Source organism: Amycolatopsis halotolerans (genome assembly GCF_042647905.1).
Classification (GTDB): domain Bacteria; phylum Actinomycetota; class Actinomycetes; order Mycobacteriales; family Pseudonocardiaceae; genus Amycolatopsis; species Amycolatopsis halotolerans.
Genome location: NZ_JBHRWI010000020.1, coordinates 506,946 through 619,336 on the forward strand (window position 1 = coordinate 506,946; position 112,391 = coordinate 619,336).

111 protein-coding genes, 1 pseudogene and 1 riboswitch (2 of these 113 cut by a window edge) are annotated in these 112,391 nt (G+C 69.3%); of the genes and pseudogenes, 64 read left to right on the plus strand and 48 right to left on the minus strand.

Annotation, left to right across the window (positions count from 1 at the left end; genetic code table 11):
• Window positions 1-461, plus strand: partial view of a chloramphenicol phosphotransferase CPT family protein gene (locus ACFORO_RS17460; RefSeq protein WP_377871085.1) — the 3' portion only. The gene continues 82 nt to the left of window position 1, outside the view; only the last 461 of its 543 coding nucleotides appear in the window; its start codon lies off the left edge, out of view; the stop codon is at window positions 459-461.
• Here the strand turns inward: ACFORO_RS17460 and ACFORO_RS17465 are convergent.
• From ACFORO_RS17465 to ACFORO_RS17475, 3 genes are read right to left on the minus strand one after another with little or no spacing between them, the layout of a single operon-like run.
• Complete coding sequence (locus ACFORO_RS17465; protein ID WP_377871083.1) at window positions 450-851, minus strand: CoA-binding protein; 402 nt, start codon at window positions 849-851, stop codon at window positions 450-452. The genes ACFORO_RS17460 and ACFORO_RS17465 overlap by 12 nt on opposite strands.
• Before the next feature lie 42 nt (window positions 852-893).
• Window positions 894-1,460 (minus strand): hypothetical protein, encoded by a 567-nt coding sequence (locus ACFORO_RS17470; RefSeq protein ID WP_377871081.1) that lies wholly within the window; start codon window positions 1,458-1,460, stop codon window positions 894-896.
• Window positions 1,461-1,502: 42 nt separating this feature from the next.
• On the minus strand, window positions 1,503-2,006 hold the full coding sequence (locus ACFORO_RS17475; RefSeq protein WP_354739892.1) for a VOC family protein: 504 nt from the start codon (window positions 2,004-2,006) through the stop codon (window positions 1,503-1,505).
• Window positions 2,007-2,158: 152 nt separating this feature from the next.
• On the opposite strand from ACFORO_RS17475, the gene ACFORO_RS17480 reads away from it, so the two are divergent.
• Both ACFORO_RS17480 and ACFORO_RS17485 read left to right on the plus strand, forming a co-directional pair.
• Window positions 2,159-2,956 (plus strand): 2-keto-4-pentenoate hydratase, encoded by a 798-nt coding sequence (locus ACFORO_RS17480; protein ID WP_377871078.1) that lies wholly within the window; start codon window positions 2,159-2,161, stop codon window positions 2,954-2,956.
• A complete protein-coding gene (locus tag ACFORO_RS17485) occupies window positions 2,953-3,714 on the plus strand; it encodes a 2-keto-4-pentenoate hydratase (RefSeq protein WP_377871076.1) in 762 nt (253 codons plus the stop codon). The genes ACFORO_RS17480 and ACFORO_RS17485 overlap by 4 nt, the downstream gene beginning before the upstream one ends.
• On the opposite strand, the gene ACFORO_RS17490 is transcribed toward ACFORO_RS17485, so the two are convergent.
• A complete protein-coding gene (locus ACFORO_RS17490; protein WP_377871074.1) occupies window positions 3,704-4,561 on the minus strand; it encodes an alpha/beta fold hydrolase in 858 nt (285 codons plus the stop codon). The genes ACFORO_RS17485 and ACFORO_RS17490 overlap by 11 nt on opposite strands.
• Window positions 4,562-4,565: 4 nt before the next feature.
• Window positions 4,566-5,030 carry a DUF1579 family protein gene (locus ACFORO_RS17495; protein WP_377871072.1) on the minus strand — a complete coding sequence of 155 codons (465 nt, stop codon included), beginning with the start codon at window positions 5,028-5,030 and terminating at the stop codon, window positions 4,566-4,568.
• 59 nt (window positions 5,031-5,089) lie between these two features.
• Here ACFORO_RS17495 and ACFORO_RS17500 point away from each other — a divergent pair, with 59 nt between their 5' ends.
• From ACFORO_RS17500 to ACFORO_RS17525, 6 genes are all read left to right on the plus strand, one after another.
• Complete coding sequence (locus ACFORO_RS17500) at window positions 5,090-5,524, plus strand: MarR family winged helix-turn-helix transcriptional regulator (RefSeq protein ID WP_377871070.1); 435 nt, start codon at window positions 5,090-5,092, stop codon at window positions 5,522-5,524.
• A 62-nt stretch (window positions 5,525-5,586) separates the two neighbouring features.
• The gene (locus ACFORO_RS17505) at window positions 5,587-6,024 is read left to right on the plus strand and encodes a hypothetical protein (RefSeq protein WP_377871068.1); all 438 of its coding nucleotides are present in this window, start codon (window positions 5,587-5,589) and stop codon (window positions 6,022-6,024) included.
• Between the two features lie 32 nt (window positions 6,025-6,056).
• On the plus strand, window positions 6,057-7,694 hold the full coding sequence (boxC, locus tag ACFORO_RS17510; protein ID WP_377871066.1) for a 2,3-epoxybenzoyl-CoA dihydrolase: 1,638 nt from the start codon (window positions 6,057-6,059) through the stop codon (window positions 7,692-7,694).
• Window positions 7,695-7,698: 4 nt separating this feature from the next.
• Window positions 7,699-9,120: a benzoyl-CoA 2,3-epoxidase subunit BoxB gene (boxB, locus tag ACFORO_RS17515; protein WP_354739907.1), complete on the plus strand. Its 1,422-nt coding sequence runs from the start codon at window positions 7,699-7,701 to the stop codon at window positions 9,118-9,120.
• Between the two features lie 10 nt (window positions 9,121-9,130).
• Window positions 9,131-10,693, plus strand: coding sequence for a benzoate-CoA ligase family protein (locus tag ACFORO_RS17520; RefSeq protein WP_377871064.1), 1,563 nt, complete (start codon window positions 9,131-9,133; stop codon window positions 10,691-10,693).
• Between the two features lie 13 nt (window positions 10,694-10,706).
• Window positions 10,707-11,561 (plus strand): amidohydrolase family protein, encoded by an 855-nt coding sequence (locus ACFORO_RS17525; RefSeq protein WP_354739911.1) that lies wholly within the window; start codon window positions 10,707-10,709, stop codon window positions 11,559-11,561.
• Window position 11,562: 1 nt separating this feature from the next.
• Here the strand turns inward: ACFORO_RS17525 and ACFORO_RS17530 are convergent, their stop codons facing one another.
• A complete protein-coding gene (locus ACFORO_RS17530) occupies window positions 11,563-12,207 on the minus strand; it encodes a dihydrofolate reductase family protein (RefSeq protein ID WP_377871061.1) in 645 nt (214 codons plus the stop codon).
• 79 nt (window positions 12,208-12,286) lie between these two features.
• Between ACFORO_RS17530 and ACFORO_RS17535 the strand changes: the two genes are divergently transcribed.
• Window positions 12,287-12,784: a winged helix-turn-helix transcriptional regulator gene (locus ACFORO_RS17535; RefSeq protein WP_354739915.1), complete on the plus strand. Its 498-nt coding sequence runs from the start codon at window positions 12,287-12,289 to the stop codon at window positions 12,782-12,784.
• A gap of 14 nt (window positions 12,785-12,798) precedes the next feature.
• On the opposite strand, the pseudogene ACFORO_RS17540 reads toward ACFORO_RS17535, so the two are convergent.
• A pseudogene (locus ACFORO_RS17540) lies at window positions 12,799-13,050 on the minus strand (transposase); the annotation flags it as partial.
• Between the two features lie 167 nt (window positions 13,051-13,217).
• On the opposite strand from ACFORO_RS17540, the gene ACFORO_RS17545 reads away from it, so the two are divergent.
• Together ACFORO_RS17545 and ACFORO_RS17550 are read left to right on the plus strand one after the other, a co-directional pair.
• Window positions 13,218-13,721, plus strand: a complete 504-nt coding sequence (locus ACFORO_RS17545; RefSeq protein WP_377871059.1) for an RNA polymerase sigma factor — start codon at window positions 13,218-13,220, stop codon at window positions 13,719-13,721.
• Window positions 13,722-13,803: 82 nt separating this feature from the next.
• Window positions 13,804-15,003, plus strand: coding sequence for an FAD-dependent monooxygenase (locus ACFORO_RS17550; RefSeq protein WP_377871057.1), 1,200 nt, complete (start codon window positions 13,804-13,806; stop codon window positions 15,001-15,003).
• 4 nt (window positions 15,004-15,007) lie between these two features.
• Here the strand turns inward: ACFORO_RS17550 and ACFORO_RS17555 are convergent, their stop codons facing one another.
• Complete coding sequence (locus ACFORO_RS17555; protein WP_377871055.1) at window positions 15,008-15,460, minus strand: MarR family winged helix-turn-helix transcriptional regulator; 453 nt, start codon at window positions 15,458-15,460, stop codon at window positions 15,008-15,010.
• A gap of 103 nt (window positions 15,461-15,563) precedes the next feature.
• Between ACFORO_RS17555 and ACFORO_RS17560 the strand changes: the two genes are divergently transcribed.
• From ACFORO_RS17560 to ACFORO_RS17570, 3 genes are read left to right on the plus strand one after another with little or no spacing between them, the layout of a single operon-like run.
• A complete protein-coding gene (locus ACFORO_RS17560; RefSeq protein WP_377871054.1) occupies window positions 15,564-16,163 on the plus strand; it encodes an alpha/beta hydrolase in 600 nt (199 codons plus the stop codon).
• Window positions 16,160-17,290: a dipeptidase gene (locus ACFORO_RS17565; protein ID WP_377871053.1), complete on the plus strand. Its 1,131-nt coding sequence runs from the start codon at window positions 16,160-16,162 to the stop codon at window positions 17,288-17,290. Before ACFORO_RS17560 ends, ACFORO_RS17565 begins: the two co-directional genes overlap by 4 nt.
• Window positions 17,291-17,327: 37 nt before the next feature.
• The gene (locus ACFORO_RS17570) at window positions 17,328-17,744 is read left to right on the plus strand and encodes a LapA family protein (RefSeq protein ID WP_354739925.1); all 417 of its coding nucleotides are present in this window, start codon (window positions 17,328-17,330) and stop codon (window positions 17,742-17,744) included.
• Here ACFORO_RS17570 and ACFORO_RS17575 read toward each other — a convergent pair.
• Entirely contained in the window at window positions 17,741-18,499 is a 759-nt protein-coding gene (locus ACFORO_RS17575; RefSeq protein ID WP_377871050.1) for a hypothetical protein, read from the minus strand. The two genes, ACFORO_RS17570 and ACFORO_RS17575, sit on opposite strands and share 4 nt — an antisense overlap.
• 91 nt (window positions 18,500-18,590) lie before the next feature.
• On the opposite strand from ACFORO_RS17575, the gene ACFORO_RS17580 reads away from it, so the two are divergent.
• The 8 genes from ACFORO_RS17580 (at window position 18,591) to ACFORO_RS17615 (ending at window position 30,340) form a co-directional block, all read left to right on the plus strand.
• Window positions 18,591-19,382, plus strand: coding sequence for an Abi-alpha family protein (locus tag ACFORO_RS17580; RefSeq protein ID WP_354739929.1), 792 nt, complete (start codon window positions 18,591-18,593; stop codon window positions 19,380-19,382).
• Between the two features lie 5 nt (window positions 19,383-19,387).
• A complete protein-coding gene (locus ACFORO_RS17585; RefSeq protein WP_377871049.1) occupies window positions 19,388-20,632 on the plus strand; it encodes a DUF445 domain-containing protein in 1,245 nt (414 codons plus the stop codon).
• Window positions 20,633-20,679: 47 nt separating this feature from the next.
• Window positions 20,680-23,703 carry a patatin-like protein gene (locus tag ACFORO_RS17590; RefSeq protein ID WP_377871047.1) on the plus strand — a complete coding sequence of 1,008 codons (3,024 nt, stop codon included), beginning with the start codon at window positions 20,680-20,682 and terminating at the stop codon, window positions 23,701-23,703.
• Window positions 23,704-23,945: 242 nt separating this feature from the next.
• Window positions 23,946-24,440, plus strand: a complete 495-nt coding sequence (ectA, locus tag ACFORO_RS17595; RefSeq protein WP_344265107.1) for a diaminobutyrate acetyltransferase — start codon at window positions 23,946-23,948, stop codon at window positions 24,438-24,440.
• A 41-nt stretch (window positions 24,441-24,481) separates the two neighbouring features.
• The gene (gene ectB / locus ACFORO_RS17600) at window positions 24,482-25,732 is read left to right on the plus strand and encodes a diaminobutyrate--2-oxoglutarate transaminase (protein ID WP_377871046.1); all 1,251 of its coding nucleotides are present in this window, start codon (window positions 24,482-24,484) and stop codon (window positions 25,730-25,732) included.
• Between the two features lie 31 nt (window positions 25,733-25,763).
• Window positions 25,764-26,156: an ectoine synthase gene (locus ACFORO_RS17605; protein ID WP_093572617.1), complete on the plus strand. Its 393-nt coding sequence runs from the start codon at window positions 25,764-25,766 to the stop codon at window positions 26,154-26,156.
• A gap of 66 nt (window positions 26,157-26,222) precedes the next feature.
• Window positions 26,223-27,125: an ectoine hydroxylase gene (gene thpD, locus ACFORO_RS17610; RefSeq protein ID WP_354739938.1), complete on the plus strand. Its 903-nt coding sequence runs from the start codon at window positions 26,223-26,225 to the stop codon at window positions 27,123-27,125.
• Between the two features lie 467 nt (window positions 27,126-27,592).
• Window positions 27,593-30,340: an AfsR/SARP family transcriptional regulator gene (locus tag ACFORO_RS17615; RefSeq protein WP_377871045.1), complete on the plus strand. Its 2,748-nt coding sequence runs from the start codon at window positions 27,593-27,595 to the stop codon at window positions 30,338-30,340.
• Window positions 30,341-30,967: 627 nt separating this feature from the next.
• On the opposite strand, the gene ACFORO_RS17620 is transcribed toward ACFORO_RS17615, so the two are convergent.
• The 6 genes from ACFORO_RS17620 to ACFORO_RS17645 all read right to left on the minus strand — a co-directional run bounded on the left by ACFORO_RS17620 (window position 30,968) and on the right by ACFORO_RS17645 (window position 35,510).
• Entirely contained in the window at window positions 30,968-31,663 is a 696-nt protein-coding gene (locus ACFORO_RS17620) for a hypothetical protein (RefSeq protein ID WP_377871043.1), read from the minus strand.
• A gap of 242 nt (window positions 31,664-31,905) precedes the next feature.
• Window positions 31,906-32,790, minus strand: a complete 885-nt coding sequence (locus tag ACFORO_RS17625) for a hypothetical protein (protein ID WP_037809292.1) — start codon at window positions 32,788-32,790, stop codon at window positions 31,906-31,908.
• Entirely contained in the window at window positions 32,787-33,263 is a 477-nt protein-coding gene (locus tag ACFORO_RS17630; protein ID WP_344265085.1) for a DUF6932 family protein, read from the minus strand. The genes ACFORO_RS17625 and ACFORO_RS17630 overlap by 4 nt, the downstream gene beginning before the upstream one ends.
• Before the next feature lie 71 nt (window positions 33,264-33,334).
• Window positions 33,335-33,781, minus strand: coding sequence for a LapA family protein (locus ACFORO_RS17635; protein WP_377871042.1), 447 nt, complete (start codon window positions 33,779-33,781; stop codon window positions 33,335-33,337).
• 6 nt (window positions 33,782-33,787) lie between these two features.
• Window positions 33,788-34,522: an OmpA family protein gene (locus tag ACFORO_RS17640; protein ID WP_377871041.1), complete on the minus strand. Its 735-nt coding sequence runs from the start codon at window positions 34,520-34,522 to the stop codon at window positions 33,788-33,790.
• A gap of 148 nt (window positions 34,523-34,670) precedes the next feature.
• Complete coding sequence (locus tag ACFORO_RS17645; RefSeq protein ID WP_354739948.1) at window positions 34,671-35,510, minus strand: SGNH/GDSL hydrolase family protein; 840 nt, start codon at window positions 35,508-35,510, stop codon at window positions 34,671-34,673.
• A gap of 276 nt (window positions 35,511-35,786) precedes the next feature.
• On the opposite strand from ACFORO_RS17645, the gene ACFORO_RS17650 reads away from it, so the two are divergent.
• Window positions 35,787-36,470 carry a DUF3159 domain-containing protein gene (locus tag ACFORO_RS17650; RefSeq protein ID WP_377871040.1) on the plus strand — a complete coding sequence of 228 codons (684 nt, stop codon included), beginning with the start codon at window positions 35,787-35,789 and terminating at the stop codon, window positions 36,468-36,470.
• Window positions 36,471-36,560: 90 nt separating this feature from the next.
• On the opposite strand, the gene ACFORO_RS17655 is transcribed toward ACFORO_RS17650, so the two are convergent.
• Window positions 36,561-37,523 carry an N-acetylglucosamine kinase gene (locus tag ACFORO_RS17655; RefSeq protein WP_377896584.1) on the minus strand — a complete coding sequence of 321 codons (963 nt, stop codon included), beginning with the start codon at window positions 37,521-37,523 and terminating at the stop codon, window positions 36,561-36,563.
• A complete protein-coding gene (locus tag ACFORO_RS17660; protein ID WP_377871038.1) occupies window positions 37,520-38,563 on the minus strand; it encodes an SIS domain-containing protein in 1,044 nt (347 codons plus the stop codon). The genes ACFORO_RS17655 and ACFORO_RS17660 overlap by 4 nt, the downstream gene beginning before the upstream one ends.
• Before the next feature lie 155 nt (window positions 38,564-38,718).
• On the opposite strand from ACFORO_RS17660, the gene ACFORO_RS17665 reads away from it, so the two are divergent.
• Genes ACFORO_RS17665 through ACFORO_RS17675 form a run of 3 tightly spaced genes read left to right on the plus strand, consistent with a single transcriptional unit; the run spans window position 38,719 to window position 41,758 of the window.
• On the plus strand, window positions 38,719-39,468 hold the full coding sequence (locus ACFORO_RS17665; protein WP_009084055.1) for a GntR family transcriptional regulator: 750 nt from the start codon (window positions 38,719-38,721) through the stop codon (window positions 39,466-39,468).
• A gap of 4 nt (window positions 39,469-39,472) precedes the next feature.
• Window positions 39,473-40,972: an MFS transporter gene (locus ACFORO_RS17670; RefSeq protein WP_377871037.1), complete on the plus strand. Its 1,500-nt coding sequence runs from the start codon at window positions 39,473-39,475 to the stop codon at window positions 40,970-40,972.
• Window positions 40,973-40,990: 18 nt separating this feature from the next.
• A complete protein-coding gene (locus tag ACFORO_RS17675; protein WP_377871036.1) occupies window positions 40,991-41,758 on the plus strand; it encodes an NAD(P)-binding domain-containing protein in 768 nt (255 codons plus the stop codon).
• Here ACFORO_RS17675 and ACFORO_RS17680 read toward each other — a convergent pair.
• The gene (locus ACFORO_RS17680; protein WP_377871035.1) at window positions 41,735-42,163 is read right to left on the minus strand and encodes a MarR family winged helix-turn-helix transcriptional regulator; all 429 of its coding nucleotides are present in this window, start codon (window positions 42,161-42,163) and stop codon (window positions 41,735-41,737) included. The genes ACFORO_RS17675 and ACFORO_RS17680 overlap by 24 nt on opposite strands.
• Before the next feature lie 80 nt (window positions 42,164-42,243).
• Between ACFORO_RS17680 and ACFORO_RS17685 the strand changes: the two genes are divergently transcribed.
• On the plus strand, window positions 42,244-42,924 hold the full coding sequence (locus tag ACFORO_RS17685) for an SDR family NAD(P)-dependent oxidoreductase (RefSeq protein WP_377871034.1): 681 nt from the start codon (window positions 42,244-42,246) through the stop codon (window positions 42,922-42,924).
• Between the two features lie 109 nt (window positions 42,925-43,033).
• On the opposite strand, the gene ACFORO_RS17690 is transcribed toward ACFORO_RS17685, so the two are convergent.
• Window positions 43,034-43,978 carry a threonine ammonia-lyase gene (locus tag ACFORO_RS17690; protein WP_377871033.1) on the minus strand — a complete coding sequence of 315 codons (945 nt, stop codon included), beginning with the start codon at window positions 43,976-43,978 and terminating at the stop codon, window positions 43,034-43,036.
• Between the two features lie 151 nt (window positions 43,979-44,129).
• Here ACFORO_RS17690 and ACFORO_RS17695 point away from each other — a divergent pair, with 151 nt between their 5' ends.
• On the plus strand, window positions 44,130-44,933 hold the full coding sequence (locus ACFORO_RS17695) for a hypothetical protein (protein ID WP_377871032.1): 804 nt from the start codon (window positions 44,130-44,132) through the stop codon (window positions 44,931-44,933).
• A 69-nt stretch (window positions 44,934-45,002) separates the two neighbouring features.
• On the opposite strand, the gene thiE is transcribed toward ACFORO_RS17695, so the two are convergent.
• Window positions 45,003-45,668 carry a thiamine phosphate synthase gene (gene thiE, locus ACFORO_RS17700; RefSeq protein ID WP_377871031.1) on the minus strand — a complete coding sequence of 222 codons (666 nt, stop codon included), beginning with the start codon at window positions 45,666-45,668 and terminating at the stop codon, window positions 45,003-45,005.
• 30 nt (window positions 45,669-45,698) lie between these two features.
• Window positions 45,699-45,804: riboswitch (TPP riboswitch) on the plus strand.
• Between thiE and thiO the strand changes: the two genes are divergently transcribed.
• From thiO to thiG, 3 genes are all read left to right on the plus strand, one after another.
• A complete protein-coding gene (gene thiO / locus ACFORO_RS17705) occupies window positions 45,801-46,889 on the plus strand; it encodes a glycine oxidase ThiO (protein ID WP_377871029.1) in 1,089 nt (362 codons plus the stop codon). Its footprint overlaps the riboswitch before it by 4 nt.
• Window positions 46,889-47,089, plus strand: a complete 201-nt coding sequence (gene thiS, locus ACFORO_RS17710) for a sulfur carrier protein ThiS (protein WP_037361904.1) — start codon at window positions 46,889-46,891, stop codon at window positions 47,087-47,089. Before thiO ends, thiS begins: the two co-directional genes overlap by 1 nt.
• A 2-nt stretch (window positions 47,090-47,091) precedes the next feature.
• Complete coding sequence (gene thiG / locus ACFORO_RS17715; RefSeq protein WP_162834151.1) at window positions 47,092-47,844, plus strand: thiazole synthase; 753 nt, start codon at window positions 47,092-47,094, stop codon at window positions 47,842-47,844.
• A 1-nt stretch (window position 47,845) separates the two neighbouring features.
• Here thiG and ACFORO_RS17720 read toward each other — a convergent pair whose 3' ends face one another.
• Complete coding sequence (locus ACFORO_RS17720; RefSeq protein ID WP_377871028.1) at window positions 47,846-48,787, minus strand: NAD(P)-dependent alcohol dehydrogenase; 942 nt, start codon at window positions 48,785-48,787, stop codon at window positions 47,846-47,848.
• Window positions 48,788-48,844: 57 nt separating this feature from the next.
• Between ACFORO_RS17720 and ACFORO_RS17725 the strand changes: the two genes are divergently transcribed.
• The gene (locus ACFORO_RS17725; protein ID WP_377871027.1) at window positions 48,845-49,468 is read left to right on the plus strand and encodes a TetR/AcrR family transcriptional regulator; all 624 of its coding nucleotides are present in this window, start codon (window positions 48,845-48,847) and stop codon (window positions 49,466-49,468) included.
• A 143-nt stretch (window positions 49,469-49,611) separates the two neighbouring features.
• Window positions 49,612-50,043, plus strand: a complete 432-nt coding sequence (locus tag ACFORO_RS17730; protein WP_037718524.1) for a MarR family winged helix-turn-helix transcriptional regulator — start codon at window positions 49,612-49,614, stop codon at window positions 50,041-50,043.
• On the opposite strand, the gene thiD (ACFORO_RS17735) is transcribed toward ACFORO_RS17730, so the two are convergent.
• Window positions 50,040-50,873: a bifunctional hydroxymethylpyrimidine kinase/phosphomethylpyrimidine kinase gene (thiD, locus tag ACFORO_RS17735; protein WP_377871026.1), complete on the minus strand. Its 834-nt coding sequence runs from the start codon at window positions 50,871-50,873 to the stop codon at window positions 50,040-50,042. The two genes, ACFORO_RS17730 and thiD (ACFORO_RS17735), sit on opposite strands and share 4 nt — an antisense overlap.
• A 112-nt stretch (window positions 50,874-50,985) precedes the next feature.
• Here thiD (ACFORO_RS17735) and ACFORO_RS17740 point away from each other — a divergent pair, with 112 nt between their 5' ends.
• Window positions 50,986-51,993 carry a phosphatidylinositol-specific phospholipase C domain-containing protein gene (locus ACFORO_RS17740; RefSeq protein ID WP_377871025.1) on the plus strand — a complete coding sequence of 336 codons (1,008 nt, stop codon included), beginning with the start codon at window positions 50,986-50,988 and terminating at the stop codon, window positions 51,991-51,993.
• On the opposite strand, the gene ACFORO_RS17745 is transcribed toward ACFORO_RS17740, so the two are convergent.
• The 4 genes from ACFORO_RS17745 to ACFORO_RS17760 form a co-directional block, all read right to left on the minus strand.
• Window positions 51,990-52,193 carry a hypothetical protein gene (locus ACFORO_RS17745; protein ID WP_116200384.1) on the minus strand — a complete coding sequence of 68 codons (204 nt, stop codon included), beginning with the start codon at window positions 52,191-52,193 and terminating at the stop codon, window positions 51,990-51,992. The two genes, ACFORO_RS17740 and ACFORO_RS17745, sit on opposite strands and share 4 nt — an antisense overlap.
• A 16-nt stretch (window positions 52,194-52,209) precedes the next feature.
• Window positions 52,210-53,034, minus strand: coding sequence for a bifunctional hydroxymethylpyrimidine kinase/phosphomethylpyrimidine kinase (gene thiD, locus ACFORO_RS17750; protein ID WP_377871024.1), 825 nt, complete (start codon window positions 53,032-53,034; stop codon window positions 52,210-52,212).
• The gene (thiC, locus tag ACFORO_RS17755) at window positions 53,031-54,674 is read right to left on the minus strand and encodes a phosphomethylpyrimidine synthase ThiC (RefSeq protein ID WP_377871023.1); all 1,644 of its coding nucleotides are present in this window, start codon (window positions 54,672-54,674) and stop codon (window positions 53,031-53,033) included. The genes thiD (ACFORO_RS17750) and thiC overlap by 4 nt, the downstream gene beginning before the upstream one ends.
• A 428-nt stretch (window positions 54,675-55,102) precedes the next feature.
• A complete protein-coding gene (locus ACFORO_RS17760; RefSeq protein WP_354739985.1) occupies window positions 55,103-55,669 on the minus strand; it encodes a peptide deformylase in 567 nt (188 codons plus the stop codon).
• A 139-nt stretch (window positions 55,670-55,808) separates the two neighbouring features.
• Here ACFORO_RS17760 and ACFORO_RS17765 point away from each other — a divergent pair, with 139 nt between their 5' ends.
• From ACFORO_RS17765 to ACFORO_RS17775, 3 genes are all read left to right on the plus strand, one after another.
• Window positions 55,809-56,117 carry a DUF3263 domain-containing protein gene (locus tag ACFORO_RS17765; protein WP_037807914.1) on the plus strand — a complete coding sequence of 103 codons (309 nt, stop codon included), beginning with the start codon at window positions 55,809-55,811 and terminating at the stop codon, window positions 56,115-56,117.
• Window positions 56,114-56,779 (plus strand): LytR C-terminal domain-containing protein, encoded by a 666-nt coding sequence (locus ACFORO_RS17770; protein ID WP_354739987.1) that lies wholly within the window; start codon window positions 56,114-56,116, stop codon window positions 56,777-56,779. The genes ACFORO_RS17765 and ACFORO_RS17770 overlap by 4 nt, the downstream gene beginning before the upstream one ends.
• A 123-nt stretch (window positions 56,780-56,902) precedes the next feature.
• Window positions 56,903-57,037, plus strand: a complete 135-nt coding sequence (locus tag ACFORO_RS17775; RefSeq protein WP_377871021.1) for a hypothetical protein — start codon at window positions 56,903-56,905, stop codon at window positions 57,035-57,037.
• 24 nt (window positions 57,038-57,061) lie between these two features.
• Here ACFORO_RS17775 and ACFORO_RS17780 read toward each other — a convergent pair whose 3' ends face one another.
• The 3 genes from ACFORO_RS17780 to ACFORO_RS17790 are packed head-to-tail and all read right to left on the minus strand — an operon-like array spanning window position 57,062 to window position 60,921.
• The gene (locus ACFORO_RS17780) at window positions 57,062-59,350 is read right to left on the minus strand and encodes an AAA family ATPase (RefSeq protein WP_377871020.1); all 2,289 of its coding nucleotides are present in this window, start codon (window positions 59,348-59,350) and stop codon (window positions 57,062-57,064) included.
• Between the two features lie 51 nt (window positions 59,351-59,401).
• The gene (locus ACFORO_RS17785) at window positions 59,402-60,268 is read right to left on the minus strand and encodes an alpha/beta fold hydrolase (RefSeq protein ID WP_377871019.1); all 867 of its coding nucleotides are present in this window, start codon (window positions 60,266-60,268) and stop codon (window positions 59,402-59,404) included.
• 41 nt (window positions 60,269-60,309) lie between these two features.
• Window positions 60,310-60,921: a nitroreductase family protein gene (locus ACFORO_RS17790; protein WP_377871018.1), complete on the minus strand. Its 612-nt coding sequence runs from the start codon at window positions 60,919-60,921 to the stop codon at window positions 60,310-60,312.
• A gap of 83 nt (window positions 60,922-61,004) precedes the next feature.
• Between ACFORO_RS17790 and ACFORO_RS17795 the strand changes: the two genes are divergently transcribed.
• Window positions 61,005-61,640, plus strand: coding sequence for a TetR/AcrR family transcriptional regulator C-terminal domain-containing protein (locus ACFORO_RS17795; protein WP_377871016.1), 636 nt, complete (start codon window positions 61,005-61,007; stop codon window positions 61,638-61,640).
• 2 nt (window positions 61,641-61,642) lie between these two features.
• On the opposite strand, the gene pssA is transcribed toward ACFORO_RS17795, so the two are convergent.
• The 3 genes from pssA to ACFORO_RS17810 all read right to left on the minus strand — a co-directional run bounded on the left by pssA (window position 61,643) and on the right by ACFORO_RS17810 (window position 64,059).
• Complete coding sequence (gene pssA, locus ACFORO_RS17800; RefSeq protein WP_354739997.1) at window positions 61,643-62,611, minus strand: CDP-diacylglycerol--serine O-phosphatidyltransferase; 969 nt, start codon at window positions 62,609-62,611, stop codon at window positions 61,643-61,645.
• Between the two features lie 2 nt (window positions 62,612-62,613).
• Window positions 62,614-63,327, minus strand: coding sequence for a phosphatidylserine decarboxylase (locus ACFORO_RS17805; RefSeq protein ID WP_377871015.1), 714 nt, complete (start codon window positions 63,325-63,327; stop codon window positions 62,614-62,616).
• A 441-nt stretch (window positions 63,328-63,768) separates the two neighbouring features.
• A complete protein-coding gene (locus ACFORO_RS17810) occupies window positions 63,769-64,059 on the minus strand; it encodes a GlsB/YeaQ/YmgE family stress response membrane protein (protein WP_116200394.1) in 291 nt (96 codons plus the stop codon).
• A 61-nt stretch (window positions 64,060-64,120) separates the two neighbouring features.
• Here ACFORO_RS17810 and ACFORO_RS17815 point away from each other — a divergent pair, with 61 nt between their 5' ends.
• Entirely contained in the window at window positions 64,121-64,666 is a 546-nt protein-coding gene (locus tag ACFORO_RS17815) for an ArsR/SmtB family transcription factor (protein ID WP_377871014.1), read from the plus strand.
• Window positions 64,663-65,895 (plus strand): MFS transporter, encoded by a 1,233-nt coding sequence (locus tag ACFORO_RS17820; protein WP_377871013.1) that lies wholly within the window; start codon window positions 64,663-64,665, stop codon window positions 65,893-65,895. Before ACFORO_RS17815 ends, ACFORO_RS17820 begins: the two co-directional genes overlap by 4 nt.
• A 2-nt stretch (window positions 65,896-65,897) precedes the next feature.
• Here ACFORO_RS17820 and moeA read toward each other — a convergent pair whose 3' ends face one another.
• Window positions 65,898-67,091 (minus strand): molybdopterin molybdotransferase MoeA, encoded by a 1,194-nt coding sequence (gene moeA / locus ACFORO_RS17825; RefSeq protein WP_377871012.1) that lies wholly within the window; start codon window positions 67,089-67,091, stop codon window positions 65,898-65,900.
• Between the two features lie 134 nt (window positions 67,092-67,225).
• Between moeA and ACFORO_RS17830 the strand changes: the two genes are divergently transcribed.
• The 4 genes from ACFORO_RS17830 (at window position 67,226) to groL (ending at window position 71,847) form a co-directional block, all read left to right on the plus strand.
• Complete coding sequence (locus tag ACFORO_RS17830; RefSeq protein ID WP_354740009.1) at window positions 67,226-67,837, plus strand: AIM24 family protein; 612 nt, start codon at window positions 67,226-67,228, stop codon at window positions 67,835-67,837.
• A 105-nt stretch (window positions 67,838-67,942) separates the two neighbouring features.
• On the plus strand, window positions 67,943-68,146 hold the full coding sequence (locus tag ACFORO_RS17835; RefSeq protein ID WP_009083993.1) for a cold-shock protein: 204 nt from the start codon (window positions 67,943-67,945) through the stop codon (window positions 68,144-68,146).
• Between the two features lie 71 nt (window positions 68,147-68,217).
• Window positions 68,218-69,951 (plus strand): serine/threonine-protein kinase, encoded by a 1,734-nt coding sequence (locus ACFORO_RS17840; protein ID WP_377871010.1) that lies wholly within the window; start codon window positions 68,218-68,220, stop codon window positions 69,949-69,951.
• 267 nt (window positions 69,952-70,218) lie between these two features.
• Window positions 70,219-71,847, plus strand: coding sequence for a chaperonin GroEL (gene groL / locus ACFORO_RS17845; RefSeq protein WP_377871009.1), 1,629 nt, complete (start codon window positions 70,219-70,221; stop codon window positions 71,845-71,847).
• 94 nt (window positions 71,848-71,941) lie between these two features.
• Here groL and ACFORO_RS17850 read toward each other — a convergent pair whose 3' ends face one another.
• Entirely contained in the window at window positions 71,942-72,151 is a 210-nt protein-coding gene (locus ACFORO_RS17850; protein WP_377871008.1) for a PspC domain-containing protein, read from the minus strand.
• A gap of 85 nt (window positions 72,152-72,236) precedes the next feature.
• Window positions 72,237-73,175 (minus strand): o-succinylbenzoate synthase, encoded by a 939-nt coding sequence (locus ACFORO_RS17855; RefSeq protein WP_377871007.1) that lies wholly within the window; start codon window positions 73,173-73,175, stop codon window positions 72,237-72,239.
• 68 nt (window positions 73,176-73,243) lie between these two features.
• On the opposite strand from ACFORO_RS17855, the gene ACFORO_RS17860 reads away from it, so the two are divergent.
• On the plus strand, window positions 73,244-76,030 hold the full coding sequence (locus ACFORO_RS17860) for an AfsR/SARP family transcriptional regulator (protein ID WP_354740017.1): 2,787 nt from the start codon (window positions 73,244-73,246) through the stop codon (window positions 76,028-76,030).
• Window positions 76,031-76,602: 572 nt separating this feature from the next.
• Here the strand turns inward: ACFORO_RS17860 and ACFORO_RS17865 are convergent.
• The 3 genes from ACFORO_RS17865 to ACFORO_RS17875 form a co-directional block, all read right to left on the minus strand.
• Window positions 76,603-77,454, minus strand: coding sequence for a DUF72 domain-containing protein (locus ACFORO_RS17865; protein ID WP_377871006.1), 852 nt, complete (start codon window positions 77,452-77,454; stop codon window positions 76,603-76,605).
• Between the two features lie 856 nt (window positions 77,455-78,310).
• Window positions 78,311-79,072 (minus strand): DUF4253 domain-containing protein, encoded by a 762-nt coding sequence (locus ACFORO_RS17870; protein ID WP_354740021.1) that lies wholly within the window; start codon window positions 79,070-79,072, stop codon window positions 78,311-78,313.
• A gap of 133 nt (window positions 79,073-79,205) precedes the next feature.
• Window positions 79,206-79,847, minus strand: coding sequence for a DedA family protein (locus ACFORO_RS17875; RefSeq protein ID WP_377871004.1), 642 nt, complete (start codon window positions 79,845-79,847; stop codon window positions 79,206-79,208).
• A 332-nt stretch (window positions 79,848-80,179) separates the two neighbouring features.
• Here ACFORO_RS17875 and ACFORO_RS17880 point away from each other — a divergent pair, with 332 nt between their 5' ends.
• Window positions 80,180-81,307 carry a sensor histidine kinase gene (locus ACFORO_RS17880; RefSeq protein ID WP_377871003.1) on the plus strand — a complete coding sequence of 376 codons (1,128 nt, stop codon included), beginning with the start codon at window positions 80,180-80,182 and terminating at the stop codon, window positions 81,305-81,307.
• Window positions 81,298-81,942 (plus strand): response regulator transcription factor, encoded by a 645-nt coding sequence (locus tag ACFORO_RS17885; RefSeq protein WP_354740027.1) that lies wholly within the window; start codon window positions 81,298-81,300, stop codon window positions 81,940-81,942. Before ACFORO_RS17880 ends, ACFORO_RS17885 begins: the two co-directional genes overlap by 10 nt.
• Window position 81,943: 1 nt before the next feature.
• On the opposite strand, the gene ACFORO_RS17890 is transcribed toward ACFORO_RS17885, so the two are convergent.
• A complete protein-coding gene (locus ACFORO_RS17890; protein ID WP_354740029.1) occupies window positions 81,944-83,590 on the minus strand; it encodes a DNA repair helicase XPB in 1,647 nt (548 codons plus the stop codon).
• Between the two features lie 78 nt (window positions 83,591-83,668).
• Between ACFORO_RS17890 and ACFORO_RS17895 the strand changes: the two genes are divergently transcribed.
• Window positions 83,669-84,289, plus strand: a complete 621-nt coding sequence (locus ACFORO_RS17895) for an LppU/SCO3897 family protein (RefSeq protein WP_377871002.1) — start codon at window positions 83,669-83,671, stop codon at window positions 84,287-84,289.
• 3 nt (window positions 84,290-84,292) lie between these two features.
• Here ACFORO_RS17895 and ACFORO_RS17900 read toward each other — a convergent pair whose 3' ends face one another.
• Window positions 84,293-85,189, minus strand: a complete 897-nt coding sequence (locus ACFORO_RS17900) for an ABC transporter substrate-binding protein (protein ID WP_354740033.1) — start codon at window positions 85,187-85,189, stop codon at window positions 84,293-84,295.
• A 259-nt stretch (window positions 85,190-85,448) separates the two neighbouring features.
• On the opposite strand from ACFORO_RS17900, the gene ACFORO_RS17905 reads away from it, so the two are divergent.
• From ACFORO_RS17905 to ACFORO_RS17925, 5 genes are all read left to right on the plus strand, one after another.
• Window positions 85,449-88,166, plus strand: coding sequence for a nitrate- and nitrite sensing domain-containing protein (locus ACFORO_RS17905; RefSeq protein WP_377871001.1), 2,718 nt, complete (start codon window positions 85,449-85,451; stop codon window positions 88,164-88,166).
• 3 nt (window positions 88,167-88,169) lie between these two features.
• Entirely contained in the window at window positions 88,170-88,847 is a 678-nt protein-coding gene (locus tag ACFORO_RS17910; protein WP_377871000.1) for a copper homeostasis protein CutC, read from the plus strand.
• A gap of 577 nt (window positions 88,848-89,424) precedes the next feature.
• Complete coding sequence (locus ACFORO_RS17915; protein ID WP_377870999.1) at window positions 89,425-91,065, plus strand: S53 family peptidase; 1,641 nt, start codon at window positions 89,425-89,427, stop codon at window positions 91,063-91,065.
• A gap of 123 nt (window positions 91,066-91,188) precedes the next feature.
• Window positions 91,189-92,406 (plus strand): acyl-CoA dehydrogenase family protein, encoded by a 1,218-nt coding sequence (locus ACFORO_RS17920; RefSeq protein WP_377870998.1) that lies wholly within the window; start codon window positions 91,189-91,191, stop codon window positions 92,404-92,406.
• Between the two features lie 91 nt (window positions 92,407-92,497).
• Window positions 92,498-93,214: a hypothetical protein gene (locus ACFORO_RS17925; RefSeq protein ID WP_377870997.1), complete on the plus strand. Its 717-nt coding sequence runs from the start codon at window positions 92,498-92,500 to the stop codon at window positions 93,212-93,214.
• On the opposite strand, the gene ACFORO_RS17930 is transcribed toward ACFORO_RS17925, so the two are convergent.
• Genes ACFORO_RS17930 through ACFORO_RS17945 form a run of 4 tightly spaced genes read right to left on the minus strand, consistent with a single transcriptional unit; the run spans window position 93,215 to window position 96,640 of the window.
• Window positions 93,215-94,072, minus strand: coding sequence for an ABC transporter ATP-binding protein (locus ACFORO_RS17930; RefSeq protein WP_354740045.1), 858 nt, complete (start codon window positions 94,070-94,072; stop codon window positions 93,215-93,217).
• A gap of 15 nt (window positions 94,073-94,087) precedes the next feature.
• The gene (locus ACFORO_RS17935; protein WP_377870995.1) at window positions 94,088-94,912 is read right to left on the minus strand and encodes an ABC transporter permease; all 825 of its coding nucleotides are present in this window, start codon (window positions 94,910-94,912) and stop codon (window positions 94,088-94,090) included.
• The gene (locus tag ACFORO_RS17940; RefSeq protein WP_344264904.1) at window positions 94,909-95,676 is read right to left on the minus strand and encodes an ABC transporter permease; all 768 of its coding nucleotides are present in this window, start codon (window positions 95,674-95,676) and stop codon (window positions 94,909-94,911) included. The genes ACFORO_RS17935 and ACFORO_RS17940 overlap by 4 nt, the downstream gene beginning before the upstream one ends.
• Window position 95,677: 1 nt before the next feature.
• On the minus strand, window positions 95,678-96,640 hold the full coding sequence (locus ACFORO_RS17945; RefSeq protein ID WP_377871184.1) for an ABC transporter substrate-binding protein: 963 nt from the start codon (window positions 96,638-96,640) through the stop codon (window positions 95,678-95,680).
• A 699-nt stretch (window positions 96,641-97,339) separates the two neighbouring features.
• Here ACFORO_RS17945 and ACFORO_RS17950 point away from each other — a divergent pair.
• The 6 genes from ACFORO_RS17950 (at window position 97,340) to ACFORO_RS17975 (ending at window position 104,185) form a co-directional block, all read left to right on the plus strand.
• A complete protein-coding gene (locus ACFORO_RS17950; RefSeq protein ID WP_377870994.1) occupies window positions 97,340-100,429 on the plus strand; it encodes a nitrate- and nitrite sensing domain-containing protein in 3,090 nt (1,029 codons plus the stop codon).
• Complete coding sequence (locus tag ACFORO_RS17955; protein ID WP_377870993.1) at window positions 100,426-100,899, plus strand: roadblock/LC7 domain-containing protein; 474 nt, start codon at window positions 100,426-100,428, stop codon at window positions 100,897-100,899. The genes ACFORO_RS17950 and ACFORO_RS17955 overlap by 4 nt, the downstream gene beginning before the upstream one ends.
• Window positions 100,900-100,926: 27 nt before the next feature.
• A complete protein-coding gene (locus ACFORO_RS17960; protein WP_377870992.1) occupies window positions 100,927-101,703 on the plus strand; it encodes a DUF742 domain-containing protein in 777 nt (258 codons plus the stop codon).
• Window positions 101,684-102,289 (plus strand): GTP-binding protein, encoded by a 606-nt coding sequence (locus tag ACFORO_RS17965; RefSeq protein ID WP_067594789.1) that lies wholly within the window; start codon window positions 101,684-101,686, stop codon window positions 102,287-102,289. The genes ACFORO_RS17960 and ACFORO_RS17965 overlap by 20 nt, the downstream gene beginning before the upstream one ends.
• A 453-nt stretch (window positions 102,290-102,742) precedes the next feature.
• On the plus strand, window positions 102,743-103,174 hold the full coding sequence (locus tag ACFORO_RS17970; protein ID WP_009083953.1) for a roadblock/LC7 domain-containing protein: 432 nt from the start codon (window positions 102,743-102,745) through the stop codon (window positions 103,172-103,174).
• 3 nt (window positions 103,175-103,177) lie between these two features.
• Window positions 103,178-104,185 carry a DUF742 domain-containing protein gene (locus tag ACFORO_RS17975; RefSeq protein WP_377870991.1) on the plus strand — a complete coding sequence of 336 codons (1,008 nt, stop codon included), beginning with the start codon at window positions 103,178-103,180 and terminating at the stop codon, window positions 104,183-104,185.
• 583 nt (window positions 104,186-104,768) lie between these two features.
• On the opposite strand, the gene ACFORO_RS17980 is transcribed toward ACFORO_RS17975, so the two are convergent.
• Window positions 104,769-107,009 (minus strand): helicase-associated domain-containing protein, encoded by a 2,241-nt coding sequence (locus ACFORO_RS17980; RefSeq protein WP_377870990.1) that lies wholly within the window; start codon window positions 107,007-107,009, stop codon window positions 104,769-104,771.
• Window positions 107,010-107,101: 92 nt separating this feature from the next.
• Here ACFORO_RS17980 and ACFORO_RS17985 point away from each other — a divergent pair, with 92 nt between their 5' ends.
• The 4 genes from ACFORO_RS17985 (at window position 107,102) to ACFORO_RS18000 (ending at window position 110,311) form a co-directional block, all read left to right on the plus strand.
• Complete coding sequence (locus tag ACFORO_RS17985) at window positions 107,102-107,281, plus strand: hypothetical protein (RefSeq protein ID WP_037807827.1); 180 nt, start codon at window positions 107,102-107,104, stop codon at window positions 107,279-107,281.
• A gap of 147 nt (window positions 107,282-107,428) precedes the next feature.
• Entirely contained in the window at window positions 107,429-108,823 is a 1,395-nt protein-coding gene (locus tag ACFORO_RS17990) for an NAD-dependent malic enzyme (protein WP_377870989.1), read from the plus strand.
• 100 nt (window positions 108,824-108,923) lie between these two features.
• Window positions 108,924-109,394: a cyclic pyranopterin monophosphate synthase MoaC gene (gene moaC, locus ACFORO_RS17995; protein WP_354751069.1), complete on the plus strand. Its 471-nt coding sequence runs from the start codon at window positions 108,924-108,926 to the stop codon at window positions 109,392-109,394.
• Window positions 109,391-110,311 carry a molybdenum cofactor biosynthesis protein MoaE gene (locus ACFORO_RS18000; RefSeq protein ID WP_377870988.1) on the plus strand — a complete coding sequence of 307 codons (921 nt, stop codon included), beginning with the start codon at window positions 109,391-109,393 and terminating at the stop codon, window positions 110,309-110,311. Before moaC ends, ACFORO_RS18000 begins: the two co-directional genes overlap by 4 nt.
• A gap of 123 nt (window positions 110,312-110,434) precedes the next feature.
• On the opposite strand, the gene ACFORO_RS18005 is transcribed toward ACFORO_RS18000, so the two are convergent.
• The 3 genes from ACFORO_RS18005 to moaA form a co-directional block, all read right to left on the minus strand.
• Entirely contained in the window at window positions 110,435-111,061 is a 627-nt protein-coding gene (locus ACFORO_RS18005; RefSeq protein WP_354751067.1) for a transglycosylase family protein, read from the minus strand.
• A 663-nt stretch (window positions 111,062-111,724) separates the two neighbouring features.
• Entirely contained in the window at window positions 111,725-112,009 is a 285-nt protein-coding gene (locus ACFORO_RS18010; RefSeq protein ID WP_377870987.1) for a MoaD/ThiS family protein, read from the minus strand.
• Window positions 112,010-112,012: 3 nt separating this feature from the next.
• Window positions 112,013-112,391: the 3' end of a GTP 3',8-cyclase MoaA gene (gene moaA, locus ACFORO_RS18015; protein ID WP_377870986.1), read on the minus strand. The gene runs 686 nt beyond the window's last position; 379 of the gene's 1,065 nt are visible here — the last part of the coding sequence; the start codon falls outside the window, past its right edge — the gene reads right to left on this strand; it ends in the stop codon at window positions 112,013-112,015.

Here is a 112,391-nt window from a genome sequence, read left to right on the forward strand (position 1 = left end):
CGGGGCCGTATTTCTCGGTATCCAGGGATGCGGTCAACAGTATGCGATCGCGGACGCAGACACCCGAATTCGGCACGCCTGAGTTCGATGAGGTTTTCGAACGGACTGTGCGCGGCTACCACCGAATGCTGGCCGGGCTCGCGGCAGCGGGGAACGGCGTGATCGCCGACCATGTGCTTCGGCCGCATTGGCTCGCCGACTGCCTGGAAGTGTTGCGGGAGCAGGAAGTCACCTTCGTGGGCGTGCACTGCCCGTTACCGGAGTTGCGGCGGCGCGAACAAGCGCGAGGCGATCGTCCCGCCGGACTAGCGGAACGGCAATACTCGATCGTGCACGCCCACGGCGATTACGACCTCGAATGCGACACGTCAGTGCGCAGTCCCAGAGAATGCGCACAAATCATCGCGGACTTCCTCGCGAAACCCGGGCGATCCCCAGCGTTCGCCCGGTTAAACCAGTGAAATCGCCGCCACCGCTCGGACCACGGCAGTGCACCGATCCTCGACATACTCCAACCCGGCGTCAGAAGCGATCTGCCGAGCCTCCGCCGACACGATCCCCTGCTGCAGCCACAACGCCTTAGCCCCGATCGCGACCGCGGAACGGGCGATGTCCGGCGCTTCCTCGGCCGGACGGAAGACGTCCACCAAATCCACCGGCTCCGGAATCTCCTCCAGCGACCGGTACGCCTTCTCCCCGAGCAGTTCGGTCGCCGACGGATGCACCGGAATGATCCGGAACCCGTGCGCCTGCAGGGAAGCCGGTACGCCGTGCGCGGCCTTGCTCGGGTCGCGGCTCAGTCCGACAACCGCGATCGTGCGCGCGCTGGCAAGGATTTCTTCGGGCTTCATATTCTCCTCAACATCCCAGCACAGCCAGGGATTCCACGACAGTCACAGCCGCCACAACCGCAGGCCGCGGACGCGATAGACCGGCCACAGCACGTGCCACGGCGACCGCCGCAGGAACGCGGAACTGCACACCAGAACATTGCGCGCGACGGTGGACGCGACCTCGTGCCGGTCCGGCCACGCTTCGCCGCGGGCACCGAGCGCGAGGCGAAAGACCGTCAGCAGACCGCGTCCCTGCACGTCGTAGCGGGCACCGGTGTCGCCCGGGTCGGGAAGGAGACGGGCGATTTCGACTCGGAAAGCCTGAACAACAGCCGCACCCGCTGGTACATCGGCAACGCTGTCCGCGATCGCGCGGCCGTGCAGCCGACGCGCGAATCGCGTGAGCAGCCGTCGCTCCCACCAGGGCAGCAAGCGGCGGTGAGCCAGCAACGCGGCGCACTCGCCGTGGCCGAGGGCGAAAACCTCGGCGAGGTCGTCGAACCGGCTCACCGCGGTCGGCTCCGCCAGGTGCAGCCGCACCTCGAAGCGGGCCTGCGCGATCAGTTCGTCGATCGCTTCCCGCCGGTCGAGCCGTGCTTTCTGCCGCGAAGCCGCCCAGTCGCCCATGGGCCCACACTCTGAACCCAGCGACGCATCGAGTCCAGTGATTCAGCCGATCTTCGACCCGTACATCTCGCCGAGGTCGTCCGCGATCAGTTCGATCCGGGCGCCGTCCGGGTCGGCGAAGTAGATCGACGTGCCGCTCTCTTCCTGATACTTCACGCCGGCGGCGTCGAGCCGGGAGCGCGCGCCCGCCCAGGATTCCGGGGTGAGCGACAGGGCCAGGTGGTGCAGCCCGCCGAGCACCTCCGCGTACGGGCCGAGGTCGAGGCCGGGCAGGTCGAAGAACGCGACCGCGTTGCCGTTGCCGACGTCGAAGAAGAAGTGGCTCGACCCCGGGTAGTCGCGGTTTTCGATCAGCTCCGTGAGCGGGAACCCGAGGATGTCCTGGTAGAAGGTGATCGTCCGCTCGACGTCGCTGGACAGCAGCGCGGTGTGGTGGATGCCGCGGCCCACGGTCGCCGGGCGCTCCGCGGCGGGGTGCAGGTGCTGGTCCCGCAGCCGGTCGCGGGCCTGCGCGAGCTGGGCGACTTCGGTCTCGGTGGGTGCCATTTCGGGTCACGTCCTCTCTGGGAGCCAACACGGGGAACGGTACGCCGACAAACTCTCGCGCGCAAGAGGTTAGCGAGCAAGAGAAGTAAACTGTACCGGTGAATGGAACGAACGGGTTGGCTCAAGCGGCGCGGTCAGGCAAAGTCCGTCCCGTGGAACCCGCTGAGCTGCAGGACGCCGTCGCGCTGCTGACGAGCGCGTACGAGCGCCACGAGCCGATCGATCCGCTCGTGAAGACCTTCCCCGACGGCACCGTCGAAGACGCCTACCGCGTGCAGCAGGAGCAAGTCCGCGCGTGGGTGGCGGCGGGCGACGTGGTGCGCGGCCACAAGGTCGGCCTCGCCTCCGCGGCGATGCAGCGCCAGATGGGCGTGAACCAGCCCGACTTCGGGCACCTCACCAGCTCGATGTTCCTGCTCGAACACCAGCCGATCCCGACGACGCAGTTCCTGCAGCCGCGCATCGAACCGGAGATCGCGTTCGTGCTCGGCGCGCCGCTCCGCGGTCCGGGCGTGACCGTCGCCGACGCCGTCCGTGCGGTCGACTTCGTGCTGCCGTCCCTGGAGATCGTCGATTCGCGAGTCCGCGACTGGAAAATCTCGATCTTCGACACCGTCGCGGACAACGCGTCGTCCGGCGGCGTCATCCTCGGCAGCAGCCCGACCAATCTGCGCGACGTCGACCTGCGGCTCGCCGGCTGCACGCTGCACGTCAACGGCCAGCTCGCGGCCACCGGCGCGGGCGGCGCGGTGCTGGGTTCGCCGATCAACGCACTCGTGTGGCTGGCCAACACCGTCGGCCCGCTCGGCGTGACGCTGGAGCCCGGCCACGTCGTACTGCCCGGTTCGATGACCGCCGCGCAGACCGTCCGCCCCGGCGACACCGTCGTGGCGACCATGGCCGGCCTGGGCAGCGTGACCGCGGTGTTCGCTCCGGAGGAGGAAAAGTGACCGCCGATATCGTTGCCGCAGCGCAGGAACTGCTCAACCGGACGGAAGAGAGCGCGCAGCTCACCGACACCTGGCCGGACCTCGACCTCGCCACCGCCTACGCGATCCAGGACGAAGCCCTGCGGCTGCGTCAGGAACGCGGCGAGACGCTGATCGGGGTGAAGCTCGGGCTCACGTCGCGGGCGAAGCAGCAGCGGATGGGCGTCGCGGAGCCCCTGCTCGCGTGGCTGACCGATGCGATGGTGCTGCCCGCGGGCGCGCCGACGCCGCAGCTCATCCACCCGCGCGCGGAGCCGGAACTGGTGTTCGTGCTCGGCGAGCGGCTCGCTGGCCCGGGCGTCACCGCGGCTACCGCCCTTGGCGCGGTTTCCCAGGTATACGGCGGAATCGAGATCATCGACAGCCGATACCGCGACTACCGCTTCACGCTGCCGGACGTCGTCGCGGACAACGGCTCCTCAGCGCTGTTCGGGCTCGGCTCGGTCGGCCGTCCACCGTCCTCTTTGGACCTTTCGCTGGAGGCCGCACTGCTCGAAGTGGACGGTCAGATCGTCGACACCGCGACCGGAGCCGCCGTTCAGGGACACCCGGCCGAGGCGTTGGCGCTGGCGGCGAATTCCTTGGCCGCGCGCGGATTGGCGCTGGAACCGGGCTGGCTCGTGCTGACCGGCGGGATGACCGACGCCGTCGAACTGCGCCCCGGATCCCGCGTCGCCGCGCACTTCTCGAACCTGGGCTCGGTGACGATCAGCGGGTAGCGAGCCGCTTGATCCCGGCGATCACGCGCGGCCACACCTCGCGCGGCAGGTCGTGTCCCATACCGGGCACGAGGTCGAGGTCGGCACCCAGCGCGCGGGCGGTCGCGCGTCCGCCGGACACGTTCACCAGCGGGTCGGCCGTACCGTGAATCACCAAGGACGGCAAGGAAAGCCGGCGCAGGTCGGCGGTCCGGTCGCGGGAGGACAGGATCGCGGCGAGCTGCCGGAAGACGCCCGCCGGGTTGAGGCCGCGGTCGTACGTGCGTTCCGCGCGCTCGCGGAAATGGTCCTCGTCGAACACGTAACCGGGCGAGCCGATCAGCCTCGACGTGCGCACCAGTTGCGTCACGTAATCCTCGCGCGTGCGCGGTCCCGGGGCCAGCATCGCGAGCGCGGCGCGCGGGCTGGGCAGGCCGACGGTGCGCGCGCCGGTGGTCGACATGATCGAGGTCAGCGTCCGCACCCGCCGCGGGTGCCGGATCGCGAACTCCTGCGCGATCATCCCGCCCATCGACGTGCCGACCACGTGCGCGCTCCCGATGTCGAGAGCGTCGAGCAGCTTGCCCGCGTCGTCGGCCAGATCGCCGAGCGAGTACGGCGCGGATCGCAGGAGGTACGCGAGCGGAAGGCTGGCCCGGCCGGTCCACCACTGCGAGCGCCCGACGTCGCGGTTGTCGAACCGGTGCACGTGGAAGCCGGCCTCGGCGAGCTGGGCGCAGAACTCGTCGTCCCACCAGATCATCGGCGCGGCGAGGCCCATCACCAGCAGCAACGGCGGCGCGGACGGATCGCCGAACGATTCGTGGCACAGGGTGATGCCGTCTGCTTCGAGGGTCTGCTCGGTCATGGGGTCAGTCTCGCGCACTCCGGAGGTAGCGGGCACGGAGGAACGGGCGGAAATCGTCGTCGGACCCGAGTCGGACGTCGATTTCGTGGGTGAGGACGTCCCCTTCCGGGGTGATCCGGTGGATCGCGACGCCGCGTTCGGTCTGCTTTTCGAGGCGCAGGGTGCCGTCGCGCCAGTCGCCGCGTGCGGGAGACGCGGGCGGGAAGCCGTAGCTGTCGAAGCCGAACCACAGCGTGTCGCCAGTCGACGGGTCGACGGTGAAGACGTGGTGTCCCAGCATGCGTGAGCCGTCTTCACGGGTTTGGACGTAGTCCTCCAGCACGGCGAATCCGTCGAGCGCTCGGCGATAACTGCAGGTCGCGGTGGCGGTCGCGGCGGGAGCCCAGGGCGCGGCGGCGAGTTCCTCGGTACCCGACCAGTCTCCGACGAGTGCGGCAAGGGCTTCGTGCGCGGCACCGACGACGGGCATTTCCATGAGTGTCCCCCTAGACTTCGACAGGTACCTGTCGAAGTGGAACACTAGCACGCATGCCTCCGAGGACACCCCGCGCGGAAAGCCTTACCCAGCTCGTCAATGAGGTCTTCGTGGCCAACGGCGCGCTGTTGGCCGCAGGCGACGCACTCACTGCGGAAGCGGGCTTGACCGCCGCGCAATGGCAGGTCGTCGGCTTCCTCGAAGACGGTCCCGTCACCGCGGCGGAGCTGGCCCGGCGGCGCGGACTGCGGCGGCAAAGCGTGCAGGAGACGGTGAATCGCCTGCTGCGAGACGGAATGCTCTCCCGTGCCGACAATCCGGCGGACGCCCGCGCGCCACTGCTGCGGCTGACCGCCAAAGCGCGGGCCGCGCTGCGAATCCTGGGCTCCAGGCAGGCCGAATGGGCGGACGGCGTCGCTTCGGGTCTGTCCGAGAAGGACATCGAGACGACCCTGCGCACGCTTCGCGCGTTGCGCGATCTGGTCTGAGCGGGGTGCGGGTAGTACTCTCCCGCTAGAGCGATCTATCAAATCGCAAGGGGGCGAGCAGCATGGACGTTCTGCGCGAGAAGGGACTCGGCCCGCTGCGGGTGATTCTGGCGTTCACCCTGGTCAGCACGGTCCTGCACTACACCCACAACGTCGTGCGCGCCGCCGATTACCCGCAGGTGCCGGGCATCAGCGTGCCGGTCGCGCAGGTCGTGGTGGCCTTGAGCTGGGTCGTCTTCACCGTGTTCGGCGCGCTCGGTTATCGCGCCTACGTGCGCGGCCGGTACTGGCGGGCGCTGGCGTTCCTGCTGGTCTACTCGCTGTCCGGGCTGGCGAGCGCGGGGCACTTCCTCGTCGGCGTGCCACAGGTCCCGGCGTTCTGGTTCGCGACGATCTTCACCGACACGTTCGCGGCGATCGCGCTGTGGGTATTCGCGTGCTGGGCGGCCGTGCGGCTCAACCGGGTGAGCGTCGCCGGGCAAATGTCTACACAACATTGACGTTCGTTGAAACTGTGTAGACACTCGGAGGCGTGACCACCACCACACCCGTCACCTTCGAGCGGCATCCGGACACTTACCGGCACTGGCGGCTGACCGTCGACGGCGAGGTCGCCTGGCTGGAGATGGACGTCGACGAACAAGGCGGCCTCGTGCCCGGGTACGAGCTGAAGCTGAACTCGTACGACCTCGGCGTGGACATCGAGTTCTACGACGCCACCCAGCGGCTGCGATTCGAACATCCGCAGGTGCGCGCGGTGATCGTGACGAGCGCCAAGGACAAGGTGTTCTGCGCCGGGGCCAACATCCGGATGCTCGCCGCGTCGCCGCACGAGTGGAAGGTGAACTTCTGCAAGTTCACCAACGAGACCCGCAACGGCATCGAGGACGCGACCGAGTTCTCCGGCCAGACCTACGTCGCGGCGGTGAACGGCAGCTGCGCCGGCGGTGGTTACGAGATCGCGCTGGCCTGCGAAAAGATCCTGCTGGTGGACGACAACTCGTCCACCGTCGCGCTGCCCGAGGTGCCGCTGCTCGGCGTGCTGCCCGGCACCGGCGGGCTGACCCGGGTGGTCGACAAACGGCGCGTCCGCCGGGATCTCGCGGACGTGTTCGCCACGCGGCCGGACGGGGTCAAAGGCCGGACCGCGGTCGACTGGCGGCTGGTGGACGAGCTGGTGCCGCGCGTCGGGTTCCGCGAGAAGGTGCTGTCGCGGGCGCACGACCTGGCCGCCGAATCCGACCGGCTGCCTGCCGAGCAGGGGATCGAACTCGCGCCGCTGGAGCCGTCGATCACCGACGACGGAATCGAGTACCGGCACGTTCGTGGCGCGTATGACCGGCCGAACTCGCTGGTCACGCTCACCGTGCTCGGCCCGGAAGGCGAACCGCGGCTCGACGGCTGGCTGCTGCGGCTGACCCGCGAGCTGGACGACGCGATCCTGCGGCTGCGCACGAACGAACCGGACCTCGGCACCTGGGTGTTGCGCACCGAGGGCGATCCGGAGGCGGTGCTCGCGCACGAGGAGGTCGTGCTCAGCGGGAAAGACTGGCTGAGCAACGAAATCCTGCATTACTACAAGCGCACGCTGAAGCGGCTGGACGTCACCAGCCGTACCTTGATCGCGTTGATCGAGCCGGGCAGCTGCTTCGCGGGCTCGCTGGTGGAGCTGGCCTTCGCGGCGGATCGGCAGTACCTGCTGGACGGACCGCCGATCGACAATGAGCACAGCCTCGAGCGCGCGTCGATCACCTTGTCGGAAGCCAATTTCGGCGTCTTCCCGATGGGCAACGGCCTGACCCGGCTCGAGTCACGGTTCTACGGCGACGACGACCACCTGACGTGGCTGGCCCGCGAACGCGACCGTGCGCTGAGCGCCGCCGAGGCCGTCGAACTCGGCCTGGTCACCGACGCTCCGGACGACCTCGACTGGGAGGACGAGATCCGGATCGCGCTGGAAGGCCGGGCTTCGCTGTCGCCGGACGCGCTCACCGGGATGGAGGCGAACCACCGGTTCGTCGGTCCGGAAACGATCGAAACCAAGATCTTCGGGCGGCTGACCGCCTGGCAGAACTGGATCTTCACCCGACCGAACGCCTCCGGGCCTGAGGGCGCACTGCGGCGCTACGGCACCGGTCAGAAGGCGGTCTTCGACAGGAAGCGGGTCTGAACCGATGCCCGAAAAGATCGACTACGACGCCAAAATCCCGAACAACGTGCACCTCGCCGACGATCGAAGGCTGCAGCGCGCGTTGGAGGGCTGGCAGCCGAAGTTCATGAACTGGTGGGGCGAAATGGGCCCCACGCTGGAAACCGAGGGCGTGTACCTGCGCACCGCGGTGAGCGTCGGCCGCGACGGCTGGGCGCACTTCGACCACGTCAACGTGCCGGATTACCGCTGGGGCATCTTCCTCGCCGAGCGGGAACAGGACCGGCGGATCGCGTTCGGCGAGCACGCCGGCGAACCGGTGTGGCAGCAGGTGCCCGGCGAGTACCGCGCCGACCTGCAGCGGCTGATCGTGATCCAGGGCGACACCGAACCGGCGTCGGTCGAACAGCAGCGGTTGCTCGGGCTCACCGCGCCGTCGCTGTACGACCTGCGCAATCTCTTCCAGGTGAATGTGGAGGAGGGGCGGCACCTGTGGGCGATGGTGTACCTGCTGCACGCGTACTTCGGCCGCGAAGGCCGGGACGAGGCCGAGGGCCTGCTGCTGCGCAACTCCGGCAGCCCGGACGCGCCGCGCATCCTCGGGGCGTTCAACGAGGAGACCGCCGACTGGCTCGCGTTCTACATGTTCACGTACTTCACCGACCGCGATGGGAAATACCAGCTCGGCACGTTGAAGGAAAGCTCGTTCGACCCGCTGTCGCGCACCTGTGAGTTCATGCTCAAGGAGGAGGCGCACCACATGATGGTGGGCACCACCGGCGTCGACCGGGTGGTGCTGCGCAGCGCCGAGCTGATTCGCGAGCACGACACGTACGACATCGCCTCGCACGGCGGGATTCCGCTGGAGGTGATCCAGCGGTATCTGAACTTCCACTACACGGTGTCGCTCGACCTGTTCGGCAGCGAGACGTCGACGAACGCGGCGAACTACTACACCGCCGGGCTCAAGGGCCGCTGGCAGGAGGCGCGGCGCAAGGACGACCACAAACTCACCGAGGATGCCCGCCTGCTCGACCGCCCGCGCGACGACGGGACCTGGACGTCCGACGAACTGCAGGCCATCCTGCTGCTGAACCTCGACCTGCGCGGCGAGTACACGGCGGACTGCCAGACCGGGGTCAACCGGTGGAACAAGATCCTGAGCGACGCCGGGATCGACTTCCGGTTCGCGTTGCCGCACCCTGGTTTCAACCGCGAGGTGGGCATAAACTCCGGCCACCACGTCACTCCGGACGGCAGCATCGTCGACGAGGCGACGTGGGAGGCGGCGCGGCACAAATGGCTGCCGACGGCCGAGGACCTGACGTTCGTCCGGTCGCTCATGCACCCGGTGTACGAGCGCGGGAAGATCGCCAGCTGGGTCGCGCCGCCGAGGCAGGGCATCAACGGAAAACCTTTCGACTACGAGTACGTGTACCTCACCTGAGGGGGCACCGATGACGGTTCCCGCGAACTTCAACGCCGCGGAGTACCTGCTCGGCCGCGGCCGTCCGGACGCGCTCGCGGTTGTGTCGCCGCGGCGCACGCTCAGCTACGGCGAACTCGCCGCCGAGACCCACCGGGTCGCGTCCGGACTGCGCGCCCTCGGCGTGCGGCCGGAGGAGCGGGTGATGTTCTGCATGGTCGACGACGTCGAACTGCTGAGCGGGATTCTCGGCGCGATGCTCGTCGGCGCGGTCGCGGTGCCAGTGTCCACTATGGTCACCGGGCTGGAGCTGGGCCAGGTGCTCGCCGATTCGCGGGCGCGGGTGCTCTGTGTGTCCGGGGAGTTTTCCGCGCAGGCGGCTGGCGCGCTCACCAGCGCGCCCGAGGTGACCGACGTCGTGCTCGACCGGGCGGATCCGGCGGAATTCCCGGCCGGGGTGCGGACGCATCGGTGGCCGCTGACCCCGACGGACGACGTCGTGGCCGCGCCGACCTGGGAGGATTCGCCCGCGCTGTGGCTGTACACCTCGGGCACGACCGGGCAGCCGAAGGGCGCTATGCACCGGCACGGGAGCATCCGCGCGGTGTGCTCGACTTATGCGTCGCAGGTGCTGGGAGTGTCCTCTTCGGACCGATTCCTGTCGGTACCCAAATTGTTCTTCGCTTACGGGCTGGGGAATTCCGCGTTCTTCCCGCTCTCTTGTGGAGGGACGACGCTGCTGGAGCCGGCGCGTCCGACGCCGGGGATCATCGCCGCGCGGGCGCGGGCGGACCGGCCGACGTTGTTCTTCGGAGTGCCGACGTTCTATGCCGCGCTGCTGGCCAGCGACGTACCGGACGACTCGTTTTCCTCGGTGCGGTACGCGGTTTCGGCCGGGGAGCCGTTGCCGTCGGCGTTGTTCACGCGGTTCCGTTCGCGGTTCGGGGTCGAGATTCTGGACGGGATCGGGTCGACCGAGGCGTTGCACATCTTCCTGTCCAACCAACCGGGTGCGGTGCGCCCGGGCAGCACCGGGGTGGCGGTGCCGGGGTACTCCGTCGAGCTCCGGGACGAGCAGGGCGCGGTCATTTCGGAAGCGGGCCGGGCGGGCGAGCTGTTTGTGTCCGGTCCGTCCGTCGCGACCGGGTATTGGGCGCGATACGAGACTACGAAACAGGTTTTCCAGGGTCCGTGGCTGCGGACCGGGGACAGCTACGTGCGCAACTCGGACGGCACCTATACCTGTCTCGGCCGGTTCGGCGACATGCTGAAGGCGGGCGGGATCTGGGTGTCTCCGTCCGAAGTGGAGGAACGGCTCCTGCGGCATCCGGCGGTGGCCGAGGTCGCGGTGGTCGCCGCGCCGGACGAGGACGGATTGGACAAGCCGGTGGCGTGTGTCGTTGCCGCTCCATCGGCCACTGTGGACGCTGAGGAGCTGATCGAGTTTTGCCGGGAGGGCTTGGCGGCGTTCAAACGGCCGCGCGGCGTGGTGGAGATGGCCGAGCTGCCGAAGACCGCGACCGGGAAGATCCGGCGGAACGTGATCCGCGAAATGGTGCGCGAGTCGCTGCTCGTGCCGCAGCCGCAATCGTGATCGACTGGCCGGCATGATCGACGAGCACTTCGTGGTGGACGCCCACGTGCACACCCCGCGGCTGCCCACGCTCAAACCCGCGTGGCTGGACTGGGCGCGCGACTTCGCCGGCGAATACCCGTGGCGCACGGTGTACGACGCGGACGGCACGGTGCTCCCCGCGGCGATGGACGACCTCATGGCGAGCGAGGGCGTCGACCGGGTGCTGTTGTTTTGCGAATACAGTCCACGGGCTACCGGCATTCAGGCGATCGAAGACAATCTGCCGCTGGTTGCTTACAACCCGGAGCGGTTCCGGCTGGTGGCGAACGTGAACCCGCATCTGCACCACCCGCTGGTCGACGAGGTGGAACGGCAGCTCGCGCTGGGCGCGGTGGCGTTGAAGATCCACCCGGTGCACGGCGCGTTTTCCCCGGCGGACAAGGAGTTGTACCCCGTGTACGCCTTGTGCGCCGAACGCGGGGTCCCGGTGATCCTCCACTCTGGACTGTCGGTTTTCCCTGGTTCCCGCGCCAGCTACGGGGATCCGGCGCTGCTGTCCGATGTGGTCGAAGACTTCCCGTCGGTGAACTTCGTGTTCGCGCACGGCGGCCGGGGCTGGTGGTACGACGTCGCGGCGTTCATGGCCCAGGCGAGGCCGAACGTGTGGCTCGACCTCGCCGGGCTGCCGCCGAAGAAACTGCCGGAGTACTACGCGCGCTTCGACCTCGTGCGGCTGGCGCGGAAATGGATCTTCGGTACTGACTGGCCTGGAGTGCCGGGAACCGCGGTGAACGTCCGCGCGGTCGCTGATCTGGGTTTGCCCGCTGACGTCCTGGACGGGGTGCTGTCCGGCAACGCGTTACGGCTGATGCCCGGCCTGCGCTGAGCTACTCGCGCCAGAACAGATGATGCACGACCCCGCTGGAGCTGGGAATCTTCTCCAGGTGGTAGCGGTCGGTCAGCTCGTCGGGGCTCTCCCAAAGCCGTTCCCCGGCACCGAGTTCGACCGGCGCGACGGCGATGTGCAGCGTGTCGATGAGACCGGCGTCGAGGAATTGGCGAACCGTATTGACGCCGCCGCCGATCCGCACGTCCTTGTCGCCAGCGGCCTTCTTCGCCTGCGCGAGCGCTTCTTCCGGAGTCGTGTCGAGGAAGTGGAAAGTGGTCTGGCCCAAGGTGATCGAGGGCCGTTCGTGGTGGGTGAGCACGAAGACCGGGGTGCGGAACGGCGGTTCGTCGCCCCACCAACCCTGCCAGTCGTGATTCTCCCACGGACCGCGGTGCGGGCCGAACTTGTTGCGTCCCATGATTTCCGCGCCGACGTGGCCGCTGCGGTGCATGTCGCGGGTGAAGTAGTCGTCGAGCCCGCGGGTGCCGCCCGGTTCGCCGCGCATGGGCCAGCTGGCGGTGGCCCCGGCCCAGGCGAAGAGCGGTCCCGGATCGGGATGGCCGAACGGCTGCTCGAGGGTTTGGTCCGGACCGGCGCCGTAGCCGTCGGCGGAAACGTTGAAACACTGGACGCGCACCAGCATCGGAACCCCCTGCTTGTCTTTTGCAAGCACTATGCCGGAGGTGATGGTAAAGTGCAAGTGGTCGGAGGAGGTGTGTGCGATGCCGGACGGTCCGCGCTCGGGGTGCCCGATCAACGCCGCGATCGAGGTGATCGGCGACCGGTGGAGCCTGCTGGTCCTGCGCGACATCATGTTCGGCGACCGGCGGCATTTCCGGCAATTGCAGTCGCGGTCCGAGGAAGGAATCGCGTCGAATATCCTCGCCGACCGATTGCGCACGCTGACCGAAACGGGATTGCTCACGCGCGACTCGGCCGGCCGCGGCCAGCGCGCGACTTACAGTTTGACGGAAGCGGCGATTCAGCTGGTTCCGGTTTTGGTGCAGCTCGGAAGCTGGGGGTTGCGGCATCGCCCGACGACGCCGGAATTGCGCGTGCGGGCGGAACTGCTGGAAGCGGGCGGGCCGCCGCTGTGGGAGGAATTCATGGCGGAACTCCGGGAGCGGCACTTGGGAATTCCCCGGCCTGACGGCGACGGGCCGACGGCGACGGAACGTCTGGCGGCGGCTTACGCGGAGGCCGTCGCTCAGCGGGGGTAGGGAGACCTGGGCGGTCAGTCCTTCAGGTCTTCTTCCAGGCGACGGGCTGCTTCGGTTTCGATGGGGCCGCGGGGTTCGATGTGTTCGTCGGCGAGGCGCGCGGCCATGAGCCGGATCATCGCGAACTGGATCATGGCCTCGGTGCGGGCGGTTTTGCGCTCGTCGTCCCGTGCCAAGTGTCTGCACCTCGTCAGCCAGTCGAAGGTTCGTTCCACCACCCACCTGCGGGGCGGCACCGGAAAGCCTGTCACATCGGCGTTGCGGGGCGGTCCGGTACCGACCCCATGCCCAGCGGCAGCCCGGGCGTGGCGCTCGTCCGGCCCTGGATACCTCGCGCGGAAGTTGATCACTCGATTCGGCATTCGCCCTGATAGAGCGGATCCTCCGGGATGCCCGGTTCGTCAGCCTTCCCGAGTGAGGAAGGGAGCCGGGATTGCGGGACCAGGACGAGGTGCGCCGGTTGTCGACGAAAGTGATCCGGATCGTCGCCGCGAATCCGGGACTTCGCGCGGACGCGGATGACGCTTGCCAAACAGCATGGCTGGAATTCCTGCGCCGCCCACCGAAACTGCAGGATTCGACCCGCCTGGCCGGTTGGCTGACGACGGTGGCGCGGAGGCACGCACTCCGCGCAACGGAAAAGCGTTCGCGGGTGACGTTCGCCGACAATGCGCGACTGGAGGCGCATAAGCCAGCGGATTCGCCGGAGAAGCACGCGTTGGCCGGTGAACTGACAGCCGCGTTGTGGCGGGCGGTCGAGCAGTTCCCGGAACGCCATCGGCGGATGATGCTTCTGCTGGCGCATTGTCCGGAGCTGCGGCACGACCAGCTGGCGGCGGAATTGGGGATCGCCAAGTCGAGCGTGGGCAAGATCCGGAAACGCTGTTTGACTGCGCTTCGCAAGCGGCTGGAGTCGGAGGGGTTCAGCTATCCGTGACCGCGAGCCGAAACCACTGGTCAGAGCGGCGAATCACGGTACGATCCGGACCGTCATCGGGACGGCGACCATGGGGGACGCGGTGAGCGGTACCAAAGTGTTGGTGGCGGGGGCGAGCATCGCGGGGCCCGCGCTGGCCCACTGGTTGCGTCGGCGGGGAGCCGAGGTGACCGTCGTGGAGCGGGCTCCCGAGTTGCGGCCCGGCGGGCAGGCGGTGGACGCGCGCGGGGTGGCCAAGGAGGTCATCGCGCGCATGGGCCTGGACGCGGCGGTGCGCGCGGCGTGCACCGACACCGCCGGCGCGCACACCGTCGACGCGGACGGGAAAGTGCTGGAGACCTTTCGCGCCGATGATGACGGCGGCGACGGGTTCATCGCGGACATCGAGATCCTGCGCGGAGACCTGTCCCAGGTGCTCTACGACGACACCCGAGACGGCGTCGAGTACCTCTTCGGCGACCGGATCGCCGAGATCGCCCAGGACGCCGGCGGGGTCGACGTGGTCTTCGCGGGCGGCGACCGGCGGCGGTTCGACCTGGTGGTCGGGGCCGACGGGCTGCACTCGTCGTTGCGGTCGATGGTTTTCGGGCCGCACGAGCGGTATCTCCGGCACCTCGGGCATGTGCTGGCCTTCTACAGCGTGCCCAACGAGTTCGGACTGGACCGCTGGCTGCTCGAATACCAGGAGTCCGGGCGCACCGCCCTCCTGCGCCCCATTCGGGACGCCACCCGCGCGATGGCGATGTTCTACTTCGCCGCGCCTGATTTCGACGTCGACTACCGAGACGTCGCGGCCCAGAAAGTGCTGCTGCGGGAACGGATGGCCGGCCTCGGCTGGCGGACCCCGGACATCCTCGCGCACCTCGACGACACCCCGGACTTCTACCTCGACCAGGTCGCCCAGGTGGTGATGGACCGCTGGTCGAACGGACGCGTGGGGCTGCTCGGGGACGCGGCGTTCAGCTCGTCGCCGATGTCCGGGCAGGGCACCGGGCTGGCCCTGGTCGGCGCCTACCTGCTGGCCGGAGACCTGGCCGAGGCCGGATGGGACGCCGACGCCGGGTTCTCCCGCTACGAGGCGCGCATGCGCTCGTTCGTCGAAGCCAACCAGGAGATCGGCCGGTTGAACGCGCGCAGCCGCGACGTCCCCGGGCCCGATGCCGAGCCGGGCCCCGATTTCGCCAGCGAAGAGTTCATGGAGCTGGTCGGGCGCGCGATCAACGGCGTCGAACTGCCGGACTACGCGGAGGTGGAGGACTCCGGACCCTCGGTCAAGCCGTAGGGGCTCAGCCGTTCACTGAACGAAGCGTCCGCATCGCCTCCGCCAACCCGGCGGCATCCGGGCCCAACGGGGTAAGCACGATCCGCCGCAAGATCTCCGCGCAAGCGGACCTCGCCTTGACCGCCACTTCAAGCCCGTGCTCCGTGAGGGCGGCGAACGTGACCCGGCGGTCCTCCGGGCTCGGGACCCGGCAGATCAGGTCCGCGGCGACCAGCCGGTCCGCCACCTTCGTGAAACCCCCGCTCGACAGGGCGGCTTCGGTGGCGAGGCGGGTCATCGGCATCCGGTGTTCCGGGGAGCGCACCAGGCGCAGCAGGATGTCGAACGACGCGGGGGCCAGGCCGAATCGCTCGGCGATCTCGCCCATCAGCGCGTTCTGCGTGGCCAGATAGCCCTCGATCACGAGGCCCCACCACGTCACGATCTCGTCGTCGTCCGTCTGCGGATCCGGGGTCACCCCGCGGAGTCTACCCGGAATACATCTTGCGTGCGAGAAGTTACCCGGACAAACGAAGGGAGCGCATACTCCCGGAAGCGAAGCCGCCGAACGAGGAGCGACGATGATCCACCAGTACACCGAGGGCGACCCGGATCTCCCGGTGCTTCTTCTCCTGCACGGAACCGGCGGCGGCCCGGACGATCTGCTCGGATTGGCGAACGAGCTGAGCCCGGGTTCGGGGACGCTCGCGCCGACCGGGCCGGTGTCGGAAAACGGTGCGGCGCGGTGGTTTCGGCGGTTGTCCGAGGGCGTATTCGATCATCAAGACGTCCTTGCGAGGGCAGATGAGCTGGCGGATTTTCTCGGCACGGCACGCGAAAAGTACGGGTTCAGCAGGGTAGTCGCGGTGGGGTTTTCGAACGGGGCCAACATCGCGGCCGCGGTAACGCTCACGCGGCCGGACGCGCTCAAGGAAGCCATTCTGTTCTCGTCGATGTCCCCGTTGCCGGAACCGCCGCGGCTCGATCTCACCGGCACTCGCGTGTTCCTTTCCAACGGCGAGCAGGACCCGATGGCTCCGCTGCCCGCCAACGACGAACTCGTGCGACAGCTTCGCGAACGGCACGCCGAAGCGGCGACGCACCGCTGGCCGGGAGGGCATCAAGTGACCGTCGAAGGAGTAAGCGCGGCCAGGGCTTGGCTCGCTAGGGTCGAGGCATGACCGAGCTGACTCGCGCGCAAGACCTGCTCGCCGCCACGATCCTCGCCGACGGACACAACGACCTGCCCTGGGCGCTCCGCGACAAGGCCGGTCCGAACCCGGTCGAAGCAGTAGCGGGCGTGGATCTCACGGTGTCGCAGCCGACGCTGCACACCGACTTCCCCAAGCTCGCCGAGGGCAAGCTGGGCCTGCAGTTCTGGTCGGTGTACGTCCCGTGCGAGTTCAAGGGCGACAGCGCGGTCACCGCGGTCCTGGAACAGATCGAGGTGGTTTACCAGCTCGCCGAGCGCTACCCCGAGCGGCTGCGGCTGGTGACGACGGCCGACGAGGCCGAGGCGGCGTTCGCGGACGGGCGGATCGCGTCACTGCTTGGCGCCGAGGGCGGGCACAGCATCGCGGAATCCCTCGGCGTGCTGCGGATTCTGCGCCGGCTCGGCGTCCGGTACATGACGCTCACGCACAACTTCAACACCACCTGGGCGGACTCCGGAACCGACAAGCCCGAGCACGACGGTCTCACCGAGTTCGGCCGCGAGGTCGTGCGCGAGATGAACCGGATCGGCATGCTCGTGGATCTTTCCCACGTCGCGCCGAGCACGATGCGCGCCGCGATCGAGGTGTCCAGCGCGCCGGTGATCTTCAGCCACTCGTCGTGCCGCGCGGTCAACGACCACCCGCGCAACATCCCCGACGACGTGCTCGCCCAGCTGCCCGGCAACGGCGGCGTCGCGATGATCACCTTCGTGCCCGCCTTCATCTCCGCCGCGGTCACCGAATGGGACAACCAGCTCCGGGAAGCGATGACGGCCGCCGGACAGGAGTTCCTCGACCTCGGCCAGCGCGGCCGGTTCGCGGAGACCTGGGACGCGCCGCCCAAGCCGAAGGCGACGATCGAGGACGTCGTCGCGCACATCGAGCACGCGCGCGAGGTGGCCGGGATCGACCACATCGGGCTCGGCGGCGACTACGACGGCGTCGGCGAGCTTCCGGTGGGCCTCGAGGACGTGTCGACGTACCCGGCGCTCATCGCCGCGCTGATGGAACGCGGCTGGAGCGACGAGGACTGCGCGAAACTCGCCGGCCGCAACACGCTGCGGGTGCTGCGCGAGGTCGACGCCAAGCTCTGAATTAGCGCATCACGGCGAGTGGGCGGACAATCACGGTATGTCCCACGCGCGAAACGACGACCCCACCGGGGCCGCGAAATCGGAAGTTCCCGAGGCGCCGGGCACCGAGGTGCCCGGCGCGCTCGATCACGCCGCCCCGGGCACCGCACCGGGAGCCGAACCCGGACCGCGCCCGCCCGCCGCGAAACCCGCGGGCCGCCGGGGCAAGGTCAAGTCCACCCGCATCAGCGGCACCTGGATCGCCGTGATCGTGGCGATCGTCGTGCTGGCCTTCCTGCTGGTGTTCATCCTGCAGAACCTGGACACGGCGACCGTCCACTTCCTCGGCGCGTCCGGCAGCATGCCGCTCGCGGTGGCGATGCTGTTCGCCGCCATCGCGGGTGCCGCGCTGGTCGCGCTGATCGGCGGGGCGCGCATTCTGCAGCTGAGGAAGCAGGCTCGTCGACGGCGTTAGGCGCATTCCTGTGCCCGTAGGCCCAGCAGGATCTCGCACACCGCGGGATCCCCGCTGAGCTGCACTCGCGCGCCCACTTCCGCCGCGGGCAAGGTCCCGCTGCACAGTCGCCAGAACGAGTCCGCGTCAGTCGCCAGAGACGCCAGCGGAGACCTTGACGTCGCCGCACCCCGGTCGATCGTCCAGCCCACCGCGGTAGCGCGCACAGTCCAACGCCCGGCCCCTTCCACCGAAACCGCCACCTGACGCCCGGCCCGCGCCGTAACTGCCCGCAACGTCTGCGGCAGCGAACGCAGGAACGTGTCCACCACCGGCGTCCGGAACTCCGGCTCGTCGAGCAGCGGAGCCTCGACAGCCTCCCGGATCTGCTGCTGATGCACCCACTGCTCCGCGTAATCGCGAGCGACCGTCAGCCACAACGGCGCCGCGGCCGGTTCGTCCAGGTCTCGGTGCTTCCACAGTTCGGTCAGCTGCGTCGTGCTGTCCACGAACATCGCGAACAACACCTCTGGCGACAGCTGCCGACAGGCGGAAACCCAAGAAGTCCCCTCGCCGAAGTGGCCGTCGCGGTCGCGAGAGAGCCGCGTGAGCTTCAGGCCGAGGATGTGTGCGGTGAGGTCGTGCACCGTCCATTCACCCAGCGCGGGCGACGCCCACTCCGGCGTCCGGAGGTCGGAGAGAACTCCGATCAGCGCCTGTTCTTCTCCGGCGAGCAGCGGCAGCACGTCGATCGGCGGTCCCCACGGCGCGGTCATGCGCGTCATCCAACACCCACCGGCCAGGCATCACAGGGCCATCCGGCCTACTCGCAGGTAGCATCAGCGCGAACAGTGAGGGGAGCAGCCCGTGGACTACCAGCGACCGAACGGCCGGGGCACCGCCGAGGACGTGGCCAACCTGGCCCGCCGGGCCGGCCAGCTCGCCGGATGGGCGGCGCGCACCGGCTTCGACCTGACTCGCAAACTCCCGGGGATCGACACCGCCGAACGCGGCCTCAAACAGGTCGAACGCGGGCTGCTGAGCGAGCTGCGCCGCCGTCTCGACGAGGTGGACGATCCCTATCACGCGGCGCTGACCGCGGCCTCCGCGATGAATCGGGCGGACATCGGCAGCCGCGCCGTCGAAACGACCGTCACGCTGGTGCCCGCCCGCGATCACGTCGAACCGCTGCGCGCGGCGATGGCCGAACTGCTCAACCACTCCATCGGCTTCGGCCGCGAGCGCGCCCGCGAGTACCTGTACGCGATCATTCTCCGCCAGCTCACCCCCGACGAGGCGCGCATCCTCTCCGCGCTGTCGGACGGCTCCCCGTTCCCCGCGATCGACGTCGCCGAGCGCAGCGCCATGGGCGGCACCGGCCGGATCGTGCTGCGCAACGCCTCGACGGTCGGCAAGGCGGCCGGGGTGTCGCTGCCGGACCAGGTGCCCGGCTACGTGACCCGGCTGATCGGCCTCGGGCTGGTCGAACTGGACGAGGAGGTGCCCTCGCTCGAGACGCAGTACGAGATCCTGCTGACCGACGAGTCGGTCCGCGAGGTGGAGAAGCAGGTGAAGCGGATCAAGATCATCCGTCACACCATCCACGTCTCGCGGCTCGGCGCGCAGTTCTGGCAGGCCTGCGACCCGAGCCTGGGCTGACCCCGATGGGCGAGTTCGTCTCGGGCATCCTCGACGACTTCGTCCGGCACTGGCCGCTCTATGTCTCCATCCCGATCGTCGCCGCGCTGATCGGGTACGGCACGAAGCTGGTCGCGATCCGGATGATGTTCCAGCCGGTCGAGTTCATCGGCGTCAAGCCGGTCTTCGGCTGGCAGGGCATCGTGCCCAAACGGGCCGCGCGGATGGCGAGCATCGCCTGCGACACGATGACCGAGCAGCTGATCAAACCGGCCGAGGTCGTCGCTCGGCTCGACGCCGACCGGATCGCGAAGGAAATCGAGAAACCGCTGCTCGCGGCGGTCGAGGACATCGTGCGCGAGGTGGCCGGGCACTATCAGCCCGGTCTCTGGGAATCGCTGCCGGTCGGCGTGCAGCGGCTGGTGATCCAGCGCGTGCAGGCCGAATCGCCGCACATGGTCAAGGCCGTGCTCGAACTCATCCAGTCCGATGTGGACAGTGTGTTCGACCTCAAGGGCATGGTGGTGACCAGCCTCGTCAAGGACAAACGGCTGCTGAACCGGATCTTCCAGGAAGCCGGCGCGGAGGAGTTCAAGTTCATCGCCCGCTCCGGCCTGGTGTTCGGCGGCCTGATCGGCGTGATCCAGATGGTCGCGTGGGTGCTGTTCAAATTCCCGCCGATCATGCCGCTGTTCGGTCTCTTCACCGGCTGGTTCACCGACTGGCTCGCGCTGCGGATGATTTTCTACCCGCTGGAGCCCAAGAAATACTTCGGCGTCACCTGGCAGGGCCTGTTCCTCAAGCGGCGCGCGGAGGTCGCCGAGGCCTACGGCGAGCTGATCGCGAAAGAAATCATCACGCCGCACAACGTCATCCAGGCGGTGCTGCAGGGCCCGCTTTCCGACCGCGTGCTCGCGCTCATCCAGCGGCAGCTCGACCGCGAGCTGGGCCGGGCGGCGAACGTCGCGAAACCGTTGCTGGTCTTCGCCATCGGCAGCCGCCGCTACCAGGACATGAAGCTGGCCATCTCGGAGCAGATCATGACCCGGCTGCCGGAGACGATGCGCTACATCGAGGATTACGCCACCGACGCGATGGACATCCGGAACGTCCTGGTCGGCAAGATGAAGGAATTGTCGCCCGAGGAGTTCGAGCAGCTGCTGCGCCCGGCTTTCCAGCAGGACGAATGGATTCTCATCGCGACCGGCGCGGTGCTCGGGTTCGCGGTCGGCGAGGCGCAGGTACTGGTGCTGGAGCATCTCGCCGTGTGACGCCTCCCCCTTGTGGAGGAGCGGCTTCGGCCGGGAGACTGACCCTCATGGGTGAGACGGCGGTGCCGTGGCCGCAGGAAATCCGGATCGCGATGGCCATGGTGGGGGGATCCAGCCTGGCAGTGTGGATGGGGGGAGTCGCTACCGAGACGTCGGCGTTGCTGCACGCTTCGCGCACGCCGGACGAGAGTAACGGTTACCGGAAACTTCTCGACCTTTTGCACGCTTCGGTGCGCCTCGACGTGCTCACCGGCACGAGCGCGGGCGGCATCAACGCCGCGTGCCTCGGCTTGGCGGAGGCGTACCGGTCGACGCCGGCGATTTTGCGCGACACCTGGTTCTCCGCCGGGTCGCTGGAAAACCTGATCCGCGACCCCGGCGAGTCGCAGCCGCGTTCGGTGCTGAACGGCGACAAGGTGCTGCTGAGCGGCCTGGTCCAGGCGATGCACGACATCACCGGGTCCGGCGTCGTGCCCACCGAACCGCCGGACGTGACCGTGCTGCTCACCGGGACCATGATCGACGGCGAGACCACGCAGTACGACGACGCGCTCGGAAACCGCGTGCGGGACACCGAACATCGCATGCTGTTCCGCTTCGACGGTCCATTGTGGAATAACCAGGTGCACGGCCCGCTCGCGCTCGCCGCGCGGTCGAGCGCGTCCTTCCCCGGCGCCTTCGAGCTGTCGCGCATGCCGATCGGCCCCGAGGCGGCGGACCGGCTGCATCCGGACATGACCGACTACACCGAGTTGGTGCGTTCGCACTGGCTCGCCGACGGCGGCGTGCTGGTGAACAAGCCGCTGCGACCGGCGCTGCGAGAGATTTTCGAACGCTCGTCCTCGACGGATGTGCGGCGGCTGCTGCTGTACGTCGTCCCGAAGATCGACGGGGAGGCCAAGCCGATCGCTTGTGATCCGGCCGAGCCGCCGATGCTCGGCACCGCGCTGGCGAAGGTCGCGTCGACGATCATGAGCCAGACCATCAGCGTCGAGCTGGAGGAATTGAGCCGGCACAACTCTTCCGTCACGCGCACTCGGGACACGCGGGTCGCGCTCGCCTCGCTCGGCCTGCGCGGCGGACAGCTGGTGGACGACCGCGTGCACCGCGCGTACCTCGACCGCAGGGTCGCCCTCGACGCGGCCGACCTGGTGCGAGCGGCCACCCGCCGTTACGAACTGTCCGATGAGGACAGTGGCTGGGCGGCCGGGAATTCGGCCCTGCTGCAAGACATTGCCGCCGACGGTCTGCGTCGCGGGATCCCGGACACGCTGCCCGGCGAGTCGGTCACGGTCGGCGAGATGGTCCGCTACCGCACCTCGACGCTGGAGGACGCGGTCGCCACCGGCATCCAGCTGATCAACGCGGGCTTCCGGATGGGTCCGGATCTCGAGCAGGCGACACAGCTCAACGAGGCGCGCGCGAAGATGCACGCCGCCCGCCGGAGCGCGGCTCGGGAAGCCCGGCTGTCCGCGTGGGTGGCGCGGCACGAACCGCCGCGGGCAGGCACGGCGATGCCGGACTGGATCGGCCAGCTCGCCATCGAGTGGGCGGATCTCGGGGCGTCGGACGCGGTACGCGAGGCGTGGCCGGAGCTGACCGGTGCGCTGCGGTCGGCGGCTCCGGTGCTGCAAGCGTTGTCGGGCAAGGAAAACCAGTGGTCGGCAGACGCCGCGGACACGGTGACGACGCTGCTCGACTGGTTCGGCCTGGACAACGCGGACGTCGCCGACGGGTTCGTGATGGCTCGGTTCCTGTTGCTGCACATGGCAACACGCGGGCTCCTGGCCGAAGCGCCGGCAGTGGACCAGCGCGTCGACCTGGTGCAGATGAGCGCGGACAGCCGCACCCTGCTGGATCTGGCGAGGCCGCGCGGCCGGGACAAGCTGACCGGCACGCAGGCGAGCAACTTCGGTGGGTTCTACAAGGCGTCCTGGCGCGCGAACGACTGGATGTGGGGCCGGATCGACGGCGCGGGCTGGCTGATGCAGTGCCTGCTCGACCCGAACCGCCTGCGGGTGCTGCGCGACATCGTGGGCCCGGAGGAATTCCGGGAGCAGGTGCGGACGACGTTCCGCGAGATCGGCTGGCAGCCGCCTTCGCCCGCGGACAACGGGATGCCCGCGGACCTGCCCGCGTTGCTCGCGCAGCTGGGCGACGAGCTGGCTTTCCTTGGCCTGGACGCGAATCTGTCGCCGGTCGACTTCGGGAAAGAGGTGCCGACCAGCCTTCCGGTGACGTCGATGGTGCTGGCGAAGTCGCGGCAGCTGGCCATCGCGCGGGAGGAACTGCCGGTGCTCGCGCATCAGGCCGAGGCGGACGCGAAGGAGGGCAACGGAAAAGCGTCGGAGAGTTTCCGGAAGCTGATGGTTTCCCGGCCGCTCGAACAGGAAACTCAGAATGCCGCCGCCCAGCCGGAAAACTCCGGTCAGCAGGACGCGGCTCAGCGCGCTTTCCAGGCCTGCCAGGTCTCCGCCGAACGCTTCGAAGACGAACTCGGCAGTACTCTGCTCGCCAAAACCATTGTCAAAGCCGGAGCCGCCGGTCTCAACGCCGCTTCCACCGCCACGCGGGTCCCGAAAACCCTCCAGCCGCTGGCGAAATTCGCGCAGCTCAGCAGTCGTAGTTCGTGGTGGGTCACCCAAGGCGCGACCCGGCTGGGCCGACCCTGGAACCTGCTCGCCGCCGCCGTCACCGCGATCGCCGGATTCGTGCTCGGCGGCGAAGGCGGATCCGTCCTGCAGTGGCTCGGCCTGCCGGTCGCCGGCGGTGCGCTCGTGTTCCTTGTGGTGAGTCTGCTGACGTTGAGGCGCACGTGGCGAATGGTGCTCACCGTGCTGGGCGTGCTGGTGATAGCCGCGTTGCTGTTCGCGGCCTTCCTGCCGCCGATCGCGCAGCCGTTGTTCGGCTGGCTCGGCGCCGTTGTGGACGGATGGCGCCGCGGGCAGGCTCCGCTGTGGTGGCTCGCCGTCGTCGCCCTGCTCCTGCTGCCCGCGGTGTGGACGCCGCTGTCCGGGCTCGGGCGGCGCGGCCGCGAGAAGCGGCGGTCGCGTGCGGACAGTCCACGCTGAGCCCCAGGTAGAAGACGATTTCCGGCGCTGGAGTTGCGGTAGCGCCGACGAGGGCCCATGGTCTGGTGTCACAGGTCGCATACCGATGGTGTGCGGCCCAGGCGGACGCGTGCCCAGAACTCGGCGCCGCTAAACATGTTTGTGGTCCTCCTCACCGGGGTATCCACGTCATCCCTGGTGAGGGCGGTGGACGTGGCATGGATCGCTGGCGGCGCGAAAATTCTCTGTTACGTTTCCAAAGTATGTCCGGAAAGCACTTGATCGAAATCCCGACCAAGGCCGATGGTGCCGCTCTCTGGCGAATCGCACGCGATTCGCAGAAGCTTGATCTCAACTCGCCGTATGCGTACCTGTTGTGGTGCAAGGATTTCGCGGAGACCTCGGTCGTGGCCCGCGTCGACGGCGAGCCAGTCGGATTCGTGATCGCTTACCGAAGGCCGTCCGCACCGGACGTCGCGCTCGTGTGGCAGGTCGCCGTCGACGCGTCGCAACGCGGAAAAGGCCTGGCCGGGCAGTTGCTGGACAGCCTGTACACGCGTCTGGTCGGCGAGGGCGTGCGGTACCTGGAAACCACGATCACTCCGGACAACCAAGCCTCCATCCGGCTGTTCGAGTCGTTCGCGAAGCGCTGGAACGCGGATCTGGAACACCGCCGGTTGTTCGAAGTCGCTGATTTTCCGCAGGGGGAGGCGCACGAACCCGAGGATCTTTACCGCATCGGGCCGTTGCGTCGCTAATAACCCGTCAATTTCGCCGAGTAGGAGCGAAAGAAATCGTTATGAGCATCTTCGAAGAGCTCGAGTCAGAAGTCCGCAGTTACAGCAGGGGGTGGCCGGTCGTCTTCGACCGGGCGCAGGGCAGCAGGCTCTACAGCGAGGACGGCAAGGCCTACCTCGACTTCTTCGCCGGCGCCGGCGCGCTGAACTACGGGCACAACAACCCGCATCTCAAGAAGGCGCTCGTCGACTACATCCAGCGCGACGGCGTCACGCACGCGCTGGACATGTACACCGTCGCGAAGCGGGACTTCCTGGAGACCTTCAAGGAGAAGATCCTCGCGCCGCGCGAGCTGGACTACAAGATCGTCTTCCCCGGCCCCGGCGGCGCGAACGCAGTGGAGGCCGCGCTGAAGCTGGCGCGCAAGGTGACCGGCAAGGAATCGGTCATCAACTTCACCAACGCGTTCCACGGCATGACGCTCGGCGCGCTGTCGGTCACCGGCAACTCGATGAAGCGCGGCGCCGCGGGCATCCCGCTGGTGCACGCCACGCCGATGCCCTACGACAAGTACTTCGACGGCGCGATGCCGGACTTCATGTACTTCGAGAAGCTGCTCGAAGACTCCGGCAGCGGCCTGAACGAGCCCGCCGCGGTGATCGTGGAGGGCGTGCAGGGCGAGGGCGGCATCAACGCCGCGCGGCTGGAATGGCTCAAGGGCCTCGACGACCTGTGCAAGCGGCACAACATCCTGCTCATCCTCGACGACGTGCAGATGGGCTGCGGCCGCACCGGTCCGTTCTTCAGCTTCGAGGACGCCGGCATCTCGCCGGACATCGTCTGCCTGTCGAAGTCGATCGGCGGCTACGGCCTCCCGATGGCGCTCACGCTGATCAAGCCCGAGCTGGACGTCTGGGAGCCGGGCGAGCACAACGGCACCTTCCGCGGCATCAGCCCGGCGTTCGTCACCGCGACCGAGGCGCTGCGCGTCTACTGGAGCGACGACGAGCTGGAGAAGTCCACCAAGGCCAAGGGCGAGCGGATCGCGAGCACCTTCAAGGACCTGGTGGAGCGCTACCCGGAGGCGAATCTCGTGGCGAAGGGCCGCGGTCTGGCGCGCGGCCTCGAGTTCGAGAACGGCGACCTCGCGGGCGCGGTCTGCAAGGAGGCCTTCGAGCGGGGCCTGCTGATGGAGACCTCCGGCCCGGACGGCGAAGTGATGAAACTGCTGCCGCCGCTTACCCTCACCGACGACGAACTGAGCGAAGGCCTCGCGATCATCGAGGAATCCATCGCCGCCGTTCTGAAGTAACCGCCCCGAAGAACAAGAAGGAGCCCTTCACTTGCTGGTCCGCACGCTCGACGAGATCACCGACACCGACGCCGACATCAAGACCGAGAACTGGCGAAGCAAGCGCATCATCCTCGCGAAGGAGGGCGTCGGCTTCTCGGTGCACGAGACCACGCTGTACGCGGGCACGGTGAACGACTTCTGGTACGCCAACCACATCGAGGCCGTTTTCATCACTTCCGGTGAAGGCGAGATCGAAGACCTCGCCACCGGCGAGGTGCACCAGCTCAAGCCGGGCACGCTGTACCTGCTGAACGACCACGACAAGCACCAGGTCCGGCCGAAGACCGAGATCAAGTGCGTGTGCGTGTTCAACCCGCCGGTCACCGGCCGCGAGGTGCACGACGAGAACGGTGTCTACCCGCTCGTCACCGAAGACTCCTGACACTGAGTCGCTCCCACCACCACCCCGAGAAAGAAGAAACGCCAGAAGAACTGGAGGCGAGCCACTGTGACGATCATGGACACCCGGGTCGACGACGGTTACCCGACCCGGATCACCGGTACGCCGGAGCACCTTCCGCGCGTGCACCCCACTGTGTGGGGTACCGAGGCTGACGGCCCGATCGACGCCGCGACCCTGGCGAATCACGACGCCAAGGGCTACACGGTCGTGGACGGGCTGCTCTCGCCCGGTGAGGTCCAGACGTACTGGCAGGAGGTCGTCCGGCTGTCCTCGGACGAGTCGCTGCGCGACGACGAGCGCGTCATCACCGAGTCCCGTACCGGTGAGGTCCGCTCGATCTTCGACGTGCACGAGATCTCCGGCCTGATCGCCGAGCTGATCCGAGATCCGCGGGTGCTCGACCGGGCCCGGCAGATCCTCGGCTCGGATGTCTACATCCACCAGAGCCGGATCAACTACATGCCGGGCTTCAAGGGCACCGGCTTCTACTGGCATTCCGATTTCGAGACCTGGCACGCGGAGGACGGCATGCCGTCGCCGCGTGCGGTGAGCTGCTCGATCGCGCTCACCGACAACTACCCCTACAACGGCGGGCTCATGGTCATGCCGGGCTCCCAGCGCACGTTCGTGCAGTGCGTCGGCGAGACCCCGGACGCCAACTACAAGAGCTCGCTCAAGGACCAGCGGGTGGGGGTGCCGTCGCCGGACGACATCACGAAGCTCGCCGCCGACTACAGCATCGACCAGTTCACCGGGTCGGCCGGTTCGGCGCTGTGGTTCGACTCGAACATCATGCACGGGTCGTCGAACAACATCACGCCGTATCCGCGCTCGAACATCTTCCTGGTGTTCAACAGCGTGGAGAACGCGTTGCAGGAGCCGTTCGCCGCCGGCGAGCGGCGGCCGTCGTTCATCGCGGGCCGCAACCCCGCGCCGATCGCGCGGTGACCAGCGTTACCTTCGCCAACCGGCGGGTCGCTCGTAACGAAGAATGTGCGCCCTGTTACGTTGTCGCCACCTCGCAGCTCGTCTGCGGAGGCATGGTTGTCCGCGGCGGTCCGGGTTCTTGCTCGGGGTGAGCCCCCCGAACCGCGGGCGGACGGCCGCGATGCACGGGTGGACCGCGCCCCCTGGCGGCCCGGCCGACGATTATTGAGTCCGGCCCCCGCACCATCAGATCGGGACTGATGGTGCGGGGGCCGGACTCGTCTGTTCAGGGGGCGACTGTGCCGATCGTTGCCAATCCGACCACAGCCACGGCCTAACAGCTTCGTAGCAACGGTTACGTGCCGGGGTGCGGGACGGCCTGCCTTCGGTCGGAGTAGCAAATTCACGAAAGAGCGGTTTCTGTGAGCTGCCGCTGACGGTAAGTTGGCCTGTCTGGCTGGGGGAGAGCCTGGGAGGTGCGCGCGAGCATGGCCGATGCCGGCGCGCGGGTCGAACTGCTCGGCCCGGTGCGGCTGCTCGACGGCAGCCAAGCGGTTCCCGTCGGCGGCCCCGGGGTGCGGGGGCTGCTGGCGCTGCTCGCGCTGCGCGTGGGCAAGGTGGTGCCGCTCGAGGAGATCATCGACGCGCTGTGGGGCCACGATCCGCCCGCCACCGCCCGCACCATCGTGCACGGCAACGTGTCGCAGCTGCGCCGTCTGCTGCGGGAGATGGCCGAACCGGTCGCGGTGATCAACACCCGCCCGCCCGGCTACCAGCTTTCCCTCGCCCCGGAGCGGATCGACGCGCACCGCGCGCGGGCGCTGCTCGACCAGGCCGCGCTGGAACCGCCGGAGAGCGCCTCGAAGCTGCTCGCCGAAGCGCTCTCGCTGTGGCAGGGCCCGACGCTGTCCGGCGTGCCCGATTCGGTGCGAGCGCCCGAATTGGACGAGTTGCGGCACGCGATCCGCTACGCCCGGGTCAACGCGGATCTCGACCTCGGCCGCTACGACGAGCTGATCGTGGAGCTGAGCCCGCTGGTTCGCGCCGACCCGCTCGCCGAACGCATCGCCGGGCAGCTGATGCGCGCGCTCTACCACGCCGGGCGGCGAGGGGAAGCGCTCGAGCTGTACCGCACCGTCTCGCGGGCCACGCTCGGCTCGCTCGGCGTCGAACCCGGAGCTGATCTGCGTTCGCTGCACGAGCGGGTGCTCAACGACGATCTCGCCGCGCACGAGAGCGCGGTGCCGGAGCAGGCCGTCGCGCCGTCTCAGCTGCCGCCTGCGCTGCCGACGCTGGCCGGGCGCGAGGCGGAGGTGGAGTGGCTCGACGGGCTCGCTGAACGCGGCGACAGCACCGTGATCGTGTCCGGCACCGCCGGGGTCGGCAAGAGCGCGCTGGTCATCTGGTGGGCGCATCGCGCGGCCCGGCTGTTCCCGGACGGCGTGCTGTACGCGGCGTTGCAAGGCTTTGACCCGCACCAGCCGCCGCTGGAACCGGGCGATCTGCTGTCGCAGTTCCTGCTCGGCCTCGGCGTGCCCGCCGACGAGGTGCCGGAGCGAGTGCACGAGCGCGTCGCGCTGTACCGCTCGCTGATCGCCGGGCGGCGGATGCTCGTGCTGCTCGACGACGCGCGTTCGGCCGAACAGGTGCGTCCGCTGCTGCCGCCGGGCGCGCGATCGATGACGGTGGTGACCAGCCGGTCGCGGCTGGAAGCGCTGGCCGTGTCCCACGCGGCGAAGCTGCGCGTGCTCGGCACGCTCGCGCCGGAAGCCGCGGTGAGCGTGATCGAGGAATTGGCCGGGCCCGCCGACTTCGACCTCAACCACGCGCTGGCCCGGCTGTGCGGCTACCTGCCGCTCGCGCTGCGGATCGCCGGGGCCCGGCTCGCCGCTAGTCCACAATGGACACTCAAGGACCTCGTCGGCGAGCTGGGCAACGAACGCACCCGGCTGGCGGGCCTGGACGTCACCGGAGCCGACGACGGCGTGCGGGCCGCGTTCGACGTCTCGTTCCGCGGCCTGCCGGACAGCCTCGCCCGGACGCTGCTGCGGCTCGGCGCGGTGCCCGCCCGGCACACCGGACCGCACCTGACGGCGGCCATCGCGGAGATCCCGGTCGCGCAGGCCCGCCGCGAACTCCGCACGCTCGCCGCGCACAACCTGATCGCCGAAACCTCGCGCGACGCCTTCGCCCCGCACGACCTGGTCCGGCTCTATCTGCGCGAACTCGCGGAAACCGAACTGGACCCGGCGGAACGCGCGGCGGTGCTCGACCGGGCGATCCGCTACCACCAGGCCGCCTCGGACACCGCGCGCCGGAAGATGCTGCGGATCGTCGACCCGCTTGACCTGACCGGCCTCGTGCCGCCGGACGCGCTGCCGCCGCTGGAAACCTTCGCCCAGGCGCAGGACTGGTTCGCCGCGGAATGGCCGAACCTGCTGGCCGTCCTGGACGCCGCACACGCCGACGGCCGCTACGCCGACGTCTGGCGCCTCGCCCGGGTCGCGCACACCTACCGGGTCGTCTGCCCGCTGTACGAGGAATGGATCCGGCTGGTCGACCTCGGACTGGCTGCCGCTGAGGCCGCCGACGAACCGCTCGGCCAGTGCTGGATGTTGATCTCCCGCTGCGCCATCGCGCTCACCTTCGAGCTGGCCCACGGCAGCATCGCGGACGCCGAACGCGCGGTCGGTCTGGCGGCGGTGCTCGACGGGCGTTCGCTCATCGTCGCCAAGATCCACCTCGGCAGCGTGCTGACCCTGCTCGGCCGCTACGGCGAGGCGATCGAACGGCTGCTGGAGGCGGTCGCGGAGACCGAGCGCACCGGCGACCTCGAACTGCGCGGCCAGGCGCTCAACAACTGCGCCGAGACGGAGAAGCGCGCCGGTCGTCCCGCCGAGGCGATCACCCACCAACTGGCCTCGTTGAAGATTGATCGCGAACTCGGCGATGACAGCTACGCCGTGGTGTCCCTGAACAACCTCGCTGAGCTGCACCTGGACATCGGCGATCTGGACGCGGCCGAAGGCTACGCGCGGGAGGCCGTGTCGCTGGCTGCCGCGCGGCAGTTCGAGCTGCAGGAGGGCATCCTGCGCGTGACTTTGGCCCGGATCCTGCGCGCCCAGGAGCGGCTGGACCCGGCGAAGGAGCAGTACTGGCGGGCGGTGGCGCTGTACGAGCGGATGAACCCTCGGCAGGTCGAGGACTTGCGGAAGGAAGCGGCCGACCTGGGGTGAGCGGCGATGCCTGGGTGCCGCGTCTTCCCAGGTACGTGAGGGGAACCCTGCGGGAGTCAATGCCAGGAACTTAAGGCTGCGATGCGGACGCGATTCCGGCGTGTTTCCGCGGCTCAGCTGGCTTGATCCGGTTGAGCGCACGTCGCGGTGGGCCCCGGACCTGGGAGCGGAAGCCGGGTTGTGGTCCGTGAAGGACTCCTTGAAGGAATCTGATTCCCTCAAGGAGTCCTTCACGGACTTCAAGACCCGGCCGCATGGTGACAAATCGGGCATTCCGGCACTATCGGCGTCCTTTGTGGACGATCAGCGGTCCGACGTCGCGCGGCTTACGTTCCTGGCATGGGGAGTGAGCGGGCAGTCGGCGAGCCCGGCTCTTGTACAACGTTCAGCTGTGTTTTCGCAGGTCTGCATGGTAATAATCGCGTCCGCTTAGCGGATTCTTAGCCATCGGGCGGTCAGCGCGCGTAGGGTCGGCCGCGACGCTGGCGGAGCCCTAGGGGAGGGGCAGGCTGTGAAGCCGGCGACGGGACCGCGGCAAGCACCGCGCGGACCTGGAAGAGCCGCCAGGAGCGGCTCGGTGGCGGTTGGCCGGCCGAGATGGGGGTAGGCCGGCCGGCCGCCAGGCTCTTATTCGACGTTCGACGTGCAGAGCGCGATCGAGCTGCCGCTGCTCTCGGCGACCTTCTTGCCGTCGACGAGGATCTGGCAGCTGATCTGGTTGGTCACGCCCGCGTTGGCGGTGTCCGCGGTCAGCGAAAGGATCGGCGCGCCGCCGCTGTAGGAGGCGTGGCCGTGCCAGTCGTCGGTGCTCGGCGGGGTGGACGCGGTGCGCTGGTCGTTCAGCGTGCCGTAGCGAACGGTCGCGCCGCCCGCCGAGGTCACCACGAAGTCGACCGAATGCTTCTCGCCCGGCTGCGGCGGGATGTGCAGGTCGCCCGCCCGCGCGGTGCCGAACATCGACGGGTACAGCGCCATCGCGCCGCACAACAGGACGGCGAGTGCGGAAAGCGCGGTTCCGGTGAGTGCGACACCCAATCCGCGCATTGTGCCCTGGGAGGAAAGTACGATTCCCGCAATTCCGCCGACGAGCCCGACGCCGGCGAGCGGCCAGGCGAGGAAACCCCAATCCGGCAGGAACGCGACACCGGCCGCGGCGAGGCCGAGCGTGACTCCGAGGCCGCCGGGCCAGTTCGCCTTCCTTCGGGGCGGCGCCTGCTGGGGCGTCCGGGCCGGCGCGTGCGGTGCTGGACGGTGCGGACCAGGGCGAGTAGTGGTCCGGCTGTGTCGTGCGGGTGCGGCCGGATACGGCTGCTCGGTCGTCATGCGTGCCTCTTCCGCTGTGTTGGCGAAGACGCTAACGCAGATGCCCGCGAAGTTGGAATAATCGTTATCGAGAGATAATGTCATTCATTTACCGCGTTCGGCCAATCGGGGTCATTTCCCGCCGGATTGCGCGAAGTGGCGCCATTTACTGGCCGAAAAGGACGAGCCGATGATTCCGAAGAGCGACCGCGCGCTTACCCGGCGGCCCTGACCTGGCGACGCGGGCGTGCCCGCGCGCCATTTCACTGATCGAAAAGGTTGACTTCCGGAGTGATCTCGAGAAGTTCGTGCACCGGCCTGCCGCGCCGCCCGTCGATGGTCGTGGTGCGCACCACGCGCAACCGCGCGGTCACCGGGCGATCGAGATTTTCCTTGATCTGGTCGAGCAGATCCGGGGCGACCGCGCCCTGAATGGTTCCGCCGGATTCCCGCTCCAGATAGAAAATCCGCCGCCGGGTGCGCACGCCGTCGAGGCGTCCGGTCACCGTCTCGTAGCCGACCGCCTCGCGCGATTCGCGCAGGCTGCCCTGCAGCACCCGAGCCTGTTCGGTGGTCATGCTCCGGGTCACCTGCTCGCCCGCGGTGGGCGTGAGCGCCATGCCGATGCCCGCGTGCTTGCTGACCGCGTTGACGACGTCGCTGACCGCGTTGCGCACCGTGTCGCGCTGCAGCAGCACCGCGTCGAGCGCGCCGTCGTCGGAACCGTTGGCGGGCAGGAAATCGCAGAGTTCCTTCACCGCGCGCTCGGAAAGCGTTTCGATGCCGTCGTGGATCAGCGCGTCGTCGACCGCCGGTTCCGGGAAACCGAAGAAGATCGCGTTGCCCGCCTGTCCTTTTTGGATCAACGGGGCCTTGTCGCGGTCCGCCTGCTGAACGAAGGTGACCTCATTCGACGGATTTCGGATGATGTGGCCGATCTTCGCCGTCGCGTCCTGCAGCGCGCGGCTGATGTCGGAAAAGGTGTAGGCGTCTATGTGCGTTTCGCCGATCACCGACACGTGCAGCAGCGGTGCGCGGCAGGTGCGCTCGAACTTCGCGTTCGCCGCCATCGCCGAGGCGCGCGCGAGGTCGTCGAGCCACGTGCCGCCGGGAATCTCGTCGGCGATCCGCCGGAACTCGTTCCTCACCACACCATCTCCGGGACGCCCCTGCCGCCTTCTGCCCACACCGATTCCCACACGTCCTCGTCGCCGGGACGGCACAGGAAGCCGTCGAGCATGCCGCCGACGGGCTGGATCTGGTCGAGGTACATCGCGGGCTGGCCGACGATGATGCCGCGCAGGGTCAGCAGGCCGTACAGCGCGGTGCGGCCGCTGTCGTCAAGCCGCTTCAACGCGCCCCATTCGTCGGGCAGCAGCACCACGTCGAGCCCGCGCGGCGGATGCGCCGTGCGGGTGACGAACGCGCCGCCGAGCCAGGCCCGCCCGGACGTGATCACCCGCTGGGCGACCCCGAGGTAGCTGTTGAGCGCGCTGAAGAGGATCTCGCGCTCGTTCTGGTGCGGCGCGTCGTAGACCAGCCGCTCGTAGACGTCGGCGAGGTCGGCGTGGTGGCGGCCGGGCGGCAGCAGGTTCTGTGGCGTCCAGTGCGGAAGCGCCATCGGACCTCCTGACGTCGTCCGGGGCCCTCGGCGCCCGCTTACCGTGCGTAGCCGAATCTACCAGGTGGGTGTCAGCCACTGCGTCCAGGTCGGCGGGGCGCGGGTTCGTCGTGCGGCCAGTGCGGACTCCGCTGGTCGTCCTCGGGCCAGCTCAGTTCGCCGGACAGCCTCGGCTCGGGATCGGGCAGCGGATGCCCGGCCGGGTCGTGGGTCGCGTGCTGCCCGTTGTACGGCTCGTCCGGGTCGACGTCCGGATAGTCGTTGTAGACGCGCTCAGGCTGGTCGTCGTAGTGCGGGTACGCCGGTTCCTCGTAGTCCTCGTACGGGTTCGCCGGCGGGATGTGCCGGGTCTCCTCGGCCGGCGTCTCGGCCGGCGCGACGGCGGGCCGGTACGGCTCTGCCTCAGCGTCGGCGTCGGCCTTCGGCCGGGACGCGCGCGTGAACAGCCACATGACCGCCGCCCCGAGCAGGAACGAGACGAGCAGCCACAGCCAGATCTGCCCGAAGAGCCAGAGCATTCGCCATCACCTCTGTTCCACTGTGATCTCGACCCGCCGGTCGCTGTCGTTCCCGCTGTCCGAACCGCTCGTGCCGCCCGCGCTCGTGCTGCCCACCGCGAGCAATCGGTCGGGCGGCACGTCCTCGCGGATCAGCAACCGGATCACGGCCAGCGCCCGGTTGCGGGAAAGCTTCAGCGCCGCGCCGCGCCCGCCTGGACCGTCGGCGACCCGGCCGACGAGGCGGTAGCGGAAGTTGTCCGGTGCGTCGCGCAGCAGCGGCGCGAGGTCGCGCGCGGCCTGCTCGCCTTGATCGGTGAGCTGCGCGGTGTCCGGATCGAAGGTGATCGGCGCGGCAGCGAGTTTGCGGTCCAGTTCGGCCTGGATTCCGTCGCGGTCGGTCGGCGGCGCGGACGGCGGGGCGGACGAGCTCGGCGGCGGGCTGGCGGGCGGTGTCGACGACGGTTCGGGCGAGGACGAGGGCGACGGCGCGGATTGCACCGGCCCGGCGCCGCCGGAGGCCTGCGCCGACTCGACCCCGTCGACTCCCTGCACGATGCCCAGCGCGCGGCCGGCGTCTTCGGCCGGGAACCCCTCGAGGGTCGCCTGCCGTCCGGAGAACTTCACGTCGCCGCCGCGGAGACCGGCCGCGTCGAGCGCGGAGCGTGATCGCGCGGCGAGGTCGTCCTGGATTCCGCTGCCCTGCAGCCAAGTGACGATGCCCGCGAGCAGCGCCGTGACCACCACTGCGACGGGGATCAAGCGAAGCCACCCTCGTGCACCGGACATAAAGGGACCCTATGCCGGGCCGCTCCGCTTGGCGACCTGGTGACGGCCGCCGTTCGGGTGGCTCTCGCGACAGTGCCGGTACCGGTGGTCACCGGTACCGGCACTGTCGAGCGAATGGCGGTCAGGAGGCGGTCGCGTTGCCCCGTACGTCGCCCCGCATGTCGAGGTCGATGCTCGCCGGGTTGTCCGGCACGAGCGGGACGAGCGGAGCCAGCTCCGGCCGCTTCGGCGACAGGCCGTCGCCCATGGACTCGCCGCGCAGCTGGCGGCGGATCCACGGCAGCAGGTGCATCTTGGTCCACGCCAGGTCGGACCGCCGCGACGTCATCCAGGTGGCCGGCTCGCTGCTCGCCGGGTACGGCTCCCGCCAGTCCTCGTCGACCGGGACGCCGAGCACCTCGGCGGTGAGCAGCGCGATCCGGCGGTGCGCGTCCGGCGTGAAGTGCAGCCGGTCGTCGCTCCAGGCGCGCCGGTCGTGCAGCGGCTCCATGTGCCACATGTCGACCATCTTCGCGTCGTGCCGGGCCGCGATCGCCCACAGATGCGTGTTGTAGATCGCGACCTTGCCGCGCAGCACGCTCATCACCGACAGCTGCTTGGTGTCCGGCCCGTTGAAGATCACCACCGGGATCCCGGCCGCGCGCAGCTTTGCCACCCCCGCCTCGAAGCGCGCCGCGATGGCGTCGACGTCCGCGCCCGGCACGATCACGTCGTTGCCGCCCGCGCACAGCGTGACCAGGTCGGGCTTCAGCTCGAGGGCGATCGGGACCTGCTCGTCCATGATCTCGTCGAGCATCTTGCCGCGCAGCGACAGGTTCGCGTACTGGAAACCGGGCTCCCCGCCCGCCAGCATCTCGGCGAGCCGGTCGGCCCAGCCCCGGAACGTCCCGTCGCCCCGATGGTCGTTGAGTCCCTCGGTGAAGCTGTCCCCGATGGCTACGTAGCTGTTGATCCCGTACACGCTGGGTTCCCCTTTCCCGCTGGTGCGCGCCTGTTCCCCGTGAAGTCCCGGATGTAGTTGTACACCCCAACTAACAGTCGGATATCCCCATATCCTTCCCGCCGGACATGACCGGTTCCCATCGATGTCACAGTCTCTTACCTTGTCGGGGGTTGCCGCCTCCCTATTACGGCATTTTCACCGGGACGAAGCTCACGATCGGGCCGGTACCGGGCGCCGTGTGGGGTAGGTCTCCCGACCTGGGGGTCCGCCGCGAGTTGCGGCAGGCTGGAAGCTGTGACAGACGAGACTGCGAAGGGGCCGGCGCGGGAGTCGCTCACGCAGATCCTCGGCGGGCGGCGCGGCGCGATCGACGCCAGCATCCCGCCCGCCGCGTTCGTCGTCGGCTGGCTCGTGTCGGCCCAGTCGATCGCCTGGGGAGCCGGGGTCGCGATCGGCGTCGCCGTGCTGCTGGGCGCGTACCGGCTGATCCGCGGCGACAAGGCGCGCGCGGTGGTGGTGAGCCTCGCCGCGGTGGTGATCGCCGCGCTGATCGCGATGCACACCGGCCGGGCCGAGGACTTCTTCCTGCTGCAGCTGTTCTCGAACGCGGCGAGCGCGCTGCTGTTCGCGGCGAGCGTCGCGGTGCGCTGGCCGTTGCTCGGCGTGATCGTGGGATTGCTCCTCGGGCAGAAGACCCGCTGGCGGCGCGATCCGGCTCTGCTGCGCGCGTACTCGTGGGCGAGCGGCGTGTGGGTGCTGCAGTACTTGCTGCGCGTGGTCGTTTACGGCCTGTTGTGGTGGACCGGGCAGGTGGTGGTGCTCGGAGTGGCGCGCACGGTGCTCTCCTGGCCGCTGGTGGCGGCGACGGTGGCGGTGAGCGGCTGGGTCCTCTACCGGAGCCTCCCAGCAGAACACCCGGGCCTTCGCCTGGCGAAAGACCCGGGTGCGGGCGAGTCCGAAAACGGACCCGGAAGTTAAGGCGGCCCCCGGCGAGGGGGGAGGGTCCGGGGGCCGGTTCCTACGGTACCCGGACCGGAGGGGTTGAGTCGACGGTTTCGACTCTTCCACTCAAGTTTTGGTGGCATTCACCCGTCGGGATGGTCGCGGGGTGTCCTCGCCCCACGCTCCCACCGCCGCGAGCCACGCCGCGCCGAGCACGCCATCGGAGCTGGTCAGAACGTTGAGCCCGGCGAATTCGGCCCGCACGCGAGCCCCGGCCGGGCTGTTTTCGGCCAGCACGCTGCCCACGAGCACGATCGGAGTTTTTTCTCCCGGCTCGCGCGTGGCGCGAGCCACGCGCACGAGATGCCGGGCGCCGCGCGCGACGATTTCCTCCGCGACGGGCTCTCCGGCGGCGGCCGCGGCACTCACCAGCGGCGCGTACCGGGCTAGCCGGACCGGGGGTTCCGCGTTGGCATGGGTCACCAGTGCCCACATGACTTTGGAGCGGTCCGACAAGTCCACTGCGGACGGTCCGAACGCTTCGGCGAGGACCGCCTCGGCCAATCCGCCGAGCGGGCCGTCGCCTTCCAGCGCGGCGAGCGTGGCGCGCACGGCTTCGCGGCCGAGCCAGAACCCGGAGCCTTCGTCGCCGAGGAGCCAGCCGTGGCCGCCCGCCGTGCTGACCATCCGGCGGCCGCGGATGCGCCCGGCGATCGAGCCGGTGCCCGCGACGAGCACGGTCCCGTCCGGCTCGGCCGTCGCGGAGGCGTAAGCCACCTCGGCGTCGCCGGTGATCCGGACCAGGCCGCCGAGACCGATCCGCTCCCACGCCGCGGTGAATTCCGCGGCGACCGCCGGGTCGGACAGCTTGCTCTCGCCGGCCATGCCGACCACGACGCCGAGCACGTCGGCCCGTCCGTCCAAAGCGGATTCGATGGCTCCGGCGATCCGGGCCGCCGCCTCCGCGGGCGGATGCGAATTGGGGTTCGCGCCGCCCGCGGCCCCGGTGCCGTGCACGACGCCGGCGGCGTCGATCGCGATCGCTCGCGTCGAGGTGCCGCCGGCGTCCACGCCTACTACGAGACTCACCGGGTCTTGGTCACCTTCAGCAGACCGCGCGGGTTGTCCGGGTTGCCGCCGCGAGCGAGCGACAGCCCGAGCGCGATCCGCTGGATCGGCAGGATTTCCAGTACTGGAGCCAATTCCTCGACCGTCGGGGCGACCGGGATGCGCAGCGCGGCAGGCACGTCCTGCGCCGCCGAGCCGACCGCGAGCACGTCCGCACCGCGCTCGCCGACCGCTTCGAGGACCTCGCGCATGGCTTCGCCGCCGCGGCCGAGGCTGGTGGCGGCGAGCACGGCGGTCTCGCCGTCGACCGCAGCGACCGGACCGTGCAGCAGGTCCGCGCCGCTGTACGCGCGGGCCGCGAGGTAGCTCGTCTCCGCGAGCTTCAGCGACGCTTCGAGCGCGCTGGCGTAGGAGTAGCCGCGGCCGGTGGTGAGAACGCGGTCGACAAAGCGATACCGGTCCACCGCACGCTGCACGCCTTCGGCCGCGCCGTCGAGCGTCTGCTGGGCCAGTTCGCCGATCTTCCCGGCGTCCTCTCCCTTGCCGCCGCGGATCGCGTCGATGAAGAGGTACAGCGCCATGAGCGTCGCGGAGTACGTCTTGGTAGCCGCCACTGCCTTTTCGACGCCGGCGCCGATGTCGACACCCAGCTCCGAAGCCGCGCGCAGCGGCGAGTCCGGGGTGTTGGTGACCGACACGGTCAGCGCGCCCTGCCGGCGAGCGGCCTCGGTGACCTCGATCAAGTCGGGCGAACCGCCGCTCTGGCTGACCGTGATGAAGAGCACGTCGCGCAGGTCCGGGCGAGCGCCGTAGAGCGTCGCGGTGGACGGCGAAACGAGCCCGGCCGGCAGGCCAAGAAGTACCTCGATCAGGTACTTCGCGTACAGCGCGCCGTGGTCGCTCGAACCGCGAGCGGCGAGCAGAGCGAACCGCGGCGGGTTCTGTGAAATCTTTTCCGCCACTTCCGCGATGCCGGACCGCCGCTCGACCAGCCCGGCGAGAACGCTGGGCTGCTCCGAGATTTCCGCGGCCATGTGCTCGCCGGGACGTAGTTGGGTCATCACTTTCCTCTCCGCCGGGACGGGTGTCCCGGTGTGCTGAGCGGCGTCCGGTCAGGTCTAGACCAATGCTAGCCGGGCGGAGCGGGTCGGGAGAAGGGTACGTTTCCTCACGGGGCAGTGGCGCGTTTAATGTGGGAAGACTGAGGGAGCCGGGCATGCTGGAGACACCCCCCGCGAGCGAGGCGGGGACTGCTGCGCGAGGGCAGCGCGAACCCAAGTACTGGGCGCTGAAGCAGCATCTGCTGGACCTGCTCGACGCACTGCCGCCGGGATCGCCGATCCCGACCGAGCGGGCGCTGGCGGGCGAGTTCACCGTTTCGCGCACCACCGTGCGCCAGGCGCTGGCGGATCTCACCGCCGAGGGCAGACTGCACCGCGTCCAGGGCAAGGGCACGTTCGCCGCCGAGCCGAAGCTCGCGCAGCGGCTGCAGCTGTCCTCTTATACCGAGGACATGCGCAAGCAGGGCCTGAAGCCGTCGTCCCAGCTGCTGGAGCTCGAAGAGCTGCCGGTCGAGGGCGAGATGACGAAGCTCCTGCAGCTGCGCAACGGCGCGAAGATCCTGCGGCTGCGCCGGCTCCGGCTCGCCGACGGCCAGCCGATGGCGCTCGAGACCACGCACCTGCCGCTCGGCCGGTTCCGCGGGCTGCGCAAGCACATCACCGCGGGCGGTTCGCTGTACGCGGTGCTGCGCGAGCATTACGGCGTCGAGCTGGAGCGCGCGGAGGAGACGATCGAGACGTCGCTGGCCGGGCCGCAGGAAGCGGAGATCCTCGGCGCGGACGTCGGCATGCCGGTGATGATGCTGACCCGGCATTCGTTCGCCACCGACGGCAAGCCGGTCGAGTTCGCCCGCGCGGTTTATCGCGGCGACCGGTACAAGTTCGTCACCACGCTGCTTCCCTGACCGCGTGAGCATCGCGGGGGACACTGGCATCCGCTGGGGCACGCCCGCGGCTCGCGGCGTGCTCTGGACGACCATCCTCGGTTCGGGGATGGCGATGCTCGACGGCACCATCGTGAACGTCGCGCTGCCCCGGATCGGCGAGGAGCTCGGCGCGTCGGTCGCCGGTCTGCAGTGGATTCTCGACGGCTACCTGCTGGCGCTCGCCGCGCTGATCCTGGTCGCCGGGTCGCTCGGCGACCGCTACGGCAGGCGGCGCGTGTACCTGGTCGGCGTGGTGTGGTTCGGGCTCGCGTCCGGGCTGTGCGCGGCGGCGACGTCGACCGAGCTGCTCGTGCTGTTCCGCGTGCTGCAGGGAATCGGCGGGGCATTGCTGACGCCGGGTTCGCTGGCGATCCTGCAGTCGTCGTTCTCGCACGAGGACCGGGCGCGCGCGATCGGCTCGTGGTCCGGGCTCGGCGGGATCGCGGCGGCGGTCGGGCCGTTGCTCGGCGGACTGCTGGTGCAGGCGTGGTCGTGGCGGCTCGCGTTCCTGATCAACCTGCCGCTCGCGGTGGTCGTCGTGCTGATGGCGCGGCGATTCGTGCCGGAGTCGCGGGATACCGCGGCGACCGGGCATCCGGACTACGTCGCCGCGGCGGTCGGGGCGCTCGGGCTGGCCGGGGTCACCGGTGCGCTGGTCGAGGCGCCGGTGCGCGGGATCGGCGATCCGGTCGTGCTGGTCGCGTTGGTGGTCGGAGTCGCCGGGCTGGGGTTGTTTCTTTGGCTCCAGCACCGTGCTGCCGAACCGCTCGTGCCGCCTTCGTTGTTCCGCGACCGGACGTTCACGCTTTCGAATGCGCTGACGTTCGTGGTTTACGCGGCGCTCGGCGGCGTGATGATGCTGCTGGTTCTGCAGCTTCAGGTGTCGCTGGGTTATTCGCCGACGCTCGCCGGGCTGGCCGGGTTGCCGATCACGGTGATCATGCTGCTGCTTTCCGGCCGGTCGGGGGCGCTCGCGCAGCGGATCGGGCCGCGGCTGCAGCTGGTGGTCGGGCCGATCGTGGTCGGCGTCGGGATGTTGCTGCTGACGCGGGTCGGGCCGGGTTCGTCGTACCTCGGGTCGGTGCTGCCCGCGGTCGTGGTGTTCGGGCTGGGGCTGGCCACTGTGGTCGCTCCGGTGACCGCGACGGTGCTGGCCGCCGCGCCGGACCGGTATGCCGGGGTCGCGTCCGGGGTCAACAATGCGATCGCCCGATCGGGTGGACTTCTGGCGGTGGCGGTATTGCCCGCCGCGGCTGGTTTGACTGGTTCGGCTTACCGGGATCCGGCCGCGCTGACTGCCGGGTGGCAGACGGCGCTGGTGATCTGCGCGGTGCTGGCGATCGTCGGCGGGCTTATCGCGTTGGGAATTCACAACGGGGTGCTCGGCGCCGCTGAGCCGGACGACTCGCCGCATCCCGGGGATTGTCTGCATTGCGGGGTGGAAGGACCGCCCACGCACGTCCATCCAGGCGGGCGTCGCTGATCTTTCGGTGGGGGAAGTGTGCTGGGGTTTGTTGGTGCCGGGGAGCTGACCGCTGCCATCGTGACCGGGCTCGACGGGAGCTTGCCGGTCGCGTTGTCGCCGCGCTCGCGGGAGATCAGCGCGGGGCTGGCCGCGCGGTATCCGGACGTGCGGGTGTGCGCGAGCAACCAGGAAGTGCTTGATCAAGCGGACACGGTAGTGCTGGCCGTGCGGCCGCCGGTGCTGCGGGAAGTGGCGGCTGAGCTGTCGTTCCGGTCGGAGCACGTGGTGATCAGTGCGGTGGCCGGGGTGCGGGTGGAGCAGTTGCGGGAGTTGGTCGCTCCGGCTTCGCGAGTGGTGCGGTCGATTCCGTTGCCGCAGGCGGCGCAGCGGCAGAGCCTGACTGCGATGTACCCGGAGGACGGCGTCGCGCGCGAATTGTTCGAGCGCGTGGGCGGCGTCGTGGTGCCTCGCGACGAGCCGGGTTTGGAAGCGTTCAGCGCGGCTACGTCGACGTTCGCCGCGCACCTGGATTACCTGGCGACTATTGCCGGGTGGATGGCCGCGCAGGGCGTCGAGGCGGACGTTGCTTCGGCGTACGTGACGCACATATTCGCGCAGGTCGGGAAGTCACTGGCCGGCGGCGGGCCGTTGACGGAGCTGACTGCCCGGCACATGACTCCGGGCGGGATCAACGAGCAGTTGCTGGGGCATCTTCGGGCGGAAGGAATGCCGGAGACGGTGCGACAGGGGCTGGACGCGGTGCTGGCCCGGTTGCGCGGATCAGCCGCGGGATCGGGCGACTAACCGGGTCTCGATGCTTTGCAGCGCCGTGATCAAGGTGCCGATCTCTTTGGCGTCCGTGAACGTCCCGTCGAGCAGCTCGGACCACGTGTCGCGCAGCCGTCGCAGGTTCTCCGCGGCCTTTTCGGTGGGGTAGAGGCGTACCCGGCGGGCGTCGTCGGGGTCGGCTTCCCGGCGCAGCAGCCCCTTGGTTTCCAGGCCCCGGACGGCCCGGCTGACGTTGCTGGAGATCATCTGGGTCGCCTCGGCCGCGGCGTTGACCGTGGTTCCCGGGTGCCGGTCGACGAACCGCATCACCGCGCCTTCCAGCGGCGTCCCCGACTCGGCGTTGGCCTCCTTGGCGGCGTTGATGTGCCGGGCCACCGCGAGGATCAGGTCGGCGAGCTCGAAAAGCTGGTCGTCTTTCACCCGGTCAGCATAGCTATCTTTTGACAGGTATCTCCCTGGCAGTGTAGGTTAGCTATCAATTGATAGCTAAGGAGGCGGTCATGACCGAAGCCAAGAGCGCGCTGATCATCGGGGCCTCGCGGGGGCTGGGCTACGCGCTGGCCGCCGAGTTCCTCGGCCGCGGCTGGCAGGTCACCGCGACCGAGCGGGCGCCCTCCCCGCTGCACGAGCTGGCCGGGCTCGCGGTGGAGACCGTCGACATCGCGGTGCCCGATCAAGTCGCGGCGCTGCGCGAACGGCTGGCCGGATCGGCGTTCGACCTGCTGTTCGTCAACGCCGGAACCAACTACACGACCGACCCCTCGGCGACCTTCGCCGACGTGTCCACCGAGGACTTCGCCCAGGTCATGGTGACCAACGCGCTGAGCCCGATGCGCGTCGTCGAGGCTCTGCGGGACCTGGTCCCCGCGACGGGCACCATCGGCGTGATGTCGTCGGGCCAGGGCAGCGTCGCCGACAACACCAAGGGCGGCTTCGAGGTCTACCGGGCGAGCAAGTCCGCGCTCAACCAGCTCATGCGCAGCTTCGCCGCCCGGCACGCCGACGACCCGCGCACCCTGCTGCTCATGGCGCCCGGCTGGGTGAAGACGGACCTGGGCGGGCCGGGTGCCCGGCTGACTATCGACGAGAGCATCCCCGGCGTCGCCGACACGATCGAGGCTTGGGCAGGCAAGGGCGGGCTGCACTATCTGGACCGCCAAGGCCAGACCGTCAACTGGTGACCGCAGCGGTCCCGTTAAGCGCCCCAATGTGGCGTTGGGTGCGTGGGACGCACCGAACGCCACATTGGGTGCGTCAGACGCACCCAATGTGGCGTTGGGGCGCTCGGGCCTAGGCGAGCAGTTCGGCCAGCATCGCCGGATCGATGTTCCCGCCGGAGACGATCGCGACTGTGCGACCGCCGGGCAGTTCGTCCGCGTGGTGCAGGTAAGCGGCCGGGGCAGTGGCCCCGCTGGGCTCCGTCACTAGACGGCCCTGCTGGGCCAGCGCACGGACGGTGTCGCGGATTTCGTCCTCGGTCACGGTGATCACGCCGTCCAGGACGTGCCGCAGATGCGCGAACGTGAGCTCGGACGGTTGCGCCCGCAGACCGTCCGCGATGGTGCGGGCGCGTTCGGCGATGGGCCAGTCCACGATCTCGCCCGCGGCGAGGCTGGCCGCGGTGTCGGCGGCCAGTTCCGGTTCGACGCCGTAGACCTTCGCGTTCGGGCACTTCGCCTTGATGGCGGTGCCGACGCCGGAAGCGAAGCCGCCGCCGCTGACCGGGACCAGCACGGTCTCGACGTCCGGCAGGTCCTCGGCGATTTCCAGGCCGACCGTGCCCTGCCCGGCGATGATGTCCGGGTGGTCGAACGGCGGGATCAGCGTGAGACCGCGTTCCTCCGCGAGCGCGAGCGCCGCCGATTCCCGTTCCGCGATCGGCACTTCGCGGACTTCCGCACCCCAGCGGAGGGTGGCTTCGACCTTCAGCCGCGGAGTGACGTCCGGCACCACGATCACCGCGGGAATCCCGAATTCGCGCGCGGCGTAGGCGACCGCTTGCGCATGGTTGCCGCTTGAATACGCGACCACGCCGCGTTTCCGTTCGGCGTCGGTGAGTGCGGCGATCGCGTTGTACGCGCCGCGGATCTTGAACGCGCCGATCGGTTGCAGGCTCTCGGGTTTCACCCAGAACTCGCCGGGAACCCAGAGCTGGCGCAGCAGCGGAGTGTGCACCGCGGTGCCCTTCACCCGCTCGGCCGCGGTTTCGATGTCGGAGATCGTCACGAGGTGCATGCGGCGAGTATGTCAGGAAAGTGTGAGCTTTAGTCTATCCATTTTGGACAGTCAACGTGGCGTCCCTCACGCCTGGGCAACGAAGGGAGCGTCTCAAGCGACTTAACCGTTGAAGAAACAGGACACGGCCGGGAACGATCAGATCGGAATCATGAGCGAGGAGCAGAAGGAAACCGCGGAGGACAAGAAGAAACTCCGGACGACCTCGGTGCTCGCCGCGGCGCTGGCGGCGGTCACCGCCGCGTTGCTGGGTTCGACGCTGGGGGTCGCGGGAACAGTCATCGGCGCCGGGGTGGCCAGCGTGGTCAGCACGGTCGGCGGCGAGTTGTATCTGCGTTCCCTGCAGCGAACTCGTGATGCCGCGCGGAAGGCGATGGAGACGGCCGCACGACGCAGCCGGGCCGGGCTCGCTCCGGTGCGGGTGCCGGTTGAGGACGTCGCGTCGGCTGGCCCTGGCGATGCGCCAACGGTGTATCTCCCGGCCGATTTAGCGAACATGCCTACAGTTCGGTTGTCCGAACTGAAGCCGACTGAACCGGAGAAGTCCGACAGCCTGGGCGAGAAGCTGCGGAAGATGCGGTGGCCGTTGATCATCGCGTCGAGCGTCGCTGCGTTCGTTGTCGCGTTGATTGTTCTGGTCGGTCTGGACTTGACTACCAAGGGCAACGTGTCGACCGGGTTGATTCCTCGGCAGCCGGATACCAGCCAGCAGCGGGATGATCACCCGGACAACACGCCGAGTACCGCACCGCAGACGCCCCCGCCCGGCGAGTCGAAGCAGAACAATCCGACGTCCACTCCGACCACGACGCCGAGTGCTCCGCCGTCCTCGCAGCAGCCGACGCAGCAGACGCGCCCGCCGTCCACCTCCTCGAACCCGAGCACGAGTTCGCAGGCCCCCGCCACCAGCCAGACGCCGACCGCCCCCGCAGTCCCGTCAAACGGGGGCGAGTAGCTCCCCGCGGCGATCCGTGAGGGGAACCTTCACGGACTCTGAGTCCCTCAGGGTTCCCCTCACGGCCCTCTACGAAAGCCGCGCCTTCAGCCCTTCCGCGGCCGCCTTCGGATCCTCCGCCTCGGTAATCGCCCGAACGACCACCACCCGAGAAGCCCCGGCCTCCAGCACCTCCGGCAACCGAGCCTCGTCGATCCCGCCGATCGCGAACCAGGGCCGCTCCGTCCCGAGAGCCGAGGTGGATCGGACCAAGCCCAGCCCCGGCGCGAACCGGCCGGGTTTCGTCGGGGTGGGCCAGCACGGGCCGGTGCAGAAGTAGTCCACGCCGGTCTCCGCGGCGGCCGCGGCGGCCTGCTGCTCCGAATGGGTGGAACGGCCGATCACCACGTCGTCGCCAAGGACGCGGCGCGCCAGCGAGACCGGGATGTCGTCCTGTCCCAAGTGCAAGACGTCCGCGCCCACGGCCAGCGCCACGTCCGCCCGGTCATTCACCGACAGCAACGCCCCGTGCCGCGCACAAGCCTCCGCCAGCACCTCCAGCGCCGCGATCTCCTGCTTGGCCTCCAGCGGCGCACCGCCGGTCTTGTCCCGCAGCTGCACGATGTCAACGCCCCCGGCCAACGCAGCGTCAGCGAACTCCGCGAGGTCTCCACGAGAAGCGCGCGCGTCGGTGCACAAGTACAGCCGGGCGTCGGCGAGACGGGTGCGAATTTGGTCTCCGGTCAAGGCAGGCATGGCGGTGACGTTACCCGCGCGCTACGGTGTGGGAGTCCGCACGGGAGCCCGAGGCACGGGCTGAGAGGGAGCTGCCGCTCCGACCGTGGAACCTGATCCGGGTCATGCCGGCGCAGGGAGCGTGATTCCACTGTGAACACCAGCACCACAACCGTCACTGTCGTCGGCGGCGGCGTCATCGGGCTGTCCGCGGCCTGGCGCGCGGCCGCCCGTGGATGGCGCGTCACGGTCGTCGACCCGGATCCCGTGCACGGCGGCGCGTCCTGGCTGGCCGGCGGGATGCTCGCCCCGGTCACTGAGGCGTGGCCGGGCGAGGAAGCCGTGCTCAGCCTGGGGGAAGCGTCGCTGCGGCGCTGGCCCAGCTTCGCGCGGGAGCTCGCCGCCGAAGGGACCGATCCAGGGCTGGCCGAGCACGGCACGATCGTCGTCGGGTTCGACAGCGCCGACGCCGGGCACCTCGACATCCTCGCCGGGTACCTGCGTTCGCTCGGCCGCGACGTCGAGACGCTCACCGGGCGCGAGGCGAAGCGGCTCGCGCCGGGCCTCGGCGCGGTTCGCAGCGGCCTGCATGTGCCGGGCGATTTAGCCGTGGACAACCGGAAACTGCTTACAGCGCTGAGCGAAGCGGCTACGAAGCGTGGGGTCGAGTTCCGTCGTGAGCGGCTCGAGAGCCTCTCCGAAGTGTCCGGCCCGGTGATCCTTGCCGCCGGTGCTTGGACCGGGCAGGTGCATCCGTTGCTGGAGCACGCCGTACGCCCGCTGAAGGGCGAGATTCTGCGACTGCGTCCACGTCGGGGCTGTCTGCCGCCTCCGCCGTACACAGTGCGCGCGATGGTCGAGGGACGGCCGATCTATCTGGTACCGCGAGAAGACGGCGAACTGGTCCTTGGCGCGACGCAGTACGAAGCGGGTTTCGACCAAGCTGTCACCGCGCGCGGCGTACGCGAGCTGCTGGAGAACGCGGAGCGGATTCTGCCCGGCATCACGGAGTACGAGCTGGTGGAAGTCGCAGCCGGACTGCGTGCCGCGAGCCGCGACGCTTTGCCGTACATCGGCGAAGTGAGCGAAGGCGTGTACGCGGCGACAGGGCATCACCGCAACGGTTTGCTGATGGCACCCGCGACGGCGGACGCCGTGGTCGCGTGGCTTGCTGGCGAAGCCCCGTCGCCGGAGGTCGCCGCGGCGACGCCCGCCCGGCTGGTCGAGAAGGAGCGAGTCTGATGGAGATCAAGGTCAACGGCGAATGGCGGGAATTCCCCGACGACAGCACCGTTTCCGCGGTCCTCGACGCGCTGGGAGCGGAACGCCGGGGCGTGGCCGTCGCGGTCAACGGCGAGGTCGTGCGGCGTGGCGAATGGGAAGAAGCGGTCGTGCCGAAGGGCGCGCAGCTCGAAGTGCTGACCGCGGTTCAAGGAGGTTGAGCATGGACGACCTGATCATCGGCGAACACAAGCTGTCGTCGCGATTGATCATCGGCACCGGTGGCGCGGCGAATCTCGAGGTGCTGGAACGAGCGCTGGTCGCGTCGGGCACCCAGCTCACCACGGTGGCGATGCGCCGCGCCGACGCCGAGGGCGGCTCCGGCGTACTGGAGTTGCTGCGGCGCTTGGACATCGAGCTGCTGCCCAACACCGCGGGCTGCCGGACGGCGGCCGAAGCCGTGCTCACCGCCCAGCTGGCCCGCGAGGCGCTGGAAACGAACCTGATCAAACTCGAGGTGCACGCCGACGACCGGACGCTGCTGCCCGATCCACTGGAAACCCTCGAAGCCGCCGAACGCCTGGTGGCGGACGGATTCACGGTCTTCGCGTACACCAACGACGACCCGGTCCTCGCCCTCCGTCTGGAGGAGGCGGGCTGCTCCGCGGTGATGCCGCTCGGCGCCCCGATCGGCACCGGGCTGGGCATCCGGAACCCGCACAACATCGAACTGATCGTCTCGCGCGCGTCGGTGCCGATCGTGCTGGACGCGGGGATCGGTACCGCGTCGGACGCGACGCTGGCGATGGAGCTCGGCTGCTCGGCAGTGCTTCTGTCAACGGCGGTGACCCGGGCGGCGGATCCGGAACGGATGGCGTTGGCGATGCGGAGTGCGGTGGAGGCCGGGTATTTGGCGCGCGGCGCGGGCCGGGTGCCGCAGCGGTTTTGGGCGCAGGCGTCCAGTCCGCCTCGCTGACCTACACCTCGACGACGATTTTGCCGCGCACACCGCCGTTTTCCAGCGTGCGGTGTGCCTCGGCGATGTCCGCCAACGGAAACACCCGGTCCACCAACGGTCGCACCAACCCGGCATTCACCCACCGGCTCAGATCAGCGAGCAGATCCGCCTTGGGGTTCCCGCTGAAACCGCGCACCCACCGGTTCGGGCGCAGCGAGTTCGCCGCCACGTAACCCAGTGTGCGGACCGGACGGTCGAGGTCGAACGCGATCGCGACCATCCGTCCGCGCGGGGTCAGCAGCCGCCGGAACGCGTCGAGGTCGCGGCCGACGGTGTCGAGAATGACGTCGAACCTTCCCAGGTTACCAGGATCGCGGTAATCGAGCGCGACATCCGCCCCGAGTTCCCTTGCCAGTTCTAGGTTCTTGGCGCTCGTCAGCCCGGTCACGTGTGCGCCCATGGCTTTGCCGAGCTGCGTCGCCACAAAACCGACTCCGCCCGTCGCGCCGCGGATCAGCAGGCGTTCGCCCGGCTTCAGATGGGCTTTGTCGCGCAGCGCGGTAATCGCGGTGACACCCACCGCCAGCGACGCGGCTTGCGCGGGATCCAGCCCGGCAGGCACGTGGTCCAGCCGATCGGCGGCCATCACGTAGTACTCGGCGGCGGTGCCCATCCGCCGCCCGCCGCCCCAGACGAGGTCGCCGACGGCGAACCGGCTCGTTCCGGGTTCCGCCACCTCGCCGACCAGGTCCACGCCGATCCGCTTGGGGAAACGCTTGCCGCTGAACGGAAGCAGCTTCCCGGACCGCATGGAGAGTTCGCCGCCGTTGACCGAGAGCGCGCGCACCCGGACGAGGACTTCGCCGGGGCCGGGCACCGGTGTCGGGACAGTGGTCTCGCGCAGGACTTCCGGCGGTCCGTAGCGGTCGTAGGTGATGGCTCGCATCGAAGTGGAAGGCATGTTCCACTTCTAGCACGGAAAGTGGAAAGGGTCTTCCGATTCGCGTAAAGTGAGAGAGTGCCGGAAAAACCGACTCGGTTGCGCACCGACGCCGCCCACAATCGTGCGCGGATTCTCGACGTCGCGAAGCGCACCTTCGAGACCGAGGGCCTGGACGTGTCGATGAGCGAACTCGCGCGCCGCGCGGGTCTCGGCGTGGCCACGGTGTACCGCCATTTCCCGACCAAGGACGACCTGGTCGCCGAAGCCTTCGCCGAGCCGATGGCCGAATGCGCGGGGATGCTCGACGAGGCGCTCGCCGACCCCGACCCGTGGCGCGGCTTCTGCCGGGTGATCGAGGAAGTGTGCGCGATGCAGGCGCGCAACCACGGTTTTTCTGCCGCGATCGTGACCTCGCTGCCGGATCAGGCGCGTTTCGCGGAGTTTCGGGACCGGGCGCTGCGGGGTTTCGTCGAGTTGATCCGCCGGGCGCAAGAAGCCGGTGCGCTGCGGGCGGACTTCGCGGTTTCCGACCTGTCGCTGGTCTTGCTGGCGAACGGCGGGCTGCGGTCGGGCGCGGGTGCCGCGGCACCGGCGGCGTCGCTTAGGCTCGCGGGCTATCTGCTGCAGTCGTTCCGAGCGGAGACGGCCGCGCCACTGCCGCCGCCGGCGGAGCTTCCGCTCGACGTGTCAGTGCTCTAAATGGGCGGGCAAGCTGCACAAATGGCGGGGTAATGGTGATTTCGCCCGCGCTTGACGCGGATTGTGCACGGGTACGCCGTATGGTTGACGGCACCCTTTCCGGCGCACCCAGCGGCGGGCACCAGCGTCAGAAGGAGCCGATCGTGACTCTTTCCTCGGTCCAGGACGTAACGGGCCGGTTGTACCTAGCGGTGGGACGGCTTTCCCGCTCGCTGCGCCAGGCCGGCGCGCCCGGGCCTGGGCACGGTTCTATCTCGGCGCTCGCCACGCTCGTGCACTTCGGCGAGCTGCGCCTCGGCGACCTCGCCGCGAAGGAAGGCGTCGCGGCGGCCACGATGTCGCGGATCGTGGCCACGCTGGTGGAGGCCGGTTACGTCACCCGCGAGTCCGACCCGGTCGACCGCCGCGCCTGGCTCGCCCGCGCCACCGAGGAAGGCGAACGTCTCGTCTCCGGCGTGCGCTCCACCCGCGTGCAGGAACTCAACCGCCGCCTCGACCGCCTCACGCCCGAGGCCCGCGAGTCGATCATCGCCGCGCTGCCCGCGCTGGAGGCCCTGATCTCCGACGAGGGCTAGCGCTCCTCCGGGGCCAGCCGCCAGAACGCCGACACCGGGCCGACTTTCGCACCCATCGGGTACGAGTGTTCGACGGCCTGCGAGACGAACCACTTGCCGTAGCGTGCCGCTTCGACCACCGACATGCCCTTCGCCAGCCCGGCGGTCAGCGCGGACGCCATGGTGTCGCCGGCGCCGTGCGTGTGCGGGGTCTTCCAGCGCGGTCCGGGCAGCTCCACGAACGTCGTGCCGTCGAAGAGCAGGTCGACGCACTCCGGGTCGGACTGCAGGTGGCCGCTCTTCACCAGCACGTACTTCGGGCCCAGTTGGTGCAGCACGACGGCCGCGGTGTGCATGCCATCGCGGTCGGTCACGGTCATGCCGGTCAGCAGCCGCACCTCGTCCAGGTTCGGCGTGAGCACGGTGGCGCGCGGCAGGAGTTCGTCGCGCAGCGCGGCGAGGCCGTTGTCGTCGAACAGCGACTGGCCGGTCATCGCCGCGGCCACCGGGTCGACCACGAACGGAATCGCGCCGTCGCGCCCGATCCCGGCCTTGTCGCAGGCCGCCGCGACCGCGTGGATGATCTCCGCGGACGCGAGCATGCCGGTCTTCGCCGCGCCGACGCCCATGTCCTCGGCGACCGCTTCGATCTGCCCGGCCACGATGCGCGGCGGCAGATCGGCGCGGTCGTGCACGCCGAGCGTGTTCTGGACGGTGACCGCGGTGACCGCGACCAGGCCGTGCACCCCGCAGGTGAGGAAGGTCCGCAGGTCCGCCTGCAGCCCGGCGGCCCCGCCGGAGTCCGATCCGGCGATGGTGAGCGCGGAGGGCGGGCTCGGGTTCTCAGTCATGTGCGCGTTCCGACTTCTGGTCTGGTCCATTGAGGCAACTGTGCTTCATTCACAGTCCACCACGATGGCACAGTAAGTGTTCGTGCTGGTCCCCGTGACGAAGGAGACATCAGTGAAGCTCGCCGCGGCCGGTCTCCTGCTCCTGTCCACGCTGGCGGTACCGGGGGTCGCCAGCGCGGACAGCCCCAAGCTCTCCCACATGACCACCGTCGGCGTGCACAACACCTACGACCCGGCCGCGTACCCGTACCTCGCCCAGGCGCTGGACAACGGCTCGTCGCTGCTCGAACTCGACGTCTGGCCGGACTTCTTCACCCACGAATGGAAGGTCAGCCACTCCAATCCGCTGGGCAACAGCAACAATTGCGTCGACGCGCATTCGGCGGCGGACCTTTACTCCGGCGGGACGAACAAGGACCTCGAATCGTGCCTGGACGACATCCGGATCTGGCTCGGCGCACATCCTGGGCACGCGCCGCTCACGCTGAAGATCGAAATGAAGACCGGCTTCTCGGCGAATACCGGCCTCGGCCCGGCTCAGCTCGACGCTGCCTTCCGCGACCACCTTGGCGATGCCGTGTTCAAGCCCGCCGATCTCCTCGGCACCCACGCCACGCTCGATGAAGCATCCAAAGCGGACAATTGGCCGACACTGGACGCGTTGCGGGGCAAGGTGCTCACCGAGATCATCCCCGGCACGGTCGAAGAGGGAAACCCGACGGACACGCTGCACACCGACGTCGAGTACGCCGGTTACCTGCTGGATCAGAAGGCCGCCGGAAAGCTGAATTCAGTGCAGATCTTCCCGACCGTGCACGGCGCCGCGGGCGGCGACCCGCGCGACAAATACTCCGCGGAGCAGAAACCGTGGTTTGTCGTTTTCGACGGGGACGCGAGCGAATGGCTCGCGAAGGCCGGGATGTCCTGGTACGACGAAAACCACTACTACGTGGTGATGACGGACGGGCAGAACGTCGCACCCGCTATCGACGACCACAACCCGACCGTCGACCAGGCGACTCAACGCGTGGCTGAACTGGCCAAGCAGCACGCTTCCGTGGTGACGTCCGATTGGACCGGCCTCACGACCGTGCTGCCAACGGTGGATTCGCGCGGCTAGAACCGCGGCGGCGGCTTCAGCACTGACATCCGATACTGGTACACCGCTTGCGCTTCGGCGATCCCCGGTCGCGGCGTGACGCCCGATTTGCGGATCGTTTTGACCGCCGAAGCGGTGCGGTGCTCGGTGACCAGACCGTCGACCTCGTGCTGAACCTCAAGCGGCAGCCGCGCCCACAACGCTTCCGGTGTCTCGCTCATCCGGCCAGTGTCGCATTCACTGCGGGTTCGCGAGCCGCCAGAACGGGGAAACCGGGCCGACACCCGCACCCAGCGGATAAGCCTCCAGAACACAGCGTTCGATAAACCGTTTCGCCTCCGCGACCGCAGTGGGCACGTCCGCGCCCTTCGCGAGCGACGAGGTGATCGCCGACGCCATGGTGTCGCCGCCGCCGTGGGTGTTTTCCGTGTCGATGCGCGGGCCGCTCAGCTCGATCACCGCTGAGCCGTCGGTGAGCAGGTCGACGCAATCGGCGGCGTCGTGGAGGTGGCCGCCCTTGACCAGGACCCACTGGGAACCGAACTCCAGCAACGCTTCCGCGGCTGCGTGTTGGCTCTTTGTTTCGGTAACGCTGACGCCGGTCAGCAGCCGGACCTCGTCGAGGTTCGGCGTGATGAGCGTGGCGCGCGGGAACAATTCCGTGCGGATCGCTTCCAGCGCTTCTTCGCGCAGCAGCGCGTGGCCGGTCATCGACGCGGCCACCGGATCGACCACGAAGGGCGTGTCCGTGGTGCGTCCGATGTGGACTTTATCCAGCGTTTTCGCCACTGCCTGAATGATTTCCGCGGTGGCGAGCATGCCGGTCTTCGCCGCGTTGACGCCCATGTCCTCGGCGACCGCTTTGATCTGCGCGGTGACGACGTCGACCGGAATCTCGGAGAACCCTTGCACGCCAAGTGAATTCTGCACGGTGACCGCGGTGAGCGCGACTAGTCCGTGCACTCCGTTGGCGAAGAACGTGCGCAGGTCCGCCTGCACGCCCGCACCACCGCCGGAATCGGATCCGGCGATGGTGAGGGCGGTACGAGGGGTGACTGTCACTGGTTGACCACGGGCAGGTAGACCTTGTTGCCCTGCTCGGAAAACTCCGCGGACTTCTCGGCCATGCCCGCCTCGATAGCCTCCACAGAGGACAGACCGTGCTCCTCGGCGTACTTGCGCACGTCCTGCGTGATCCGCATCGAGCAGAACTTCGGCCCGCACATCGAGCAGAAGTGCGCGGTCTTCGCCGGTTCCGCGGGCAGCGTCTCGTCGTGGAAAGCCCGCGCGGTGTCCGGGTCGAGCGACAGGTTGAACTGGTCGTTCCACCGGAATTCGAAGCGGGCCTTGGACAATTCGTCGTCCCAGTCCTGCGCGTACTGGTGGCCCTTGGCGAGGTCGGCGGCGTGCGCGGCGATCTTGTAGGTGATCACGCCGGTCTTGACGTCGTCGCGGTTGGGCAGGCCGAGGTGCTCCTTCGGCGTGACGTAGCACAGCATCGCCGTGCCGTACCAGCCGATCTGCGCCGCACCGATCGCCGAGGTGATGTGGTCGTACGCCGGAGCGATGTCGGTGGCGAGCGGGCCGAGCGTGTAGAACGGAGCCTCGCCGGTGAGCTTTTCCTCCAGCTCAACGTTTTCCTTGATCTTGTGCATCGGCACGTGGCCGGGGCCCTCGATCATCACCTGCACGTCGTGCTCGCGGGCGATGTGCGTCAGCTCGCCGAAGGTTTCCAGTTCGGCGAACTGCGCGCGGTCGTTGGCGTCCGCGATCGAGCCGGGACGGAGGCCGTCGCCGAGGGAGAACGTGACGTCGTACTCGCGCAGGATCTCGCACAGCTCGGAGAAATGCGTGTACAGGAAGGATTCCTGGTGGTGCGCGAGGCACCAGGCGGCCATGATCGACCCGCCGCGGCTGACGATGCCGGTGACCCGGCGCGCGGTCAGCGGGATGTAGCGCAGCAGCACGCCGGCGTGCACCGTGACGTAGTCGACGCCCTGCTCGCACTGCTCGATGATGGTGTCGCGGTAGATCTCCCAGGTAAGCTTTTCCGGCTCCCCGTTGACCTTTTCCAGCGCCTGGTAGATCGGCACGGTGCCGACCGGGACCGGCGAGTTGCGCACGATCCACTCGCGCGTCTCGTGAATCCGCTTGCCGGTGGAGAGGTCCATGATCGTGTCGGCGCCCCAGCGGGTGGCCCACACCATCTTGTCGACCTCTTCCTCCACAGAGGACCAGACGGCCGAATTTCCCATGTTGGCGTTGATCTTCACCAGGAAGTTCTTGCCGATGATCATCGGCTCGGTCTCCGGGTGCTTGCGGTTGGCCGGAATCACCGCGCGCCCGCGGGCGACCTCGTCCCGCACGAACTCCGGAGTACAGCGTTCGCGCGCGGCGATGAACTCCATTTCCCGGGTGATCACCCCGGCTTTCGCCCAGCCCAGCTGGGTGTTGTGCGCCCGGCCGTCAGCCCAGCCGGACCGAAGCGGGTGCAGTCCATTGTGGACATCGATGTTCGCGTCCGGATCGGTGTAGGGCCCCGACGTGTCGTACACGTCGAAATGCTCCCCGTTCGACAGGTCGATCCGCCGCGCCGGAACCCGCAGCCCGGATTCGGTGCGGTGATAGACCTTGTGCGAGCCGGTGATCGGCCCGGTGGTGACGGACGGGGCGATGGCACCCTGATTTTCCAGCGTCGTCAACGACGTTCACTCCCTACGCCGGCATTACCCGGTCAGGTTCATGCGGTCGGTGACGCCGGGTGTCCGCGAGATGGACACCAGCCACCCTCTCAGCCCGCCAAGGCGCGAGCTCCCGCGTTGCATTCGGTTGAGGTTGCTCGTCCGACGATGCCATGCCGTGTCGGTTCGGCACAAGGGCTGTGTTTGATTGCCCCGGCTCCGTTTGATTGCCCCGGCTCCGTTTGATTGCCCCGGCTTCGCCGTGGCGCCGAGATCGCCGGGAAGCTGGTTTCTTCCCTCCCGATTCGCCCGGCCTGGGGGCCGGGCGAATCGCTCAGTCCAGAAACCAGCGCGATCTCGGGTTGTGGTCCGGAAACGGGTGCGGTCTTGGGCTGTGGTCCGGAAGCGGGAGCGGTCTTGGGTTGTGGTCCGGAAGGTGTGGCGTGGGGTCAGGCGTCTGCCGGTTCCTTGGGGGGCAGCCAGGTCAGGCCGGGCGTGCCCCACTTGTTCTTCTTCAGCATCTTCTTCGCCGCGCGCGCGTGGCGGCCGACGAGACGGTCCAGATAGATGAAGCCGTCTAGGTGATCGGTCTCATGCTGGAGGCAGCGCGCGAAGTAACCGGTGCCCTCGACCTCGATCGGATTTCCCTCGACGTCGAAGCCGGTCACCTTCGCCCACGTGGCGCGCCCGGTCGGGTACGACTCGCCCGGGGCGGAGAGGCAGCCCTCCCAGTCGTCGTCCGGGTCGGGCATGGTCTCCGGGATCTCCGATGTCTCGAGCTTCGGGTTGACCACCACGCCCTTGTGCTCGACGCCCTCGTCGTCCGGGCAGTCGTATACGAACACTCGCAGGTCGAGCCCGATCTGGTTGGCCGCGAGGCCCACGCCCTCGGCCGCGTACATGGTCTCGAACATGTCCTCGACGAGGGTGGCGAGCTTGTCGTCGAACTCGGTGATCTCGCGCGTGGGCTGGTGCAGCACGGGTTCGCCGGCGATGCAGATGGGGTGGACGGTCACGGACGCCGAGTTTAGTCGGACCCTTCTGGTACACCTGGATCGGACCGTGACGCGCCGTGTCGGATGCCCATGTCGAGCATGGGTTCCGTGGTTGAATGACGCCCGCGGAAGGACTGCCGACACCGATTGCGAGGACCGCATGGACGCCGCGGAGTCGATGGCTGAAAACCAGCCGTCGCCGCCGGAAAATGTCGGTGGCCTGACCGAGCGCGAACTGGACATTCTCGCGTTCGAGCGGCAGTGGTGGCGCCACGCCGGGGCGAAGGAGAACGCCATCCGGGAGCGCTTCGGACTGTCTTCCACCCGTTACTACCAGTTGCTGAACACGCTGCTGGCCAAGCCGGAGGCCGTCGCGGCCGATCCGATGCTGGTCAAGCGGCTGCGCAAAACGCGCGCCGCCCGTCAGCGCAAACGCGGGGCCCGGCGGTTGGGGATCGAGCTGTCATGAGCGTCTTCTCGGGACTGTCCCGGCCGTTGAAGGCCGCGGGAGTCGCGCTGATCGGGATCGCGGTGGTCGCGGCCGTCATCGGCGGGGTCACCGTGCTCAACACGAGCGGCGACCAGAACGCCGGACCGAGCACGTCCGGCGAGCCCACCGCACCCGGCGGCTCGTCGTCCGCGCCGGAACAGTCGTCCTCGGCGGCGCCCAGCTCCGCGCCTTCGTCGGCGCCCGCCTCGTCAGCCCCGGCCTCGTCGTCCGCCGCGTCCTCGGCTCCGGCGTCGGGCCAGCCCGGACAGCCCGGCGGCCAGCCGGGCCAGCAGCCCGGGCAGCCGGGCCAGGCGGGTCCGGACCAGCAGGCCTCGAACAAGTGGGTCACGCTGCGCGTCTACAACAACTCGCTGGTCAAGCACCTCGCCGAACAGGCCGCCGCCGACTTCCGCGGTTCGGGCTGGAACGTCGCCGAGGTCGGCAACTACTCGCAGGGCAACATCCCGGCGACCACGGCCTACTTCCGGCCGGGCACCGACGAGGAAGCCGCCGCGAAGCAACTGGCCAAGGAGTTCGGCTTCCAGGCCCAGCCCCGGTTCGACGGCATCCAGAACTCGAACCCCGGCGTGATCGTGATCATCACGAAGGACTACCAGCCCGGCGGACACAAGGGCAGCTGACCTTCTCCGATACCGGTGACAGCCCGCGCTACGGCGCGGGCTTTGTCATGTCCGCCGAGCCGCGTGGCTTCGCTCCCGCGGAGGTCCGTGAGGGGAACCCTGAGGGAATCAGAGTCCCTCAGGGTGGCCCTCACGGACCTCGACATCGCGCGCCGCGCCGCTTCGGTCGGTTCCGAGCGGGCGAAATCGGCGGCTGCGGAGGGCGTGCGGTTCGGCGCGACGGGCGGAGTAGGTCGCGAGCGCTGGTGCCGGTTCTAACCGGAGCCAACACTCACGAGCAGCTCACCGCTCCTGCTGCGCCTGCGCGTAAGCCTCCAGAGTCGCCAACTGCGCCGCGTCCAGCGAAGGCCGCACCGCCTCGCGAGCCTTGTCCAGATGCGCCGCGGTCACCTCGCGCGCCTCCAGCGACTCGCGCATCGCCGTCAGCGCCGCCTCTCGGATCAGCGCGGCGCAGTCGGCGGCCGAGTAGCCCTCCAGCGCTTCCGCGGTGGCCGCGAGGTCCACATCGGACGCCAGCGGAGTGTGCTTGGCCGTCGCGGCGAGGATCGCGGCACGGGATTCGGCGTCCGGCGGCGGGACGTAGATCCGCCGCTCCAAGCGTCCGGGACGCAGCAAAGCCGGGTCGACGAGCTCGGGCCGGTTCGTCGCGCCCAGCACGACGACCTCGCGCATCGGCTCCACGCCGTCCAGTTCGGTGAGCAGCGCGGCGACCACGCGGTCGGCCACGCCGGAGTCGGACGACTGGCCGCGGCGCGGGGCGAGCGCGTCGATCTCGTCGAGGAAGATCAGCGAGGGGGCGGCGTCAGCGGCCCGACGGAAGAGGTCGCGGACCGCGCGTTCCGATTCGCCGACCCATTTGTCCAGCAGTTCCGCGCCCTTGATCGCGAATACGTTCAGCGCGCCGGTGCCCGCGAGCGCCCGGACGAGGAACGTCTTGCCGCCGCCGGGCGGGCCGTACAGCAGCACGCCGCGCGGCGGTTCGATGCCTAGCCGGGCGAAGGAATCCGGGTAGCGCAGCGGCCACAGCACGGTTTCGGTGAGCGCTTCCTTGACCGACGTCATGTTGCCGACGTCGTCCAGCGTCAGCCCGCCGGTGGCCAGATTGTCCGAAGTGGACAGCGAGATCGGCCGGACGGTGGCCAGCGCGTCGAGCAGATCCTGCTGGGAGATCTTGGGTTCCTCGACGTCCCGCTGACGCAACGCGGCCCGCAACGCCGCGTCCCGGCGCAGCGCGAGCAGGTCGGCGGCGACGAAACCGGGCGTCCGTTCGGCGAGTACACCCAGGTCGGCACCGGATTCGACCGGCACGTCGCGGAGCAGGATCCGCAGCAATTCGACGCGCGTTTTCGCTTCCGGCAATGGCAGCCCCAGCTCGCGATCGAGCAGGTCAGCGCCGCGCAGCCGCGGATCCACCGACTCGGCCCGCGCGGTCGTCGCCACCACAGCCAGCCCGTCTTGGCGCAGTGCGGCGCGCAGTTCTTCCAGCACCACCGTCGCCACCGGAGGCGGCTGCGTGGCCGGGAGCAGCGCGTCGATGTCGTTGATCAACAGCACGCCTGGACCGTCGCCGCCGGTGGCCCGGTCGATGGCCTCGCGCAGCGAACGGTGTGCCGCATTCGGTTCCAGCACAGCGATATTCGGCGCGGTCACCGACACCACGCGCACCTTCTCCGCCGCGGCGACCGACCGCACCAGCGTGGCCTTGCCGACGCCTTCCGGCCCGGACAGCAGCACGCCCAGATGCGCCGAAGTGCCCAGTTTCGCCAGCAGCTCCGGCCGGTGGAACGCCAGGTCGAACCACTCGGCCAGCTTGCGCGCCGCGCCCTCGGCCCCGACCAGGTCAGCGACCGGCACCGGCTCGTCCAGCTCCTCCTCGCGAGCCTCGGTGACGACCTCCTCGACGATCTCCGCGTCGAGGTAGTCCTCGGCCGCGGTGACAGCGGTGGTGCGGACGAGCGCGGTCGCGGTGCGCACCGACGGTTCGCTAGTTGGCGCGCCAGTGCGGGCGCCGTCCCGCCAGCTGACCACAGTGGACGGTCCGACCACGACAACGCCAGCCGGTTCGGTCGCCGTGACGGTCAGCAGCTCGTTGGTCCAGGTCGCCCCGATTACGCGGGACAACTGCCCACGCACAGCGGCGACGTCCGATCCCGGTGCGGGCGCGAGGTCTTGCGGCAACAGGGAAACCGCGTCGCCACGGGTCAAAACCTTGCCAGTGAGCGCGAGCCGCAACGTCTGCGGCGACACCGAAACAGACGCCAGCCGAGACCCGGACACAGTGACCGTGCGGGCAGCGATGACCTCTGCCGGCGAGACCACGACCTCGCCGCCCTCGGCGACGCCGAGGTTCGACATGGTGACGTCATCGGTCAGCACGACACCCGGCATCGCTTCCTCGGCGGCGGGCGCGGCCAAGGCGGCGCTGCGCCGCGCGCCAGTGAGGTGCACGGCGTCCCAGGCCCGCAGGCCGAGCGCGTCGAGCACTTCGGGGTGCAGCCGGACAACCCCCCGCCGCGCGTCGAGCGCGGACGGCGTGTGCCGGACGGTCAGGGTGATCTGCGGATCGCTCACGCTCCTCACCCTAATGAACCGACGGGCGGTTGTGGGCGAACGAAAGGCCGCTCAGGGCGTCACTGACCAGTCGCGGATCGCGGCGACGAACTCCTCGGGCGCGTCGGACTCCACGTAAAGCCCTACGCCGTCAAGGCTTACGGTCTGATGATTCGGGAAGGCCGCTTCCAGCCGCTCGCGCTCGCGGGGCCGGAAACCGATTTGAGCGTTGCCCCACACGATCAGCGTCGGGAGGTCGGGAAGGCCGGCCTCGAGGTCGGCGAAGAAGGCCCGGCTGGCGAGCATCCGGCCGGGGAGCACGCCGGAGGCCTGGCGACGCTCGGGCGTGTCCATCGCACGGCGGTAGTGAGTCATCTCGGCCTCGGTCAGCTTCCGCTTTCGGTGGCCCATCGGGAGAAACGCCTTGACGACGAGGTTGAGCCGACGCGCCAGGAAGCGCATCGGAGGTCCGCCGGCGATGCGGCCGAAAGCCTCGAAATACGGGTCGCCGTTGACCGGCCAGGCCCAGGCGTTGACGAGCACCAGCCGTTCGAAAACTCCCGGCAGGCGCTGTGCGGCGGCCAAGCCGATCGGGCCGCCCCAGTCTTGTCCGACCAACGTGACCCCGCTGAGGCCGAGCGCGTCGACGAACCCGGTGACCACGTCGGCGTGCTCCTCGGGCAGGCAGCGATAGCCGGGCTTTGCCGTCGAGAGCCCGAAGCCCGGGTAGTCGAGGGCGACGCACCGGAAGTCGTCGCGCAGGGCGCGGATCACGTCGCGCCAGAGGAACGACCAGGTCGGGTTGCCGTGCAGGAACAGCAGTGTGGGGCCGGATCCCTCGTCGACGTAGTGAACGGTGTGCCCGTCGATGTCGACGAAGCGGCTCTCGAACGGGAACAGGTCGTCGTCGACCCAGGCGGGACGCACGCTCTCAGCCATCTCGGCCCCTCGAACTCGTCGGCTGTCCTTCAACGCCCGAGCTACTGCTTCGCCCAGCCGTCGAAGGACAGGATGTCACCGACCGGCGGACGGACGGCAGGGGAGAACTCCTGCTGGGCTGAATACGCCACCGCGAGCAGGCCGATCTGCGTGACGTCCTCCGGAATCCCGAGAATCCGCGCGACATCCGCCTCCCTGCCGCCGAGGTGGTAGCTGCACAGCGAACTGGCCAGCCCGTGCGTGCGCAAGGCGAGTTGGAAGCTCCAGATCGCCGGGTAGATCGAGCCGTAGTAGGCGGAAAGCTCGGCGGTACCCGTCGGCACCGGCCCGGGCATGCACGGCAGCACCAGCGCGGGCACCTGGTCGAGGTGCTCGACGAGGTATCGAGCCGAGTCCAGCATCCGCTTGTCGACGAGGTGGCCGTACTTCCGCCACGATTCCTCCGCGGCGTCCCGGGTGACGGCGGCGATTTCTTTGCGCATCGCGGGATCGAGCACGACGACCCAACGTTGGGCGGCGAGCAGGGAACCGGCGGCCGGGGCCTGCTGGGCGATCCGCAGGCAGTCCTCGAGCACGGTCTTCGGTACCGGTCGCTCAAGGTCGAGCTTGCGCCGGACGGAACGGGTCGTGGTGAGCAGGGTGACGGCATCCACTGTGACCTCCCAGGCCTTACTTACAATGTAAGCGTACGGTGTAAGTACAAGGCTGTCGAGGACTTACGCCGTAAGCTGGCGGGATGGTCCGGGAAACCCTGACGCGCGAGAAGGTGCTCGACGCGGCGCTCGCTTTCGTCGACCAGCACGGCATGGCGGCCCTGTCGATGCGCAAGCTCGCCGCGGAGCTGGGCGTCGAAGCGATGTCGCTCTACAACCACGTGCGGAACAAGGGCGATCTGCTGGACGGTCTCGTGGCCCGGATGTTCGAGGCGGTCCCGGTGCCTGACCCGGCCGCGCCGTGGGACGTCCGGGTCCGCGGCCTGGCTGAGGGGCTTTACGCGCAGTTCCGGCAGCATCCGGCGGTGCTGCGGACCCTGGTCGCGGACGAGGCCAATCCGCGGTCGCCAGGGGCGTTGAAGGTGATCGACAGCATGCTCGGCGCCTTGCTGGACGCCGGGCTGGACGACACCGAGGCCGTGCGCGCGTATCGCTCGCTGACCGGCCTCACGTTCGGTGCCGCACTCACCGAGGAAACCGGCCTCGCTGGGGCACCGCTAGACCGCGCCGAGCCGGTCGACGACTGGTTCCGCCGCATGGCGACGCCCAGCGAGACGCCGCACCTGCACCGCCTGTTGCCGGTGCTGACCGACGCCGACTGTCGACAGGACTTCGAGGCACAACTGAACTTGCTGGTGTCCGCGCTGGGAAAGGCCTGAAACTACCGGCGGCGAATGCCGATCCGACGCCAGCTGCGACGCCGCTGGGTCGGCCCGGACGTGGCCGAGCTGTGGTCCCGCTCCCGCAGGTTCCGGCTCCGCACCAGGTCCGAGTTCGTGCGCCGCACCGCGCGCATCGCCGCACCGGCGACCCGGCCCGAGGCCGGACGCAACCGCAGCCGTCGGTGGCTGCGGGCCCGGCGGATCGCACGGCGTTCCCGCGGCGGCACCTCCCAGGCCTCCGGGTGCGCGGCGAGCCAGCGGTGCCGGTAGACCGAATACGGGATGTGCAGCAGGTACAGCACCAGCGCGACCGCCAGCGCCACCAGCGGGAACACGATGATCGCGGCGGCCAGCAGACCGACGCCCACCAACAGCGGCGCGATCGCCTTCGCCGGGGCCTTCACGGTCTTGAGCGACAGCGTCGGGATGCGGCTGATCAGCAGCGCGGCGACCGCGATGGTCCACACCAGCACCACGTACTGCTCCGACCACCAGCCCTCGCCCCACTGCAGCGTGGCGATCAGCGGCAGCATCGCGACCAGACCGCCGGCCGGCGCGGGCACGCCGACGAAGAACTCGGCGGCGTACGCCGGCTGGTCGGTGTCGTCGAGCAGCGTGTTGAAGCGGGCGAGCCGCAGGATCATGCAGACCGCGAAGATCAGCGACGCGACCCAGCCGATGCGGTCGCCGTGCGCCTGCCAGATGTAGAGCACCAGCGCGGGCGCGACGCCGAACGAGATGCCGTCCGACAGCGAGTCGAGTTCGGCTCCCATCTTGGACGTCGCGTCGAGCAGGCGGGCGATGCGGCCGTCGAGGCTGTCGAGGACGGCGGCGATGCCGATCGAGCCGATCGCCATCGCGTAGTTGCCGGTGAGGGCGAACTGCACCGAGGAGAGACCGGCGCAGAGCGCGAGCACGGTGATCGCGTTCGGCAGCAGCCGGACGCCCGGGGTGGTCACGCGGACCATGGTCAGCTTTCTCCCAGCGCAGGAAGTTCGGCGAGCACGGTTTCGCCGCCGACGGTCCGCTGGCCCTTGGCCACCACGACCCGGCTGCCCGGCGGCAGGTAGGTGTCGACGCGCGAGCCGAAGCGGATGATGCCGTAGGTCTCGCCGGCGGCCACCTTGTCGCCCTCGCGGACGTCGCACCGGATGCGGCGCGCGACCAGCCCGGCGATCTGCACGACGACGAGCTCGTGGCCGTCGACCGTGTGCAGCACCAGCGAATTGCGCTCGTTGACCTCGCTCGCCTTGTCGAGGTCCGCGGAAAGGAATTTGCCCGGCTTGTACGCGACCTTCGAGATCACGCCCGCCGCCGGCGTGCGCTGGACGTGCACGTCGTAGACGGAGAGGAACACGCTCACCCGCATCCGCGGCTCGGCGGGCAGGCCGAGCTCGGCGGGCGGAACCGCTTCTTCGATGAGCGAGACGGTGCCGTCGGCGGCCGAGATCGCGACGTTGTCCCGCAGCGGGGGCACGCGCTTCGGCTCGCGGAAGAAGGCCGTCATGCCCGCCGTGACGAGCGCGCCGGCCACGCCGAGGCGCTTGGAGAACCGGCGCGCCACGATCGTCGCGGCCAGACCGCCGAGGAGGAACGGCCGTCCTGCCGGGTGCATCGGCGGGAACGTCTCGCGGGCCAGCTGGACAGCGTGCGCGAGGGGGTTACCGGTGGGCTGGCCGCTCATGGGTCGAGTTCCCCGCTGTTCGTCTCGGTCGGTGTAAGGGTCCGATTTGGGCTTCCCCACGCTACCGCCCGCCTGCGGCGGACCCGGCGGCCCCTGGTCGTAAGGGTTGCCCCGGCGCGGGTGGGCGCGACCACAAACCGGTAACGACGCGTCGAACAATCCGATAACACCGGGTAGTTGACGCCGCTCGGGACCGGTGCCCGGGCCGACCTGGCGAGGGAGACGATGGCGGTACCCGATCTGCTCGCGCAACTGTTGCGCGCCTGGCGCCGGGATGTCCTCTCGGCACCCGTTCCCCAGCTCGTCGACCCTGTTCACGCCGCCCGGCTCGTGCGGGACGCGGCCCGGGTGCATGCGTCCCCCGACGAAGCACGCACCCGGGCGCGGAACGGGTCAGTTTAGTCCGCGACCGGGGTGTTCTGACAGATCGTCGGGAAACCGTTACCAACGGTCACGATCGCGGCGGCTCGCGGTCGCGGCGCTGACCAGCCGCAACACGAGAAGCAGCACGATCGCGCCCAGGATGGCGACGCCGAAGCTCGGGAAATCGAACTCGAAGTGTTGCTGCTCGCCGGTCGCGAGCCGGTAGACGAATCCGCCGAGGGCCGCCCCGACCACGCCGACCAGCACGCTGACGAGACAGCCCTGCCGCTGCCGCTCCCGGCCGCCGACCACGAGGTTCGCGATCCAGCCGACCAGCGCGCCGAAGACGATCCACAGGATGATGCCCATGCTCGCGAGGATACCTTCGCCCTATTGCACAAGAGCTGTTGTACAACTACTCTTGTGAATCATGGAGGTCCGCGATTCCCAAGTGCTGGCCGCGATGTCGCATCCGCTGCGCCGCCGCCTGCTGGACATGCTGAAACTCGACGGCCCGGCCACCGCGTCGGTGCTCGCGGAGAAAACCGGTCAGGCGGTGGGCAATGTGAGCCATCACCTGAAGGTGCTTTCCGGTGCCGGTTTGGTGGTCGAAGCGCCGGAACTGGCGCGGGACCGGCGGGAGCGGTGGTGGCGGCGTCCTTCCGAGGCGTTGTCCTGGGCCACTTCGGATTTCGTCGGGGATCCGGTGACGGAGGTCGCGGAGACGGTGAGCCTCGATCGGCAGATGACGTTGTCCCGGGGCTGGCTTTCGGAAATGGAGACGGCTCCCGCGGAATGGCGTGATGCGTGGTTCTCTTCTGATGCGTGGATGCGGTTGACGTCCGCGGAATTGGCGGAGCTGAATGAGCGGATGGCTGCGTTGTTCGCGGAATTCGGTGCCAAAGCGGCTTCTGATCCTTCGGTGGAACGGCAGTCGGTGTTCGTGTTCGGGCGCGGTTTCAGAGCTGAGCCGTGAGGGGTGCCGCGTTCCGTCTCTTGTGGACTGGACAGACGGTCAGCACAGTCGGCAGCGCGGTGGCCAGTGCGTCGGTTCCGTTGGTGGCGTTGCTGGTGCTGCATGCCTCGACGTTCGAGGTCGCTTCGCTGACCGCTGCGGCGTGGATTCCCTGGCTTGCGGTTGGTTTGCCTGCCGGGGCTTGGGTTGACCGGTGGCCTAAACGCCGGGTGATGCTGGTCTGCGACGTCATTCAGATGGCGACGTTTCTTGTTGTGCCTATCTCGTGGGCTTTGGGGTTTCTTTCTGTCGGGTTGCTCTTGGCTGCCGCCTTGGTTGGTGGCTCCGCGGCAGTGTTCTTTTCCCTTGCCTATCGGGCTTTCCTTCCGTCCGTTGTGGACGATGCGGATCTTCATGGGGCGAACGTCCGGCTTCAGGGCGCTGAATCTGCCGCTCAGGTCGGCGGCCCTGGCTTGGCCGGACTGCTGGCTTCAGCGTTCGGACCGGTCAGCGGCGTGCTCGTGGATGCGTTGAGCTTTGGTTTTTCCGCGCTGTGCCTAGGTTTCCTGCGTGCGGACGACCCGCCTCCTCGCCCGCGTACGCGCTTGCGCGCCGAAATCGCCGAAGGCATGCGAATCGTGGCCCGGGATTCGTATTTGCGGGCGCTGGTCCTGTCCGGCGGGGTCGCGAACCTGGCCCTGAACGGCTTTTACGCGGTGGCAGTGGTGTTCCTGGTCGATGTGCTCGGCCAGGGACCGGGTGCCGTCGGACTTGTGCTCGCCCTGGGCGAAGTCGGCGGAGTGCTCGGTGCGACCTTGGTGAGCCGGGTCGCCCGGCGAACCGGCACCGCGTGGGGATTCCTGTGGTGCGAGGCGCTGGTGGTGCCCGCGATGCTGCTCGGCCCGCTGGCCCGACCAGGGTGGGGTCTGACGCTGTTCGTCCTGGCCGGGGCGGGAATCGCGGCGGGCGTGGTCGGATCGAACGTGCTGGGCGCGACGTTCCGGCAGCGGTATTGCCCGCGCCATCTTTATGGCCGGATCAGCGCGAGCTCGTCGATGGTCAACTACGGCACCATCCCACTGGGCGCCTTGCTGGGCGGCGCGCTCGGACAGGCGGCCGGGGTACGGACGGCGATGTTCGCGATGGTGGGCATTCAGCTGGCGTCGCTTGTGGTGCTGCTGCTGGGGCCTTTGCGCCGGGCACGGGACTTTCCCCAAGTCGCACTCGCTGTGGACGGCCCCCTCGGCTAGAGCTAAAGCAGCAGCACCTCAACCTCATCCCCCTCCGAAGCCGCCGCGACCTCCTCCGGCAACACGATCAAACAATTGGCCTGCGTAAACGCCGCCAGCAAATGCGACCCCGGCCCACCCCGCGGCCCGACAACCCCAGTCACCTCACCAAGAACCGGCGTATAAAACCCCCGCCGGAACTGCCGTCGCCCAGCAGGGGACGTCATGTCCTCAGTCAACCGCGCCCGCACCCGACGCCGATCGACGTCCGAATGGCCCATCGCCGAAAGCACCGCCGGTCGCAAAAATGCCTCGAACGACACCAGCACACTCACCGGATTCCCCGGCAAAGTCACCACCGGCACGCCATTCCACCGACCGCACCCCTGCGGCCCGCCCGGCTGCATCGCGATCTTCTGGAATTCCACGCCCTGCCCGGTCAGCGCGTCCTTCACCACTTCATACGCCCCGGCCGACACCCCGCCAGACGTGAGCAGCAGATCCACCGACTCCAGCCGCGGCTCGATGATCTTGCGGAATTCCTCCACGTCGTCGACCACGCTGCGCACGACCTCGACCCGACAACCAAGACCCTGCAGAGCCGCCGCCAGCATCACGCTGTTCGATTCGTAGATTTGCCCGTGCTGCAACGGGTTCGGGGCTTCCACCAGTTCCGTGCCGGTCGACACCACCAGCACCGACAGCGGCCGGAACACCTCGAGCTCCGCCAAACCGACCGCGGCGGCGAGGCCCAGGTGCGCATGGCTCAGCACGGTGCCCGCGTGCAGCGCGACGGTCCCCTTCGTGACGTCCTCGCCGATCCGGCGGATGTGGTTGCCGGCAGTGGCCGCGCGGGAGATCTGGACGTCCGTGGTCCCGCGGTCGGTGTCCTCGACCATCACGATCGCGTCCGCGCCCGGCGGCAGCGGCGCGCCGGTCATGATCCGCTGAGCGGTACCCGATTCCAGCGGCTTGACGTCGACCCGGCCGGCCGGGATGTCGTCGGCTACCGGCAGCGTCACCGGGACCTCGGCGACGTCCGCCGCGCGCACGGCGTACCCGTCCATCGCGGAGTTGTCGAAGGGCGGCAGGGCCACGTCAGCGAGCACGTCGCGGGCCAGGACGAGCCCGGCGGCTTCGGCCACCGGAACAGTGCGGACAGGCGCGCGGCCGAGCAGTTCGGTCACGGTCTCGCGGTAGGCGTCGACGGAGATCACGCGGACCATCCTCCCTCTTGCTGCCCGTCGTGCAACACTCTCCCGGCACAAGCCGGGGAGTACGGGGAGAGTTCTGATGCAGTTTCGGGTCCGCAACCAGCCCGGGCGCGCCGCGCTCGCGAACCCCCGCTGACATGCGCGTCCACACCAGGCACACGCCGGGGTTCGGCGTCGCCCGCGTGCTGCTCGCCCCCGGCGAAGCCGTGCAAGCCGCCTCGGAATCGTTGCTGGCCAGCAGCTTCAACGTGGCCGAGACGAACCAGAACCGCGGCCGCAAGGGCGGCCCTTCGGTGTTCACCGCGCCGCAGGAAGGCGGCTGGGTCGATCTGGCCCCGCTCGGCCCCGGCGACGTCTATCCGCTCGAATTGACCGGTTCCACCGGCTGGTCGGTGCACCGCGAAGGCGTGCTCGCCCGGCCGGGCACGGTCCGCGTCGACCAGAACTGGGCCCCGCTGCAGCAGTTGTTCGGCGCCGATTCCGGGTTCCTCGAGCATTACAGCGGCCGCGGCCCGCTCCTGCTCACCGCGCCCGGCCCGGTGGACTCGTTCGACCTCGGCCGCGGCGAGATCGTGACCGTGCGCCCGGACTATCTCCTCGCCTATCCCGACACCGTGCAATGCCGGTTGCGCGCGCTCGATCCGAGCGGTCCGCAGTCGCTGCGAACAGGCGAGGGACTCGTCCTCGATTTCGCCGGACCGGGAACCGTGCTCGTCCAATCGCGCAACCGGAGAGTGTCGCAGGCGTAAGGGGAATCTGCCGATTACCCCATTGCCGGGAGCGCTGATTCCGGTAGCGTGAACTCCACTTCGCACGCTGATGGACAGCGGATTCTTGTCCCGAGGGAGGGCGCCGTGGCAGTCGGCACCGTCAAGTGGTTCAACTCGGAAAAGGGCTACGGGTTCATCGAATCCCCCGAGGGTCCGGACGTCTTCGTCCACTATTCGGCCATCCAGGCCGACGGATTCCGCACTCTCGACGAGGGCGATCGGGTGGAGTTCGAGGTCCAGTCCGGCCGCGACGGCCGAAGCCAGGCCGCGGACGTCCGCAAGGTCTAGCGAGGCAGGTCCGCTGACCGGTTGGGCGAACCGGCAGTGGCAGCGGATACCGGCGCGTTAAGCTGCGCTGCGTGACAGGCGACGTGTCGGGGGACCTCACCGGTCGCCAGCTGGGCCACTACCGCATCGACTCGGTGCTCGGCAAGGGCGGCATGAGCGTGACCTACCAGGCCACGGACACGCGGCTCGGCCGCAAGGTGGCACTGAAGGTCATCGGCGACCACCTTGGCGCGGACGCCGAGTTCCGCGAACGGTTCGTCGACGAGGCACGCAACACCTCCGCGATCGACCACGCCAACGTCGTCCCGCTGTACGACTTCGGCGAACTCGACGGCATGCTCTACATCGCCATGCGGATGGTCGACGGCGGCGACCTCGCCGGCCTCATGTCCGCGGGCCCGATCAGCCCGTCGCGCGCGCTCAGCCTGCTCGACCAGGTCGCCGACGCCCTCGACACCCTGCACAACCACGGCCTCGTGCACCTCGACGTCAAACCGGCCAACGTCCTCGTCACCAGCCGCGAGACCTCCCGCGAGCACGTCTACGTCGCCGACTTCGGCCTCACCCGCCGCGGCGCCACCGGCCACCGCACCCGCGGCGGCGACTTCCTCGGCTCGCCCACCTACGCCGCCCCGGAACACCTGCGCGGCGAACCGCTCGACGGCCGCACCGACCAGTACGCCCTCACCTGCGTGCTGTTCGCCTGCCTGACCGGCAACCCGCCGTTCCGTGGCGACGTCCCCGCTGTCATCAAGGGCCACCTCGGCGGCGAGCCGCCGTCGGTGGCGAGCGTGGTCGCGCTCCCGGCCGCCGTGGACGAGGTCATCCGCAAGGGCATGGCGAAAAGCCCGAACGACCGTTACCCCAACTGCGTCGCGATGATCGCCGCGGCCAGGGTGGCGCTCGGCCCGCTCGCGACCTCGGACACCCCGCCGGGCCCCGCCCGGCCGAACGGACTTCCGGAGGCGGGTATGCAGCAAGGACCTGGCGGCGCGGGCGGACCCGGCGGCCCGGGCGGAGCTGGTGGTCCCGGTGCTGGTGGACCTGGTGCCGGTGGACCGGCCGGTCCTGGCGGGCCAGGCGCGCAGCCGGGAGGCCCCGGGGCTGCGGGACAAGGTCCCGGCGCTCCCGGCGTCGGCGCACCGGGTGCGCCCGGCGGCCAGGCCGTTCCCGGCGCGTGGGCGCAGCCCGGCCAGCCCGGATACGCCACCCAGGGCGGCTACGGCGGCCCCGCCGGTTACGGCAACCAGCCCCCGCCCGGTTATCCAGCACAGCCCGGCCAGCCCCAGCCGGGTCAGCCGCAGCCCGGACAACTCGGCCAGCCGCAGCCCGGCCAGCCCCAGCCAGGCCAGCAGGGCTACCCCGGCCAAGCCCCGGCAGGTCCCCCGCCCGGCTACGGCTACCCGGGTCAGCCGGGTCAGCAACCTCAGCAAGGCCCCCCGCCCGGCTACGGCGGCTACCCGAACCAGCCCGGCTACCCCGGCCAGCCGAACCACCCGGCCCAGGCCTTCGGCGACCCGATGCGGCTGCGCCCGCCGTCCCCGGCGGGCGGCGCGGGCGCGTTCGAGAAGCAGTCCAAGAGCGGCGGCCTGAAGTGGCTGTGGATCGCGCTGGGCGTGCTCGTCGTGGCCGGACTGGTCGTCGGCGCGATCTTCCTCTTCGGCGGGGACGACAACGGCAACGGCGGCACCGCCCCGACGTCGTCGGCGCCCAACATCCCGGTCGGCCCCGGCGGCTCGAAGTCCGCCGGCCCGTCGTCGCTGCGCCCGCCGCCGTCGTCGATCCACATCCAGCCGAGCCACTGACGCGGCCGACCTGCTCTTCGAAGAGCACCGACGCTGACCTGCGCTCCTTGCACTCGACCCCGGAGAGTGCTAAACACGGCATTGGCACTCGACGCCGTCGAGTGCTAGGCGAGCGGTCACCGACCGCCTGCCTGAAGGTCGGGACGGTGAGGCTGACCCACCGGTCAGTCGTCCGTCGCGGGCACCGAGCCTGGCCGAGGACGTGTCCTGCTGCCGCCGCTGGAGACAGCGCGGCGGTGGCGCCCAATACCGGAGGACCACACCGCAATGGCCAAACTGATCGCGTTCGACGAGGACGCCCGCCGCGGTCTTGAGCGCGGCTTGAACATCCTCGCCGAAGCCGTCAAGGTGACCCTCGGCCCGCGGGGCCGGAACGTCGTGCTCGAAAAGAAGTGGGGCGCGCCGACGATCACCAACGACGGTGTCTCCATCGCCAAGGAGATCGAGCTCGAGGACCCGTGGGAGAAGATCGGGGCCGAGCTCGTCAAGGAAGTTGCCAAGAAGACTGACGACGTAGCGGGCGACGGCACCACCACCGCCACCGTGCTCGCCCAGGCGCTCGTGCGCGAGGGCCTGCGCAACGTCGCGGCCGGCGCCGACCCGATCTCGCTCAAGCGGGGCATCGAGGCGGCCGTCGAGGCCATCACCGAGCAGCTGCACAAGGCCGCCGTCCAGATCGAGACCAAGGAGCAGATCGCTGCTACCGCCTCGATCTCGGCCGCTGACCGCACCATCGGCGAGCTGATCGCCGAGGCGCTGGACAAGGTCGGCAAGGAAGGCGTCGTCACCGTCGAGGAGAGCAACACCTTCGGGCTCGAGCTGGAGCTCACCGAGGGCATGCGCTTCGACAAGGGCTACGTGTCCGGTTACTTCGTGACCGACCCGGAGCGCCAGGAAGCCGAGCTGGAGGACCCGTACGTCCTGCTCTTCGGTTCCAAGATCTCCAACGTCAAGGACGTCCTGCCGCTGCTGGAGAAGGTCATCCAGTCCGGCAAGCCGCTGCTGATCATCGCCGAGGACGTCGAGGGCGAAGCCCTGGCGACCCTGGTCGTCAACAAGATCCGCGGCACCTTCAAGTCCGTCGCAGTCAAGGCCCCGGGCTTCGGCGACCGCCGCAAGGCGATCCTGCAGGACATCGCGATCCTGACCGGCGGCCAGGTCATCTCCGAGGACGTCGGCCTCAAGCTGGAGAACGCGGACCTGTCGCTGCTGGGCCGCGCCCGCAAGGCCGTCATCACCCGTGACGAGACCACCATCGTCGAGGGTGCGGGCGACGCCGACCAGATCCAGGGTCGCGTCAACCAGATCCGCGCGGAGATCGAGAACTCCGACTCGGACTACGACCGCGAGAAGCTGCAGGAGCGGCTCGCGAAGCTGGCCGGCGGCGTGGCCGTCATCAAGGCCGGCGCCGCGACCGAGGTCGAGCTGAAGGAGCGCAAGCACCGCATCGAGGACGCGGTGCGCAACGCCAAGGCCGCTGTGGAAGAGGGCATCGTCGCCGGCGGCGGCGTGGCCCTGATCCAGGCTGCCGAGGCTGCTTTCGCGGGCCTGAAGCTGACCGGTGACGAGGCCACTGGCGCGAACATCGTCAAGGTCGCCGTCGAGGCTCCGCTCAAGCAGATCGCGATCAACGCCGGCCTCGAGGGCGGCGTCGTGGCGGAGAAGGTCAAGTCCCTCCCGCAGGGCCACGGCCTGAACGCCGCCACCGGCGAGTACGAGGACCTGCTCGCGGCCGGCGTGCCGGACCCGACGAAGGTCACCCGCTCCGCGCTGCAGAACGCCGCTTCCATCGCGGCGCTGTTCCTGACCACCGAGGCTGTCGTCGCGGACAAGCCGGAGAAGGCTGCTGCCGCTCCGGCCGACCCGACCGGCGGCATGGGTGGCATGGACTTCTGAGTTCGGCTGCTTTCCGGCGAAGCCCGGTTCACCCTCGCGGTGGGCCGGGCTTCGCTCGTTTCCGCACTAGCTCCCGGGGCACGCCGCCGGGCGATCAGTCTTCGGGCGTCAGCACGGCCGCGGCGGCGTAGACCGGGAGGATCACCCCGGCCGACAGCACGGCCCCGGCGACCGCGGCGATGCGCACCATCGAGGGGTCGACGTTGAGGTAGTTGGCCCATCCGCCGCACACGCCGGTGAGCATGCGGTCGGAGCGGCTGCGGAAGATCTTCTTGGCCGGTGCGGCCTGCGCGTTGTCCGTCATGCCAGCAATACTCCGCGACCGGGGCCCGCCGCACATCCGGGATCGCCCCGGAGATAGTCCCGGGGCCGCGACCCTGAAGTCTCCCTTACCCGCTGATCCGGCGGACCCGCTCGAACCGGTCCAGCCACGCCGCTGCCACCTCGGACGACGCCGCGAATCCGGCGTACGCGTCGGGCTCCGGGGCTTGGCGCAGCACCGGCAGGTAACCGTCCACAGGGGACAGTGTTTCGGTGCAGACATCCCCGCGCAGCAACGACATCGTGCCGAGTCCGCAGGCGAAGTCCAGCTCCGGCAACGCCCCGGCGAGCGCGAGCCCGGCGGCCAGCCCGACGCTTGTCTCGACTGCCGACGACACGACACACGGCAGCCCGCACGCCTCCGCGACCTCCAGCGCCCGGCGCACTCCGCCGAGCGGCGCGACCTTGAGCACGGCGATGTCGGCGGCCCCGGCGACGGCGACCTTCAGCGGATCTTCCGCGCGGCGGATCGACTCGTCGGCCGCGATCCGCACCGACACGCGACGCCGGACGGCGGCGAGGTCGTCGATCGTGGGGCAGGGCTGCTCGGCGTACTCCAGTCCACCGGCCGCGCGGTCCAGTTCGCCGAGTGCGTGCACGGCGGTGTCGACGTCCCACGCGGTGTTGGCGTCGACCCGGATCGCGCCGGACGGACCCAGGGCGTCGCGCACCGCTTCGATGCGCGCGCAGTCCTCGGCGAGCGTCGCGCGTTTGTCGGCGACCTTGACCTTCGCCGTGCGGCAACCGGAGGCGCGGACTAGTTCGAACGCGCGTTCCGGCGACACAATCGGGACTGTCGTGTTCACCTCAATACGGTCGCGGACCGGCGCGGGCCAGCCTTCTTCGCTCGCTTCGAGCGCGGCGGCGAGCCAGGGCACGCTCTCGGTGTCCGAATAGTCAGCGAACGGGCAGAACTCGCCCCAGCCGGCGGGACCGCGGAGCAACAGTCCTTCACGGACGGTGATGTCCCGGAACCGGGTGTGCAGCGGGAGCGCGTAAACCTGCATGACTGCCGATCATGCCATCGCCGCGGTGACGGGAACCGAGGTGCCGCGGGGGCCGTCTCAACGCCACAATGGAACGTGTGGACGGCCTCGACTTCCGGGTGCTCGGCCCGGCCGAGGTGCTGGCCGGGGACCAGGTGGTGCCGCTGGGCGGCAGCCGCCCGCTGATCGTGCTCGCCGGACTGCTGCTGCGGGCGAATCGGCTGGTGTCGGTCGACGTGCTCAGCCACTGGCTGTGGGGCGACGATCAGCGGCGGTCGAAGGGCGCGCTGCAGACGTATGTCCTGCGGCTGCGCCGGGCGCTCGGCGACGGTGCGGCGATCCGTACCGAACGCGGCGGCTACCTGTTGGAAGTCGACGAGAACGCGGTGGACCTCGGCAGGTTCCGGCAGTTCGCGGCGCGCGGCCGTAGTGCGGCAGAGCGAGGCGAACACCGGCGCGCGGCGGGGTACTTCGAGGACGCGCTGGGACAGTGGCGAGGTACGGCGCTGCAGAACGTGGAGTCGGACGCGCTGCACCGGGACGAGGTCGGGCAGCTTGCGGAGGAACGCACGCGGGTGCGTGAGCTGTGGGCCGAGACGCTGGTGACCGTCGGCGAGTACGACACCGTCGTGCCTGAGCTGGAGCGTCTGACGCGCGAACATCCGCTGCGCGAACGGCCGCACGAGCAGCTGATGTACGCGCTGCTCCGCTCCGGGCGGCAAGCCGAAGCTTTGGACGTCTACCGGCGGATCAGTGGCCTTCTCGCCGAGGAGCTGGGCCTGGATCCCGGTGCCGGACTGCAGCGCGCACACCGGCTAGTGCTGGGCGGCGACCAGGGCACAAGATTCCGTACTCCTCTGGAACCCCATGTGCCGCACCAACTTCCGGCCGACCTCGGCGCTTTCGCCGGTCGAGCGGCTGATTTGAAAGCCCTGCGCGCGTTGCTTCCGGAAGCCCTGGACGACGGCACCTCCACGCCGATCGCCTCGGTGGAAGGCATGGGCGGACAAGGGAAAACAACCCTGTCTGTCCACTTCGCACACCAGATCGCGGACCGTTTCACCGGCGGCCAAGTATTCCTGGACCTGCGTGGCTACGGCCCAGGCGCACCGGTGCCGCCGATCGCCGCGCTGGAGACAATGCTCATCGCACTGGGCGTCCCCGCCGACCGAATCCCGTCCGGTTTGGACGAACGCGCGGCTACCTGGCGCACCTACACGACCGGTCGACGGCTATTGGTAGTGCTGGACAACGCGAACAGCACCGAACAAGTGCGTTCACTGCTGCCTGGCCCCGGATGCCTGGTCGTAGTGACGAGCCGCTGGCAACTGCGCGGACTGGTCGCGACACACGGTGCCCGCCGGATCGCACTGTCCGAATTGGACAGCGAAGAGGCGGTAGAGCTTCTCGCGTCGGCCATCGGCGTCGAACGGGTGCACGAGGACCCGGCCGCGGCTGGTCGGTTCGTGCGGTATTGCGGCGGACTCCCGCTGGCGATCCGAATCCTCGCCGTCCGCGCGGCCCAGTTCCCTCGGCTGCCGCTGGACGAGTTCGTAGCAGCGTTGCCTTCGGACGCTGGCCGGTTGAGTACGTTCGACCTGGGCGACGGCGACGAAACCAACATCCGCACAGTTTTCTCGTACTCCTACCGGGTTCTGTGCCCAGCCGCAGCCCGGCTTCTGCGGCTGCTGGCCCTGTCGGCTGGCCCAGATCTGTCACTGGGCATGGCAGTCGCACTCAGCGGACGGTCCGAAAAGGAGACTCGCGGCGCTCTCGACACCCTGGTCTCGACTCACCTGCTCATCCAGCCGAAACCGGGCCGGTACCAGTTCCACGACCTGATCCGCGCGTATGCGAACGAATTGTCGGAGCAGGAGGACGACGACGCCGAGCGCGCGGAAGCCAGCTCGCGGCTGCTCGACTGGTTCATCGCGTCGGCACGGAACGCGGGTTTGGCGATGCGCCCGAACCAACTGCTGGACGAAATCGGCCCCGTTCTTGAGGATGGGGCACCGGAATTCTCGGACTTCCACCGCGCTTTGGCCTGGTTCAGCGAAGAACACGGGAACCTGATCTCGGTGATCCAGTGGTCGTTCCGGATCGGCCGATACGCGCAATGCTGGCGGCTGGCCTGGTCGCTGTTCACCTATTTCGCCGGACGCGCCCGGGTGGACGAATGGCGCTACGTCTTCGAGATCGGCCTGCGGGCAGCGCGAAATTCCGGCGAACGACCCGGCGAAGCGGCAATCCTCAATGGACTGGGCGTGATCGAAGGAGTCGCCCGGAATTACGGGCTGGCGCGCGAATATCTGGAGCAGGCGCTGACCGTGCAGCTGGAGTTGGGCTCACTGCCGGGGGAGGCGCGGGCGCGCTACAACCTGGCGATGACCGCGCAGAGCATCGAAGATTTCCCGGAGGCTTACCGGCATGGCCTGCGTTCGCTGGAAATCACCCGGGAACTGGGTTTCACCTCGGTGGAGGCGAACGTTTTGCGCGCTTTGGGCGACCTGTGCGCGATGATGGGCGACTATCCGCAAGCGCTGTCGCTGGCGGACGAGGCACTGGCCCTGGTCCCGCCGGACGACCTGCCACAGGGCCGCTTCTCACTGGCCGCCCGCGCCCGCGCGCTGCTGGGCCTGGGTCGGCATGTGGAAGGAATCGAGTGCCTGTCGGAAGCGGTCGACATGTTCTTCGCGATGGACGAGGAATATGAGGCCGCGGACGTCCTGTCGGAACTGGGGACGGCGCACTTGCGCTACGGCCGAACCGCCGCCGCCCGAGACTGCTGGCTGCGCGCGGTGCGGTTGCTGACCCGGTTGGACCACCCGGACGCGGACCGGGTGCGGGCACAGTTGGCTGGGTTGGTGCGGGGGTAGTTTCGGCCTTGTCGCTGCGGTGTGGCGGCTGAATCATCCTGATGTGGTTCGGGTGGAGTCGGCCGGTTTGACGCGTCGGCACCGCAGCCGCTCGGGACTGCTGGTTGCGAGCAGTTTGCCCGGATCATCCCGGCGCACACAGAGTTCGAGCGCAACTGGCGGGCTCTGCGCGGGGAGTGGCTTCGGCTGCGTTGCCGTGGCACGGGCTGTCGGCTGCGCGGACCGGGCGAGGGCGCAGCTATCTGGAGCGGCAAAGCGTTAGCTTGGCTGCATTGCCGTGGCGCGGGGTTGTGGCTGCACGGTCCGGATCGAGCGCGGACAGTGTTCGCTGGCGTGGTGCGGGTTAGTTCCGGCCGTGCCGATGCGGCGCGGGACTGGTTGAACCATCCCAACGCGTGGCCGCGGCTGGCCGACTTGGTGCGGGGATGGCTTCGGCCGTTCGGCGGAACGGTTCTCCCGTTGGGCACCGGAGGGCAGCCGGGCGCGGTGGTCCGCGTGCCGACCCCCAGCGGCAGCACGAAGACCACCGGCGGCCCGTAGCACCACCCAACCGAAGTGCGCTCACTGTCCGCTCACTGTGCCTGGTCGGTTTCGGTGGGGAGGTCGAGCAGGCGGGTCAGCGTGACGGCGTTGTGCGGGGCGGCGACTTTGCTGTCGTTGTCGAAGTAGACGTGCACGTCCCGGCGGCCGCCGTCGTGCCATTCGGTGATCTTGGCGGCCCAGGCGCGCAGGGCTGAATCGGAGTAACTGCTGGTGTAGAGGTCTTCCGAGCCGTGCAACCGGACGTAACTGAAGTCAGTGGTCTGGTCCTCCCGATACGGCCACGGCGCGGCGGCGTCGGCGGTCACCAGCGCGACTCGGTGTTTTTTGAGCAGGTCCATCGCTTCGGTCGTGGTGAAGCTCGGGTGGCGCACTTCGAGCGCGTGCCGGACTGGTCGATCGGGTCCTGGTTCCAGGAAGGCGTCGGACTTGAGCTTGTCGTCGTGCTTCGCTCCGAGCGCGGCGGCTTCGCTGGTGGTGTGCGGGAGCTGGCCGAGAAACGTGGAGACTCGGTCGGGGTCGAAGGCCAGGCGTGGCGGGAGTTGCCAGAGGAACGGGCCCAGTTTGTCGGCGAGCGCGAGGACGCCCGAGGCGTAGAAGTTGGCGAGCGCGGTTTCGACGTCGCGAAGCTGCTTGAGATGGGTGATGAACCGGCCGCCCTTGACCGCGAACAGGAACTCGGCCGGGGTTTCGGCGTGCCAGGCGCGGTATCGCTCGGGGCATTGCAGTGAGTAGAAGGACCCGTTGATCTCGACGGCGTTCGTCCGGCGGGAGAGGTACTCGAGTTCGCGCCGCTGCGGCAGGCCGGAGGGATAAAACGCACCGCGCCACGGCGGGTATCGCCAGCCGGACGTGCCCACTCGGATCTGGCCGATCTCGCTCACCGCCTTTCGCCGCCGAGGGTTCCCGTGCGGACGGTTGCGGTAAACCCTCCCGCGCAGCCGTTTTCCGGACAGATGGGCTAAGGATTGGGACATGCGTCCTGGGCGAAGGGACGTGGGTCTCATGGGGTTGACTCCGTTGCCTGGCCGTCGGGACGGAACGCGGAGGGGACAGCGAAGGCGGATGGGCGGATGGTGGCCATTGCCGCGGCAGGGAAGGGAGAACGCGGGGAGGGCTCTGGTCGATGAGGCGAAGTCCGAGGGGCGACACGGAAATACGACGCGACGGGGCGGCGGAAGCGCGGTGCGGGGCGAGGATGCTGGCGCTGGCGCTGGCGCTGGCGCTGGGGCAGGGCGGAGCGGCGGGGCGGGGCCGCAGGGCGGAGCTGCGGGGTGGAGCGGCAGGGCGGAGCTGCGGGGTGGAGCGGCAGGGCGGAGCGGCGGAGTGGAGCTGCGGGGCGGAGCGGCATTGTGGGGCGGCATTGTGGGGCGGCAGGAGCGCGACGGGCATCGCTTCCCCCGTCGGCGAGCCAAGTCCTGCCTGCGCCGTGGTTCTTCGAACCTGCCGACTGTGCTGACGCAAGTGCCAGCCGCCCAGCCCCGGCACGGCCCGGTGGAAGCCGCCCCGCCCGGCAAAACCATCCCATCCGGCACCCTCGGCACGGCCTGGCGGAAGCCGCCTGGCCCGGCTGGCCGCCCCGCTCGGCTGGCCGCCTCACCCGGCAAGCCATCCCGTCCGGCACCCCCGGCACGGCCTGGCGGAGACTGCCTGGCCCGGCTGGCCGCCCCGCTCGGCTGGCCGCCCCGCCCGGCAAACCATCCCCGTCCGGCACCCCCGGCACCCCGGTCCCTCACTCCCTCAAGCCCACGAGAACCTCCACCGGCGGCTCTGCACCAACGAAGTCGCGTACTCCCGCAGGTTTCCCGGCTGGGCGAGGTACGTCGGGAGGCTGAAGGCCCGGTGCTCGGCGGCCACCGTCAGTGCGCGGGCGTGGGTGCGGGGCGGGGCGGACACTGACAGCTCCAGCGTGTCGAAGCCGAGCGTCACCAAGGTCGCGCCGAAGCGGTCTTCCCAGCTGCGCAGGACTGCCGACAGTTCCGCAACCTGATCCGTCGACTTGATCATTCCCGTCCAGCCGATGAGAGCGGGAACGTCGGCTGGCCGGTCGGCTTGCACCAGGCCCAGCCGGTGGGGTGTGCGGGCGGCCAGGATCGAGCCGGTGTTGCCTGCTTCGGCCAGCGGGTCCGAGCGGCGGTGCGAGCGTTTCGCCAACCCGGGGAAGCGGGTGCCGAACGGGCGCAGGCAGGCTCCGTCGCAGCAGGAACCGTCCCACCAGCGGGCCAGGACTTCGGCCGGGTCGGCGTTGCCGACGCGGTGGCCGGCGGGAGCGAGGCGGCCGCGGTCGTCCAGCCAGTCTTCGCCGCGGGCGGTGAAGCGCTGGTCGGGCGGGATCAGCACGGGCCACAGCCCGGAGCGCTCGAACTCGGCGACACAGCTCAGGTACCGCTGCGGCCGCGTGAGCGGCTCCTCCGACACCCAGATACGCCCGTGCCAGCGCCCTGGCGGCAAGGTCTGGACCGGCGGTGCCCCGACGCCGGGGCGGAACGGTGCGATAGTCATGAGCTTCCCCTCGAACTGGTGTTCGGTGCCTGCATATCGAACAGTAGTTCGAACCACCGACAATTTCCAGGGCATCACTCGCTCATCCGTTCGAGTGAACCTGAAGAAACCCCAGGTCGAGGGGAAGAAAGAGTCAGCGACGGGAGACGCGGCGCACCCGGACCGTCACGAACAGGGCGATGGCGATCGCCACTGCGGCCAGTACGACGTACTGGAACACCGACGCGTACCGGTCCACCAGCGACCAGCTCTCGCCGAGCAGGTAGCCGGCCACGACGAACGCTGTGTTCCAGAGCAGGCTGCCCGCCGTCGTGAGCAGCAGGAATCGGCCGAACGGCATGCGTTCGACGCCTGCTGGCAGGGAGATCAGGCTGCGGAAGATCGGCACCATCCGGCCTAGGAACACCGCCTTGCCGCCGTGCCGGGTGAACCACGCTTCGGTCCGGTCGAAGTCGGCGGCGTTCATCAGGGGCAGGCGGCTGAGCAGGGCGCGGCATCGGTCGCGGCCGAGCAGCGCGCCTAGCCAGTAGACGAGCACGGCTCCGGCCAGCGAGCCCAGTGTTGTCCAGAAGAGGGCTCCGGCCAGGCTGAAGGTGCCGCGGCTCGCGGAGAAACCGGCCAGCGGGAGGACGAGTTCGCTGGGGATCGGCGGGAACAGGTTGTCCAGGCCGACGACGATCGCGGCGCCGATCCCGCCGAGGGAGTCCATGAGGCCGACGGCCCAGCCCGCGAGTCCGGTGAGGGGCTCGGCGGGGGCGGCTAGCAAGAGGTTCACGGGAGTCCTTTCACTTCGAATGCGACGTTGTCGAAGGTAGAAAGGCAAGGGGCGCAACACATTGCTGTCGGCCACCGGGAGAAATGCGGAAAACCGCAGCAGGGCTGGTGGGGTGGAGGCAGAGGCATCGACGCATTGCGCTCGCCCGGAGAACGCGGGAAGCCGCAGTACGCGGCGGGCCGGTTGGCCTGGCGGATGTGGCCGGATCACCGGTGTCGCGTCGTGCGGGCTCGCGGAGGCGAAGGGTCCATCGACGCATCGCTCCTGCCGACCGGGAGAAATGCGGAAAACCGCAGAACTCCGCCCCCAACCGGCTGGCTAGCCTGATCAACGTGAACAGACCGCGAGTGCTGCGCCGGACGGCGGGCGTCGGCCTAGGTGCTCTGACGGCGCTCATCGAGGTGCCGTACGTGGTCCTCTCCGCACCGCTCCTCGCCATCCCAAAAGCACGGCCGAAGGTGCTCCGCGGCGCACGCAGGCTCGCCGAGATCGAACGCGCCCGCCTGCAGCGATTCTTCGACGCCAGCAACGGCGACGACTACGACGGTCGCCGAGCCCTGCAGTACCTCGTTCCGCGCAGTCTCACCGGGCTTCTCGCGCTGGGCGTGTGGGTGTGCATCGGCGCGGGCGCAGCGGCTGGCGCGCTCTACTTCGCCCAACTGGTCACCGGGAGGGCGCCTGGCGGAACCCCGGACGGGACTCTCCTGGACTGGCTCCCGGTCCTGGCCCTCGGCGCGATCGCGGTATTCCTTTGTGGACAGGGTCTGATCGGCGTAACCGCACTCGATCGGCGGCTGGCGAGGCGGTTCTTCGGACCCAGCGGTCAGGAACTGTTGCGGCGCAGGGTGTCCGAGCTGGCGACGACCCGGAGCGAAGTGGTCGAGGCGGTCAACGGCGAACGTCGTCGCATCGAGCGGGATTTGCACGACGGGGTGCAGCAAAGGCTGGTCGCGCTCGGAGTGCTGCTCGGCCGCGCGCGTCGGGCGGGCGACGCGGAGAGGGCGGCTGAGCTGGTCCGGCAGGCGCACGAAGAATCGCAGGAAGCGTTGCGTGAGCTGCGAGAGGTGAGCTGGCGCGTGTACCCGATCGCGCTCGACGAAAGCGGTCTTGAGGCCGCGCTGGAGTCATTGGCCGAGCGAGCCACGATCCCGGTCGACCTTCGTTACGCGCTCGACGAGCCCTCGCCGGAGGTGGCGACGGTGGTCTACTTCGTGGCTTCCGAATCGGTCACCAACGCGGCCAAGCATGCCAGCGCCAATAAGATCGCTATCGACGTCCGCCGTGAAGAAACCAAGATCGTCGCTGAGATCACTGATGACGGTTGCGGCGGCGCGACCATGAGCGAGAGCGGCGGATTGTCCGGGCTGGCAAGGCGAGTGGCGGCAATGGACGGCGATTTTTCCTTACAGAGTCCGGTAAACGGGCCGACCACGGTGCGGGTGACGTTGCCGTGCGAGTGATCCTGGCCGAGGACGCGGCCTTGCTCAGGGAAGGCCTCGTAAGGCTGCTGGCGGAGGAAGGGCACGAGGTGGTCGCCGCGGTGGGTGACGGCGAGAAGCTCCTCGAAGCGACCGCCGAACACCAGCCTGACGTGGTCGTCACGGACGTCCGCATGCCGCCGACCCACACCGACGAGGGGCTGCGCGCCGCCCTTGAAATCCGCGAACGCTGGCCGGATACCGGGGTGCTCGTGCTGTCCCAGTACGTCGAGAAACGCTACGCGGCCAAGCTCATCGGCGGCGACGGCGGCCGCGTCGGCTACCTGCTCAAAGACCGCGTAGCGCAGGTCGGCGACTTCCTCGACGCGCTGGACCGGGTCGGCGCCGGTGGCGCGGCATTCGACCCGGAGGTGGTGCGCAGGCTGGTCGCCCGCACCTCGCACGAGGACGCGCTCGCCCGGCTGACCCCGCGCGAGCGCGACGTGCTGGAGAAAATGGCGCAGGGCCACACGAACGCGAGCATCGCGACGCTGCTGTACGTCTCGCAGAGCGCCGTGGAGAAGCACGTGAACGCGATCTTCGACAAGCTCGACCTGCCGCAAGCGAAGGGGTACAGCCGCCGCGTGCTGGCCGTTCTCCGTTACCTCGGTTCGTAACTCACAGTGGTCGGCGCAGGTCCTCCGCGTCGACGATGTGGTACGCGTACCCCTGCTCGGCGAGGAACCGCTGCCGGTGCGCCGCGTACTCCGTGTCCACTGTGTCCCGCGAGACGATCGAATAGAAGTGCGCCTGCCGTCCGTCGCCCTTCGGACGCAACAGCCGGCCAAGGCGTTGTGCTTCCTCCTGCCGCGAGCCGAACGTGCCCGACACCTGGATCGCCACCGACGCTTCCGGCAGGTCGATCGAGAAGTTCGCCACCTTCGACACCACCAGCGTGCGCAGTTCGCCGCGGCGGAACTTGTCGAACAGTTCCTCCCGCTCCTTGTTCCGCGTCGCGCCCTGGATCACCGGGGCTTCCAGTTCCGCGCCCAGCATCTCCAGTTGGTCGAGGTACGCGCCGATCACCAGGGTCGGCTCGCCCGCGTGTTTGTCCACGATGGACCGAATCACCGGGATCTTCGTCATCGCCGTCGCGGCGAGCTTGTACCGCTCGTCGGAGTCCGCGGTGGCGTACTGCAGGCGCTCGGACTCGGTCAGCGTCACCCGCACCTCGGTGCATTCCGCGGGCGCGATCCAGCCCTGTGCCTCGATGTCGCGCCACGGCACGTCGTACCGCTTCGGGCCGATCAGCGAGAACACGTCGCCCTCGCGGCCGTCCTCGCGCACCAGCGTGGCGGTGAGCCCGAGCCGCCGCCGCGACTGCAGGTCCGCCGTCATCCGGAACACCGGCGCGGGCAGCAGGTGCACTTCGTCGTAGACGACCAGGCCCCAGTCGCGCGAATCGAACAGGTCGAGGTGCCGGTACTCGCCCTTGGTCTTGCGCGTGACCACCTGGTACGTCGCGATGGTGACCGGCCGGATCTCCTTCTTCTCCCCGGAGTACTCGCCGATCTCGTCCTCGGTGAGCGACGTGCGCGCGACCAGTTCGCGCTTCCACTGCCGCCCGGCGACGGTGTTGGTGACCAGGATCAGCGTGGTCGCCTTGGCGTGCGCCATCGCGGCCGCGCCGACCAGCGTCTTGCCCGCGCCGCACGGCAGCACGACGACGCCGGAACCGCCCGCCCAGAACGCTTCCGCCGCCTGCCGCTGGTAGTCGCGCAGGTGCCAGTCGTCCTCGGCGAGGTCGATCGGGTGCGCTTCGCCGTCCACGTACCCGGCGAGGTCCTCGGCGGGCCAGCCGACCTTCAGCAGCGCCTGCTTGAGCCGCCCGCGTTCGGACGGGTGCACGACCACCGTGTCGTCGTCGATCCGCGAGCCCAGCATCGGGCTGATCTTCTTGTTGCGCGAGACCTCTTCCAGCACCGCGCGGTCGGTCGTGGTCATGACCAGGCCGTGCGCGGGGTCGTTGGCGATCTGCAGCCGCCCGAACCGGCCCATCACGTCCACGACGTCGATCAGCAGCGGCTGCGGCACCGGGAAGCGCGAATATGTGGTGAGCGCGTCCACCACCTGTTCCGCGTCGTGCCCGGCGGCGCGCGCGTTCCACAACGCGAGCGGCGTGATCCGGTAGGTGTGCACGTGCTCGGGCGCTCGTTCCAGCTCGGCGAACGGCGCGATGGCGATCCGCGCGTCGCCGGCACGCGGATTGTCGACCTCGAGCAGCACGGTTTTGTCGGACTGGACGATCAGGGGGCCATCAGTCACCTCTCCTTTATACGTTCCCTCTCAGACCGCGGCCCGGGGATGCCAAGATGACAGGACGAAGCCGCGGGAGGGGACCCAGTGACCACACCACCGTTCGGCGTGCCGCCGGCCGCGAACCCGTACCAGGCGCCCCCGCGGCTGCCGGTCCAGGGCGGCCCGAAACGGGTGTCGGGCAAGCAGAAAGCGCTCTTCGCCGGGCTCGTCGTCGTGGCGCTCGGGCTCGGGACGCTCGGCGCGTTCGGGTTCGCCGCGGTCGCGCGTTCGGCGGGACCGCCGGTCGCGGGCAGTTGCCTCTACCTCTCGTCGCTGGGCTCGGAGACGCAGACCTACACCGGCGCGGACTGCTCGGAGCGGACCGCCACCTACCGCGTCGACACCGTCGTCAAGGGCCGGGCCTCCTGTCGCGGCGAGGACTACGTGCGGTTCGAGCTGTACTCGTCGTCGTCCCGCACCAGCGGCAGGCCGACCCAGACGCTGTGCCTCGCGCTGAACGTCGTGTCCGGTGAATGCGTGCGCGACGTTTCGGACGAATCGAAGGTCGGCAAGGTCGCCTGCGACGACCCCAAGGCGGAAGCGCGCGCGGTCGTGCACGACGGCGCGAAGTCGGCGTCGAGCTGCGGTGACAAGGACTTGTCGCTGGTCTACGCGGGGCCGCCGGTGCGCACGATCTGCCTGCAGCCGACCGGGGCGAGCATCTGACGCTTACAAGGCGTTCGGCAGCATCGCCGCCACGTCCAGCCGGTTGGCGAGCTGCCCGGAGCTGTGCATGAGGTCGGCCACGCGCTGCAGCCGGGTCGCCGACAGCGTGGTCGGGTAGCTGCCGAGCGAGATCAGCGCGGCGGTCGTCTGGTCGATGTCGGAGAACGACGGCAGCGCGTCGCGCACCTTCGCCGAGTCGGACGCGGCCAGCTGGGCCTGGGTGAGGACGTTCCGGAACGCGGTCAGCGTGCGCGGGTTCGCGGCGGCGAACTGGCCGGTCGCGGCGTAGCCCGACGCCGGGAAGTCGAGGGTCGCGCCGGTCGAGCCGTCCGCGAGGACCTGCGCGCCCAGCTCTTTCTCCGCGCGGGTGATGTACGGCTCGACCATCAGCGCCGCGTCCGCGTCCCCGGACTGCAGTGCGGCGGGCATCTGCGCGAACGGCCGGGTCGTGAATTGGATCTTCGATTTGTCGACGCCCGCCGTGCCGAGGACTGCCCGCGCGGTGAGCGCGCCGATGTCGTCGGGGGAGTCCACGGCGATCGTCGGCGACTTCTTCGCGGTCGGTTCGGTGTAGTCGGAACCGGGCAGCGTGACGAGCGCGATAGTCGTGCGGCCGAAGGTGTACGCCTCGCCTTGCAGTTGCAGCGCGGTGCCCGATCCCGCGGCGCGGAACAGGGACACGTCGCTGCCGAACGTCACATCGACCTGTCCGGCTTTCAGTTTTTCCACGCCGTCGCTGTCGCCGAGTTCCACCAGTTGGACATTCAACCCGGCCTGGCGGAACTTTCCGGCCGCGACCGCGATCCGCAGCGGGGCGGTGTCGATCGGGCTCGCGACGCCGACCCGCAGCGTCGCGCGTTCCGGCGGTTGAGCTTGTCCGGCGTCACTGGATCCGAACATGGAACAACCGCTGAGTGCGAACAACGTCGCCACCAGCGCAAACCTCAGACCGGTCGCTTTCACTCGCCATCCCCTGCCGGGAGAATCTCTGCCTCGTGCTGGATCGTATGGGCCGCTGCCCATACGATCGCCCGCAGGGCCGTGCCCCCGCCAGGGTGGCTTCCCGATCTTTTCGCCGGAAGCTACCGCTTGGTAGTTTTCGGCCGGAGCCCGAGGACGTCCGTGGGCAGAGGTTCCCGCGGCGGAAAAGGAAGCACAGGTGACCCGTCGCGACGACCGTCCCCGTTCGGGTGACGCGACGGATCCGGCTGCCTCGCGCCCGGTCGGCGGCGGCTGGCGGCTGCGGAACTGGCGGCTGCGCACCAAGCTCTTCGTCGTCCTGCTGATCCCCGCGCTCGCCGTGGTCGTGCTGGTCGGCCTGCGGGTCAACAGCGACCTGCGCGACGCCCGCCAGCTCGCCGAGTTCGCCGCCCGCTGCCGGGTCGACACGACGGTCGCCGAGGTCGTGCACCAGTTGCAGCGGGAACGCGACGTCACGGTCCGGTTCGTCGCGGGCGACCGAAAGGGGGCCACCGACGTCCTCGTCGGCCAGCGCACCCGGGTCGACCTGGCGATCGGCGCGTTCGAGCGGTCGCTCGCCGACAGCAAATCGCGGCTCGACGATTCCGCGGCGGGCGATCTGCAGCAGAGCGACGACCGGCTGCGAGTGCTTGGCGGCCTTCGGTATTCGGCCGAACACTCGGCGTATCCGGCCGACGCGGTGCTGCGCTCCTACAGCGAGCTCATCTCCGGCCTCCTCGACATCAGTGACACCGCGGCGGCCGACGTCACCGAACCTGATCTCGCGCGGCTGCGGCTGGCCGGGAACGCGCTCGCGCGGATCAAGGACCAGATGTCGGTCAAGCGCGCGGTCATGTCCGAGGCGATCGCGCAGGGCACGCTCAACCGGGACCGGACGCGCGCGTTGCTCGGCGCGGAAGCCGAGCTGGCCGCCGCGCGCAACGACTACCGCACTTTCGCCAGCGCGGACGAGCAGCGGATGTACTCGGACACGGTGATCGGCATCGTCGTCGACATCGGCAACGACATGGTCGAGTCGGCGCTCACCCGTACGGAGAACAACCAGTCGCTGTCCGGCCTGGACGCGAACCAGTGGGACACCGCGTCGACGTACACGGTCAATCTCGCCCACCAGGTCCAGCAGGCGCTGCTCGTCCAGCTTCAGGAGAAAACGGACGCGCGCGCCGCCAGCGCCCGCGCCTCGACGATCTGGGACGGCGGAATCGTCATCGCCGTCCTGTTGGTCGCCGGTGTCCTGTCGGTGGTGATCGCGCGCTCCCTGCTGCGGCCGTTGCGGATCCTGCGCCGCACCGCGCTGGAGGTCGCCGACCACCGGCTGCCCGAGGCCGTGCAGCGGCTGCTCACCGAGCCCGATCCCGCGCCGGAAAACCTGCGGCACCGGGCGGCGGTCGCGCCGGTGCCGATCTTCACCCGCGAGGAAGTCGGCCAGGTCGCGCGCGCGTTCGACGCTGTGCACGGCGAGGCCGTCCGGCTGGCCGCCGAGCAGGCGATGCTGCGCGAGAACGTGAACGCGATGTTCGTCAACCTGTCGCAGCGCAGCCAGGACCTGGTGGAGCGGCAGCTGTCCGTGCTCGACCGGATGGAGGCGGGCGAACAGGACCCGGACACCCTCGGCGGGCTGTTCGAACTCGACCACCTGGCCACCCGGATGCGGCGCAACAGCGAGAACCTGCTGGTGCTGTCCGGTACCGACCTGGTGCGCGAGGACAGCGGACCGGTGGTGGCCGACGAGATCATCGGGGCCGCACTGTCCGAAGTGGAGGATTACCAGCGGATCGAGGTCGGCCCGGCACCGGCGCTCGCGGTGCGCGGCGACGCGGTGAACGACCTGGTGCACGTGGTGTCCGAGCTGCTGGAGAACGCCACCCGGTACTCCGGGCCGCAGGCGGCGGTCACCGTCGAGAGCGCGCGGACGCCGGACGGGGCGTGGCGGATCGAGATCACCGACCGCGGCGCGGGCATGCCGCAGGCGGAGATCGACCGCACCAACGCGCGGCTGGCGCACCCGCCGGAGGTCGACGTCGAGGTGTCGCGCCGGATGGGCCTGTTCGTGGTCGCGACGCTGGCCGAACGGCACGCCATCGCGGTGAAGCTGAGCCCGGCCGAGGGACGCGGTCTCACCGCGACGGTCGTCGTCCCGGCGGCGTTGATCACCGAGGCCCCGCCGCTGCCGCAGCCGCCCGCACCGGTCGAGCCGGAACCCGCGCCGGAGCCGGAGCTGCTGGCCCCGCTCGCGCCGCTGACGCCGGTCGAAGAGCCGGAGGAGCCCGCCGAGCTGGTCGCGCCGACCCTCGACGACGCTGGTCCGCTGCGGCGTGCGCCGGTGGTCGAGGAAGCGCCGTCGTGGCCGGGGCCAGCGGCACGGTCGCATCTGGAGATCGACGCGCCGACGGACCGGATGCCTGCTTACCGCGACGTGCTCTCGCGCTGGTTCGACCTGTCGGCACCGGTGGAGGAGCCGGTGGCGCCGGAGCCCCGCGTGGTCGCGCCGATGCCGGAGGTGCCCTCGTTCGAGCCGGACTACCAGGCGGCGGAGCCGAAGCACGCTTACGAAGCACCGCCTGAGTTCCCGACCGACGACCCGGACGAGGCGGCCCCGGAATGGCCGGTGCCCGCGCAGGTGGAACAGCCGGAGTGGCCGGTGCCCGCGCAGGCGGAGCAACCGGAGTGGCCGTCGCCCGCGCACCTGGAACAAGAGGACGGGGCCGAGGACACCTGGCCGTTCCTGCGGGTCGCCGACGTGGCGGGCGGCCCCGCCGCGGCGGAGGAGCGGCGGCCGATACTCTCGCTTTCCCCCGACGCGGTGCGCGCCCGGATGACGAGCCTGCAAGGCGGCTTCCGGCGCGGCAGGCACGCCAGGGGGGAAGACACCCCGCCACTGGATCGAAACGGATGAGGCATGAGTTCGAACACCGCCCTGCTGGAAGTGATCGCGCTGGGCTGCCACGACGCGGAGCGGGCGCAGGAGGGCGGAGCGGACCGGCTCGAACTGGTCGCCGACATGGCCAGCGACGGGCTCACCCCCAGCGAGGCGACGGTGCGCGAGGTGCTCGCGGCCACTGATTTGCCGGTGCGCGTGATGCTGCGCGCGGAGAACACTTTCGACGCCCGCGCGATCGACGAGGTGCGCGCTTCGGCGGCCCGCCTGGTGTCCGCGGGCGCGCGGGAGTTCGTGTTCGGCTTCCTGACCGAGGACGGCGAAGTGGACGCCGAGGCGTGCCGTGTGCTGCTGAAGGAGATCGACGGACGGCCGTGGACGTTCCACCGCGCCATCGACCGTTCGCGCAACCCGATCGCCGCGTACGACGTGCTGGCGGAGCTCGGCTGCGACACCGTGCTGGCGGCGGGGCACGCGAACGGTGTCGCGAGTGGACTGTCGGTGCTGCAGCAGCTCGCGCGGCGCACCGACGGCCCGGCCCTGTTGGTCGGCGGCGGTTTGCGGGCGCAGCAGGTGCATTTGCTGCGGGCGGGCGGCGTGCGCGGATTCCACGTGGGCGGCGCGGTGCGAACGTCCGGTTGGGACGCACCGGTGGACCCGGCGGCCGTGCGCGAGTGGGCCGAACTCGTCAAGGGCTGACGCTCTCTCGGCAGCGGGTGCGGATCTTCGGGTCCGTGAGGGAATCAGAGTCAATGCCAGGAACTTAAGCCGCTCGACACCTCGGTCCGCTAAACCGTCCACAAAGGACGAAACCGGCACCGAAATGCCCTATTTGTCGCGATGTGACTGTGACTTGAAGTCCGTGAGGGGAACCCTGAGGGAATCTGATTCCCTCAGGGTTCCCCTCACGGACCGCAAACCCCGCGCGAGTGGAGAAGCCGCGCGAGCCGTCGAGGCCGGTCGTCGAGAAGGGAACCTCGCCGGGAATTCCAATTCCGGCAAGGTTCCCTTCTTTGCTTGACGACCACAGTGCGCGTGTGAGCGCAACCGGTCCGGATTGTCCGGCGCTTCCGGCTCGCGCCTTACGATGGTTTCCGGATTCGGCGGGACATCGCGGCGTGAATCAGTCATCAATCGTGCAAGTGGAAAACAAACCAACCGAGATAAGGTCAGCCAAAAGTAGGTTTCTTTGTTTCGTGCGGTTTTTTAGGGTCGGTGATACGGGTCGGTACCGCGATTTTGCCGGCTCGGTCCCCGCCTCTCGAGAGGAATTCTCATGCGCTTGCGCAAGCTCGTCGCCGCCGCGGTTCCGCTGCCGGCGTTGCTGTGCCTGTCCGTGGCCGGCGTCGCGAACGCCGATCCGCTGGTCGCCCTCTCCGGCAACGCCGCACCGCTCGCCGCCAGCGCGCGGTCCGGCGATGTTGCCGCCGATCAGCAGATTCCCGCCGCACTGTCCCTCAAGCTGCACAACCAGCAGGCGCTCGCCCGCTTCCTTTCCGACGTGCAGGACCCGGCCTCGTCGCAGTACCACCGATTCCTCTCTCCGGAGCAGTTCACTGCTACATTCGGCCCAACGCAAGCCGAAGCCGATCAGGCGGTGAATTTCCTCAAGCGCGGCGGCGCGCAGGGTATTCAGGTTTCCGGAAACCGTCAGGCGATCACCTTCTCGGCGACTGCCGGACAGCTGGAATCCGCCTTCCATACGCGCATCGGCAATTACACCGACACCGTCACCGGCCGGAAGTTCTACGCGAACGACTCCGCGCCGGAACTGCCCGCGTCGGTGTCCTCGGTGGTCGATTCGGTCGTCGGCCTCGACAACCACGCGGTGAAGCACCACGCGAAGCCGACGCAGGCGCCGCGCACGGTCAAGCCGGTCACTCCGACCATCCTCAAGACCGCGTACGGCACCAGCGGCATGTCCGCCACCGGCGCTGGCGTGAATGTCGGTTTCGTGGAGTTCGACGGCTACAAGAAGTCCGACATCACCGCGTACGACACGAAGTACGGCCTCAAGGGCGGTTCGGTCAACACGGTTTCGGTCAGCGGAGCCAACTACGACTCGAGCCCCGGCGACGGCCAGACCGAGGTCGACCTGGACATCGAGGTCGTGCACGCGCTCGCCGCCCCGGCGAACGACTACGTGTACGAGGCCCCGAACTCCAACGCGGGCGAGCTGGCGATGTACCAGCAGATCGCGTCGGACAAGAAGGTCAGCGTCGTTTCGATCTCGTGGGGCTCCTGCGAGGCGGCGGAAGGCTCGGCCGCGGCCAAGAGCGTCGACAAGGCGCTCGCGACCGGCACCGCGGAGGGCATCAGCTACTTCGCCGCCGCGGGCGACGACGGCACCACCGACTGCGCCCGCCAGACCGGCAGCAAGTCCCAGGCCGTTGACTTCCCGGCGTCGAGCCCGAACGTCTCCGGCGTGGGCGGCACGCAGCTGACGGTGAACTCGTCGAACGGCTACAGCAGCGAGACGACGTGGAACGACGGCGCCTCGGGCGGTGCCGGCGGCGGTGGCATCTCGACGATCTTCGCCGCGCCGTCGTGGCAGTCGAAGCAGAGCACGACCAAGCGCAAGGTCCCGGACGTCGCCGGTGACGCGGCCCAGGGCTCGGCGTACACGATCATCTCCGGCGGACAGGCCGGCAACGTGTGGGGCACCTCGGGCGCGGCTCCGCTGTGGGCGGGCTTCGCGGCGCTGCAGAACCAGGTCCACAAGGGCGGCCTCGGCAACCTGAACGCGAAGTTCTACGGCATCGGCAACGGTACCTCCTACGGCTCCGGCTTCCACGACGTGACCACCGGCAACAACACCTTCAACGGCACCACCGGCTTCTCCGCCGGCAAGGGCTACGACCAGACGACCGGCTGGGGTTCGTTCAACGGCTCCGGACTGTCCAAACTGATCGGCTGACAACGGCTGTCGCGAGCGCCTGTCCCGGTCGCCGGGGCAGGCGCTCGCGCGTGTCTTGTGGACTGCGGCGGCTACGGACAATGGCTGATTGACCAAGATCCGGGACGCTGTTTTGATGGCCGGGTGCAGCCTCTCCTGACGCCGAAGCAGCAGGCCCTCGTCGACCGCGCCGCCAAGCTCGCGGACATTTTCGCCGAGCGCGCGGCCGAGCACGACCGGGACAACACGTTCCCGCACCAGAACTACGACGACCTGCGCGAGGCGGGCTTCCTGCGGCTGTCGGTCCCGGAGGAGCTGGGCGGCTCCGGAGCCGGGCTGCCGGAAATCCTGCCGGTGCTGGAACGGCTCGCGATGGGCGACGGCGCGACCGCGCTGGCGTTCACGATGCACCTGTCGCCGCTGGGACAGTGGGCGAGCGTGTGGCGGCGCACGAAGGCGCCTCGGCTGGCGCAACTGCTGCGCAAAGCGGTGGACGGCGAACTGGTGTGGGCGTCGATCACCAGCGAAACGGGTCTGCGCAACGACATGACGGACGCGAAAACCCGCGCTGTCCGCGTCGAAGGCGGCTTCGAACTGACCGGCCGCAAGAGCTTCGCGACCAACTCGGCCGTCGCCACGCACTGCTCGACCACCGCCCGCTACGAGGACGCCGACGGCGGCCCGCGGCTGTTGCTGTGCCAGATCGGGCTGGACCAGCCCGGCGTCACGATCCACCAGACGTGGAACACCATGGGCATGCGCGGGACCCAGAGCAACGACGTCGAACTGGACAAGGTGTTCGTCGAGGACGCGGCGGTCGTGCACTCGCTGCCGGTGAAGCACCTCGACTCGCGGGTGCTGGAAACCGTGTGGGCCTGGGCGATGCCGGCGTTCTCGGCGGTCTACACGGGAGTCGCGGCGGGCGCACTGGACTGGACCGTGCAGACGCTGATCCAGCGCGGCAAGGCGGAGGACCCGGTGCTGCAGGACGTGATCGGCGAATGCCAGATCCTGCTGGAGAGCTCCCGCGCGCTGATCTACCGCCAGGCCGAGGAGGTGACGAGCCGCCGCCTGTTCACCGGGGACATCCAGGACGGCGTGGCCCGCAGCGCGGTGGTGAAGTACACGGCGGCGAACAACGCGGTCCAGGTGATGCAGCGGCTGGTCGACGCGCTGGGCGGCATGTCTTACACGAAGGCGCTGCCGTTCGAGCGCATGTGGCGGGACGTGCAGGCGAGCACGTTCATGCCGATGGGAAACCTGGCGACCCGGAAGCTGGTGGGGGCCAACGTGCTCGGCGTGCGGACGCTGCCGGAGATCGGTCCGGACGAGACCGGGCCGGACTCCCGGGCTAAGGGCTGAACGGGTGAACCCGGCCGGAACCGAGTGAGTTCTCGCTGCTCAAGGGCTATCTTGACCGCTTCGGTCTTGGTGTCCAGGGGAGGGACAGCGAGTGGCGAAGCAGAAGTTCCGGACGCTTAAGGACGGTCGGGTAGTCCCGATAGACGAGGGCGGTGGCGCGAAGGTCTTCGTGGCGGGAGCGGCGATAGTCGCTGTCGTCGGAGGCGGTACCGCGGCCGGAATCGGCGGGTCGGCGAGCGTGGGATCCGGGGCGGCGGCAGAGGCTTTGCCCGGAAACCTCGCCGGTGACGCAGCGGATTCCTTGCCCGGCCGCAGTCTTGAGACCCGCAAAGCAGAGGGCAAGAAATCCGCGAAGCGCGGCCGCAAGGACGAGACCTTCAGCCGCTTCAAGCTCAAACAGCTCAAGCAGACAGCGAAACACGAGATCGACTGCCTGCTGAACTCCACCGACCGCGTCCGCGAGTATCTCGCGGAGCACCGCTGCACCTCTTTGGACCGAAACCTCTTCGCCGTCGGCGACGGACACGGCAACGCCGCGGTGATTTCCGTTGCCCGCGTGGGGTTTCCGAAGAAAAGCGACGCCGAGGGCTGCGAGAAGGTCGAGGAGGTGCAGGGCAGCGGGGACATCAAACCCTTAGGCGCTGCCCTGCTCGGCCTCGACGGCGTGAAATTCTCCGGCCACCACTTCCGGTCCCGGGTGGACGGACGGGCGATGGTGGTCGCCGAAACAGAAACCGTTGCCGGGCAAGTAGATTCCGGCACCCTCGACGCTCTCGCCGACGTCTCGGTCTGGTTCCCGAAGCTGTGACTACTTCTTCTCCGAAACGACTGTCTCCGAAGCTTCGGAAGCAGCAGCCTCCGCCGCCTCCTGCTCCGCCAAATCCGCCGCGGCCTGAACCGCCGGGCCGTGCAGCAACCGCGCCACTTCACCGCGCAGCGAAACGAACTCCGCCGATTCCCGCGTCGTGATCTGGTCCCGCTGCGCGGGCAGGTCCACCTTCAAATCAGCAACGATCCGCGCAGGCGACTTCGACAGCACCAGCACCCGGTCGCCCAGGTACACGCTTTCGTCGATGTCGTGCGTCACCAGCAAAACCGTCGTGCCCTGTTCGACCTGGACCCGGCGCAGCAGGTCCTCCAGCTCGAACCGCGTCTGCGCGTCCACCGACGCGAACGGCTCGTCCATCAGCAGCAGCGCCGGACGGCTCGCCAGCGCGCGGGCGATCGACACCCGCTGCTGCATGCCGCCGGAAAGCTGCCACGGGTACTTGTTCACCGCGGCCGAAAGCCCGACCGCCTCGAGTGCTTCGGCGGCCCGCTCGCGCCGGGTCGCCTTGTCGAGTTTGCTCCAGCGCAGCGGGAATTCCACGTTCTTCGCGACCGACAGCCACGGGAACAGGGAACGGCTGTAGTCCTGGAACACCACGGCGAGATCGTCCGGCACCGCGGTGACGCGGTCGCCGTGCAGGCTCACCGTGCCGCCGGACGGCGGGATCAGGCCGGCGATCGCGCGCAGCAGCGTGGACTTGCCGCAGCCGGACGGGCCGACGATGCACGCCAGCTGCCCGGTCTCGACCGTGAACGACAGTTCGTTGACCGCGACGTGCGCGGACTCGCCGCTGCCGTAGCGGTGGCTGAGGCCGGAGACCTCGAGCATGGTCGACATAACGGGAAAACCTTCCTAGTTCCGGCCGGGCTGCCAGCCGAGCACCCGGCGTTCGATGCCGAGCAGCGCGGCGTTGAACCCGTACCCGAGGATGCCCAGCAGCACGATCCACGCCCACATCTGGTCGAAGTCGTACGAGCGCTGGGCGGCGAGCAGCGCGTAGCCGATGCCGTTGAGCGCCCCCACCAGTTCGGAGATCGCCATCAGGATCAGCGCGATCGAGAGCGACAGCCGCAGCCCGGCGAAGATCTTCGGCAGCGCCGCGGGCAGCACGACCAGCCCGATCCAGTACCGCTTCGGCGTGCGGAACGCGCGGGCCGTCTCCACCTTGACCTTGTCGACCGAGCGGACCCCGTCCACTGTGTTCATCAGGACCGGCCACAGCGAACCGAAAATGATCGTCGCGGTCTGCATGCCGGGGCCGATGCCGAACAGGATGATGAACACCGGCACCAGCGCGGGCGGCGGGATGGCGCGGAAGAACGCGAACAGCGGCCCCACGTAGTCCATTCCGGTGCGCGAGCGGCCCAGCGCGGTGCCGAGCGCGACGCCGATCACCACCGACAGCAGCCAGCCGCCCAGGACCCGGCCGAGGCTCGGCAGGATGTGGTCGAACACCGGGTCGCCGAGGAACAGCTGCGAAGCCGGTCCGGAGAACCACAGTTTCGCCGCGGCGGCGACGATCTTCGACGGCGGCGGGAAGAACACGCTCTCGCTCAGCCGCGTCGCGATCTCCCACAGCACCACCAGGATCACGAACAGCAGCCACTTGCGGGCGAACCCGCTGATGCCGCGGCTCATCCGGCGCGTCACGGTGGACGGCTTCTCGACCACGCTCACGCGGCGGCTCCTTCGACGGCGCTGCTCCAGCGGAACAGCCGATGCCCCAGCCGTTCCAGGCCCTCGTTGACGAGGAAGCCGAGGATCCCGGCGATGACCGTTCCGGCGAGCACCAGGTCCATCCGGCCCGGCCCGGAACTGGCCTCGAGCACGAACTGCCCGATGCCGAGTTTCGCGCCGGCCAGGAATTCCGTGCTGATCACCAGGATCAGCGAAATCGCGGCGGACAAGCGGATCCCGGTGAACACGAACGGCGCGGCGTGCGGCAGCGCGACCGAGGTCAGCACCCGCGAGCGCGGAGTTCCGTACGTGCGCGCGGTTTCCAGCAGCAGCGGATCGATCTCGGCCAGCGCGTAGATGGTGTTGAAGAGGATCGGCCACACCGCCGCGTACACGGCGAGCGTGATCTTCGCTTCCGGGCCGCCGCCGACGACGATCAGCACCAGCGGAATCAGTGCCACGGAAGGGATCGGGCGGAGGAATTCGACGATCGCCTTGGTCGCGTCGCGCAGCCAGGGGATGCTGCCGAGCAGCAGACCGGCGGGGACCGCGATGGCGATCGAGATGAGCAGCGCGATCATCCACGCGAGCACCGAGGCGACCACGTCGCGGACGAATTCGACGTCGCCGAGCAGTTCGCCGATCCGGGCGAACACGACGGTGGGCGGGGGAAGGTCGTTCTGGTCGATCAGACCGGCCCGCACGACGGCCTCCCAGATCAGGAGGAAGCCGAGCAGGCCGGTCAGGTTCCGGACGAGGCGCACGTCAGGACGCGTTCGCCTGCGGGACGATCATCGACTGCACGTCGATCTTCGACTGGATGGAACCGAACTGCTGCAGCAGGTCCGGCACGCGCTGGATGCGCCGTGCGTCCAAAGTGGACTGGAAGGTCAGCAGGTTCGTGATCTTCGCGGTCGCCTCGTCCACCTTCGAGAACTGGATCATCAGCGGCTCGATCTTGGAGCGGTCGGACGCTTCCTTGGTGGCCTTGAGCATCGCGCGCTGGAACGCCGCGACGGTCTTCGGGTTCGCGTCGGTGAACTTGCCGAGCGAGCCGTAACCCGCGGTCGGGAAGTCCTTCGTACCGCCGGAAGCGGTGTCGATGACCTCGACCGTCCCGTTGACCTTCGCCGACTGCGTGATGAACGGCTCGGTGAGGAAGCCCGCGTCGACGTCGCCGCGCTTGACCGCGGGGCCGATGTCCGGGAACCGCAGCGAGACCCACTTGACGTCGTTGAAGTTCACGCCGTTGTCGCGCATGACCGACTTGGTCAGGGTGTCGCAAATCGTGTTGGTCGCGGTGATCGCGATCTTCTTGCCCGCCAAGTCGTGCACGTTCTTGATGTTGCTGTTCGGCATCGCCACGACCTCGGTGCTCTTCGGGCCGGCCGAGGAGGCGTCGGCGACGAGCTTGATGTCCGCGGCACCCTTGCTCTTGGCGATGAAGAACGGCGTGTAGCTCGCGTAGGCGATGTCGACCTCGCCCGCCTGGAGCTTCTGCAGCGAGGCGTCACCGCTGGCGGCGTCGACGGCTTCGACTTCGAGTCCCTCGTTCTTGAAGTAGCCGTTCTGGACCGCGAGGTGGAAAGGCACCACGTCGATCGTCGGCATGATCGAGACCTTGATCTTGGCCTTCTCGACCCCGGAGCCGCCCTTCGAGCTGCCCGAATCGTCCGATCCGCCCAGCAGGCCGCATCCGCTGGCAGTCAAGGCCACGCCGCCCGCCATCGCGAGCGACAGGAATCCTCGCCTGCCGTAATCGCGCCGGCTGCTCACCGCTTCTTCAAACAAGGTCGCTCCTAGCAAATGGGCCCGCGTCTGGCATGGACGCGGGGGGAAGGTGGCTCATTGTCCGGAGTCACGCGGCTACTGTAGAGAACCAGGACGATCACTCACAATGGGTGTTCATATACGATTCAGAAGTGTTGCTGGTCACTCGATCAGGTGATCGAATCCGCTGGTATGCCGGGGTATGTGAACGACCCGTGGGTGCCCGAAGGGCCTTGATCCGCTGCCTGGGTGCTCTCCGGGCAACTTCTGGAGGGTTACAAATCGGCCAGGCGTTCGCTACCCTCTGCTCCTGCAGTGTGAGGTGTGGACCACCGATGTAGTGAGAGCGGGACATGCGAAAAGGCTCTCCGCACACGTCGGCTATTAGCCGGCGGAGGGTGGCCTCGGCCGAACGGACCAAGAGATCGACCACGTGCGGGGACCGAACGTCATGCCAGACCTGAACCGATTCCGCGCCCGAGGCGACGGGCAGCCGCACCGGGAAGTCGATCTTTTCACTCGAAAGGGTGTAACAGTCCGGGGCGCGGTCCAGACCACTCAGGTGGCGGATTACCTGCCGGGAGCGTGCGCGTAGTGGCCACGAGCACGGCAGGTTCGGAATCAACGGGCCCCTCGGGCCCGGACGGTGGTGCGGCGGTGCCGAACGAAGACACCGCGGGGGCAGGGGAGGCCTCCGCTCAGGAGAACGCGGGGACCGCGCAGCAGCGGTCCTGGCTCGCGCTCGGCAACTGGCGGCTGAGGTCCAAGCTCGCGCTCATTCTCCTCATCCCCACGATCACCGCGCTGGTCCTCGGTGTCCTGCGCGTGGTCGACGACGTGCGCTCGGCGGTGGAGCTCAACCACACCGCCAACCAGGTCGCCTTCGCCGAGAAGGTCACCGCGGTGGTGCACGACCTGCAGCGCGAGCGCGCGCTGGCCGTGGTCCGGATCTCCTCGGGAGACCCGCTGCGCCAGACCGGCCTCGACGCACAGATGGCGAAGGTCGACCGCGACGTCGACGACCTGCGCAACGCAGCGGTCAACCTCGAGAGCGACGACCAGGCGGCCAGCGACCGCTACGCGCACGGCCTCCAGCGCCTCGACGCGCTGCGCCCGCTGCGCGCGGCGATGACCACGTCGGCCTACTCCGACCGCGCGGTGCTCGACACCTACTCCTCGGTGCTCGACTCGCTGATCCAGCTCGGCCGCGAGGTCTCCACCGCGACGACCGACCGCGACCTGCTCCGCCTCGGCACGAGCACGCAGTCGATCAGCGAGGCGAAGGAGTTCATCCTCCGCGGCGACTCCGCGCTGCAGATCGCCGCGTTCCGCGACAACTTCCCCGGCAACCTGATCGACGAGACCCGGGCCGCCGAGGCCAGCGGCGACGCGTCGATCACCGCCTTCCTCGCCAACGCGACCGGCGACCAGGTCCAGCTCTACAACGACACCTACTCCGGACCCGAGGTCGACGAGCGTCGGCGGTTGCAGACGCAGGCCTTCTCCTTCGCCCAGCAGAGCCAGCCGCTCAACCTCGACGGCACCAAGCTCGGCCAGGACTCCACCGTCGCCGCGGACAAGCTGCGCGCGGTCGAGGTCAACCTGCTGACCCAGCTGCGCGCGCAGGCCGACGAACTGGCCAGCAACGCGGTCCGGTCGGCGTGGGTCGGCGGCGTCATCGTCCTCGCCGCGCTGGTCGCCGCGCTGATGCTGATGCTCGTCATCGCCCGCCTGATGCTGCGCCCGCTGCGGGTGCTGCGGAAGACCGCGCTGGACGTCGCTTACACCCGGCTGCCGGAAACCGTGCAGGCGATCCTGGACGACCCGGACCCGGTCAACGCCTCGAAGAAGGCGGTCGACCCGGTTCCGGTCCTCACCCGCGACGAGATCGGCGAAGTGGCGCGCTCGTTCGACGTGGTGCACGAGCAGGCGGTCAAGATGGCCGCCGAACAGGCACTGCTGCGCGAGAACGTCAACGGCATCTTCGTGAACCTCTCCCGGCGGTCGCAGCGGCTGGTGGAACGCCAGCTCGGGGTGATCGACCGGCTCGAGGCCGACGAGCAGGACCCGGACCATCTCGCGAGCCTGTTCGAACTCGACCACCTGGCGACCCGGTTGCGCCGGAACGGCGAATCGCTGCTGGTGCTTTCGGGCGCGGGCCTCGCGAAGTCGGTGCCGAAGCCGGTGCCGGCGGCCGACGTGATCGGCGCGGCGGTGTCGGAGATCGAGCAGTACGCCCGCATCGAGATCGGCATCGTGCCCGAGGTCGCGGTGCAGGGCCTCGCGATCCACGACCTCGTGCACGTGCTGGCGGAACTGCTCGACAACGCGACGTACTTCTCCGAACCGGAAACCAAGATCACCGTCCGCGCGGTCATCACGCGCAAGAAGGCGCTGGCGATCCAGGTCACCGACCACGGCGTCGGGATGACCGAGGAACGCCTCGCCGAGGTCAACGAGCGCCTCGCCGACCCGCCGGACCTGGACGTGTCGGTGACCCGGCGAATGGGTCTGTACGTGGTCGCCCGGCTGGCCCAGCGCCACGGCATCGAGGTGCGGCTGCGCGAGAACGAGGACATCGAGGGCGGCGTGATCGCCCGCGTCGTGGTCCCGGTCGAGCTGCTCACCCAGGTCCGGATGGTTTCGCCGACGATGCGGAACACCCCGCCGCCGCCGAACCGCAACGAGGTCTCGCACCCGAGCCTGCCGCCGCTGAACCGCGAGCCGGAGCCGCCGAACCCGCTTCCGCTCGCGCCGCCGCCCGCGGCCGCCGAGCTGACCGAGGCGATGGGCTCGGCGGGCGGGGCGTCGGAGAACGGCGGTCTGGTCCCGCTCGACCAGCCGATCAGCCTCGACGACCTCGTCGCGGGCAACCGCGCGGCCGGTCCGTTCCTCAGCCCGGCGACGCCTGCCTCGGAAACGCCGGCGTGGCCGACCGCGGAGGACCTCGCGCCGCTCACTCGCGAGTCGTACGGCGAGGGCGCGAGCCTGGCGCAGACCGAGTTCCCGCCGCTGGTGCTGCCGAAGCGGGAGCCGAAATACGTCGCGCCGGAAGCTCCGAAAGAGCAGCCGCCCGCCGAACCGGACGGTTCCGCCGCGCTCGAGGACGACGTGCCCACCCGGCGGCTGCCGATCTACCAGTCGGTGCTGTCGCGCTGGTTCAGCGAGGGCGAGGACGGCGAGAACGGCACCGGCGCCGCCGGGGCCGCCGTGCCGGAACCGGAAGCCGCCGAATCCCCCGAGGTCCCCGAGAGCCACGCGGCTCCGGTCGAGCCGCAGGAGACCCGGGCAGCCGAGCCCGAGCGGCGGCCCGCGCCCGCGGCGCTCGAATCGACGCCGCTCTACCCCGGTTCCGAGGAACCGGAGGACGACAGCTGGCACAGCGTCTCCGACGAGGGCTGGCACGCGGCGCAGTCGCTGCTCGAGTCCAAGAACGAGGAGATGACGTCCGCCGGGCTGCCCAAGCGCGTGCCCAACGCGTACCTGGTCCCCGGCTCGATCGGCAACGCGCCGGAACCGGCGCAGGCGCAGAACTCGTTCACCGACGCGACCGCCGGAATGCCCGGAACGGGTGCGATGACCCGCTCGGCGACGGCTGCCCGCAGCCGGATGGCAAGCTTCCAGCGTGGGTACAAGTCCGGTAGGCACGCACTGAAGGAGCGGCCGCCGGACGCCCGGCTCGACGACGACGGGGTTCGCGTCACCGGGGCCGGGTATGTGAGCGACAGCAGTGAGGAGCGAGAGTGACACGGGCGGGAGTGCAGCCGGGAGGCGGCTCGGTGCAGCCGAACGGCAGGCAAGCCGGCGGCGGGGCGAGCAGCTTCGCGTGGCTGATCACGGACTTCGTCCACCGGGTGCCCGGTGCGGCGCACGCGGTGGTCGTCTCGGCCGACGGTCTGCTGCTCGCGTCTTCGCGCGGGCTGCCGAAAGACCGGGCGGACCAGCTGGCGGCCGTCGCCTCGGGGCTGACCAGCCTCGCGCGCGGGGCGGCGAAGGTGTTCGAGGGCGGCCCGGTCGCGCAGACCGTGGTCGAGATGGCGAACGGATTCCTCTTCCTGATGTCGGTGTCCGACGGCTCGTGCCTCGCGGTGCTGGGCTCGCCGGAGAGCGACATCGGCTTGGTGGTGTACGAAATGACGCTGCTGGTCGAACGGGTCGGCCAGCAGCTGACACCGGAGATGCGGGCACAACTGCAGGGCGCTGCGGTCCGTCGCTAGGCGGACCTAGGACTACAGGAGTAAACCGTGGACGACGGGCGCTTGCGCGGCGATGGCCGGCTCGGTGACGAGCACACCGGGGGCTGGGGCGATCGGGATCAGAGCCGGGAGGACTGGAAGTCCTTCCGGGACCGGGTCGACCGCGAATGGCGTTCGAGGGACGTCCAAGCCGCGGATTCCGAACCGGTGCGCGAACCGCCGAACTGGCTGACCGATTCCAATGCCGGGCAGCAGCCGGGCATCACCGCGGTGCCCGGGTACCGCGAGCGGCTGCTCGGCGGGCCGGGTTCGGAGCTGTTCGGCGGGGCGAGCGGACCGCTGTACGACTCGGCCGAGTTCGCCGCGTTCAGCGCCGAACGCGACGGGTCGCCGGGGCCGCCGAGCTACCCGTCGAACGAGCTGGCCGCCGCGCTGCCGATGCAGGCGGCCGGCGAATACGTGGACGAGCCCGCCGAGGTGGAGACCTCCGGGCTGGTCCGGCCTTACTTCCGTACCCGAGGGCGCACGAGGCCGACCTACGATCTCGCGATCGAGGCCCTGGTGTCGACGAGCGAGCAGGGCCGGGTGCTCGACCGCGTCCGGATGCCGGAGCACCGGTCCATCTGCGACCTGTGCCTCGACACCCGGTCCGTCGCCGAGGTGGCCGCGCTGCTGCGGCTGCCGCTCGGCGTGGTGCGAGTGCTGATTGGTGACGTGGCGGGCCTCGGCCTGGTGCTCGTGCACACGAGCAGCAGCACGAATTCGGGCGACCGCCCCAGTATCGAGTTCATGGAAAGGGTGCTCAGTGGGCTTCGGAGAATTTGACTCCGACGCGAACACACCGCATACGGGTCCGACCTCGTCGGCCAAGATCGTGGTCGCGGGTGGGTTCGGTTCGGGCAAGACGACTATGGTCGGGGCGATCTCCGAGATCGACCCGCTGACCACCGAGGCCATGATGACCGAGGCCAGCGTGGGCCACGACGACGTGTCGGCGACGCCGAACAAGTCGACGACCACGGTGGCGATGGACTTCGGCCGGATCTCGCTCGACTCCGACCTGGTGCTGTACGTGTTCGGCACGCCGGGCCAGCACCGGTTCTGGTTCATGTGGGACGACCTCGCCGTCGGCGCGATCGGTGCGGTCGTGCTCGTGGACACGCGCCGGCTCGCGGACGCGTTCCCGTCCATCGACTTCTTCGAGAACCGGAAGCTGCCGTACGTCGTGGCGATCAACTGCTTCGACCGGCTGCTGCACCACCAGATCGAAGACGTGCGGCACGCGCTCACCATCTCGCCGTCGGTGCCGATCATGGCGTGCGACGCGCGGGAGCGGGATTCGGCGAAGCAGGTGCTGATCTCCGTCGTGCAGCACGCGATCGCGCACGACACGGCTTTGCGGGCGGGCTAGTCCCGTCCGCGGTCCCCGCCGTCGTCTGCGAAGGAGGCGTACGCCGACTCCCAGATTCCCGTTACACCCCGGCTCGGGTGCGGCCGTTGGAGTGAACTCCGCGCGCTTCACCCGCTTCGGGGAGTGGTGCCTCCGAGCGGGGCAGGCTGAGTAGTCCTGTCCCCTCGCGCCCGAGGCCGGCCGCCCCTGATCGGGGCGTCGGACCGGCGGTGACCTGCACGGACATCCCGCTGCGCACGGTGGCCGCCGCCACCACCGAGTGACCCGCGAATGCGTGGTTGTGCATGCGTTCGCGCGACGTTACATCCGGCAGACACGTACCGTGCCCGGGCACACGCTCGACACGACCGGGTGCGTGAATACGCTGGAACGACGACTTCACCGCGGCCGGGCGAGGATGGCCGGCAGGCGGCGAACGGGCGTCCGGCAGCGTTCGAGGAGCTTGGAGGGGCAGTGACCGATTCCGACCGGCCAGCGGACCAGGGCACGTTCAGCTGGCTGATCTCGGATTTCGTGCGCCGGGTCCCGGGTGCGGCGCACGCGGTCCTGGTGTCGGCGGACGGACTGATGCTCGCGCCCTCGGAAGGCTTGCCGCAGGAGCGCGCCGAACAGCTCTCGGCGGTGGCGTCCGGGCTGATCAGCCTGACCCAGGGCGCGGCGCGCTGCTTCGAGGCGGGCGGCGTGAACCAGACCGTGGTCGAGATGGAACGCGGATACCTGTTCCTGATGTCGGTCTCGGACGGTTCCTGCCTCGCGGTGCTCGCCGCGCCGACGTGTGACATCGGGACGGTCGCGTACGAGATGACTCTGCTGGTGGAGCGGGTCGGCGAGCAGATCACGCCGGAACTGCGCGCCCAGCTGCAGGGCGGCGGGGTGCTGGGGTAGCCGATGAAGATCTCGGGTTTCGGAGACCAGGACACGGGCGCCTGGGACGCCCTCCACAAAGGCACGGAACGGGAGTCGTTCGACTCGCCGAGCCGGTACGAGCTGAGTTCGCTGAGCATGCGGCTGCCGCATCGGCAGCCGCGGGCCACGCCTCCTCTGCCTTCCCCGCCGCCTGCTGCTCGGCGTCCGGAGCCCGCACCTCGGCCCGCTCCCGCTCCCGCACCTGCTCCGCGTCCGGTGCGGCAGGCGGTCGCCCCGCGTCCGGTGGCCCCGCCGCCCCCCGTTCCTGCTCCGGTTGAGGAGGAGAACTGGGACGACGGCTACGAATGGGTCGAAGACGGCGAGTCCGGTTATTGGGAAGAGCCCCAGCAGAACCACCGCTGGGAAGAGCCGCCGCCACCTCCGCCCGCGCCTAGCCGCCCCGCCGCGCACGACCCGTATTCATTCGACGAGTACGCCGGTTCGCCCGGTGCCGACGACCGCGTGGTGCCGGAAGGCTCCGCGTACCAGCGTCAGCACGTCGAACAAGCCACCCGCAGCAGGCACGCGCTGGCCGAAGAGCCCGAGGACCGGTACTCGTACCCCGACCCCGGCCCGGCCTCCGGAGTGTCCGAATTGGACCGGTTCTGGTCCGCCGAGGAACCCGCGCAGCCGGAACCGCCCGCGCAGCCGACGAAATCGCGCGTGCGGCCGTACGCGCGAACCCGCGGCCGGACTCGCTCGGACCACAACCTCGCTCTCGAGGCCCTGGTCTCCACCAGCGACGAGGGCCGCCGTTACCGCGGGGTGCGCTCGATCGAGCACCGGCGGATCTGCGACCTGTGCCTGGACACCCGATCGGTCGCCGAGATCGCCGCGCACCTGCACCTGCCGCTCGGAGTGGTGAAGGTGCTGGTGGGCGACATGGCCGACATCGGTCTCGTGATGCTGCACCAGACCGATCTGGTGCTGGGGGACCGGTCGTCGAGGGAGTTCATGGAACGGGTGCTGCAGGGGCTTCGCAACCTCTGACCGCTCCTGCCCGGCTCAGTTCGCCCGCTTCGCTCTGTTTCGCGCCGTGCTCGCCTGTGCTGCCCGGCCGGTGCGATTCCGTTTCGCTCAGCCAAAACCGCTTCGTGCCGTGTTCGCCTGCCTCGCCCTGTTCTGCCCCGCCCGCGCGATTCCGGCTCCCTCAGCCAAAACCGCCCCAATGCGGCGTTGGGTGCGTGGGATGCACCCAACGCCGCATTGGGTGCGTGGGATGCACCCAACGCCGAATTGGGGTTTCTCAGTAGCGCCGAATGGCGTCGAGTTGGCCGCGTCGGGGCGGCTCTGCTCCCGAGGACGTCCGTGAGGGGAACCCTGCGGGACTCAGAGTCCCTCAGGGTTCCCCTCACGGACACCTGCGTTGCGCACCAGGATCGTCTGCCGCAGGGTTCTTCCTGGTCGTCCGGCGCTGTGAAGGTCCGTGAAGGGCTCCTTGAAGGAATCTGATTCCCTCAAGGAGCCCTTCACGGACCTCTGCGGCAGGCAGCCATACGGCCCGGCTGATGTTCCGCGTCGCCGCGGCGGGGCCGCACGCAGCTGCTGCTGAGAAGACCCGATCGGGGCGGCGTCAGTCTTCGACCAGCGCGGCGGAAGTGATGCGGTGCAACGGATACCGCTCATGATTGGCGCCCTCCAACACCCCGCCGCCGACCCGCAACGGACGCACCACTCGCTGGCTCGCCGTGCCGCGCGAATCGACGAAACCGATCCACACCTCGCGCTGCTCAAGCGTCGCGCGGGAAAGCAGATCCAACGTCGCCGTCGTGTCCGCACCGCCGCCACCGGGCGCGCGCACCGTCGAACCCCGCCGCCGGGCCGAAGCTTGGTCTCCGGCGCGCAGATTCGACACGATCCGCGTCGCTTGGTCGTCGGTCAGCACCGCCTGCTCGCCCGGCCGGGCCCGAGCCGCGCGGGCGCGGGCGGGCAGTCGACGTCCGGTGGGTCGCAGGTCGACTACCCGGCCGTCCGGACCCTCCGCCGCAGGGGCGAAACCCGCGCCACGCAAGGCTTCCAGTACCTCAGCCAGAGGTGCGGAGCTGATCAGCACCGTGGGGGCGATCAGTCGCAGGTCGTACTCCGCGGCTACCGGATGAGCGAGTACCTCGGCGAGCAAAGCCTCGTCGTCGCAGCGCAGGAACGATCCCGCGGTGCCACCGCGCAAACGTCCGTGGCGGCGGGCGACGTCGTCGATCAAGTACGTGAGGCCTTGCGGCACCGGCGTCGCCGACTTGTCGCGGAACATCGCGTGCAGCTCGTCCGCGGTCCGCCCGGTGTCGAGCGCGCGCCGCACCGAAGGCTCGGTGATGCGGTAAACCGTTGCGTGCCCAGCGGATTCGACGTCCGCGACCGCGGCCATGTCGGCCGCCAACTCCGGCTCCAGCGGGCCCGGCGCGACGACGGTCAGGTCCGCCTGCACGAGCACGTGGTCGACCGGCGCGGGCAGTGCGTCGTGCATCGCTTCGACCGCGCCGGGGCGGTCGTCTTCCAGCAGCAACCGGGTGGCGGTGGTGAGGGCGCCGAGGCCGACGAGGCCCAGTGCGGTCGCCTCGGCCATCGTCCAACGCACGGTTTCGTCGCGTAACCGGCCACCCCGCCGGGGCGCGCGCCAGGCAAGGACGGCGACCAGCTCGTCGATGCTTTTCACGCCTGCGCCGGGATTCAGCGCGGTCAACGCAGTGAGCACGCGATGTCGCGAAACCGGCGCGAGCGGTCGTCGCAGCTCTTCGGACAACGGCGCGATCGGCTTGTCTTTCGCGTCCCGGCCACCGGCGAGACCGGGTAGTCGCGGCAGCTCCAGCCACGCCTGCGCGAGCGTCATCCACCGCTGCACCGACGGCGACGCCAGCCAGCTGTCGGTGAGCATGGTGGGCACGTACTCGGGGGCGGTGTTTTCGCTGTCCGCAACGAGTCCCGCGCCGACGACCAGCTCCGCGAGGAGCGTCGCACGGGTCTCGTCCACTTCGAGATCCTTGGCGGCCTTCTTCAGCTCGCGTACCCCGAGCCCGCCCGCCTTGAGCACCGGCGGAGGCGAATCCGACCACATCCGCAGCAGGGATTCCGTCTGCCGCAACAACTCCATGGCCTCACCGGCGGCGGTCTGGTCCACTGTGTCCGTCCGATGTGGATGGACGGGCAGCTCCGGTTCGACCAGCGTGTCCGGCTCGAACGCGCGGCCGCCGCGCAGCAGCAGGCCGAGTTCGCGGGGAAGTTCGACGGTCTGGTCGTCGCGGCGCAGCAGCAGGCCGCGCGCGAGGAGCTTCTGCACCGGCGTGGCCGCGTCGGACAGGCCGACGTCGAAGCTCGCGTCGCGGGTGCGGCCGATCGGCGGCCCGGCGGCGAGCGCGGTGAGCACGGCGCGCTCGTCCTCGCCGACCTCCGCGAGCCGTGCGTCGATGTCGGTGGCGGCCAGCGCGGGAGACGGTGCGCCGAGCCCGGCCGGGAACGGACCGAGCGCGTCGCGGGCCGCGGGCGGCACCCGCAGTTCGTCGTCGGCGCCCCAGACGAGCGCCCGGGCGCGCAGCCGGGCGAGCGGTTCGCTGACGTCACGGCCGATCAGCGCCGTCACCGCGGAGACCGGCGTCGGCTCGAGGTCGGCACCGGAGACCAGCAGCGCGTCGATCACCGCGAGGGTGAATGTGTCGAGGTCTTCGCAGGCGCGGGCGACCGACCCCGGCGTGCCCGCGCGGGTGGCGAGCACGGTGGTGTCGGAGGGAGGAGGGGTGGACAGATCGCGACGTGTGCGCAGCAGTTCGGCGAGTGCGTCGTCGGACTCCGCACGCAGCCAGTCCGCCAGAGAGGTCGCGGGCATAGACATCCAGGATACCGGGCGGGTGCGCGCGCACGAGACGTGTTCGGGCAGACTGTGGTCGAGTTTGCCGGACGAGGGCCTCGGAGGAAGCAGTGGCGAAGGGCGACAAGCAGAGCAAGGGCATCGACCCGACGTGGCCGGGCGAGCCGGGCGAGCACCCGGTCACCGAGCTGTCTTCGGACCGGCAGGGGGCGCTTTCGCCGTTCGGCGACCTGGCCTTCCCGCTCGAGCAGGTGCCTTACGTGCACCCGGAGACCGAGATCAACCGCTGACCTGCGGACCGCGTCCGGGATCGCCGCGAGCCGCGGCGTCCCGGACCTGAAGTTACTGGTCAGTCACCCGGTTGGGGTGTGGTGGCGCGGGTCACCGGACTAGATTCGAGCCGTCCTAACCCACTCCACCAGCGGGGAGTACGTGTCATGCCGGTTCCCGGTCCCGGATATTCGATCACCGTCCGGGTCGAGGCCCCGGCCTCGACCACGGCCGCGGGCGATCTCACCACCGCGGTCGGCCGCGTCGGCGGCGTGCTGACGGCGTTCGACGTCGTCGAATCGCACGCGGACACGATCGTGATCGACATCAGCGCCAACGCGCTGTCGGAAAACCACGCGCAGGACATCACCGCGGCGCTCGATTCGCTGCCGGGCGTGCGCGTGCGCAAGGTCTCGGACCGGACGTTCCTGATCCACCTCGGCGGCAAGATCGAGGTCAGCCCCAAGGTCGCGCTCCGCAACCGTGACGACCTCTCCCGCGCGTACACGCCGGGTGTCGCCCGCGTGTGCCAGGCGATCGCCGCGAACCCCGAGGACGCGCGCCGGCTGACCATCAAGCGCAACACCGTCGCGGTGCTCACCGACGGCTCCGCGGTGCTCGGCCTCGGCAACATCGGCCCGGCCGCCGCGCTCCCGGTGATGGAGGGCAAGGCGGCGCTGTTCAAGAAGTTCGCCGACGTCGACGCGTGGCCGGTCTGCCTGGACACCCAGGACACCGAAGAGATCATCATGATCGCCAAGGCGCTCGCGCCGGTGTACGCGGGCATCAACCTCGAGGACATCGCCGCGCCGCGCTGCTTCGAGATCGAGAAGCGGCTGCGCGAGCAGTTGGACATCCCGGTCTTCCACGACGACCAGCACGGCACCGCGATCGTCGTGGTCGCCGCCCTGCGCAACGCGTTGCGCGTGGTCGGGAAGAACATCGAGGACTGCAAGATCGTGGTCAGCGGCGTCGGCGCGGCCGGTTCGGCGATCATCCGCCTGCTGCTGCGCAAGAACCCGGGCGACATCGTGGCCGCCGACATCGACGGCATCGTCTACCCCGAGCGCGGCAACCTCGACGACAACCTCACGTGGATCGCCGAGCACACCAACAAGGACGGCAAGTCCGGCACCCTGCACGACGCGCTGGTCGGCGCGGACGTCTTCGTCGGCGTCTCGGCCCCGAACCTCTTCGGCGCGGAGCAGGTCGCCACGATGAACGACGACGCGGTCGTCTTCGCGCTGGCCAACCCGGACCCGGAGATCGACCCGCTGGAGGCGCAGAAGCACGCCGCGGTCGTCGCCACCGGCCGCAGCGACTTCCCGAACCAGATCAACAACGTGCTGGCGTTCCCCGGCGTCTTCCGCGGCCTGCTCGACGCCGCCGCGCACAATATCGACGACAACATGCTGCTGGCCGCCTCCGACGCGATCGCCGACGTGGTGGACAACGGCAAGCTCAACGCGTCGTTCATCGTGCCGAGCGTGTTCGACAGCGCGGTGGCCCCGGCAGTGGCGGAAGCGGTGCGCAACGCCGTCCGCGCCGAACGAGCCGGCTGACCCAGCCTCGTTCCGTCCGTGAAGGGCTCCTTGCGGGAATCAGATTCCCGCAAGGAGCCCTTCACGGACTTTGGGCGAAGTTGCGCAGTAACCTCGCGGCGTGAGTGAACTCAGCCATGTCGACGAGTCCGGCGCTGCCCGGATGGTCGACGTTTCCGGCAAGACGGCGTCCGCGCGCACCGCGCTCGCCGGCGGGACCGTCCACACCACGGCGGAGGTCGTCGGCCTGCTTTCGGCAGGCGGCCTTCCCAAGGGCGACGCGCTGGCGACCGCGCGGATCGCCGGGATCATGGGCGCCAAGCGGGTGCCCGAGCTGATCCCGTTGTGCCACCAGATCGCGCTGTCCGGGGTCAAGGTGGAGTTCGAACTGGACGGCGCCGCGGTCCACATCAGCGCGACGGCCAAGACCAAGGACGTCACCGGCGTCGAGATGGAGGCGCTCACCGCCGTCGCGGTCGCCGGGCTGACGCTGCACGACATGATCAAGGCTGTCGACCCGGCCGCCACGCTCGACAACGTGCGGTTGCTGCGCAAGGACGGCGGCAAGACCGGAACCTGGGAGCGGCCATGAGCACCGCGCGCGTCATCGTCGCGTCCAATCGCGCCGCCCGGGGCGTCTACGAGGACAAGACCGGCCCGGTGCTCGTCGCCTGGCTGGCCGGCCGCGGCTACGACGTGCCGCCGCCGGTGGTCGTCGAGGACGGCGACCCGGTGGGCGTCGCGCTGCGGGCCGCCGTCGCCGACGGCGTCCAGGTGATCCTCACGACCGGCGGCACCGGCATCTCGCCGACCGACCGGACCCCGGACGTCACCCGCGCGGTGCTGGATTACGAGCTGCCAGGCGTCGCGGACGCGATCCGTGCGGCCGGGCTGCCGAAGGTGCCCACCGCGGTGCTGTCGCGCGGCGTGGCCGGAGTGGCGGGCCGAACCCTCGTCGTGAACCTTCCCGGGTCGAGCGGCGGCGTGAAGGACGGTCTGCGGGTCCTGGAGGACATCCTCGACCACGCGGTGGACCAGCTCGCCGGTGGCGACCACCCGCGCGAGACGGTGCGGGCCGGTCCTGCTGTCCGGATCCTGCGGGCGAACGTGAGCGACCAGCCGCTGTCGGTCGAGGAGCACGCGCAGCTGGTGGAGGACGACGCGGCGGGTGCCGTGGTCACGTTCTCCGGCGTGGTCCGCGACCACGACGGCGGCAAGGGCGTGCGCGACCTGACCTACGAGGGCCACCCGAGCGCGGGCGACGTGCTCGCCGAGGTGGTCAACGACCTCGCGGCGCGCTGGAAGGGCGTGCGGGCGGTGGCGGTGAGCCATCGCGTCGGCGCGCTGACGATCGGCGACGTCGCGCTCGCCTGCGCGGTCGCCGCCGAGCACCGCGGGCAGGCGTTCACCGCGTGCGCGGAACTGGTGGACGAGGTGAAGGCACGGCTTCCGGTGTGGAAGCACCAGCACTTCACCGACGGCACCGACGAATGGGTCAACTCGCCCTGACCCCCTCGTGAGCCCGGACACGACGAAGGGCCCCACCGCCAGGGGATTGACGCGGTGGGGCCCTTCGGACGTTCTGTCACAGCAGTCGCTGCGCCGGAACCAGCCTCACGAAGAGGCTCGGATTCACTTGGTGGCGAGCTTCTGGCCGACCACGATGAAGTTCGCGTTCGACACGTACTGCTTGTTCAGGTCCTGCAGCTTCTGGAAGCCGCCCTGGACGCCGTGCTCCTTGGCGATCTTCGAGAGCGTGTCGCCAGCCTTGACGGTGTAGTCACCGTTCGGGTTGGAGTTCGCCACCAGCGCGGCCACCGGCTGGGTGACCTTCTTCGGGGCGACGCTCTTCGGGGTCGCCTTCTTGGTGGCGGTGCTCTTCTTCGGGGTCGCCTTGTGCGAGGAGGCCGAGCTGCCGGCCTTCTTGCTGCACACCGGCCACGCGCCGGGGCCCTGGCCCTGCATGACGCGCTCGGCGACGGCGATCTGCTGGTCGCGCGACGCGCCCTGCGGGCTGCCGGTGCCGCCGTAGGCCTTCCAGGTGCTCTGGGTGAACTGGAGACCGCCGTAGTAGCCGTTTCCGGTGTTGGTGTTCCAGTTGCCGCCGCTCTCGCACTGCGCGATGGCGTCCCAGTTGGTCGCCGACGCGGGGGTCGCGGCGATCGCGAGGGGGGCGCCGACCGCGATACCCGCGACTGCGACACGGGCGATGGTGCGGGTGGCAGCGGACATCTTGCGGTGCTTGCCTCGGTACGACATGTGAAGACTTCTCGATTCCTGCGCCTACGAGCTTGCTGCTGTGGGTCGGGTTGGGAGCCCGTCCGCCCGTTGCCGGGCGGCTGACGCGGACGTCGCACGACGCGCCGTCTTCGTCCCCTCGTCTCTGTCCGGAAATGCTTTCGCTCGGGGTATGGGTCCGGGGATCCGCTGGACAGAGCTGGGCGCTACGGATTCCCGGTGTTGCTTGGTCGGTCGGGGCCAACCGAAAAGCGACGGTACGTAATTCCGAGCGTGATCGGAAATCATTCGAGGTGTGACCTACGTCACAGTAACGGCACGCAACCTCGCTCGATCCGCTTGTTTGCGCTGGTCAGAGCGCCGTTATCTGGCCGTTTTCTAGCCGAGATATTTCACGGATCGTGAGGCTTGGGTCACGTCGATAACGCGTCAAGGGGCCATTCGCAGCAGATAAGAGCGGGCACTCTAAACCACTGGTCAACCGTCGGCCACTGTCTGCGGAGTGGTTCTTTGAGGTGCCCGAATACGCCGTGAGCGAAACACTTCGGAGAGTAGGGATAAAGAGTGCCGACCGCTCAGCGCGCCATTGCCGCCATTCGCCGTGGTCCGGACCAATCGGCCGGAACTGGCGGCTCCGCCGTTCAGTGCGGCGCTCAGCCGGGCGAACGGGGGCTTTCCGGCAGCTCATCCGCCGGCGAACGGCGGGAGGACGTCCAGGTGGGAGCCGTCACTGAGCGCGCGGCCGCGATCGCGGACCGCCACCTCGTTGACCAGGAAGCTCGCCGCGTCGAGCACGCGGGAAAGTTGCCCGGGGTGCAGCTCGCGCAGCGCCTGGACGGCGTCCGCCACCGTCGCGCCGCCCGCCAGCTCCACCTTCTCCTCTTCAGTGCCCGCCGCGGCCCGTGCCGAGGCGAAGTACCGGACGACGACTGTCACCGGGGAAGAAGAGGACAGGGAAAGAGAGGTCATGGCTCAGCCGCCGATCGCGCTCATCGGCCGGATCGGCTGCGCGAAGCCGGCCTCGTTGATCTCGTGGCCCGCGAGCTTGCGCCACATCGTGTCGCGCCACGCGTCCGCCACCTCCTCATCGCGCGCGCCCGCGCGCACGAGGGAACGCAGGTCCGTCTCGTCGTTCGAGAACAGGCAGGAGCGGACGGCTCCGTCGGCGGTCAGCCGGGTGCGCTCGCAGGCGGAGCAGAACGGCCTGGTCACCGACGCGATCACGCCCACGTCGCCGGGGCCGCCGTCAACCAGCCAGCGCTCAGCGGGCGCACCGCCGCGCGGAGCGGGGAACGGGCTGAGGGTGAAGGCCTCGCCGAGCATCGCGAGGATCTCCTCGGCGGTGATCATG

Coding starts and splice junctions, on each gene's coding strand:
- ACFORO_RS17465 (WP_377871083.1), bottom strand. CDS start 851: ATGAAGCCCGAAGAAATCCTTGCCAGCGCGCGCACGATCGCGGTTGTC.
- ACFORO_RS17470 (WP_377871081.1), bottom strand. CDS start 1,460: ATGGGCGACTGGGCGGCTTCGCGGCAGAAAGCACGGCTCGACCGGCGG.
- ACFORO_RS17475 (WP_354739892.1), bottom strand. CDS start 2,006: ATGGCACCCACCGAGACCGAAGTCGCCCAGCTCGCGCAGGCCCGCGAC.
- ACFORO_RS17490 (WP_377871074.1), bottom strand. CDS start 4,561: ATGACCGAGCAGACCCTCGAAGCAGACGGCATCACCCTGTGCCACGAA.
- ACFORO_RS17495 (WP_377871072.1), bottom strand. CDS start 5,030: ATGCCCGTCGTCGGTGCCGCGCACGAAGCCCTTGCCGCACTCGTCGGA.
- ACFORO_RS17500 (WP_377871070.1), top strand. CDS start 5,090: ATGCCTCCGAGGACACCCCGCGCGGAAAGCCTTACCCAGCTCGTCAAT.
- ACFORO_RS17505 (WP_377871068.1), top strand. CDS start 5,587: ATGGACGTTCTGCGCGAGAAGGGACTCGGCCCGCTGCGGGTGATTCTG.
- boxB (WP_354739907.1), top strand. CDS start 7,699: ATGCCCGAAAAGATCGACTACGACGCCAAAATCCCGAACAACGTGCAC.
- ACFORO_RS17520 (WP_377871064.1), top strand. CDS start 9,131: ATGACGGTTCCCGCGAACTTCAACGCCGCGGAGTACCTGCTCGGCCGC.
- ACFORO_RS17525 (WP_354739911.1), top strand. CDS start 10,707: ATGATCGACGAGCACTTCGTGGTGGACGCCCACGTGCACACCCCGCGG.
- ACFORO_RS17530 (WP_377871061.1), bottom strand. CDS start 12,207: ATGCTGGTGCGCGTCCAGTGTTTCAACGTTTCCGCCGACGGCTACGGC.
- ACFORO_RS17535 (WP_354739915.1), top strand. CDS start 12,287: ATGCCGGACGGTCCGCGCTCGGGGTGCCCGATCAACGCCGCGATCGAG.
- ACFORO_RS17560 (WP_377871054.1), top strand. CDS start 15,564: ATGATCCACCAGTACACCGAGGGCGACCCGGATCTCCCGGTGCTTCTT.
- ACFORO_RS17565 (WP_377871053.1), top strand. CDS start 16,160: ATGACCGAGCTGACTCGCGCGCAAGACCTGCTCGCCGCCACGATCCTC.
- ACFORO_RS17570 (WP_354739925.1), top strand. CDS start 17,328: ATGTCCCACGCGCGAAACGACGACCCCACCGGGGCCGCGAAATCGGAA.
- ACFORO_RS17575 (WP_377871050.1), bottom strand. CDS start 18,499: ATGACCGCGCCGTGGGGACCGCCGATCGACGTGCTGCCGCTGCTCGCC.
- ACFORO_RS17585 (WP_377871049.1), top strand. CDS start 19,388: ATGGGCGAGTTCGTCTCGGGCATCCTCGACGACTTCGTCCGGCACTGG.
- ACFORO_RS17590 (WP_377871047.1), top strand. CDS start 20,680: ATGGGTGAGACGGCGGTGCCGTGGCCGCAGGAAATCCGGATCGCGATG.
- ectA (WP_344265107.1), top strand. CDS start 23,946: ATGTCCGGAAAGCACTTGATCGAAATCCCGACCAAGGCCGATGGTGCC.
- ectB (WP_377871046.1), top strand. CDS start 24,482: ATGAGCATCTTCGAAGAGCTCGAGTCAGAAGTCCGCAGTTACAGCAGG.
- ACFORO_RS17615 (WP_377871045.1), top strand. CDS start 27,593: ATGGCCGATGCCGGCGCGCGGGTCGAACTGCTCGGCCCGGTGCGGCTG.
- ACFORO_RS17620 (WP_377871043.1), bottom strand. CDS start 31,663: ATGACGACCGAGCAGCCGTATCCGGCCGCACCCGCACGACACAGCCGG.
- ACFORO_RS17630 (WP_344265085.1), bottom strand. CDS start 33,263: ATGGCGCTTCCGCACTGGACGCCACAGAACCTGCTGCCGCCCGGCCGC.
- ACFORO_RS17635 (WP_377871042.1), bottom strand. CDS start 33,781: ATGCTCTGGCTCTTCGGGCAGATCTGGCTGTGGCTGCTCGTCTCGTTC.
- ACFORO_RS17660 (WP_377871038.1), bottom strand. CDS start 38,563: ATGACCCAACTACGTCCCGGCGAGCACATGGCCGCGGAAATCTCGGAG.
- ACFORO_RS17665 (WP_009084055.1), top strand. CDS start 38,719: ATGCTGGAGACACCCCCCGCGAGCGAGGCGGGGACTGCTGCGCGAGGG.
- ACFORO_RS17685 (WP_377871034.1), top strand. CDS start 42,244: ATGACCGAAGCCAAGAGCGCGCTGATCATCGGGGCCTCGCGGGGGCTG.
- ACFORO_RS17690 (WP_377871033.1), bottom strand. CDS start 43,978: ATGCACCTCGTGACGATCTCCGACATCGAAACCGCGGCCGAGCGGGTG.
- ACFORO_RS17695 (WP_377871032.1), top strand. CDS start 44,130: ATGAGCGAGGAGCAGAAGGAAACCGCGGAGGACAAGAAGAAACTCCGG.
- thiE (WP_377871031.1), bottom strand. CDS start 45,668: ATGCCTGCCTTGACCGGAGACCAAATTCGCACCCGTCTCGCCGACGCC.
- thiS (WP_037361904.1), top strand. CDS start 46,889: ATGGAGATCAAGGTCAACGGCGAATGGCGGGAATTCCCCGACGACAGC.
- thiG (WP_162834151.1), top strand. CDS start 47,092: ATGGACGACCTGATCATCGGCGAACACAAGCTGTCGTCGCGATTGATC.
- ACFORO_RS17720 (WP_377871028.1), bottom strand. CDS start 48,787: ATGCCTTCCACTTCGATGCGAGCCATCACCTACGACCGCTACGGACCG.
- thiD (WP_377871026.1), bottom strand. CDS start 50,873: ATGACTGAGAACCCGAGCCCGCCCTCCGCGCTCACCATCGCCGGATCG.
- ACFORO_RS17745 (WP_116200384.1), bottom strand. CDS start 52,193: ATGAGCGAGACACCGGAAGCGTTGTGGGCGCGGCTGCCGCTTGAGGTT.
- ACFORO_RS17765 (WP_037807914.1), top strand. CDS start 55,809: ATGGACGCCGCGGAGTCGATGGCTGAAAACCAGCCGTCGCCGCCGGAA.
- ACFORO_RS17770 (WP_354739987.1), top strand. CDS start 56,114: ATGAGCGTCTTCTCGGGACTGTCCCGGCCGTTGAAGGCCGCGGGAGTC.
- ACFORO_RS17785 (WP_377871019.1), bottom strand. CDS start 60,268: ATGGCTGAGAGCGTGCGTCCCGCCTGGGTCGACGACGACCTGTTCCCG.
- ACFORO_RS17795 (WP_377871016.1), top strand. CDS start 61,005: ATGGTCCGGGAAACCCTGACGCGCGAGAAGGTGCTCGACGCGGCGCTC.
- pssA (WP_354739997.1), bottom strand. CDS start 62,611: ATGGTCCGCGTGACCACCCCGGGCGTCCGGCTGCTGCCGAACGCGATC.
- ACFORO_RS17805 (WP_377871015.1), bottom strand. CDS start 63,327: ATGAGCGGCCAGCCCACCGGTAACCCCCTCGCGCACGCTGTCCAGCTG.
- ACFORO_RS17810 (WP_116200394.1), bottom strand. CDS start 64,059: ATGGGCATCATCCTGTGGATCGTCTTCGGCGCGCTGGTCGGCTGGATC.
- ACFORO_RS17815 (WP_377871014.1), top strand. CDS start 64,121: ATGGAGGTCCGCGATTCCCAAGTGCTGGCCGCGATGTCGCATCCGCTG.
- ACFORO_RS17830 (WP_354740009.1), top strand. CDS start 67,226: ATGCGCGTCCACACCAGGCACACGCCGGGGTTCGGCGTCGCCCGCGTG.
- groL (WP_377871009.1), top strand. CDS start 70,219: ATGGCCAAACTGATCGCGTTCGACGAGGACGCCCGCCGCGGTCTTGAG.
- ACFORO_RS17850 (WP_377871008.1), bottom strand. CDS start 72,151: ATGACGGACAACGCGCAGGCCGCACCGGCCAAGAAGATCTTCCGCAGC.
- ACFORO_RS17855 (WP_377871007.1), bottom strand. CDS start 73,175: ATGCAGGTTTACGCGCTCCCGCTGCACACCCGGTTCCGGGACATCACC.
- ACFORO_RS17860 (WP_354740017.1), top strand. CDS start 73,244: ATGGAACGTGTGGACGGCCTCGACTTCCGGGTGCTCGGCCCGGCCGAG.
- ACFORO_RS17870 (WP_354740021.1), bottom strand. CDS start 79,072: ATGACTATCGCACCGTTCCGCCCCGGCGTCGGGGCACCGCCGGTCCAG.
- ACFORO_RS17900 (WP_354740033.1), bottom strand. CDS start 85,189: ATGTTCGGATCCAGTGACGCCGGACAAGCTCAACCGCCGGAACGCGCG.
- ACFORO_RS17910 (WP_377871000.1), top strand. CDS start 88,170: ATGAGTTCGAACACCGCCCTGCTGGAAGTGATCGCGCTGGGCTGCCAC.
- ACFORO_RS17915 (WP_377870999.1), top strand. CDS start 89,425: ATGCGCTTGCGCAAGCTCGTCGCCGCCGCGGTTCCGCTGCCGGCGTTG.
- ACFORO_RS17930 (WP_354740045.1), bottom strand. CDS start 94,072: ATGTCGACCATGCTCGAGGTCTCCGGCCTCAGCCACCGCTACGGCAGC.
- ACFORO_RS17945 (WP_377871184.1), bottom strand. CDS start 96,640: ATGGCGGGCGGCGTGGCCTTGACTGCCAGCGGATGCGGCCTGCTGGGC.
- ACFORO_RS17975 (WP_377870991.1), top strand. CDS start 103,178: ATGAAGATCTCGGGTTTCGGAGACCAGGACACGGGCGCCTGGGACGCC.
- ACFORO_RS17980 (WP_377870990.1), bottom strand. CDS start 107,009: ATGCCCGCGACCTCTCTGGCGGACTGGCTGCGTGCGGAGTCCGACGAC.
- ACFORO_RS17990 (WP_377870989.1), top strand. CDS start 107,429: ATGCCGGTTCCCGGTCCCGGATATTCGATCACCGTCCGGGTCGAGGCC.
- ACFORO_RS18000 (WP_377870988.1), top strand. CDS start 109,391: ATGAGCACCGCGCGCGTCATCGTCGCGTCCAATCGCGCCGCCCGGGGC.
- ACFORO_RS18005 (WP_354751067.1), bottom strand. CDS start 111,061: ATGTCGTACCGAGGCAAGCACCGCAAGATGTCCGCTGCCACCCGCACC.
- ACFORO_RS18010 (WP_377870987.1), bottom strand. CDS start 112,009: ATGACCTCTCTTTCCCTGTCCTCTTCTTCCCCGGTGACAGTCGTCGTC.